Raw genomic sequence first — 115,343 nt, forward strand, 5'->3', positions numbered from 1 at the left:
TCCAGTCTGAACTCAAAATCAGGTCCCTCCAGCCCGTGTTTGCGCAGCACCTGCTCCACCACCTCAGGAACGGACTGGTTCTGATATACCGCACACTGCCGGGTGTATCCCAGGAGCGCCAGGCGGGCACTGAGCGTAAGACGGTAATGGGACTGATCCTTTGAAGTGGAAAGCCATTCCAGGCGGGTGATAATGCCGTGGACATTTTTACCGCTCCGCATCCGGAAAGAGGCATATTTCATCAGGACCTGTTCAGGGGGGATATTCGCCTGTTGGGTCGTGAACTCAATATCCCATTTGAACGGTTCGCTCAGTGCTTCCCTGCCCCGAAATCGCAGAACATCCGGTTTTACCTGGCTGTCGTTGATATCCAGAAAATAGCGAGTCTGCCCGTCAAAAAGCGCAAGCCAGTTATCCATTATGTCACTCCTTTACCGGCTCGAGGCTGAGCCAGCCGTCACCCAACTCGATGGTCCGGGGTTTGTCCGGATCGAGGTCGTCACGGGTCAGTACCAGACGCCAGCGGTTGTTTTTCTGATCGGGACGATTGAACAATCCCACCACCGCCACGAACTGTGCTTCTTCATCCATGGGCATATTCAGAGAAACGCTGCCGTTGGGCATCACCAGCAGCTCTTTTGATGCCAGAACATCGTCCTTAAGTACCGTATCGGCATTGCGCAGCAGCGTCTGGTAATCGGCGGCATCAACCGCTTTCCGATCCCTGAGGAGATAAACCCGCACCATTGTTGCCAGCGGCGTCTGTGCGGCATCGGCGTTAATGGCCGTGCGTGGGGTAAAATCCAGATGCAGCGTTTTAATTTTCTTATAGAAGATGGATTTCGTGATGCTGACCGTACCGTCCGTGACGGTCTGCGTCAGACCGCAGCCTGCGAGCAGACCACAGGCAATAAGCGTCAGCGCCCACCAGCGGGTTACTGTTGCCATTCAAAAGTTCCTTTATTGAGAGAGGGAATACGTGATTAGTCGAAGCGGTAATGTCCGTCTTCTGCGGGTTGCAGTACCGAATAGTGAAGCCCTTCATAGCAACCCAGATTGACGGTCAGACTTTCCCGTGGCGTATTGAGTTTGCCTTCCTTCAGACCCAGTAAACCGGTTCTGCCCAGCTGTATACGCCTGCCCTTGCCCAGACGAGGCTCAGGGAGCAATCGCACAGGCACGGTGAGGCGCACTCGGGCGTCACTGCGATAGCCGAGGTAGACACGCAGCAGGACCATCAAATCGGTATGAAGGACACCACCGGGTAACCAGCCTTCCGCCTCGTCAGGATCCGCTGTCTCCAGTGACACCAGGACCCGGCTGCATGCTTCTTTTGCGGTTTTACCCAGCGTGGCTCGCTGCGAAAGACGGATCTGGTTCCCGATACCCAGCCCGCTACGGTTATCGATATGCACCTTAACCGGATCGGGTTCGGTGATAATTGTCCGGGTATTCGGTGCCAGCAGGCTCACCAGAGCCCGGATGCCTTCAGTATTGCGGGTGGGTAATCGCATGGTGCCCAGCAGGGCCAGGAAGCGTGAAACCGGCGTTGCCACCTGCTCAGCCGTGCCCGGTATACCAAGGCCGACCAGCCCCAGCAGACACTGTGATATGGCATCGCGGCCACCTGCCTCAAAGGTCGCCGGATAGGCGTATTTTCGCCAGATCCGGTAATATTGCGTGGTGATCCGGTGGCTGAAAATATCCAGAAATGAGGTGATCGCCTCGTGTCCTTCACGGCGCTGCGCAATGTCGTCCAGGTAGGACGTCGGCAAAGGCGAATCCACGCCATACATGCCGAGGAATGTGGTGCGGACGGTCGGCGGCAATTCCGGATGGTCTTCATCGGTTTCAACCGCTTTCAGGGTACTGACCGGAAAACCCATACCAGGCCAGGGCCTGAAACGCACCGGATCGTCGCCCGGATGGCTGGTGGTACCCAGTTTCGGGGCGTCCGGATTTTCCTGCTCCAGCAGTTGGCAGAAACGATAGAAATTGGCCCGCCAGATATCTTTGTTAAGGGCCAGCGTCAGCCCGGTACGTGCTGGCTGTGATTCTCGCGCCATCTCAGTCGTTTCCCTGTCGGTTGCAGAACCAGCGTGAGCTGATTAAAGAGGTGAATATCGGCATAGAGCGCGAAGAACCGGTGCAGCATCTCCCCGAAGAGATTCACATCACCCTCGCCTGCAAAATTATCCATATTCAGCGTGACCTCAATGTCCACGCCCCGGAGCATAAAGCCCTTCTCAAAACGGCGGATCAGGGTGTGCTTCACGGAGACGATTGCTTCAAGCCGACGGCGGTTCATTTCATCGTCAGTCCAGTCATAGAGCGCCAGCGTCCCCCGCAGGACTTCAGGGTTATCCATCATACTGAGGAAGTTTGATCCGAGGTGACTCATCACCCGCCAGTGGAAACGGTCGTTTGCCGGGGGATACAGTGGCATGGTGGGGGCCGAGAGGTTCAGTACCCTGACGGGCACTTTGCCTGCTTTCACGGCCCTGTCCAGCAGTGTGCTTTCCAGCGCCTTACGCGGAAGCTGCCCGTTGGTCCCGGTTATTCGCATCGAAAGGGATTCTGGTTTATCGGACAACTGCTCCAGCTCGAACGAGCGGCCCCCGAGAATTAACCAGGTGTCATACAGACCAGAGGGGCCGCGTTTCACGCGGGTATGGAAGTAACGCTCAGGAGCATCGTGGCGCATCATACCGCCCCGGTGGCGGAAACTGGTGAACGGTACATAGGGGTGTTTGCCATTCTTCACCGCACCGTGGATGTTATCGACGCTGTAAATCTCGGTGTGACCATCCTGAAGACGCAGCGGCCTGAGCAGATATTCATTATCGAGCGGATCCAGGGTCAGCGGGTCTGCTTCCAGAGTGAAGAGATTAATGACCGGTGCACAGTGCAGACGGAAGTTTTCTGTCTCAAAAGGCAGATCGGATGACCAGGCTTCACTGAGCACAATGTCGATTTCAAACCAGGTGCTTGTGGCAGAAAGCCCGATGCTGTCGAGTCCACGTAACTCAACAAACATAAACTTCGGACGGAAGCTGAAATATTCCAGCAGCAGCTGGTAACCACTGAAGGCGGTATCGACTTTCTTCCACAGTCCATCATTGTCATCAAAGCCCATGGGTTTGCACCAGCCATCGAACTGATGGCGTTCGATGTAGGTCCCGGCGTGACGGGCATACATGGCGTGAACACGACGGGTCATTGCCAGATGCAGCGCATAGCTAACTGGACTTTCTGCATTGAGGAAGATGGCGACTTTGTCGATCCCGGCTTTACTCCAGTCCACTTTTTCAGGGCATTCGAAGCGCAGACGGATAGCAGAGCGGCCATCGGTTTCAGTATGGAGGCGGGCATCTGCAAGGTGCAGCGGTTGTAGCGGCACATCGCGAGTCGTCCGGTACTGACAGGCGGTTTTGTGCGGCCCGACAGGACGAGACAGAACGGAGAAGCCTTCAGCCAGCATTTCGGCCTGACGCAGACTACGCCAGTCAGGCGAGAACTCGACGATGGCCAGCGACGGGATGGTCCGCATATAGTGTGGCCACAGCAGGCTCACCAGACCTTCGGTCAGCTCTGGCAGGTCGTCATCAAGCTTTTCACGCAGACGGCCCATCAGGAAAGCAAAGCCTTCGAACAGGCGTTCCACATAAGGATCGCGGGCGCCGGGTTTATCCAGATTAAGCATCGCAGCACGATCCGGATGAGCCCGGGCAAACTCTTTACCGGCTTCTCGCAGGTAGCGCATCTCTGCTTCGTAATAGCGCAGGGTTAAATCATCCATGCACGGCATTCCTGAAAATTATTAAAGAGAACATTAGCCACAGAGCACCATGGCACGGGCCGGGTCAATGGCGATCAGACCTGCCAATAGCGTATCCATCTCAGGCATCAGACGGGCTTTATCAGATTCGCTGCGACCGGCTTTCATGCGTAGCAGCTTCAGGCGTCGAGCCTGGACTTCAAATAACAGAGTGGGCTCCCAGTCTTCCAGCGTCAGCAGTGGCGCACGGGTAGTGAGTTCACCAAGCAGATGAAGCGCCATATCGTTTCGGCCATACTGCTCTGCCACCCGGGCCATGAGCAGGCGTATCAGCCAGCGATGGCGCGGGGTATCCATCCCCGGTCGGGACTGGAGCCAGGCAAGCGCTGCTTCAGGCCCTTCGGTGTCTCCCTTTTCCATGGCTTCGGACTCAAGAAGCAGCACATCGTCCGCCTGACCATTAACGACGGTAGCGGATTCATCGCCGTACATCAGGCCCTCTTCATTCACTTTTTCAGCAATCCAGGCAGTAGTGACTTCGTCGGCAAAGGGAGTGCCGTCATTCCATGCCAGCCCTTCAAGGCCCGGGAGGCGTTTAAGCAGCAACCGCAGATCGAAGAGGACGGAGTCTGACCAGGTATCCCAGGGCTGACCCGCATGGCTGAGCCCCTGCCAGAGATACCACTGGAGATCGAGCCAGAAATGATTCACGCCTTCGCAATACATCTGGCTGGCCTGCTCAACCAGCTCGACCCAGTTTTTCTGAAGGTAAAGGCGCTTCAACTGAGCTCGATACTCGGGTTTAGGCGGTACCAGGCGGGTGCGCCCGCTACTGTCCAGCGGAGGGATCTGATCGACCGTATCCCACCGCACGGTCTTTATCAGTCGATAAGAAGCCAGCCAGCCCTGCGGCTGCTCGCTCAGCCAGCGGGAAAGTAACTTTGCCTGGTCGAGTAAATCGCGGCCAGATTTCACGGCTGACAGCTGCGGAGAATCAGAATGGGCAGGTTCACGCCCGTGCTCATGCGTACTGCTGTTCTGGGGGACCAGCGCTTCCATGCCACCCGAACGTGCCAGACGGTTTTCAAGAGCGGTACAAAGGCCTGCAAAAGACGGTTTCTCGGCTTCCGGCCAGTCAGCCACTGTGGATTCAAGCAGGCTGATGACGCCAGCCGTCAGACCGGCATCATTGCTGTCCACCTCGGGCCATAACAGCAGTGCATCAATCACTTTTGCACTGTTCAGCCACTCCAGCGCAGCTTTTCGGGCTACGGGACGCCGGGGATGGCATGCCTGCCCGTAGCGGGCCAGCATCGCGACAAGAAGCAGTAAGCCTTCGGACAACCCCTTTTCACCGTCGCGGCTGAGTCGGGCCTGCACGTACCAGGTCACGACACGAATGTCTTTGGCGCATTCGCAAAGACACTTCTGGGCTAGCTCACACAATAACGCTGAATCGGTACCTGAAAGCTTGTTGATCTCCTCACGCATCAGCTGAAAATTATCATCATATGCGGGATCGTCCCCGGTTTCTGCCCCGGAGGTGAACGGGTGCAGCCAGTTATCCCAGAGCGACAGGGCATCATTTGCCCGCGAGATGAGGCGCTGCCTTTCTTCCTGCCTGGTGGCGCAGGCGGTTAACAGTTCTTCCGGTGAGCTCATTCTTTTTCCCGTTTGTTTGTCTCTTTTATAAACCTCACGACCGCGTCCAGAGAAGCGTCGTCCTTACCATTGACGATTTGCGATAGCTTCCATTTCAGCAGCATACTTTTCTCCTCCCCCTGAGTGGGTTTGGCCTTCCAGTAGCTTCACAAGTGGGCTTTTCTGACATGGGGACGAAGGCGCCGATGGGGCGCGGAGGCGCTGTCCCCTGGTGTACCTGGCGCTGGATTATGCTTCAGCCAGTCGCTGAGCCATGCGCGACACTACCGAAAGGTCATAAACTGGCATGGGGATAAGGATTCAGTTTCGTGCCATCGGTTCACTTTGCTGCAAATACCCTGAGACCAGCCTTCAACCTGTTTTGCGAAAGCCAGTGCCGGGTAAATTTTCCCGCCCATCATTACTGGCGCTCTTCTCCGCCAGCTGCGACGCTAAAGATAGTGTCGGGCAGCGTGAATCCCTGAAGTTTCAGCAATGCCAGGGGACCTGTACCGAGCTCGCTACGCATCACAAACTTCAGAGGGTTGCCATCGGCGGTGATCCACACCAGTTGTGTACGGCTGGCGTCAAGTGGAGTGATGAGAGCCTTGTCCAGCAGGCGAATGAAACCCCAGTTGCCCTGGTTACTGGCATACAGCTGCATGCCGCTGTTCACACTACGCCAGCTGAGCGACACGCCAGGATAGTAAGTGTTTCCAGGCCAGGTGAAGCTTTGCCAGCTTTCCATCTGATTGAAGTAATCCAGGTTCTGCTCATCGAGGATAAGCTGCACTCTGGCAACATCCCGTGAAGGACGCGTCATCAGTTCGAAGTGAACACCCGCATCGCCTTGAGAAAACACGATATCTGACAGTTCCGCCAACTGATTAATCGCCCGGAGGAAATCCGGGCTGACAACCATCCCCTGACTTGCGGAAAGGTCAACGACCCAGCGATTTCCCTCCTGGTGGAGGATCCCGCCAAGATTCGTTTTCAGGAAGGTCGTGATTCGACCCGAGTCGCTACGCAGGAACTGAGCCAGCAACGGCAACGAGGCATCGCTGCCGGTGGCTTTAAACGGATAGCGTCCCGCAAAGGACTTATTCCACTGTTCGACAATGGTCGACTGCCAGCGGGCATTGAGGCTTCCCGCAGCCGGGGCAAGTACCTGCCGCCAGGCCAGATCAAGCGGTTGCACAAATAACGACTGGCCAAATCCATTCCACTCCTGCCCCAGACTCGCCGCAACCAGACTGCCATAGTCGCGGGTATCGGTCAGATCGATGGCTTTGCCCTGGAATACTGTCTGGGCCAGCATCTGCGACATGGCCTGCGGATCCGGGGCGCTGGTAACCTGCTGGAGTTTCAGGCGTACCTGCGTGACGCGGGCAAGCCAGGACTGGAAACTGAGGTTACCGTTGGCACCAGTGCCCTCTTTACCTTCCATCAGCCCCATCAGCGGTCCAAACACCTCATCGAGCGGCCCTTTTGGGCCCTGTGCCTGTTCAATAAACTGTCTGGCATTTTTTTTCTGACCGATCAGCTTTTTCGCCGAATCGACAATCGAATCGGCCAGTGCCTCGCCCTTTTGCCCTGTTTTGCCCTGCCAGGCCAGCGTGTTCATCAGTGCCACCAGCGGCGACTGACGGACATCGCCGATCAGGTTGAGCTGGGCAATCGCCTCAGAAAGTGACGTGGCTTCCTGCCACTGAATGCTGTTGACCATGTTCAGCCAGGCATTGCCAAAATCGGTAAAATAGCGTTCAGTCAGGCGGGCTTTCAGCGCCTCCGGGGAGATATCGCTCCCTGTCTGGTGCGTCTTATCCGTCAGTACCCAGTCAATTTCATCACGGCGTGTCTTGACGACCTCGTTAATCGCATCCTGAACCTGCTCTTCCCAGGCCTGGCGTGTAAACATTCCCGGGACGACTTCGTCAGTGCTGAATACCGTTGAGGCATCGGTGTCGCCTGTCATATCGGCAAGCGTTAAATCAGGCCAGTTGCTGGCAACCCGCTTCAGCATGTCCTGGTACAACCCGGATTCAGCGTTACGCTGGCCAATCTGCTTGAGCAGGATCTGACGGATCGTGCTGATTAATTCCGCGTCAGGCTTAATTTTCCATTCCGGATGTGCCGGGAGGTTTTGCGCATAAAAGCCCAGCAGTTTCGGTGCGAGGTCCTGCCATGTGCCATCCGGCACATTCTGGCGTTTCGGTAAGGCTTTCAGCACGTTTTTTGCCAGCCAGCCTGCGTCCGCTTTGTCCGGACGGGCCAGCATCAGATAACTTTTGAGCACGTCGTAGGTATGCTGTGTACCCTGCATTCGGGCATCACTGGCAGGAGGAAGTTGCACAAAGGCATTCAGCTGCTGCCTGAGACTATCTGCGGTGACATCCCTTATCAGCTGTGCGTTATTTTTCGCATACAGCGGCCAGAGTGCGGCCAGCGTGTCGCTGTCCTGATTAAGACCAAATCGGGTATACCATGGAGCACCGGTCGCCTCACGGTGTTGCAGACGGGCAATGGCTTGCTGGAGTACGAGCTGGTTGTGCAGGCGTTCTGCCAGGGGTTTTGCGGTATCCGCTGCCTGCCTCGCCGTTTCTTGTGCCTGATAAATCTGGGTACGGTTAACGATCAGGGACAGCAGTGTACCGGCCCCCCACAGAACAATCAGGGAAAGCAGAATTAACCGCAGCATCTTCAGCCAGTCGAAGCCCAGCTTTCTGCCGCTGACGGCATCACAGTCATCAATGACGGCTTTCCAGGTCGGTGTGTCGAGGCGTGTATTTGGTACCGTTCCGGCAACGGCCAGTTCGGGGCTGAACATGACACCACGTAAACGCCAGGCCGCAGATCCCTGCATCAGCCCGCTGAGTAAAACAGCCAGACTGGCTTTCAATTCGTGTTGAAGACGGGAAGATAACTGAAGCAGGCCGTTATGTGCCGGATTATTCAGTATCTGTGTTATACCGACTTTTTGCAGGCGCTGAGACAGCGTAGTCAATGCCTTATCCGCCTCTTTTACAGTGCCTTCTGGTCCGAATATCACCCCTTTCGCAGCCGTTTCCGCGTCCTGCTGAGCACCTTTGGCTTTGTCAGTCAGCCACAGCCAGACAGGCGCCTGCCAGCCCAGCTGATGATCGGCTTTCTGGCGGCAACGCAAGAAAGCATCCCGTTCGCTATCCGTCGGGAGCGCTGAAGTACTCATCACCTGAATAATGCCATCAACCGGCTGGCCAGATCGCAGGCGCTTCAGTTTTGAAAGGAAGATCTCATCCGGGAGTGACTGCGCATCACCGCCATAAATCAGCACGTTGCCGTCGCCTTCCTGCCAGAGGTCATGAGACAGGCCCGGGGCCGCTTTCTGGACGTCGTCCGGATTACCCATCACCAGCAGGATTCGCACTTTACGCTGCCAGCGACGGCCATAACGGAAACGGAGGTGCTCAGATATGGCATCCTCGCTGAAGACAGGCTCTTCTTCAGCATCTTCGCTCGCAATGGTGCCTGTTGCCGGGGCGACCATCTGAGCCTTTTTCTGACCCCAGTGGAAATACAGCCCCGATTTACCTGCGAAGTCGAAGGCCTTCTCAATCAGCCAGCCGAATAAAAGCATCGCGGCAACCAGGATGGCACTGAACGTGAGGATCCGTTGCCCGTCATACGGCCCAAACCCCGTGGCCGAGGCGACATTTTCCGGAAAGGCATAAAAGAGAAATGCCACGATGACCGTCAGAAAAAAGGCGACAGTCACAACGGAGCCGATGAGTGTTTTTACTTTTACCTTAGACATTTTTGGGCGTTCCCTTGCGAACTTCTTCTTTGGTGATGACCGCTACCCAGATGTCGTCTTTGTCAGCGGCGGGTTGTGCGGCGATAACCTGGGGGCCATTCTCTTTACAGACAGCCGAGGCAAGAATTATGGCAAGCCAGGGGGCGGCACGACCGGCATATCCCAGTGTCGGATCAATACTGCGATTGTCTTCTGACAAGCTGAACATTACTCCGTTATCTTCGCAGGCTTTATTCCACGCGCTCCCCCTGGATGTGATTGGTCCGGTATGCCAACCAGCATTTAGTGCTTCAGAACTTTTCCCAGCCCATAATATTGCCCGTTGCAGTGTTTTTCCCAGCGTGTGTTCAAGGCCCTTTTCAGGACGATGAAGGCATACTGCATCTGGATAACCAATAGCCTTACGGTTGCTGAACACCACAAGAGTAATTGCATCAGCGTCATTTACATTAGGCTGCGCTGGCAATGAAAACGTCACTGCGACAAGAATGCCCGGATGCTCCCATCGGTTATCCAGCCAGGCATCAAACGCAACAAGACCTTTTCCCGCAAGAAGCCTGAAAACTCGCCCTGTTTTTGCAGCGAGTTCATTTTTGAGGTGTTTCTCCACCGTTTCCAGGATATCGTCGTCGCAGTCCAGCATCACACAGCAGGGAATATCCTTAGGCAGGGTGTTGGTAATTTTTTGTACATGGGCAACGAGCGTTGACGCGGTGGAAATAATTTCGTTCTCTAAGTCGGTCTGAAAGGCCGTGAGGGCTGCATATCTGACGGCAGCGGTACCTCCACGTGGCGTGGATATCCCGGTTGTCGGTGTGGGATGCATAACCGCATTACTAAGCATCCCTGGTTTATTTCCGGAAATATGTTGAATGCAAGTACCGAGTATCCACGCGCAGCGTTGACCCCGGCGCGTTTCACGTTCAATCAGTTTCTCCCGTTCCGCATTCCTGGACTCAGACCCAACCTGCCCTGCTTTATATGCGAACCGTCGAACGGAGAAAAAAAGTCCCCATGTGCAGAAGGGTAATCCCAGCGCGGTAAACCAGAAAATAAAACCTGTTCGCTCCGTCGTCCAGTTCCAGAGCGCTAACGCAATCCCCCCTGACATGACAAATGCCAGGAACAGTAGCCAACGGCGGGTATCGGGTCGCGGCACTTTCGCCGCTTTATCGGGGATAGCATCCAGCAACACGGGCATACTCAGGCAACCTTAGCTGGTACAAAAGAACTGATCAATGTGCAACCGCAACCGCACTTGTGGCCGTGAAAGGCTACAGGGATCCCGTTATCAAGGTAATCCGGGTTACCTTCTATGATCGTTGTAAGACCATGACCTGGTATCGGGCAGGAAACCATGTCACCTTTACGCGCCACGCCAACCCCGCCAAATATCATTGTGGCAGAACAGGTCATGACTGAACCACCGTGAGTGGTTTGATCGCCTATTCGGATAATCTGGAGCATTATTTAAGGTCTCATTGTTAGGTTGTATGTGATTTTTCGAAATTATTGAGTGAGCCTGATCTCGAACAAATGATAAAATGCGAAATTCCTTTTTGATTAAGCGAAGGGGTGATAATTTTGCTGTCACTCCCTTGCTATAAAATCATTTGGCTATAGTATCGGACTTGATCCAAGTGATTAGGGGTATGTTTTTGGGATTAATGTAACCTACATTCACCCATTTCCTATCTGATGAGTACTGTATGATTTTTATTTTATCACCTGGGATCAGGTAGTTTTTAGTTTGGCTGTTATTGTTCGGGGCGGAAAATAAATTTGCCCTTTCAGTAATTGATAATTCTTCTTTACGGGTGTGCAAAAATGATAATATTGCATCTAATGCAATTTTTTATTAATTTTATTCTCCCTTGCTAATTGTTGGTATTTATCTATATTTTCTATGGAGGGGGCATCACAACGGAGCAAGTTACTTGCGCCTCTGGCATCAAGCGAAGAAAGTTTGTCTTTCATTTTAATAATTGAAGGCCGCATAGTATTGAAATCAAAAATATCAGCACCAACTTCTTCAGAACTGGCCAGTACATCTTTCCCTTCAGTCCAGGTATATCCGCATGCTTCTCCATCCCAGTCACTTACAATACAACCATTGCTCATATCAATAACACTACAATAAGCCCTTTCTGTATACTTCGACGTTCCATCTCCGAACTCAACAGTTCCACCTGAGACACTATTAACAATCAGGTATTTTCCTGAGGGTGAGACTTTTGAAGAGCCATCCTCAATGTAAAAACGGTCATCCCGACTGAGATCAGCAGAGTAATTTTTATTGGAAAAAAAATTTTGCCCCATGAATTATCCTCATAATGTTCACCATTTTTTTCTGTGAAAAAGTCAAATTCCCTTCAGTTGGAGAACTGATTACGACATCTGCATAGCTTACGGAAAAAAAACTGGTGAATAACACAATAAATATAGATATGCGATAAATCATAATTTAGCCTTTAATGAATTATAACGGAGTGTAGAATCGGTCATTCTTCTTGTTAGTTTGTACTCCTCCAGTCATTTAATTTCATTTGAAACACACTCACACTTACAGGTTTGAGGCGGGTGAGTTTATATTAAGTTCTGCAACAAAAAAAATAAATAGCATTTAAGGCGACTCATGGGAAAAAGTACCCATTTTTATTCACGTAAGGAATGTCAACAATATAATCACTTACAATGTCATCACTTCTGAATGAACCAGTTAAACAATCCCTTGATTGAATAATTCGTTTATTCTTTAGGATGTCAAATGACATCGTATATTCATTATTTTCAGAACCATCAATTACATTAATAACATAAATATATTTACCGCGTTTGAATCCATAATAAGTAACCCCCATTTCGTTATCTCTGGTGCGCCTTAGTTTATTCGCTTCGTTAAAAATAACATTTAGCTCTACTTTTCCATCTCTTTTAAAATTATAATTTATTTCTTTTGTAACATTATCAATGAAAAATAAAGCTTCTTTGACTCCCTCTCCAGGTAATGAACAAGTGATAATATTAGTCACATTCTGCTTTGTTGCCATCGCGCCTGCCGACAAAAAAAGCAAAGCACTCCCGCTAAAAATACTATATATTTTCTCATTGAAATGCCGCTTCATATAATGAACAAACCTCTTACCGCTGGTGATTTCTTAAAATTATTCACGACTTTTTGCATAGCTAATCTTAATAAGGTAAGGATTGCATTTCCTTGATCCGTTGCTCATTAATGCGATAAATACATTTATTTACTAACGTTGCATTAGCTTGGGATCCTGAGTCAGCAAATAGTGACTCCATAGCGCACTGCTGATCTCTATATTTCAACCAACCCCTTTGTGCTGACAATAGTTTCGCCGAGTAACGTTCTGACAGATCTTTATCCGTTGAATAATTTTCAGCTATTCTTATTCTGAGTGCAGAATACTCATCATTAAGACGTTTTTCAGAGTGATTTTTTAATTTTGCATAACAAGAATCAATAGATTGAGTTTCACTTTTCGCAGAGCAGACATCGTCTGCTAATACTGAAACCGATACCAGCAATGACAAACCACACACTAACATTTTAATTAATGACATGTTACTGACCTCTTAAGTAATTTGCTCTATGACGCCCGTTCTCGTAACTGGAAATTGTTACATTATTTTCTATATATGAAATTAACCCCTGCTGTCTATTATACATTCCAGCCCTCATGGGTCTTTCACCACTAAAACCCTGATATATAAAATCAACAAGTATGTCTTGGATTTTTTTGCTCTAAACTATCCCATGGCAGAGCGCCAGGTGCTCCGTGAGTTTTATCTTTATAATTCCGTTTGGCTCTATCTACATAGGTTGGATATATCAATCCAAATAATTTATTTTGCTGCATCCTGGTAATTTCACCTATAGACTCTCGATTAGAAAGGACAAAATTCATTGCAGCACTTCCTTTCAAACCTGCGGCCATCGAAATTTTGTTGGCTTTATCTGAATCAATTCCTGATGCAACCATATCACTATACACCGAATCTTTACTTCTCCCCCCATATCATACCCTCGACCAAGGGTCACACCTGAGAGATCATTTCCAGTCCAATGAATTCGGCGGCTGAAGTAGCGGTTTCCCGTAATATCATTACCTTCAGCATCGAAAGTAACTTGTCCCTTATCTACTTTGAGCCATTTCAGAGCCATTCCGTCTTCACTTTCACCCAAAGCATCTAAAAGCACCACCGGATGCATATGCCAGACTTCCGGCCCCACTGCCACGCCCATCTCCGACACAAACTTCATCCACGTCATTTTATCCAGAAACGCTTCCAGATACGTTTTCCACAACGGCGCATCCGTGGTTAACGTATCCAGATAGGTCTTCCATAGTTGATCGTCCTTGCCGTAGTACCATTCACTGGCATGCTTCGCAATCACACGGTACAGATAGTCACGGTAGAAAACATTGTGAATCACGTGAGTTTAGGCACCATATTTTTTAATCAAGTATTCTTTTATGGAGTTCGCATTTTTATATTTAAATGGAGATTCATTTGTATTACACCCTGATAAATTAGAATCTTTATCTAAGGTAGTATTCAAACGTAGATGCCCTGTTTCATCATATGTATATCCATATATTTTATAATAATCACCTTCGTCTATACCCCCTCCCCAGGAGACCAGACTAATAACATTCATTTCTGAACTAATATTCATAAAAAATACGGTGCGAACCGAAGGCGACTTGTTGTCATGGTTTTTTATTGTATCGACAACACGTTCACCATCCGCATCTTCACGAATAAGATTTAAAGAATCATCTCTGATATATTTAATCACTGTATCATTAATGCCTTTTAAAACAAAAGGCCCCTGCTGTATAGCTTCGAAGTTTACAATGTAGTCCTTTTTAGTTGTCGAATCATTTTTTAAATGACCGCCTGAACGTTTACAAACCGCACTATTTAAGCTGACTGGATCAACCCATTTTTTACTCATGCGACTATAGGATTTTGCAAAAACGATATTTAATTCTCCATCTAGCACATATATGTTATCAAATAACAAGGGCCCATCATTAGAGGATGAATCCATGTTTAATCTGACTCCATAAGCCTTTCCCCATTGACAAGAAAAAGTATAGTATTGTTTTATTTCAGCATTATTGGAATTACCTTCAAGCCCCACGTCTATTTTTTTACTTTTATTATCATTTTGCACTTGCAATAAAAAATATTTCACATCCTCAACTTGATCAGATGATGATAATTTGAAATCTGTTGCATGTGATAATTTTGTGGAAAAAACAAATATCAATGCCAATATTTTAAAATATCTCATCAAAAACACCCTCTTGCAGAAATCTTATTAAATTATTATGTCTATCCACATAGTGATTATCATGAAGATTAACAATTCGCGTTATTGAATCCGACACCGCTCTACCAACCCCATTATCAGCTCTACTGTATAAATTATTCTGAACCCAAAAGTACAAAGCAGACCTTGCCGCATAAACAGTTTCAACTAAAAAATCTGGATTGGTTTCAAAATCAATACTTTCACCCCAAACTCTTTCGTGATAATTTGTAAAAGATCTATAGTTATTCTTGAAGGTTAACTGTTTCATTCCTCTTCCACGATATCGCCATCCATCTCCACTTGCAATATCAGCATTCCCCTCTCGCCCACCATATGCCCTGTTCGCAATACTTTGTTTATTTGCTGCTTGCCTTCCCGGAATAAAGCCATCCGCTTGAGCATCTTGAGGGTGATTACGATAATATGCGAATTTATCTATAAGCACTTGTGGCCTGTAGTTAAAACCCTCATTCAAATTAAAAGCAGGCCCTACTTCTTGATATATTTGAGCGAAAAAATGATATAGTCTATTTTTAGTATTAATATTACACATATCAAATTTATTTGAAAATTCTTCAGCAACAACATCAAGGACAGAGTCAGAAACATTTCTCCGGTCAGACCAAATTCTCCTGAGCATCTCTCGTGTAATTTTGGTTTTCCCTTTCTTTATAGCGTTTAAAAATACAATTGGATGCATATGCCAGACTTCCGGCCCCAGCACCACACCCTTTTCCGACACTGCTTTCATCCACGTCATTTTATCCAGAAACGCTTCCAGATATGTTTTCCACAACGGCGCATCCGTGGTTAACGTATCCAGATAGGTCTTCCATAGTTGATCGTCCTTGCCGTAGTACCATTCACTGGCATGCTTTGCTATCACCCGGTACAGATGATCACGGTAGGAAACATTGTGAATCGCCTGAAGGTACTCCTGCTCCGAGTAATACCCATCCTGGTTACTGTCAATCAACTCCAGCAGGCGCTTGTAGTTGTACTTATTGAGTGCGTGGGTGGTCCGGGTTTCATCCTGTGCCGCTTTATACAACTGCTCCAGAATCCCCTTCACCACGTTATCCGGTTGTTTTATGCCATCAATCAGGTCAAAACTCTCCGGTGCCTTATTCAGCGTCACAAACCCGAGCTCGCCTAACGCATACTGCGACACTTTCTGAACACTGGTGGCAGATAGCCAACCACCTTCCTGACGTATCTGAAAATAAGCCGCATCCCGGTTATTTGTCAGTGCGTTCCCCTCAGCATCGGCACCCGGCACTTTTGCAAGCGTAACAATACCCGATATCTTTGTTTTACGACTGCCCGCAACCATCCCCTGCTCACCCTTTTCAAACAACGGTGCATCGGCTTGCCACGTCAGATAAACCGGATTATCTTCCCCCACCCTTCCTGGATTGGTGATGAATTTCTCCATATCATCCATGCTCAGGCATTCTATATGTACCTGGTAGCGCGAGCGTTTGCCATTTTCTTCCGGTAGCTGATAAAAACCCATATGCCCGAGACTGTCTCCGGCATTGATCGGTACAGGCTCTGAAGGTGCATACACATCATTAAAAACGGGTCCACTACCGGATGCTGCCGGTGCAACAGGCGTCAGACTGTCGCCGTCTGATACTAACCATACCCGGTCGCCCTTTTTCAACTTATCCTTATCCCGGCCCAGAGTGACCAGACTGAATGTTCTTGCTGCATCGCCTGGATTCTTACCTGGACGGATGACCTGCTGTGCGGTATTACCGGGCTCGTATGAAAGCGGAAAATCGGCTACCAGGCTGCCTGCATTTTTATATTGGAGAACATCGTCACTGCTCAGATAGTACGCCCAGTTTGTACGCGAAGTGCAGTTCACAACACCTTCTGACTCATTAGTGTAAGCCGGAGAACATTTTGCCCACCAGGACGGAACAGGCACCGATTCTGTTGCTTTCAGATACCCCTGGTCTGATACCGTCCAGATTCGGGTGCCTGCGGCAAGTGTTTCTCCTGCTGTATTCTTCGTCTCACGGGTAATGGTTACTTCGGTAAACTGACGCTGGTCGCTGCTGCGGGTCACAATAGTGTCACTCAGCGTGACTACGGTGTCTTTCCCCAGTTTTCCGGCTACGCGCCCTGCCTGCAAATCTTCCGCACTGGAGTAATAGCGCTGAACGCCAGCCACTTTTCTGTCCGCCAGGCTGCCCTGTTGTTTATAAGCAGCATAAGGCGCCAGATTCATATACAGAGTGAAAAATGTCAGTCCGCTCTCTTCTGTATCACCCGGCTGGATATAATGTTTCACCAGCACAAATGAGGTCGAAAGGAACAATTTTTCACCGCGCCATTCAATCGCAGCACTCTCATAGTCCTTACTGACGCGCCAGGCAACTATCTCACCGTCCGCCATACAACGAATAAATTGTTCCCCTTTATAGAGCTCGCGACAATATTCATTCTCAGCTCCACTGTCAGTACTCAGGGCGCACCAGGGAATAGTGGCATCAGTAATATGGATCCCCCCATGCCACATTCCCTGACTTCCCACCAGATACAATCCTGAGCTTTCCCCTCCGATCATCGATAACAACTCTTCCACAGAGGAAAAGGGATGACCATTTTTGTTTGAGGGCACGGGAAAGCTGATTTTGGGCATCTTTGCAGTCATAACTAACCTTCCTTGTTATTCACTCGTCCATTTGGCGGAGTTTTTAGTTGTGACCGTGACGTTCGTCACTTTAAAGTCCGGTGTATCCATCTGCTGGCTGGCACCGGTCCCCGGCACCAGGTAACTAGCCACTTTCATTATCATCATCCCTTCAGAGCCATGCTCAATACCGTTCTTATTCAGGCGCAGATAAGAACCACCACCGTTAAGCGTCAGTGTTTCAGGCGTGCTGATAATAATTTCGTCTTCACTACTGGTCACCGTCAGCTGCTTTTCAGAAAACAGGGCCATCGTGTTGTGCTGAGCCTGAATCTCGATGTCACCCTGGTTGGCAACCAGCTTCGCCCCGTCTTTATGCACAAACAGACCAAGCGCTTTTTCAACGCTCACGGACAAATTTTTCATCGCACCGACATCAAGATGCTGCCCTGCATTGATCATGGTATTGCGGGTACTGCTGAGCTGAAGGTGTTCACCTGAGGTAAATGCCACGCCCTGTGGAGCACTCCCCAGCAGGACCGCAGACTGAAGGTCTTTGATTTTGTCGGTCACGAGACTAATCTGGGTATTGATGTCGCAGACCAGTGCTCCGGCGGCTTCAGCAGCGCTGTTCAGCGCCTGCATCTGGCTGTTGGCCTGGTTAATCTGGTTAATCGCAGGCGCCATTTCCAGTACCGGTCCCTGGGCTTTGGCCTGGGCATCCGCCGTCAGGAACAGCCCTTTTGCCGCACGTACAGCGCCATGTTCATCCGTTCGCAGTTCAAAACCGGCCCCGCGCTTTTCACGCTGGCTGTTGACCAGGTATCCCATGTTCAGCTGCGTTTTGCCATATTCCGTTGCGAGCTTGATATGCTCTTCCTGGCGCTTATCCTCCATCCGCAACTTATTGTTCGCCGGAGTGCGCCAGACGTTCCGCGTATGATTGTCACTGGTGACATGGTCCGGATGTTCTGAATCATGCAGGGCATAAGCGATGTAGGGACGATCCGGGTCTCCGCCGTCAAATACGATGGCCACTTCCGTTCCGTCGATAAGCGGGGAGTGGAATCCGTAGGTATCACCGGCATAGGGTTTTGCCAGCCGAAGCCACAAATAGGCATAGCCCTGTTCCGGACTGTTGCGGTCGAAGTCCAGTTTCACCCGGTAGCGCCCTTCCGGGTCGAGCCAGGAGTAGGTATCGCCTTTCTGAGTGCTTTCCACCCGGGCCGGAAGCGAGCCGGATATGACCGGGCGATTAAGTAATGCCGGACGCCAGCAGACGGTTTCGCTATAGGGGATGCCCTCAAACGTCAGCGTAAAGCTACTTTTGCGTGAACCGCTGGTGCGTACCGTGGTGATGACGATACCGCCTTTTACGGCATCGGCTAATGAGCCGTCCGTTTCCAGTACCTGACCCGGTGCCAGATGAGGGCTGGAGGAATGACCTTTGACGTGATACTGCGCGTTCAGAATGCGTTCGTGACGCAGACGGGCGAAGTATGCCCCGGTCTCTGTACTTTCAGCGTCACCTGCTGTCAGGAAAGGCTCCGCATAATGGTATGTTTCCCCGGTGGTGATCCCCTCTTTGCTGAAAATACTTTCGGCGCTGTCCTGAGGCGTCAGTGCATCATGGTAGTTGTAGTCACGAGTGGCCACACTTCCGCTTACCACGTTATATGAGGTCTGAATATCCCAGATGCTCTCCTGCCCGCTGTCACTCATCCCTGCCTGGTTGCGTAATGGCAGCGTGACACCAAATTCATACTGCTGCTGGCTGTCCTGAAAAATCACCACGTCCTGCTCAAGACGGCTGTCCATTTCATAGCGCCAGTAAATGCCCACCTCCGCCAGCAGGCGCTGGATAAATGCCAGATCGGTTTCCCGCCACTGGGTAATGAGTTCGCGGGCCGGATAGTCACGAGACAGATGGAACTCAAAATCAGGACCTTCAAGTCCGTGCTTACGCAATACCCGTTCAACCACTTCTGTAACTGACTGATTGAGGTAGATTTCGCTCCCTTTCGTATAGTCCAGAAGGGCGATACGTGGAACGATCGTCAGAGCGTAACGGGTCTCATCATTCGAGGTGGACACGCGCCGAAATGACTTAACCACGCCGAATATCGTCCGGACCGGCAGCGCTGGTGTCCCGTCAAACACGGGTGTCTGGAAAGTAAATGACGCCGGTTTCAGCAGTAACGTGTCGCAGGCGATATCCGCAGAGGTGCAGGTCACCGCCACGTCATACCGCCAGGGCTGGCTGAGTGACTCCACCGCACTGAAGCACAGCACATCCAGAAACTCAGTGCAGCCATGCACGTCAACGCGATAGCGTGACTGGCCCAGCAGTTGTTGTATCTGGCTGTTTGCCTTGCTTATTAAAGAATCGGTCATGACGCCACCACTTCTGTGTTTTCATCGAAGGCCAGCACAATGCCCTCTTCATCATCCCAGGTCAGCTGTAGCGAGGAAGGCTTTTGTTTTGCTGCCATATGGCTTAGTAACTGCTGGCTCAGAACCGGCAGGATCTGCTGATTAAGCAGGCTATCCACGTTGCGGGCTCCGGTGTCCGGCAGCAGACACGCTGTCGTCAGCGTGTCGATGAGGCTTTCATCAATGTGAGTGGAAATACCGTAGTGCCGTTGCAGGCGTGTGCTCACCTGTGCCAGCTTCATATCGACGATGGTACGCATGGCATCTATTGCCAGTGGGCGGTATATCACCGTCTGGAAGCGAGCCAGCAGCGCGGGCTGGAAGTGATCGCGCAGGATCGGACGTAACAACTCGTGCAGATCGCTCTCAGTGGCTTCTGGTTGTTCTTCCAGCAACTGCATCAGCGGGTCACTGCCCAGGTTGGAGGTCATCAGGATCACGGTATTGCGGAAATCAATTTCACGCCCTTCCCCGTCGCGCATAAAGCCCCGGTCAAACACCTGATAAAACAGGTTCATCACATCCCGGTGTGCTTTCTCCACTTCATCCAGCAGCACCACGCTGTAGGGCCGCTTGCGCACAGCCTCGGTGAGAATGCCGCCCTGGCCGTATCCTACATACCCCGGTGGAGAGCCTTTCAGTTGCGAAACGGTGTGCGGCTCCTGGTATTCCGACAGGTTGATAGTAATGAGCGATTTTTCACCGCCATACATAACGTCAGCCAGCGCCAGTGCGGTTTCTGTTTTACCCACTCCGCTTGGACCCACCAGTAAAAACACACCCTGCGGACCGTTTTCCGGCGTCAGTCCGGTTTTTGACGCTCTCAGGCGCTGGGCAATGGCATTCAGTGCAGGACTCTGGCCAACTACACGGGTTGCCAGCTGTTCTTCAAGCGTCAGTAATTCGGTTTGCTCGTCCTTCATCAGCGACGAGAGAGGAACCCCTGTCCAGTCGGCGATCACGGTCGCGACGGTGCGGACATCAACATCCAGACCCAGCAGTGGACTGTTATTCTGAATCTGAGAAAGCTCGTGCTGAAGGGCGGAGAGTTCCTCCTGGCGGCTGATGTCTTCACGGCAGGCTTTCAGCGAGTCGGTGAGCTGCTTCTCGGTCTCATACTGTGACTGAAGGGCCATTTTTTGCTGACTGAGCGCCTGGGTCCGTTGTTCAATCTGCGGCAGACGACTGGCATCAACACTGTTACCCAGCGAAATATCTTCCAGTAACTCCTGCTGCTCCATGCCAAGCGCAGTCAGTTCAGCCTGCAACCGGGTAAGCTGTTCCGGCAGCGTGTCCAGGCTCATCCGCACCCGGGCCGCTGCGGTATCCAGCAGGTCCACTGCTTTATCTGGCAACTGGCGTCCGGTCAGATAACGACGGGACAACGTCACCGCTGCGCGGACGGCATCGCCGGTAATATGTACACCGTGGTGTTCGGCATAGCGTGATTTCAGGCCACGCAGCATCAGGCAGGCGGTGTCATCATCGGGCTCATCAACCTTGACCATCTGGAACCGGCGCTCCAGGGCTGCGTCACGTTCGAAGTACTGCTTGTATTCACTCCAGGTTGTGGCAGCAATGGTTCGCAGTTCACCGCGAGCCAGTGCAGGTTTCAGCAGGTTGGCTGCATCTGCCCCGCCCGCCTGATTACCGGCACCAATGATGGTGTGTGCTTCATCGATAAAGAGCAGCACCGGCACCGGGGAGTGCTGGACGGCGTCGATGATATTCTTCAGGCGCTGCTCAAATTCACCCTTTACACCTGCCCCCGCCTGAAGCAAGCCCAGATCCAGTGTCCTGACGATGACAGGCTTAAGACTTTCGGGCACATTACCTTCAGCGATACGCAGCGCCAGTCCTTCAACCAGGGCCGTTTTACCCACGCCGGGTTCACCGACCAGGATCGGGTTGTTCTTACGGCGTCTGGAGAGAATGTCCACCATCTGACGGATTTCGTTATCACGTCCAAAGACCGGGTCAATCTTTCCTTCCCGGGCACGGGCGGTCACATCGACCGTAAAGCGATTGAGAACGGACTCTTCCTGTGAAACGGCAGGCTGCGCACTTCCTCCTTCAGCCTGGTGTTGTGCTTCATGCTGTAACGGTGCGGCCCGCCCAATAATGCTGACATTGCAAGGCTTCTCACTGAGCACAACGTCATGCCGCTCATCCGACTGGGCTTCCAGCAAGGGACGTAACCTTTCCAGCTGGCTGGTGGTCAGCGTCATCAAAGGCCAGAGGCCATCACAGCGTGTCAGCCCGGACGTTTCAACCATGGCCGCGAGCAAATGTACGCTGCGGATCTGCTCATCTCCGGCAAGCGTGGCGGCAAGCCAGGCCTGTTTCAGCAGGGTCTGGAGAGACGCTGAGAGCTCCGGTCGGGTGCGGACAGAACGTGGCTGTGCATCCAGCCAGCTCAGGAGTGACTGCCAGACGGTATCCATATCCCATTCATAACGGCGGGCGAGAACGGTCAGATCACCTTCGCCCTGCTCCAGTAATTTTAACAACCAGTGCTCAGGTGTGATTTCTGCATGCGCACGGGTCTGGCATAAAGAGGCTGCACCTTCCAGCGCTCTGGCGCAGTAAGGGTTAAGTCGTCGTAACAGGACTGCTGAATGATGTTCCATGTCGTTCCCTCGTATTCAGGCACGCTACCGCCCCTGGCCGTCAACCGATGCCCATAAGGTTCATGCCGATAAATGGTCAAACTGCTCTGCAAAGCGTCCGTCTGGCAGGCGCTGTGCGGAACAAAATAAAAGGCGGACAGAGGGAAACTGTCCGCCTGGTTTTTACGCGGTGGTTCTTTCGTTCCAGGAATCGGAATGAATGATGTTGCCGTCTTTGTAGGTCCAGGTGATTTTTTCGTAGCGCAGTTCGATCTGCTCAAGGTGGTTATGCTTCTCGAAAGCCGCATCCTTGATGTCGTGCATTTTTGGTGCAACTTTCACCAGCTTGACGTTTTCCAGTTTGGTGTTGAAATACTCAACTTCCTGACCGGCATCGTTGATCTTGTACCACTTGAACTCAGCAGACTTCAGGGTCTGGCCCGTGGTCACGGCTTTGTACAGATACGGGCTGGAAGAGTCGATTTCCTTGGTAAACAGGAACGGCGTGTGAATGCGGGTTCCGGTCAGCTTTCCAGTGTTGTTATCAGTCGGGATATACAGTGTGTGTTCCTGAGCAACAACTTCGATGCTTCCTTCGCGATCTTTCACATCTACAGAGCCCTTGATGTCAGCGCCGCCATCGTCTTTCAGCCACAGATAAACTGGGATTGCCATGTTTACTTCTCCATTTCTTGAGTTGAAACGTCACGTACATCCTGTGACGCATGTTTTGCGCCTGGCAGACGACAGGCGTCAGCCTGCGGTACCAGACTGATCTCGACACGCCGGTTATGCGCACGGCCATCAGGCGTATCGTTTGAAGCAATCGGTCGGCTGTTGCCGTAGCCCTGAACGGCAAAGCAACTCTCCGGGACGTCCCCGGTATCACGCATCCAGTTACGGACGGCTTCAGCGCGTTGTAAAGACAAGGTCTGATTGAGCTGTATGCTACCGGTATTGTCTGTGTGGCCGCTGACCACGATCAGCCAGCCCGGTTTGGCTTTGATCCCCACCAGCGCGTTGACGAGTATTTTGGTTGACCCCTCTTTGAGCGCTGATTTGCCGGAATCGAAAAGCGACATGCTATCGAGACGAACTATTTTCGGGACCGGTTTTGGTTCAGGGGCAGGTGGAGGTGTCCAGGTATCAATGGCCTGCTGCAAGGCCAGCCACAGGCGTTGTCCCGGGTAATAGCCCAGGCTGTAACGTAAAGGCTCTCCCTGCCGTTGCCAGCGTTCAAGCAGAAGTGCATCCTGTTTCAGAGCAGCCAGCGAGTCCGCTTTAGGACGGTAGTGATTCATCGGGATCGCGTTCCAGCGCTGTAAATCGGCACTCACCTGACGGATGAGGTCACGATTATTGAGCGCGGAAATACCCAATGCGGTCAGCGCGCACAGCCACATCAGCAGCACCAGGCGGCGGGTACGCTGCCCCCCCTGAACGGTTGATGCAAAAGGTGCCAGAAGTGGCAGAACGGCATCCGGGAAAAGGGTTGCCAGAACTGACTGACCGGGCTGGAGAGAAAACTGCAAGCAGGTCCGGGCACAAAGCCAGGTGGACCAGACTGACTGAGCCTCAGGATTGACCACGCCGAGGCGCATGGCCACGGAAAAAACACGTACAGGCGGCGTTAGCCGGTCCGGTTTCTCCAGCTCATCAGTCAGCGTATTACGGATAAAGGAAAATGCCTGGCTGACAGTTGGCAGTAGCAGGATATTGTCTTCCGCCTGCTGCCAGTCAATAAACGCCTGAGGCGAATCATTAACCGGACAGACTATCGGCTTGTCACCGCGAACGATGATCCACGGCGTTTCGGGCCCGGAAAATTCGGCATTCACCACCACCGGCAGTGTGAAACCCGTCAGGGATTTAATTTGTTTACACTGCTGGCGGAGCGTTTTCAGTGTGGAGCGCAGTACCGCTTCATCCTGATGTTCATCTGGCAGGCAGCGATACATCACCGAAAGCTGACCAACCTGCCGAGGGAATTGTTTCTGTATGCTGCGGACAACGTCAGTTAACCGGCTGACGTCACCGGCCCGAAGCCACCATCCCTGGGCTGTTTTACGCAGAGGGCCTCCCTGGAACAACGCTTCCAGCATGTCACCACACACCAGTACAACGGGGCTCTGGGTGTCGAGTAATGGCAGTTCAGCAGCCGGGAGGGTAACGTCAGATGTGTGCTCTTCACTCCGACAGTTTTTAAAAACAGTCCAGCCTGCCAGAAGGAGGATCAGCAGAGTGGCCAGGCCTTTAAAAACGTTGCCTGTCGGGATGAAATACCACAGCAACCACAGCAACGTGGCAACGGCTACCAGGGCGTGGAGGACGACCGGAATGATGACTGTTCTACGCATTAGCCATGCAGCTCCGGTATTTGTGCCGACAACAATGACTGGAGCCAGAGGTGACCACCCCACCAGATAACGCCGGTAAGAATGACGGCGAGCGCTATCCAGAACCAGACTGAGCGCATCAGACTCCAACGATGTTTCCCCATCCGGTTAACAATCAGAGACAGGTCTGCATCAGGCGGAGAAACCCGTTCAGAAAGGGCTTTCACTACCTCATCACGCTCCGACTGGCTGACCGTTTTCAGGCTGTATAACCCCTGAAAACCCAGCGCTATCACCCGGTGATAGCAGGTTAAAACGGCCGGGTTAGGTGAGGGCTGACGCAGAACCTCTGCAATCCGATCCCACAACGCTTCGCCTGCCCGGAATGAGCCAAAAAAACGGGCCTGAAGCGGCGCTTTACGCCAGGCCACCTGGCCTTCATCAACTTTCGGCTCCTCTCCTTCCTCGCCTTTTTCAGACTTACGGCTCATCACCGTTTCGTCCAGCAAGGCACATTGTGCGTAGGAAATATGCTCCACACTGGCGTCGTCATAGCCGGCACGCTCCAGCGCTTCCCGCACACTTTGAACCTGTTTAACGCATTTGTTGTAAAGCGCAGTGCCATTAAGCGTAACGGCACCTTTTTTAAGCATAGTGACGGTAAGCCAGGTCTCCGCCATCAGTTGGTCGATGTCGATATCCTGTCTCATGAGCGCAATACCGCGAACAGTTCAAGTTCAAGAGCACCAAGCAACTCAGGCACATAGAACATGCATACGCCCTGCTCCTGCATTTCATGCGCAGCGGGGCTTTCCATATCGAGTGCGAAGTACTGGTTTTCCATGCGTACAGGCAACGCTGCCGGGACCCTGCTCACCGGGATCAACGGGATACCCTTAAGTGCCGCACCATAGATCTCGCTAACATCATCAGGTGAACCTGCCTGACAGAGTGCAGGGAATTTCTCGGCGACCTGCCAGGCCGGGATATCGGAGCGCACAGAGAGCCAGAGGTCGGCCTCTTCACGCAGGCGGATATCGTGGAGGTTGGCTTTCCATGTCTGTCCGTCCGGGCGGGACATTTCCAGGGCAATGACCCGGGATGGCAGACTGGCCTCCAGCAAACCCGTGATCAGGTCAAACAGCGGAGGAAACGCATTGGCCGGTTCCTCGTGGTCATAACCCGGAATGGCGTCAAGATCATGATTCAGGGAAAAGGTCAGCATACTGCCTGCCAGACGTGCAAGCTCCGCCCACACCTGTTCAGGTGGCCGGGAAGGAAAACGTTCGTATTCTGTCAGCACTCTGGCGTGAGAATTCAGTGCATTCAGCAACCAGAAAAGGGAAACATCGGCGACGGCAAAATCGGCGAGCCTTTCGTTGCTTTCACGACGCATCGTCATCAGACGCTGGCGCCGGGAGCGTAACTGACGATTGAGTAGCACCAGACGTTCGCGAAGGACAGGGCTTGCGGCAAAAGACGCAACGGGCGGAATAAAGGACGGATCCAGTCGCCATGCATTTTGTCCATCACGGATCAGTCTGGCCACCGGGCACACTTTCCAGGAATCATTGCTTTCATGGGCAAACCGGATGGCGAAATTATACCGGGCAACGGCTATGGATTCTTCTTCGGACCCGAAGGCATCCTGCAACGTCACCCATTCCTCGCGATAGCGGAGCGGGCGGTCTGCGGTAACACCTTCCTGTTCTACGTTGGCAATACCCGGCTGCATGTGAGGCAGTGCGATGACAACGGTTACGGAATCGAGACCTGCCAGCTGGCTGGCATCTAACTCCCGTGGACGTGGAGGCAGATCGCTCCTTTGAGCATCAATCAGCGATCCATCGTCCAGCCAGAGGCGTAGCTGCGTAATCTGGATCAGACCAGACGAAAGAAGGCTGTCATTAAACTCAATCTTTTCTACCCCCCAGGGGAATGGGGATGCTAGCGCTGATGCACCGGCACCGCGAAAAGACTCCCATTCAGCCTGCTGCTGGAACTGTTGAGGGGACAGTAAAGCCCCCTCGTTCCACAGTGGACGATATATTTTCATCCCTGCTCCTGCCCTATGCTTTGGCTTTCGGCATCTGGGATACCAGTGACAGATTGACGTCCATCCCTTCTACCTGGAAGTGCGGCACGGCGTACAGCTTCACGCGGAAGAAGCCCGGGTTATCTTCGATATCTTCCACCACCACTTTCGCATCGCGCAGTGGGTGGGACGCCTGCAGCTCATCGCCGGGATCGGTCATTTCCGTCACCAGACCGCGAACCCAGGTGTTCAGCTCCAGCTCCAGAAGACGACGATCCTTAGTGGTGCCGATGTTTTCGCGCTGAATGAGCTTCAGGTAGTGCGCGATACGCGACAGCAGGAAGATGTAAGGCAGACGGGCGTTGATGCGGCTGTTGGCAGTAGCATCAGCGGTGTCATACGTGGCCGGCTTCTGCGTGGAGTTCGCCGAGAAGAAACAGCTGTAATCGCGATTCTTGTAGTAGGAAAGTGGAATGAAGCCCAGATTCGCGAACTCAAACTCACGGGTTTCCGGGATCATCACTTCAGACGGGATTTTTACCTGATTGCCGGTACCGAGGTCGTACAGATGAATAGGCAGGTCCTGAACGGCGCCACCGGCCTGCGGGCCACGAATTTGTACACACCAGCCGTTGTTAATGAAGCTGCGTACCATGTTGGATGCAAAGGCAAACGAGGCGTTGGTCCACAGGTATTTGTCATGATCCGGACCTTTCACTTCTTCGACGTAGTTGAAGCTACGCACAGGTACGGTATCCGGACCATAAGGCAGGCGCCCCAGTACACGCGGCATGACCAGACCGATATAGCGGGAATCATCCGTCTCGCGGAAGGATTTCCACTTGATGTACTCAGCGCGGTCAAAGTAATTACCGATATCTTTAATGGTCGCCACGTCCTCCATGTTGTCTTTCAGGAAGAATTTCGGGCCGGCAGAACCGATAAACGGCATATGTGCAGCCGCAGACACTTTAGAGATGTTGCGCAGCAGGGCTACATCCTGCGCAGACGCATCAAATTCGTAAGCGGAAATCAGCGCAGCAATCGGCTCGCCACCGGGGGTATCATACTCATCAATATATGAATGTTTATACAGCCCGCTTTGGACGATTTCCGGGCAGTCTTCAAAGTCCTGACGCAGGTCTTCTTTAGACATATCCAGTAGTTCAACTTTCACGTTCTGGCGAAAATCGGTTTTGTCGACAAGAGATTTCACACCGCGCCACAGACTTTCTACCGCCTGAAAGTCTTCATGATGCATAACAGCATCAAGCTGACGGCTGATCTGGTAATCCAGTTCCGCGATATGGTGGTCAATCAGGTTTTTATCGAGTTTCTCAACTTTTGAGCCCGCTTTTGTCAGACATTCCAGGAACACCTTCATGCCGGCAGTTAAACGTTCGTCTGCTGTTGCATCCGACATCGCCTGTGCATCCTGCCAGATATCAAGCGCACTTAGCTCAGAGACAGGGTTAAGATTGATTTTTTCAAACAGGGACGCATATACCCCGCCTGCTGCAGGACGTTCAAGCACTACACTCTCGTTACCCGCGGCATTCTCATTTTTTACAGACATCAACATATTCCTTATTAATCCGTTAAAAGCATATGGCCGTTATGGCTGTTTCGGAGCCAGGGCTGAGAGTTCGGCTCTGAGTTCTGCACTTAATGCAGGGTCGAGAAGAATTTTTTCCAGCTCTTTTCGGAAAGCCTGGTTATCAAGCAGGTTTGCTTTTAAATCGCGAAGCAAGTTGCGCATGGAGAGCATGGCCTTCAGCTGAGGTATTTGCCGCGAAACCTGCTCCGGAGAGAAATCATTAATACTCTGGAATGTCAGATTGATGTTGTCTTCACTGCCATCACCAGCAAGCGTGTTTTTAACGGTAATATTTACGATTGGGGAATATTCGGAAAGTACAGAGTCAAAGTTGTTTTTATTCAGATTAACTTTTCTACGCTCCGATAGTGGTGCAGTCTCCTGACCATTACTGAAGTCTCCCGCCACCAGTAATTTCAGGGGGAGCTCAGTTTTCTTGCTCGCTCCGCCCGTATGCAAATCAAGCTTTAAATTAATACGTGCCTTGGGTATTTCGGACTGAAAAGAAGAGTTAGACATGGCTATCCCTGTTTTATGGAGTTATAAAAACGGTCAATGCCAGTGAGAAATTAATAAGAAAGGCAAACCCAGCCAGAACAACTTCCAGGCTCACGTCATCGGACGAAAATCAAAACCCCGGAATTAAAAGCGGGCACATTCCATTCACCAGCATATCGACATTGTGTTTTTGAGTATTTGTCTGAAATGAAAAAATTTCGGATAAGACCCAATGGCCGGAGTGTAGGAACGTTCCCCGCCCGATCGGAAATCAAAAAATGTAACAAAATATTTCCCATAGAAATCCTGACAGCCAAAGATCATCTTTCTGATTTATAAGAATTTTCTTGCATACCCCTTTAACCCTTATGAAATAAGGGTGTACAGTAAGTGATCAATTTAATTTAGGGGCAACTTTGTATAAAATCTCATCAATCACATGAAATATCTGATTTTGTACTTTTATCAAAAAATGAAAGGCAGAACGTGCCTGCCTGTGTGAAAAATTGGCGACATTTACTGGCCTTCACCATTTTTATTATTTATTTAAATGGGTCTTATTATTTTCATCAGAAAAACAAATATCGCAGGGGATTTTTGCATGCCTCGCCCCAGTACTCGTGATATGTACATCTCAGGTATCGTTCGAGGAGTGGGTACGACCTTGAACAACAACCTGTTCTGTGTAGTTTGAAAAAATTCGGAAGGGTGTCGATCGTTCCGTAAGTTATATGCATAAGGGCGTACCTGTGAAGCTGATTCCCTTAGATCGTGTGGCTACATCCGATAACCATGAAAATGTAACCAGACGACTGAATGCTCTCATTGATGAAAACAGGCATTGCAATCGTTATGAAGATGAGATGTTTGCGATTAACTATTTTGAGAAGGGAACGACTCACGTCATTAAACGACCAGAACGGGTGGATAACCCCAATGACATCATCGCTGGCATTATCCTGGAACACCAGGAGCAAGATGTAACAGATGCCGGTTACTAATCCGTCCGATGAATTCTTAGCCCCACCGACACAAGCCAGACGGCAATGGCATACTGAAAACCGACAAAAACAAAAAACCCAGGTCGCATAACGACCTGGGTTTCAAATTTGGCGGAAGCGTAGAGATTCGAACTCTAGAACCCTTTCGGGTCGCCGGTTTTCAAGACCGGTGCCTTCAACCGCTCGGCCACGCTTCCAAAGTGAGGCGCACTATAAACATCTATTAGCGCCTTGTAAAGCAGGAATTTTTCTATTTTTTTCTGCGGGTGCTATCCATGCCCCTTAAAAGCAAAAAGCCCCGCGATATGACTATCGCAGGGCTTTTATGTCTGGCGGAAGCGCAGAGATTCGAACTCTGGAACCCTTTCGGGTCGCCGGTTTTCAAGACCGGTGCCTTCAACCGCTCGGCCACACTTCCTAAGTGAGGCGAACTATAAACACCTCTCCGCATGCTGTAAAGAGTGACCGCATTCGTTCGCTTTAAAAATAGCCAAAACGCGTTTAATCGGTTGAATAGACAACGTATCGGCCATTTTATCAGCACAAAATTCAGCGTTCATGCTCAGTGTTTTTTGATATACATGTCCCTGGTGAAATAGTACCCCAGCTTGTCCGGCGTGAATCCTCCCACCCACGGTTTGACCAGGTGCGTGCGGACATAGTGATAAACCGGAATGGCAGGCACATCGCGCGCCAGCAAATCTTCCGCCTGCTGATAGAACTTACCGCGCTCTGCCGCTGTTTTGGCTTTCGCGGCGTTCACCAGCGCCTGGTCATACTCCGGATTGCTGTACTGGCTGGTGTTTTCGCTGTCACCGGTACGGAAGTTGTTCAGGAAAGTGGCAGCATCGTCGTAATCGGCAATCCAGGCGTAGCGCACTGCGTCAAAATCGTGGGTATGCATCGTATCGAGCATCGTTTTCCATTCCTGATTTTGCAGCTTCGCCTCCACCCCAAGGTTTTTCTTCCACATCGAACTGGCGGCAATCGCGATGCGCTGGTGCGATTCAGAGGTGTTATAGAGCAGGTTAAAACGCAGCGGATGGCTGGCGTTAAAGCCTGCTTCGGCCAGCAGCTTTTTCGCTTCTTCGATACGTTTATCCATCGGCCAGCTGGCATAGTCCGGATTCTGGAGCGTCACACCGCCAATATCTGGCTGGCTGATAAGCCACGCCGGACGCTGCCCCTGCCCTAATACCTTCCCGGCAATGATCTCTTTATCCAGCGCCATGTTCAGCGCCTTACGTACACGCGCGTCGTTGAATGGCGGCCGGGTGGTGTTGAATTCATAGTAATAGGTGGCAAGCTGCGGGGAGACATCCAGCTGGCTACCCAGGGTTTTCTTGAGCTGGGCAAACTGGTTGATCGGCACCGTATAAACAATATCGATTTCACCTGCTTTAAAACGGTTTACATCCGAGGCCTCGGAGGTGATCGGCAGATAGGTCACTTTATTGATAACGGTATGTGCGTTATCCCAGTAGCGCGGGTTACGCTCCGCCACGATGCGCTCGTTAACCACCCACTGCGACAGTTTATACGCTCCGCTGGTGACGATATGCTCCGGTTTGGTCCACTTATCACCAAACCGGCCAATCAGCACCTTATCCACCGGCACCAGCGACGGATGGGCCAGCATGGCAAGGAATGCGGCATTAGGTTGAGTTAGCGTGACCTCAAGCGTGGTATCGTTAACGGCTTTTACACCCAGCGTATCCGGTGCTTTTTTCCCCTGAGCGATATCAGCGGCGTTAACAATATGCATGTTGCCCGGATAGCTGGCATACGGTGAGGCGGTTTTGGGGTCTGTCAGACGCTGCCAGCTCCAGACCACATCCTGCGCGGTAATCGCGGTGCCGTCACTCCATGTGATGCCTGGACGCAGATGAAAAGTCCAGACGGTGTTGTCTTTGTTCTCCCATTTTTCTGCCAGCCGTGGCTGTATTTCACCAGTTGGAGAAACGCTAACCAGCCCTTCGAAGATATCGCTGATAATATTGAATTCGACATCGCTTTCGACTTTATGCGGGTCGAGTGAGGCCGGTTCATTACCGTTGTTTCTGACCAGTTCCTGTTTATCCGCCAGCTGTGTTCCTGCTGGCACGTTAGCCGCCCAGGTCGCCGTGCTGGCGCACAGGATCCCTGCCGTTAACAAAGAGAGTGTAAAGCGCGTGCGTGCTTGTGGTTTCATTTCCTTCGCCTTATTGTCTGTTTTTTGACGATCCGGAAATAACACTTAGCGCTCAACGTGTAATAACGCAATATTTTTCAGTAACCTATAAGAGCTTGATCTGAATAAATGAAGCAAACCGTTGTTCATTCTGCTGAAAAGGTTTTCTGAAGAATAAACAACCAGCAGTAACGCTAACGTCCTGAGTAAAGATGGGTAAAACCACTTTGAGACTGGCGCGCCGTTTCCTATTCTTTCCGCTAATTACATCTGTCATAAGAGAGTGACTCATGGATCGTATAATTACTTCTTCACGCGACCGCACATCGCTACTCAGTACCCACAAGGTGCTGCGCAATACCTATTTCATGCTCAGCCTGACGTTGGCATTCTCGGCGATGACCGCAACGGCCAGCACCGTGCTGATGCTGCCGTCACCGGGTCTGATCCTGACGCTGGTGGGGATGTATGGTCTAATGTTCCTGACCTACAAAACTGCTGATAAACCGGTGGGTATTCTGTCCGCGTTCGCCTTTACGGGTTTCCTGGGCTATATCCTGGGGCCCATCCTTAACGCCTATCTGTCCGCCGGTATGGGCGACGTGATTGGCATGGCGCTGGGCGGTACCGCGCTGGTGTTCTTCTGCTGTTCGGCCTACGTGCTGACCACCCGTAAGGACATGTCCTTCCTCGGCGGTATGCTGATGGCAGGTATCGTGGTGGTGCTGGTAGGTATGGTGGCAAACATCTTCCTGCAGCTGCCTGCCCTGCACCTGGCGATCAGCGCCGTGTTTATTCTGATTTCATCTGGCGCAATCCTGTATGAAACCAGCAACATCATTCACGGTGGTGAGACGAACTACATCCGCGCCACCGTGAGCCTGTATGTATCGCTGTACAACATCTTTGTCAGCCTGTTGAGCATCCTGGGCTTCGCCAGCCGCGATTAATCAACAATGCTGTGAACCAGAGCCCCGCTTATGCGGGGCTTTGTTTTTTGGTACACTGCTGCGGTTTTTGACTGACGCGTGAATGACTATGTTGAGTTTTGAAGGTAAAGAGATTGAAACTGATAACGACGGTTATCTGACAGAGAGCAGCCAGTGGAGCGAGCCGCTGGCGGAAAAAATCGCCGAAAACGAAGGTATCGCCCTCTCCCCGGAACACTGGGAAGTGGTGCGTTTTGTGCGCGAATTCTATCTCGAATTCAACACCTCCCCGGCGATCCGCATGCTGGTCAAGGCAATGGCCAATAAATTCGGTGAAGAGAAAGGCAACAGCCGTTACCTGTATCGCCTGTTCCCGAAAGGCCCGGCAAAACAGGCCACCAAAATTGCCGGCCTGCCAAAACCGGTGAAATGCATTTAGTAGCGAATACCGAAGTTAACGTATTCCCGGCCGGGTTGATGGGGTTCGGTTAAAACCTTATCAACCCGCGCGCTGCGCGGCCCACCTGCTTTCAGCCACGCCACCAGCTTTTCAACCTGCTCCGCATCACCACAGGCAACCACCTCAACGCTGCCATCATCCCGGTTTCGCGCGTATCCCGTGAGCCCCAGCTGCATAGCTTCGCGCTGCGTGCTGTAACGGAATCCGACGCCCTGAACCATGCCGTGTACCCAGGCGATTGTGCAGATTTTTGACATTTTTCTACTCCTTAACGTAGCGTTTTCGGCAAACAGCCATAATGTTGCCGGAAACGGGCAGTAAAACGAGAGCTGGAAAGATAACCACATTGTAATGCGATTTCGCCAATAGGTAACCGGGTTGACTGTAAGTGTGACAGCGCAACGGCCATCCTCACCTCCTCAACAATCTGGCGAAAACTCTGCGACTCTTCGCGTAACCGTCTGCGTAGCGTCGGCACGCTCAATGCCAGGCGGCTGGCAACATCCTGTGCAGTCCAGGCCCTGGCGGGCGACAGCATGATGAACTGCCGCACCTGCTCGGACAGGTGGCTATTACGCGCTATAAGCAACGGCCCTGCGACGCCGTCATGAAGCAATGCCAGCAAAAGGCCGAAAGCCTGATGCTTTTGTAACGCCTCCGGTAAATCCTGACGCACGGCATGCAGCAGGTTACTCCACATAAATGCCAGCCCCTCACTCAGGGGAGCACAGAGGGAATGTAATTCTGTGCGCGGCCAGGATTTCAGGTAATGCGTTTTAAACTCCGCCAGAAGCTCCGGTGACAACATCAATAAGTCAGAGCGAAAGAGACCATTCGCGGGTTGATTTATGATCTCCAGCGGCGTATTGGCGGGAATAATGATCAGCGACGCTTTCGTCGCCACCAGGCGGTTATCGTCCTGAACAATCACTTTACTGCCGTGAGTGATATGGCAAATGGCAGGAAGAAAGAGTTTAACCTGGTGCAGGTGATGCATTTTACTGGCACTCACTTCACCAGCCGTCAAATGTTTATGTTGAAACTGGACTCCCTGCACCATGCCATCCTTATCTGCTGTAGGTAACGGTTAAGCTGGCCTTTGCCAGGACGTGACTGTTAAGCATAAAACCCACCAGCGCGCCGCTGGCATTCCTGTCGACAGGCAATTTATCCACATCCAGCGCCCAGACGGTAAACTGATAACGGTGCGGCTTATCCCCTTTGGGCGGACATGCGCCGCCGAAACCAGAATAACCGAAATCATTACGCCCCTGCACAACCCCGGCCGGTAATGTCTCACCCTTCTGGTTTCCGGCATCGGCGGGAAGCGTCAGCGTCTGGAGGGGAATATTGACCACCGTCCAGTGCCACCATCCACTTCCGGTAGGGGCATCAGGGTCAAATACCGTGACTGCAAAACTTTTCGTCCCGACAGGCGGATTTTTCCACGCCAGTTGTGGAGAGTGATTCCCACCGTGGCACCCAAACCCATCAAACACCTGCTGTTGCGACAACGGGCGTTCACTGGCCAGATCCTGACTGCTGATGGTGAACGACGATGCCGCTAAAACATGAAAACTGACCACCGCCAGGGTGGTTACTGCTATCGCACGGCGCTTTTTCATTTGTGTTTCCCTTTGCTGTACCGGAAACCCTACTGTAAAGCCCACTGCAGTGCAGCACTGTGCCTAAGCGATTTGATTTTGTGCCGAAACGCTCAAAGGCATCCGCAGATGATTGCGACTTGCTGAATGTGCTACTCTACGCGCCATTTCCCTGGAATCGACAGAATAGCAAATTATGAGTGTACGTTTAGTGTTAGCCAAAGGGCGCGAGAAGTCATTATTGCGCCGCCATCCCTGGGTCTTTTCCGGTGCAGTAGCCCGTATGGAAGGCAAAGCCAGCCTCGGAGAGACCATCGATATCGTTGACCATCAGGGGAAATGGTTAGCGCGAGGCGCATATTCGCCAGCGTCCCAAATCCGCGCTCGCGTCTGGACCTTTGATAAAGATGAAACGATCGATATTGATTTCTTCGTTCGTCGTTTACAGCAGGCGCAGCAGTGGCGTGAGTGGCTGGCAAAGCGTGACGGTCTGGACAGCTACCGTGTTATTGCCGGTGAGTCCGACGGTCTGCCTGGCGTGACGATCGACCGCTTCGGTAACTTTCTGGTACTGCAACTGTTAAGCGCAGGAGCTGAATATCAACGTGCCGCGCTGATCAGCGCGTTGCAATCGGTTTTCCCGGAATGCGCCATTTATGACCGCAGCGATGTGGCAGTGCGCAAAAAAGAGGGCATGGAGCTGACGCAAGGTCCGGTCACCGGTGAACTGCCGCCTGCCCTGTTACCAATCGAAGAGCACGGTATGAAGCTGTTGGTGGATATCCAGGGCGGCCATAAAACGGGTTACTACCTGGACCAGCGTGACAGCCGCCTGGCCACTCGCCAGTATGTTGCCGACAAACGCGTGCTGAACTGCTTCTCCTATACCGGCGGTTTCGCCGTCTCGGCGCTGATGGGCGGCTGTGCCCAGGTTGTCAGCGTTGATACCTCTCAGGAAGCGCTGGACGTGGCGAAACAAAACGTCGAGCTGAACAAGCTGGATCTGAGCAAAGCCGAGTTTGTTCGCGATGACGTCTTCAAGCTGCTGCGTAAGTATCGCGATCAGGGCGAGAAATTCGACGTCATCGTGATGGATCCACCGAAGTTTGTGGAGAACAAAAGTCAGCTGATGGGTGCCTGCCGCGGCTATAAGGATATCAACATGCTGGCCATCCAGCTGCTGAACCCGGGTGGAGTGCTTCTCACCTTCTCCTGCTCCGGCCTGATGACCACAGATTTATTTCAGAAAATCATCGCTGATGCCGCAATAGATGCTGGTCGTGATGTACAATTTATAGAACAGTTCCGTCAGGCAGCCGATCACCCGGTGATCGCTACCTACCCGGAAGGGCTGTATCTGAAAGGGTTTGCCTGTCGCGTCATGTAACTTGAAAAGAGAAATATTGCCCGCACATAACGTGTAAGTAGTGTTTCCCGGGAGGTGACTATGATTGCCAGCAAATTCGGTATCGGCCAGCAGGTCCGCCACACTTTGCTAGGGTATTTGGGTGTGGTCGTGGATATCGACCCGGAGTATTCCCTTGATGAACCGTCAGCGGATGAGCTGGCGGTTAATGCAGAGCTTCGCGCCGCGCCCTGGTATCATGTGGTGATGGAGGGGGATGATGGACAACCCGTTCACACCTACCTTGCTGAAGCGCAGCTGAGTAGCGAACTGCAGGATGAGCATCCAGAGCAACCCACGATGGATGAACTTGCTCAGACTATCCGCAAACAGTTACAGGCCCCGCGCCTGCGGAACTAAGCGTGTAAAAAAAGCCCGATAAACGGGCTTTTTTTATGACTTCGCCAGCCCCAGACGGGGAATCTCAATCGCCGGACATCGGTCCATTACCACCGTCAGACCGGCTTCTCGCGCCAGCACCGCCGCCTGCTCGTTAATGACACCCAACTGCATCCACAGCGTTTTCGCGCCGATGGCGATGGCCTCTTGTGCCACTCCCCACGCCGCCTCGGAATTGCGGAAAACATCCACCATGTCGACTTTTTCAGGTACCTCGTTCAGCGTGGCGTATCCCTGCTGACCGAGTAAGGTTTTACCGGCCACTTTCGGCGACACAGGGATGACGTGATAGCCCTGATCGAGAAGGTACTTCATCACCCGGTAGCTTGGGCGATCCGGTTTATCGCTTGCCCCGACCAGTGCAATCGTGCGCGTCGATGTCAGAATCTCGGCAATTTCGTTCTCTTTCATGGTTTTCCTCCAGACTTTTTTATGAGTGTACGTCAAAGCGCACATCTCAACCATGCATCCCATGCAGATGCATGAGGGCAAAACGGCAGAATATGTCTATATGTTAGTAAACGTGATTATCGAAATATTTGGATACATTACCGCGGCCGAGTCATTTCAACAGGAGCCCTCTATGAAAACCGGCATTGCCACTGCTGTGATTGCGTTAGTGATGCCAGTTTGCGTCTTTGCGACCACGCTACGGCTTTCAACGGATATTGATTTACTGGTGCTGGACGGAAAAAAAGTGTCCAGTTCCTTGTTGCGCGGTGCGGACAGCATCGAACTTGATAATGGGCCACACCAGCTGGTATTGCGGGTAGAAAAAACCATCGGCCTCGCTAATCATGAACAACGCATGTATATCTCTGCGCCGCTGATTGTCAGTTTTAATACCCAGCAAGTCAGTCAGGTGAACATTACCCTCCCGCGTCTTGAAACCGAAAAAGAGTCGGCGGCCTTTGACGCCTCTCCGCGCCTTGAACTGCTGGACGGGGATTCAATGCCGATTCCGGTAAAACTCGATATTCTGGCGTTAACCTCGTCCCCGAAAGGCACCGATTACGAGGCCGCGACCGAAATCTATAACAAGGCGGGCAAACGCGCTTCCCTTCCACAGTTTGCCACCAGGATGGCCGACGACAGTACGCTGCTGTCCGGTGTCTCAGAGCTGGATGTTATTCCACCACAGTCCCAGACGTTAACGGAACAGCGTCTTAAATTCTGGTTCCAGCAGGCCGATCCTGAGACCCGGGCGCGTTTTTTACAGTGGGTGAAGCAACAACCTTCATCATAAGCCACATTTTTTTCGCCTTTCTCTTGCAGCGTCAGGCGGTTCCCGTCATCGTGTAGTCAGTTAACCTGATGGATAAGATTATGGAACTGACAACACGCACGCTACCGGAACGCAAACACATTGCTCTGGTTGCGCACGATCACTGTAAACAAATGCTGCTTAACTGGGTTCGCCGCCATCAGCCATTGCTGGAAAAGCATGCTCTCTCAGCGACCGGGACAACCGGTAACCTGATCCACCGCGAAACGGGTCTGGAGGTCAATGCCATGCTGAGCGGCCCGATGGGCGGCGACCAGCAGGTCGGCGCTCAGATTTCTGAAGGGAAAATTGATGTACTGATTTTCTTCTGGGATCCGCTGAATGCGGTTCCGCACGACCCGGATGTCAAAGCCCTGCTGCGTCTGGCAACGGTATGGAATATTCCGGTGGCGACGAACCTGTCGACGGCAGATTTCATCATTGAATCCCCGCACTTCAACTCACCGGTTGAGATCCTGATCCCGGATTATCAGCGCTATCTTTCCGAAAGACTGAAGTAGTTTTTTGCCCGGTGGCGACACGCTTACCGGGCCTGCAATATTACCGCTCCGCTATCCCGTTAAGGCTTCCTCGCCACTGGGACATCAATACTCTTCAGAATATCGACAAACACCGACGGCTCCTCTTTGTTGAACAGCAGCCACACACGATGACGCGCGCGGGTCATCGCCACGTACAGCAAACGCCGCTCTTCGGCGTCCGGAAAATCTTCCGGGACCGGCAGTAACGCCTGTTCCATTACCGACTCTCGTGCCGGAGCCGGGAAACCATCGCTCCCCTCTTTGAGCCCCATCACTATCACATAGTCGGCCTGCTGTCCTTTGCTGGCGTGGATGGTCATAAAATCGAGCTGCAGCTTCGGCCAGCGAGTCGCGGCTTTTTCCAGCGCCGCAGGTTTAAGATGGTGATAGCGTGCCAGCACCAGAATACGTTCATCCGGCTTCGCATAGCCGCTCAGTTTGTCCAGCAGCGGCTCCAGCTGATCGTCCGCCAGCAGGGTAACGGCTTTTTTGTCCCCGGCCCGGAGGCTATTTAGCGGTTTTGCCAGCTGATGCGGGTTCTGCTGGATAAAGCGGTTGGCAACTTCACCAATCCGGGAATTGAAGCGGTAGGTGGTATCCAGATCGCTGCGATCGCCTTCGCCAAAATAGTGATGGAATGCAGTCGTCAGGGAGAGCTGTGCCCCGCTGAAGCGATAGATAGCCTGCCAGTCATCGCCCACCGCAAACAGCGAGGTATGTTTATTTTGCGCCCTTAACGCCGAGAGCAACGCGGCACGTTGCGGCGAGATATCCTGGAATTCATCCACCAGGATATGCTTCCACGGGCTGACAAAACGGCCCTTCTCAAGAATGATAATGGCCTGATGGATCAAACCGGAGAAATCGACGGCATTTTCCTCTTTCAGCGCGGTTTTCCAGGCTTTCAGTATCGGGGCCATCAGCTTAACCCGCTTCGAAAACAGGACGCGGATCGTCTCCGGCGCGCTTTCAATCATCTCGGCCTGCGATCCGCCGTGCATCCGCATCAGGCTAACCCAGCGGTCGAGGCGAGAGCCCAGGCGACGAGCCAGTTTTTCATCCTGCCAGAAATTGCCTTCCGGTACGTCCCAGTTGAGTTCTTCTTCCAGCCACTGACGCCACCCTTTAGCCTGCGCCTTTTTCTCACTGCACTGCTGACGCCACGTTTTAATGAACAACGCCTGACGCGCCTGCGTGTCGTTTTCCAGCTTGCTGATGGCAGGCACTTTTTTACTGCCCTGCTGAATAATATGCAGCGCCAGGGCATGGAAGGTTCTGGCGGTAATATCCCGGGTATGCAGGCGTTCCTGTATGCGTTCGTCCATCTCCTCGGCTGCCTTACGGCCAAACGCCAGCAACAGTATCTGGTCGGCGACAGCCTCACCCGTTGTCAGTAGCCAACCCGCACGGGCCACCAGCACCGACGTTTTGCCGCTTCCGGCACCCGCCAGCACCAGCAGGGAGTGCTCGCCGTTAACCACGGCGCGCGCCTGTGCAGGGTTAAGCGGTGAAGATTCAACCGTGCTGAAAAAGTCGGCATAACGGGTCAGCATGGCATCTGTCCACGCCTGGTTGTGCGCCAGCCGGCTCTTGTCTGTATCGCCAAGCCAGGCCTGACACTGACGCCAGGCGTCACGGCAATTGTCGAACTCGTCAAGACGCGTCACGGATAACGGCAGTGCCGCCAGCGCCTGCCTGATCTTTTGCTGCAACCCGGCCGTCTGCTGGCGGGTGAGCCACGTTTGTTGCTCGTTACTTTGTGCAATATCGTTCAGTACCTGCTGCAGTACCTGAGCGGCAATCACGCTCATATCCTGGCTCCACTGCTGCCAGAGCATATTCAGGTGATGATGGAAGCGCTGGGTCTCAGCCCACTCGGTACCGTGAAGGCGCACGACTTTATCGTCAGGCAGGACAAACTCCAGTTCGCCCCAGACCAACCCGCGTTTACAGTGGATAGCCAGCAGTTGATTAAACGGAATAAGGTATTCGTGGCGTTCTCCGGAGACTTTCACTCCGGCATTAAGGAGGACAACCCTGTCGTAGGGGTGTTGCGCCAGGCGTTTGCCTAATGATGTTGCTTTCAGTTCCATGTCCAGCCGAATCCACGAAGAGATAATTTACCTGACAGTTTAACTGCCAGTTTTAAGGTGCTCCAGCCTAAAAAAACGTTACAATCACTGGGCGTTAATCATATCGAAAGGAACTGAGGGTTTATGCGTACTGTTCTGAATGTTTTGAATTTTGTGTTAGGCGGTTTTGCCACCACTCTTGCCTGGCTTTTTGCCACGCTGGTGAGCATCGTCCTTATTTTTACGCTCCCCCTGACCCGCTCCTGCTGGGAAATCACCAAACTCTCTTTAATCCCGTACGGGAATGAAGCCGTCCACGTTGACGAACTGAACCCGGAGAGCAAAAACGCACTGCTGAACACGGGAGGCACGGTCCTCAATATTCTGTGGCTGGTTTTCTTCGGCTGGTGGCTGTGTGTGATGCATATCTTTGCCGGTATTGCCCAGTGCATATCCATTATTGGTATTCCGGTGGGGATCGCGAACTTTAAGATTGCCGCCATCGCGCTTTGGCCAGTCGGGCGCAGGGTCGTTCCGGTAGAAGTGGCACAGGCGGCACGTGAAGCAAACGCGCGTCGTCGTTTTCAGTAAATAAGGACTGGCCGTGCTTATGCTAAGCCCACTGCTTCGCCGTTATACCTGGAACAGCATCTGGCTTTATAACGTCAGAATATTTATCGCACTTTGCGGCACGGTTGCCCTGCCGTGGTGGCTGAATGACGTAAAACTCACCATCCCGCTCACGCTGGGAGTGGTTGCGGGGGCGCTGGCGGATCTGGACGATCGCCTTGCCGGGCGCCTGCGTAATCTTGTGATTACGCTGGTCTGTTTTTTTATCGCGTCAGCCTCCGTGGAGCTGCTCTTCCCCTGGCCCTGGCTGTTTGCCATTGGCCTTACGCTCTCTACCAGCGGGTTTATTTTGCTTGGCGGCCTTGGGCAGCGCTATGCCACTATCGCCTTTGGTGCCCTGCTGATCGCCATTTACACCATGCTGGGTGTTTCCCTTTACGATCAATGGTACCAGCAGCCCATACTGCTGTTGCTGGGGGCCATCTGGTATAACCTGCTGACGTTAACCGGGCATCTTATTTTTCCGGTTCGCCCTCTTCAGGACAACCTTGCCCGCAGCTTTGAGCAACTGGCTCACTATCTTGAGCTAAAATCCCGGCTCTTCGATCCGGATATCGAGGAGGAGAGCCAGTCTCCGCTTTACGATTTGGCTCTGGCCAACGGCCAACTGGTCGCCACACTTAACCAGACGAAAGCCTCACTGCTTACCCGTCTGCGGGGCGATCGCGGTCAGCGCGGAACGCGAAGAACCTTGCACTACTATTTCGCGGCGCAGGATATTCATGAGCGTGCCAGCTCCTCGCACGTTCAGTATGCTGCCCTGCGCGAGAAGTTCCGCTACAGCGACGTGATGTTCCGCTTCCAGCGCCTGCTGTCGATGCAGTCTCAGGCGTGCCAGCAGCTGGCACGCTCCATTTTGCTGCGTACGCCCTATCAACATGACCCGCGCTTCGAACGCGTATTTAGCCATCTTGATGCGGCGCTCGATCGCGTTCAGGCCAGTGGAACATCGCCGGAACATATTAAAGCACTGGGATTTTTGCTGAATAACCTGCGGGCGATAGATGCTCAGCTGGCTACCATTGAATCCGAGCAGGCGATGGCGCTCCCCGATAAAGATGTGGAGAATCAGCTTGCTGATGACAGCGTGCATAGCTTCAGCGATATGTGGCTGCGACTGAGCCGCAACTTTACGCCGGAATCGGCACTGTTTCGCCATGCGGTGAGGATGTCACTGGTGCTGTGCGTGGGTTATGCCATCATTCAGATAACCGGCTTACATCACGGTTACTGGATCCTGCTGACCAGCCTGTTTGTTTGCCAGCCAAACTATAACGCCACCCGCCACCGCCTTGCGCTACGTATTATTGGTACGCTGGTGGGCGTCGCTATTGGGCTGCCGGTGCTCTATTTCGTGCCCTCTGTCGAAGGCCAGCTGATCCTGATCGTGATCACCGGTGTATTGTTCTTCGCCTTTCGTAATGTGCAGTATGCGCATGCCACAATGTTCATCACGCTGCTGGTGCTACTCTGCTTTAACCTGCTGGGTGAAGGATTTGAAGTGGCCTTGCCCCGCGTGATAGATACGCTGATTGGCTGCGCTATCGCCTGGGCGGCGGTCAGTTTTATCTGGCCGGACTGGCGGTTCCGTAATTTACCGCGTGTGGTAGACAGGGCGATGAACGCGAACTGTCGATACCTTGATGCCATCCTTGAGCAGTATCATCAGGGTCGCGATAACCGTCTGGCTTATCGTATCGCGCGTCGCGATGCGCATAACTGTGATGCTGAATTGGCTTCGGTGGTCTCTAACATGTCCACGGAGCCTCGCGCCACGGCAGAAATTCGGGAAACGGCTTTCCGCCTGCTCTGTCTGAACCATACCTTCACCAGCTATATTTCGACGCTGGGTGCCCACCGTGAGAAATTGACTCACCCGGCCATCCTCGCCCTGCTGGATGATGCCGTATGCTATGTCGATGACGCGCTTCATCACCGACCAGCCGATGAGCCTCGCGTTCAACACGCGCTGGATGAACTGGCTCAGCGTATTACGCATATTGACCCGGGAAGCGACAGCAAAGCACCGCTGGTTCTTCAGCAGATTGGCCTCCTTATCGCTCTGCTGCCAGAAATTTGCCGACTGCAACTGCAGATCGCTACCTGGAGGAGTGATTCTCCTGTGGCTCAGGCAGCGCATTAAACCACTCCGTTAACTCCCGGCGAATTCCCGCCGGGAGTGCCGCCTCATGAAGTCCGGCGATGGCCCCTTCCAGTGCGAAGAGCACTTTAATGCTGAGCGCTTTATTTTTCGCCCGCATCTTTAGCCAGCTCGCACGGGCACCCAGCTCCCGCAGCGTCTCTTCATTAGTGATTCCGGCTTCAAAGAGCAGCACTTCAAGCTGAAAGGTGAGATTGGGCAAGTCCTTGAGGCGGTTTCGCCGATCACGCTGCGAGCGCTCTTTTCGTGCCGCATTGAGCGCGAACGAGGAGAGCTGAAGCAGCCGTTCTCTGTCCTGCCACAGTCCGTCATCGACACGATAATAATTGAGCAGCACCGGACGACCCCGTTTCATGAGGGTTAAGAATGACGAGGCATTTTTTACACAGTATTTTGCACTTTCCTCACAGGCCCGGAGATATAGCTCCCCGTCGGAGACCATAGCGAAGACGGCATCATCTACGGCCAGGGTATACCCCCCGAACAGCGCACGATGGTGGATTTCACCTAAGGGTGAAAGGTATTCCTGGGATTTATAAATCCGTTCATAAGATATCTTTTTCATGATATTTCCCTTCAAAATCATAAAGTAACAACGAAATTTCTTACTAGCGGATCCGTTAGCAGGAAAATAGGCAACTTATCGTCGTTGAGCAAGATGATTTTTCCAGGCGCATCAATAATGAATGAATTTTGCGAGTCGCTTTCCGAAAATGAGGTTGATCTTTATGCATACAGGGGTTACTGTATATCCATACAGTAACTACAGGGCTGGAATGAATATGTACACTTCAGGCTATGCAAATCGCTCAACCTCTCTCTCTTCTTCCGCTGGCAATGTCACGCAGAATTCCACCGGGCGTGTTTCGACAGGGCTTATCAGTGAAGTGGTTTATCGTGAAGACCAGCCCCTGCTCACTCAACTTCTGCTGTTGCCGTTATTACAACAGCTTGGTCAGCAGTCGCGCTGGCAGCTTTGGCTGACGCCTCAACAAAAACTGAGCCGTGAATGGGTGCAGTCCGCGGGCCTGCCGCTGACAAAGGTCATGCAAATTAACCAACTCTCTCCCTGCGATACTGTGGAATCGATGATCCGGGCGTTACGTACGGGGAATTACAGCGTGGTGATTGGATGGTTATCAGACGAATTGACCGATGAGGAACATTTTCGACTGACGGAAGCGGCTGAAGAAGGTAGTGCGATCGGGTTGATCATGCGTCCGGTTCGACCAGATTCTTATCGCAGAGGACAACTTTCTGGCCTAAAAATTCACTCAAATTTGTATCATTGAGGAAAATTAAGATTATTCCTGGAATTTTTTTTGACCACAAGATGCGATTTTAGTTCCAGGCGCCAAAACTGCGGCAAGGCTTGTCTGGTGCGGTTCTCCTTAATTTTATTGCACAAAACTCGTTCGAAAAATGTTAAATAATCGGTATACGGAACTTTTTTTTTCATATGCCTGACGGACTTCACACTTGTAAGTTTTCAGCTACGTTGTAGACTTTACATCGCCAGGGGTGCTCGGCCTAAGCCGAAGATATCGGTAGATTTATATTTGACCACGCCCCCCGGTGAAGGATTTAACCGTGAATCTCTATTGAGACCTTCATGGCGAATTTTGGATGATAACGAGGCGCAAAAAATGAAAAAGACAGCTATCGCGATTGCAGTGGCACTGGCTGGCTTCGCTACCGTAGCGCAGGCCGCTCCGAAAGATAATACCTGGTATGCAGGTGGTAAACTGGGCTGGTCTCAGTTCCATGACACCGGCTGGTACAACAGCAGCCTGAACAACGATGGCCCTACTCACGAGAGCCAGCTTGGTGCAGGTGCGTTCGGTGGCTATCAGGTTAACCCGTATGTTGGTTTTGAAATGGGTTACGACTGGTTAGGTCGTATGCCATACAAAGGCGACAACGTAAACGGCGCTTTTAAAGCTCAGGGCGTACAGCTGACCGCTAAACTGGGTTACCCAGTAACTGACGATCTGGACGTGTACACTCGTCTGGGCGGCATGGTATGGCGCGCTGACTCCAGCAACAGCATCGCTGGCGACGACCATGACACCGGTGTTTCCCCAGTATTCGCTGGTGGCGTTGAGTGGGCTATGACCCGTGATATCGCTACCCGTCTGGAATACCAGTGGGTTAACAACATCGGCGACGGCAACACCGTTGGTGTTCGTCCGGACAACGGCATGCTGAGCGTAGGTGTTTCCTACCGTTTCGGCCAGCAGGAAGATGCAGCGCCAATCGTTGCTCCAGCGCCGGCTCCAGCTCCAGAAGTACAGACCAAGCACTTCACTCTGAAGTCTGACGTTCTGTTCAACTTCAACAAAGCTACCCTGAAACCAGAAGGTCAGCAGGCACTGGATCAGCTGTACACCCAGCTGAGCAACCTGGATCCTAAAGACGGTTCTGTAGTGGTTCTGGGCTTCACCGACCGTATCGGTTCTGACGCTTACAACCAGAAACTGTCTGAGAAACGTGCTCAGTCTGTTGTTGATTACCTGATCTCTAAAGGTATCCCAGCTAACAAGATCTCCCCACGTGGTATGGGCGAAGCTAACCCAGTTACTGGCAACACCTGTGACAACGTTAAAGCTCGCGCTGCACTGATCGACTGCCTGGCTCCAGATCGTCGCGTAGAGATCGAAGTTAAAGGCATCAAAGACGTTGTAACTCAGCCAGCGGCATAAGTTATCGTCTTATAAAAAAACCCCGCACTGCGGGGTTTTTTATTATCTGAATCTGAAGAAAACAAAAATCTATTTCTTACCCAACAGAGCCTGAAGATCATTCTTCAGCGTCGACATCTGGTTGGCGTACTTCTCTTTATGCTCGGCATCTTCAATCAACTGCACTATCGTTTCTGACAGAGTTTTCCCACGCCGTTGCGCAAGCCCTGCCAGACGCTGCCAGACCATAAACTCCAGGTCGATGGATTTTTTGCGAGTATGCTGATGCTCCGCATTAAAATGCCGCTTGCGACGCGCACGAATAGTTTGCTTCATCCGGTTTAACAACGCAGGATTAATGTGTTTCTCAATCCAGCCGTTAACTTGTACCGGTTCATTTTCGAGGGTCAGCAAAATATCCACGGCTTCTTGCGCTGCGCTGGCTTCGATGTAGCAGGTGATCAGCTCCCCTTCACGGTGCTTTTTGACCAGGTACTTCCATTTCCAGCCGCTTTCGAGATTTTCCAGTTGTTGATATTTCATTGCGATCTCAGTGTTACCACGTAACTCTGTTCAGAATATCAGTTTTTTGGCAATCTGCTGAAAAGAAATCATATCCTGTGAGTGAATGCAGCCAATCACCCTGCCGAAATGCCCAATCCTGCTTGGGTAGAGCCCCCCGCTTACGGTATACTCCACGCTTTTACATCTAACTAAAAAACATCAACTTTGACCATTACGAAACTTGCATGGCGTGACCTCGTTCCGGATACCGAGAGCTATCAGGAACTGTTTGCACGACCCGATCTCGCAAAAGAACACGAATTCATCCTTAGCGATACGCAACCCCGTTTGCATTATGCGCTGGAGCAGGTGTTAAGCCCCTGGGCAACATCACCCTTCATGATGCTCAAGGCCCCGGAAGAAGCGGAATATCTGACGCTTCTGGGTGATGCCATGCGCCAGTTGCGACCGCAAGCGAACGCCGTCTTTGGCGGCCAATATCGTATCGCGGGACATGATGTCACATTCGAACCGGCAGAGCAGCCCGACGACCGCTTTGCTGCCAGGGGTGAAGTGATTACCGCTAACTGGGTCGAGGCTGAACAACTCTTTGGTTGTCTGCGCCAGTTTAACGGTGAGCTCTCGCTGCAACCTGGGCTGGTGCACCGCGCGAATGGCGGCGTACTGATCATCTCGTTGCGCACCCTCCTCTCACAACCTCTGCTGTGGATGCGCCTGAAAACGGTGGTTAGCCAGCAGCGTTTTGACTGGGTTGGCTACGACGAGTCTCGTCCCCTGCCCGTCTCAGTTCCTTCAATGCCGTTGTCGCTGACCGTGGTGCTGACGGGTGATCGTGAATCGCTGGCTGACTTCCAGGAGATGGAGCCCGAACTGGCTGAGCAGGCGGTCTACAGCGAATACGAAGATAACATCCAGATTACCGATGCCGATGATATGGCACAGTGGTGCCAGTGGGTGTTGAGCGTTGCGGAACGTTTCGCACTGCCAACGCCGGCCGCCGACGCCTGGCCTGGTTTGATCCGCGAAGCGGTTCGCTATACCGGTGACCAGGAGACGCTGCCGCTCTGCCCGCTCTGGATCGGCAAGCAGTTACGTGAAGTGGGTGTCGTCAGCGATAACGGCGTATTCACCGGTGAGCAGCTTACCCAGATGCTGGCGCAGCGTGAGTGGCGTGAAGGCTATCTTGCTGACCGTATGCAGGATGAAATTCTGCTGGAACAAATTCTGGTTGAGACCGAAGGCGAACGTATCGGGCAGATCAATGCCCTGTCGGTGATTGAATTCCCCGGCCACCCGCGCGCTTTCGGGGAGCCTTCCCGTATCAGCTGCGTTGTGCATGTCGGTGACGGTGAGTTCACTGATATCGAACGCAAAGCCGAGTTGGGCGGCAACATTCACGCTAAAGGCATGATGATCATGCAGGCGTTCCTGATGTCAGAGCTGCAGCTTGAGCAGCAAATCCCCTTCTCCGCCTCGCTGACGTTTGAGCAATCATACAGTGAAGTCGACGGTGATAGCGCCTCTATGGCTGAGCTGTGCGCCTTAATCAGCGCCCTGGCAGAAGTGCCAGTTAATCAGAACATCGCGATCACCGGCTCGGTCGATCAGTTTGGTCGTGCGCAGCCAGTGGGTGGTCTGAACGAAAAGATTGAAGGCTTCTTCTCGATTTGTCAGCAGCGTGGGTTAAACGGCAAACAGGGGGTGATTATTCCTGCCCCTAACGCGCGCCATTTGAGCCTCAGCCAGGACATTCTGGATGCCGTGGAACAGGAACAATTCACCATCTGGGCCATCGAAGGCATTGATGATGCACTACCCTTACTGACAAACCTGGTATGGGACGGCGAAGGGCAAACAACCCTGATGCAGACTATCCAGGAGCGCATTGCTCAGGCGACGCAGCAGGATGCTCGTCATCGTTATCCCTGGCCGTTACGCTGGTTAGGCTGGTTTAGTTCAAACTGATCGGACTTGTTCAGCGTACACGTGTTAGCTATCCTGCGTCCTTCACTAAAATAAGGCTTACTGAGAACATGGTAGATAAACGCGAATCCTATACAAAAGAAGACCTTCTTGCCTCTGGTCGCGGTGAACTGTTTGGCGCTAACGGCCCACAGTTACCGGCCCCGAACATGCTGATGATGGACCGTGTCGTGAAAATGACCGAAACCGGCGGCAACTTCGATAAGGGTTACGTAGAAGCAGAACTCGATATCAATCCGGACCTGTGGTTCTTCGGTTGCCACTTTATTGGCGATCCGGTAATGCCTGGGTGTCTGGGTCTGGATGCAATGTGGCAGCTGGTTGGCTTCTATCTGGGCTGGCTGGGTGGTGAAGGTAAAGGCCGTGCGCTGGGTGTGGGCGAAGTGAAATTCACCGGACAGGTTCTGCCTACTGCGAAGAAAGTGACCTATCGTATTCACTTCAAACGCATCGTTAACCGCCGCCTGATTATGGGCCTGGCAGATGGCGAAGTGCTGGTAGACGGTCGTCAGATTTATACCGCAAACGACCTGAAAGTGGGTCTGTTCCAGGACACTTCCGCGTTCTGATTTCGCGTTGAGCGACCCCATAAAGGCGAAACCTCCGCAGTGCGGAGGTTTCTTTTTTTGAAAGAGACGTTATCAGGCTATGAGTGCCCTGTCGCCGATGGCTTCTCGCCAGCCTCCAAGCCATTGTGACCTTTGATTTATCGTCTGATAAGGACACATTTCTTTAGATCGTCCAGCGATGCCGGCCTGATAACCACGTTGATGAGCCCGTTCCAGGCGATCTCGTTTCTGTCTCTTCATGCCTCGTTTCCCTCATTCTTTTGTCTGGTGGAAAGAAAACAGTGTCTGCACAAACTTGAGCAGGCACAGATAACGAATACCCCGAATTAGTCGCAGCGTCAATGTTCAAAATTCATACGGGTGTCATATTTGTGAGCTACCTGGAAGATCATTTGTACAAAAATTGTGACCCGGCACAAGTAACGGTCTGAAGTGAAACTGAAAAAAAAACCGCAATCAGCAACAGGCCGACTGCGGTTTTTACCGATGAATTTTACTTATGGCAGCCGGGAAATCTCCCTGGCGATGCTGGCCGACTCTTGCGCCCACCCCTGGGCCAGCACTTTCACCATTTCATCGTAGCCATCTTTCTGCTGTTTCAGCTCAAGATGGAAAGGCCGCTTAATCATCTGGCCCTGATGGTTCAGCAACCACTCTCCGCTAATCACCACCGCACCGTCATAACGGCCATGGAAACCCGTAACCGTGACGTTCAGCGTATCCTGGTCGTTACCCAGCGGCTGCGACGCGACAACCCAACCCGGAAGCTGGCTGCCCAAATTGGCCACCAGCGTGTTGCGCAGCTGCTGATCCAGCGGGCTGGCCCACAGGTTGTTTGTCGCAATCACGTATTTTACGTCGCTGGTCTGGTAGACCACGCCGTTGCCTGCCAGATAATCCGGCACGGCAACCTGCTCAACCCACAGCAGACGGTTTCCCTGACTGGCGGTACTTTGTACCCCGTTTTGCGCTGCAAGAGGCAACTGATAGTAGCTCTTGTTCTCCACGCCTGAACTGCACGCCGTTAACAGCAGAGCGCCAACCATTAATAGCCATTTATTCATTCTTTTGCCCTCTTAGGCTCAGGATCCTTTTTATCTTTCGCTTCGAACACCAGCGCGTTGCTCTTCTCATTGAGCGTTTTCAGAACCGGCTGCAGTTCACGCAAGACCTGATCAAGACGTTGCATATCTGCCACCATCTTGTTGTACGCCGCCGAGCCAGGCTGGAAGCCCTGCATACTGCGGTTAAGCTCACGCAGCGTTTTCTGCATATCCTGCGGCAGCTGCTGCATACTCTGGCTTGCGGTGATCTTGTTGATGTTATCCAGCGTGGTTTGCAGGCGACGCATCGTTGCCTGACTTTCGCTGAGCGAACTGGTCGCGGCTTCAATCATCGGATTCAGTGGCAGATTGTTAATCTTATCCAGTGTCTCCATCAGACGCTGCTGGATCTGTGCCAGGCCGCTGCTCACCGTCGGGATGATCTTATAACCACCGAACTCCCGGATACCGGTAATCGGCGGGGCTTTTGGATAGAAGTCCATATCCACATACAGCGCACCGGTCACCAGGTTGCCCGTCTTCAGCGACCCACGCAGACCCCGGTTCATCAGTTCTGTAATATGCGTACCAATATCCTGATTCTCGCCAATCTGGTTGAGCAGACGTTCCGGCTCAATGCGAATCAGCACCGGAATGCGGTAATCGTCATCCAGTACCTGCTGCAGACCCGGTACAAAGAACGGAACTTGCCCCACCGTACCCAGGCGAATGCCGCGGAATTCGACAGGCGCGCCCGGCTGAAGGCCACGGACGGAATCTTTAAAGAACATCAGGAAGTCGATGTGATCGGTATAGAGTGCGTCCTGAATGCTGCGTTGATCGTCAAAGAGCCTGAACGCCGTTTTCTCTGCAACCGGCTGTCCCAAATCTTGCCCTTCCGGCACATCAAAGCTTACACCGCCACCAAACAGCGTGGTCAGGGAGCCCATCTCCACGCGCATTCCCGCTGACGTCAGATCAACCGCGATCCCGCTGTCCTTCCAGAAACGGACGTTGCTGGTGACCAGCCGATCGTTTGGCGCGTTGATGAACAGCTGATAGCTGATGGTGCGCTTTTGCGGATCAAAGGTACTTGTTTCAACCGATCCCACGCGATAACCGCGGAACAGCACGGGATCGCCCGCCGTTAACTGGCCCGCTTTTTTACTGTCCAGGATCACGCGGATGCCTTTCGCATCTGGCGGCGCAAGCGGTGGTGAGTCAAGCAGCTGGTATTGCGCCGGCTGGCTTCCTTTTTTACCCGGCTGCAGTTCAATGTAGGCACCGGAGAGCAGCGTACCTAAGCCGCTGATCCCTTCACGTCCTACCTGCGGCTTGACCACCCAGAAAGCTGAATCACCGTGCAGCAGTTTTTCCATGCCCGCGTTCAGGCGTGCCTTGATTTCCACATGGGTTAAATCGTCGGTCAGGGTTGCGCTTTCAACCACGCCCACATCGACGCTACGGCTTTTGATGGTCGTTTTACCGCCCTCAATCCCCTCGGCATTGGTGGTGATGAGCGTCACTTCCGGTCCCTGATGGCTGTAATGATAAAACAGGATCCATGCACCGATCAGCGCGGTCACGATGGGGAAAATCCACACCGGCGACCAGTTTTTGACCTTCTGCACTTTCGCCTCTCCACTCTTATTTTCCATGCTCTTACTGTTCCTCATGGCTTGATTCAGGCTCACGATCCCACGATAAACGAGGGTCGAAGGTCATGGCCGCGAACATGGTCATAATAACGACCAGCGCAAACATTAATGCCCCCATCGCGGGATAAATACTCATCAATCCGCCCATCCGCACCAGTGCAGAGAGAACGGCAATAACAAACACATCAATCATTGACCAGCGTCCAACAAACTCGACGACTTCATAAATCAGGTGCATGCGTTCGCTGTCGCGTTTGCCATGGCCTTTCGCATCCCAGCAGAGCCAGGCAATAGCGATCATTTTTAACGTGGGTACCATAATACTGGCAATAAAGATCACCCCCGCAACGGGATAGGAGCCTTCACCCCACAGCAGTATTACCCCGGCAAGGATTGTCGAGGGCATTTTGTCACCGAGCAAATCGGTGATCATAATCGGCAGGATATTGGCCGGCAGGTACAACATGATGGAAGTCACCAGCAGCGCCATTGTCCACTGCAGGCTATTTTTACGTCGCACATATCCTTTTGTTTCGCAACGCGGGCACACATCCAGTTCGGCTGGCAGCACAGCGGTGCAGCATGGGCAAGAACGAAGCCCCTGGCGGATGCCTGGCACCCCCACCTTTACCGTCTGCACCAGCCTCGGTGCCGGCGCGATATCGTCCCACGCCCAACGTCTGTCCACACACTGGAAGGCGCGCAGTTGCAGCACGCAATACAGACACCAGGGTACAAAGCTGCTGCCGATACCCACATCGCCATACGCCATCAGTTTGACGAAACTGACCAGGATACCTGCCAGAAAGATTTCGGCCATGCCCCAGCTTTTTAACTGGAACAGGATACGCGCGAGCCAGATTTTAAGTGCGAGGGGCATCGCGACGCGGTTCACCAGCAACAGAATGACGACCAGACAAAAAGCCGGGACGATCTGTACGAACAGGAGGAAAAAGGTGCCGAGGCTGGCATAGTCTTCCGAGAACATAACCCCCGGAATTTCAAGCAAATCGACCTGGCTGGTCATCCCTCCCACCTTCATATAAATGAAGGGGAAGAGATTGGAAAGCAGCAGCATGAACAACGCCGCCAGCGCATAAGCAGTGGGACGCTGCCTTGGTGCGTCCCACTCGGTTGTCAACGTCGTACCGCAACGGGGACACAGGGCTTTATGTCCGTGACCAAGCTCTGGCAACGCCACGAGCATATCGCATTGAGAGCATAATATATGCCTGTCGGCATGGTGCTGGTCACACATATTGTATCCCTGTTTATGCGCCGTTCTTCAGAGACTCAAGGTACTCCCAGCGCTCAAATGCTTCTTCCAGGGCTTTTTCAGCCGCGGACAGTTCTGCCAGTACTTTTTGAGTATAGTCATGCGATTGGGTAAAGAATGACGCATCAGCGACCTGCGCCTGCAGATCTTCAAGTGCGGCTTCCAGCTCTTCAAGACGCTGAGGGAGTCCTTCCAGTTCGCGCTGCAGGTTATAGCTTAGTTTAACCGAGGTTTTCTTGACAGTTTCTGCTTTTGTTACAGCAGGTTCGGAACTGGTTCTGGATTTAGCCTGTTTTAGCGCCTGAGACTGCGACTGCTGTCCTTTCGCATCGTGATAGCCGCCCACATACTGTCCGATTCGCCCTTCACCTTCGAAGATCCAGCACTCGGTCACGGTGTTATCGACGAACTGACGGTCGTGGCTTACCAGCATCACGGTTCCCTGATAGCCGTCGATCAGCTCTTCCAGCAGTTCGAGCGTTTCCACGTCCAGGTCGTTTGTTGGTTCATCGAGGATCAGCAGGTTACTTGGCTTCAGGAACAGACGTGCCAGCAGCAGACGATTTCGCTCACCGCCTGACAACGCGCGTACCGGCGTCAGCGCACGTTTCGGATGGAACAGGAAGTCCTGCAGGTAGCCCAGCACATGGCGCGGCTTACCGTTAACCATCACCTCTTGTTTACCTTCCGCCAGGTTATCCATCACCGTTCTGTCCGGATCCAGCTCCGCACGGTGCTGGTCGAAGTAAGCCACTTCGAGCTTAGTCCCGCAGTGAATGCGGCCGCTGTCAGGCTTCAGCTGATCCAGCATCAGCTTCAACAGCGTGGTTTTACCGCAGCCATTCGGCCCGATCAGCGCGATTTTATCCCCACGCTGAACCTGTGCGGAGAAGTCTTTCACCAGCACTTTGCCATCAACCTGATAGTTGACGTTTTCCATTTCGAAGACAATTTTGCCGGAACGGGAGGCCTCTTCAACCTGCATTCTGGCGCTGCCCATCACTTCGCGGCGCTCGCTGCGTTCACGACGCATCGCTTTCAGCGCGCGAACGCGGCCTTCGTTACGGGTACGACGGGCTTTGATGCCCTGACGGATCCAGACCTCTTCCTGCGCCAGCTTGCGGTCGAATTCAGCGTTCTGCAACTCTTCCACACGCAGGTTTTCTTCTTTCTCCAGCAGATAGGTATCGTAATCGCCAGGGTAGGTCACCAGCTTGCCGCGATCGAGATCGACAATACGCGTGGCCATATTGCGGATAAACGAACGGTCGTGGGAGATGAAGATAATGGTCCCGTTGAAGGTTTTGAGGAACCCTTCCAGCCAGTCTATCGCTTCGATATCCAGGTGGTTCGTCGGTTCATCCAGCAGCAGCACTTTCGGCCCGCTGACCAGCGCGCGGCCAAGCGCAGCCTTACGCAGCCAGCCGCCAGAAAGCGCCGACAGCTCCATGTCCGGTTCCAGTCCGAGCTGCGCCAGCACTTCATTGATGCGGTTTTCGAGCTGCCACAGACCGTGGTGATCGAGCATCTCCTGCACTTTCGCCAGTTCGTTAAGATTCTTGTCGCTCGGGTCGGTCATCACCAGGTGTGAAATCTCGTGATAACGCTTCAGGTATTCAGCCTGCTCAGAGATACCTTCGGCAACAAAATCGTAAACGCTGCCGGTCACGTGACGCGGCGGATCCTGCTGCAGGCGAGAGACGATAAGATCCTGCTCGTAAACAATACGCCCGTCGTCCAGGCCCTGTTCGCGGTTGAGGATTTTCATCAGCGTGGATTTACCCGCGCCATTACGGCCGACCAGACAGACGCGCTCGTTGTCCTCGATATGCAGTTCTGCATTGTCGAGAAGCGGCGAGTCGCTGAAAGAGAGCCACGCGCCGTGCATACTAATTAAAGACATGTATTATTCCTTTCAGACCGCGGAGATCAACCAGCAGTTATGGATCTGACGATTACGGGCAAAGTCCTGGGACAGCGTTTTTTGGCTAATTTCTTGTGCTTTCAGTCCCAGAGCAGCCAGCCCCTCATGATCCATGCGGAAGCCGCGTTTGTTATTCGAGAACATAATGGTACCGCCCTTACGCAGCAGGCGTTTCAGGTCGGTCATCAGGCGCAGGTGATCGCGTTGAACGTCAAAGCTATCTTCCATACGCTTGGAGTTAGAGAACGTTGGGGGATCGATGAAGATCAGATCAAATTGTTCGTCCGTTTCGCGTAGCCAGCCCAGCACGTCAGCCTGCATCAGACGATGCTGACGACCGGTGAGACCGTTCAGGCGCAGGTTACGTTCTGCCCATTCCAGGTAAGTACGGGACATATCCACCGTGGTGGTACTGCGCGCGCCGCCAAGGCCAGCATGCACGCTGGCGCTGCCGGTATAGGAGAACAGGTTCAGGAAGTCTTTACCCTTGCTCATCTGGCCCAGCATGCGGCGGGCGATACGGTGGTCAAGGAACAGACCGGTATCCAGATAATCGGTCAGGTTAACCCACAGGCGCGCGTTGTATTCGCCCACCTCGATAAAGTCACCCTTCTCACCCATTTTCTGATACTGATTTTTCCCTTTCTGACGCTCACGGGTTTTCAGCACCAGTTTGTTAGGCGCAATGCCCAGCACCGAAATTGTTGCCGCAATCACGTCCAGCATACGCTGACGCGCTTTTTGTGCATCAATCGTTTTTGGCGGCGCATATTCCTGCACCACAACCCAGTCAGCGTAACGGTCAACCGCCACGTTGTACTCCGGCAGATCGGCATCATACAGGCGATAACATTCGATACCTTCCTGTTTCGCCCATTTTTCGAATTTCTTCAGATTCTTACGCAGGCGGTTAGCGTAATCTTCCGCCACACCCGATGGTTTACTGTCCGCCGCTTTCTCGGCCAGATGGTAGTTTTTCTGCACGCAGTCCAGCGGGCCGTTTTTCGCCTTAAACTGGCGTTCGGCACGCAGTTGCAGACAGCTCAGCAGTTCTGGCGAGGCGCTAAACAGCGACAGGTTCCAGCCGCCAAAGTCATTTTTCATATTACGGCCCAGCAGGCTGTGCAGGGCAATCAGCGCCGGTTCGCTATCAAGACGCTCGCCGTAAGGCGGGTTGCTGATAACGGTACCGTATGGGCCTTTTGGCAGCGGATTGGTCAGGTTCGCCACGTCTTTCACTTCGAAGGTGACCAGCTCGCCGATACCGGCACGGCGGGCGTTGCTGCACGCACGCTCAATGACGCGTGAGTCGCTGTCAGAGCCGTAGAAATGGGAGGTGTACTCCGCCAGACCTTTACGTGCACGGATCTGCGCTTCGTCTTTGACTTCTTTCCACAGCGCCTCATCGTGCTGCGCCCAGCCACTGAAGCCCCAATGGCCGCGGTGCAGGCCCGGTGCGCGGTCGGTGGCCAGCATAGCGGCCTCAATCAGCAGCGTACCGGAGCCACACATCGGGTCGAGCAGCGGTGTGCCTGGCTGCCAGCCGGAACGCATCACGATGGCGGCGGCGAGAGTCTCTTTGATGGGCGCCATACCGGTACGATCGCGATAACCACGCAGGTGCAGACCCGCGCCGCTCAGATCCAGAGAGATACTGGCGGTGTCGCCGTTGAGCCAGACGTTGATCCGCAGATCGGGATTTTCACGATCGACGTTTGGGCGTTCCTTATTTTTACGCGTGAAGCAGTCCACAATGGCGTCTTTGACGCGCAGGGCACCGTACTGGCTGTTGCGGATCTCATCGTTCACGCCATTAAAGTGCACGGCAAAGGTGGCATTTGGGGAGAAGATCTCTGTCCAGTCGATCATCTGTACGCCGGTATAGAGGTCAAGGTCGCTGTAAACCTTGCACTCTTTCATCGGCAGCATGATGCGTGATGCCAGACGGCTCCACATCAGGCTCTGGTAAATAAGCCGTGTGTCGCCCTCAAAATGGACACCACCCTGAACCACCTGGCACTCTTGCGCGCCCAGGGTTTCCAGTTCAGTTTTTAACAGCTCTTCCAGCCCACGGGCCGTACTGGCAAACAGAGAATTCATATCGTCACTTTTACTCTTAGAAAATTGTCGCGCATTATAGCTAATATGGCGTGTATGTCATAAAGTTGAAGGCTTATTTTCATTCGAGGGGCTGTGCAGTGGCGACGTTATCCAGGCTTTTTATTCATCCGGTGAAATCCATGCGCGGGATCGGCGTTTCACACGCGCTGGCCGACATGAGCGGATTTGCCTTCGATCGTATCTTTATGGTCACCGAACCTGACGGTACGTTCATTACCGCACGCCAGTTCCCACAAATGGTTCGCTTTACCCCTTCCCCGCTTTATGACGGTTTGCATCTCACCGCGCCGGATGGCTCCAGCGTGGTGATCCGCTTTGCTGATTTTGCGCCTGTCGAAGCGCCAACGGAAGTGTGGGGCAATCATTTTACCGCGCGCATCGCCCCGGATGACATTAACCGCTGGCTGAGCGGCTTCTTCTCCCGGGATGTGCAGCTGCGCTGGGTCGGCCCGGCGCTGACGCGGCGCGTTAAGCGCCACGAGGCGGTCCCGCTCTCATTCGCGGACGGCTTCCCCTTCCTGCTGACTAACGACGCCTCCCTGCGCGACCTGCAGCGTCGCTGTAAAGCCAGCGTCCAGATGGAGCAGTTTCGTCCCAACCTGGTTGTTACAGGCGCTGACGCCTGGGAAGAGGATACCTGGAAGGTGATCCGTATAGGCAGCGTGGTATTTGATGTCGTGAAGCCTTGCAGCCGCTGTATCTTTACCACCGTCAGTCCCGAAAAAGGCCAGAAACACCCTTCCGGCGAGCCGTTAAAAACCCTGCAGTCATTCCGCACAGCGCAGGACAATGGCGATGTTGATTTCGGCCAGAACCTCATTCCGCGCTCAAGCGGCGTCATCCGCGTGGGCGACGAAGTCGAAATTCTCGCCCGTGGACCCGCAAGAGTGTATGGCGCAGGTCAGGAAGAAGAGTTCGTCGACGTTGAGACGCCAGCCAGCTCGCCCGTAGACATTCACTGGCAGGGCACCGTTATCCGCGGCAACAATCAGCAGGTTTTACTTGAACAGCTGGAACAAGCGGGGATCCGCGTACCTTACTCCTGCCGGGCAGGCATCTGTGGGTGCTGTCGAATCAAGCTGGTCGAAGGGGAAGTCAGCGCGCTGAAAAAATCCGCGATTGGCGATGATGGTACAATTCTGTGCTGCAGCTGTATTCCGAAAACGTCGGTACAGCTGGAAGCTTAAACGGCCTGCTCGAGGCTGAAAGCGTCTACGCGTTGCTGCGGTTTCAGCCTGTCATTCATTACCTTAATGGCATCCCCCAGTTGCATCGTCCGCCCGGCAATGGTCACTCCGGGCTGGGCCAGCAGACAGAGTGCGGCATTTTCGCCAGGCTCAACCACCAGCAGGCTCACCTCTTCAGCGGTATCGCTCAGGTTTACGCTCGCCGCATCGCCGGTGGCGGGGGTCCAGTTCATGCTGTGCGGTAAAAAATGCCAGCTTTTCGGCATTTGCGGTTTCAGGAATCGAATAGCCACTAACGCGTTTAATACCAGTTCGGCACGCTGCTCTTTAGAAAGCACCAGGTCGCGGCATTTTTCTTCAAAGGAGAAATAAAGCGCAGCGTCGTCAACACAAAAGCCTGACGGGGAGAAGGCGTCCGGGGTTAACATTCGGCGAGCAAAACGGGAACGAAACAACATACCATTGGCTAAATCGAGCATCATGCGATCATGCTCGTCACAAAAATACCAGCGCCAGTTATCGTCAGGTTTAATTCGCATGTTTCTCTCCCGTCCCCAAACTTCCTGTACTAAAAATGTCCTGTTTGCCGCTTCGTTTATAACACCATTAATAAAAGACTATAATGACTAAATAAGCAACAATGACGGAATATAAAACAACCAGGGCTGGAAATAAAGCCCTGGTTGTCTGATAAAGAGAAAAGATTAGATATGAGTAACGATTTCTTTAATCAGCTGCGGTCCTTTAAAAATAAAACCGGAATAGATTTGCACCAGTGAGGCACCCGCCGCCATCTTCTCGCGAGCCGCAATCACGGAGTCGATACCACCGACGCCAATAATCGGCAGTCGTCCTTTTAATTCTGCTGACAGGGCACGAATAATTTCTGTGCTTTTTAATTGTACCGGACGTCCACTTAACCCACCCGCTTCGTCACAGTTTTTCATTCCCTGAACGAGCGAGCGATCGAGTGTGGTATTGGTCGCAATCACCCCGTCAATATTATGGCGAACTAAACTGTCGGCAACCTGGATCAATTCTTCAGCAGAAAGATCCGGTGCGATCTTAACCGCGACCGGAACATATTTATGGTGGATCGCCTGGAGCTCATTTTGTTTATTTTTAATGGCACTCAGAAGATCGTCCAGTGCTTCGCCATATTGTAAAGAGCGCAGACCCGGGGTATTTGGTGAGGAAATATTCACCGCAATATACCCCGCGTAGGCATAGACTTTTTCCATGCAAATCAGATAGTCATCTTTACCCTGCTCTACCGGCGTGTCTTTATTTTTGCCAATATTGATGCCTAATACACCATCAAAATGGGCTTTTTTTACGTTCTCAACAAGGTGATCAACGCCGAGGTTATTAAAGCCCATGCGGTTGATCAGCCCTTCGGCTTCGACCAGGCGGAACAGACGCGGCTTATCATTACCTGGCTGCGGACGAGGCGTGACGGTACCGATTTCGATGGAGCCAAAGCCCATCGCGCCCAGGGCATCAATGCACTCACCATTTTTACCCAGACCCGCCGCGAGACCCAGCGGATTTTTAAAGGTCAGGCCCATGCATTGCACAGGTTTTTCCGGCACGTTTTGACGCACTAGTGCGGCCAGCGGCGTTCCGGTAATACGACGTAACTGCTGGAATGTAAATTCATGAGCGCGCTCAGGGTCGAGCTGGAAAAGGGCTTTACGAACGAAGGGGTAGTACATGAACTCTCCTGGATTCCCGGTGTGCAAACCGGGAGGGGATTATGTGCGATCCGGCCCGGAAAGGGAATTGACCTGTGGCAAAAAAAACACCGTTAGACGCAATCGTTTACCTCGCAGCCCCGTTCTTATGCGCTTTTTCGCATTTTAATTGCAGATAAATCATTTAGTGGAATAACCGGGCAGTGTCACACTCCTGAAAATTGTTATGAATGTTAGATAAAAGCAAACAATTAGTTATAAGGAGCATGCATGCGCGTCATAACCCTGGCCGGAAGTCCACGATTCCCCTCTCGCTCCAGCGCACTGCTGGAATATGCCCGTGAAAAGCTCAATGCTCTGGATGTGGAAGTATGCCACTGGAATCTGCATAACTTCGACCCCGAGGATCTGCTCTACGCCCGTTTTGACAGTCCGGCGCTGCAAACGCTGACTGAACAGCTTAAAGGGGCTGATGGCTTAATCGTGGCGACGCCTATCTATAAAGCTTCGTTTTCCGGGGCCCTGAAAACCCTGCTCGATCTGCTGCCTGAACGTGCGCTGGACGGCAAAGTGGTTCTGCCACTGGCAACGGGCGGCACGGTGGCACATTTACTGGCGGTGGATTATGCCCTCAAGCCGGTACTCAATGCGCTAAAAGCGCAGGAGATCCTCCACGGCGTCTTTGCCGACGACTCGCAGATTATCGATTATCAACACAAGCCTCACTTCACGCCGAATCTGCAAACCCGCCTCGACAGCGCCCTGGAAACCTTCTGGCATGCCCTGCACCGCAGAGATATCCACGCCCCGGCGTTTAAACAATCACAGGGAGTCGCTCATGTTTAAAAGATTAACCCGTCTCGGACTGGCCGGGCTGTTAGCGCTCACCTCGCTGGCCCACGCGGCAGAGACGGCGCCTGAACATTTACGCATCGGCTATCAGAAAGGCAGCGTCAGTATGGTGCTGGCTAAAAGCCATCAGCTTCTGGAAAAACGCTTCCCGAAGACCACATTCTCCTGGATTGAGTTCCCTGCTGGCCCGCAAATGCTGGAAGCCCTGAATGTCGGAAGCATCGACCTCGGCAGCACCGGGGATATTCCGCCAATATTCGCGCAGGCGGCGGGGGCCGACCTGGTTTATGTCGGCGTTGAGCCGGCCAAGCCGAAGGCTGAGGTCATTCTGGTCCCTGAAAATAGCACCATTAAGACGGTCGCCGATCTCAAAGGCCACAAGGTTGCATTCCAGAAAGGCTCAAGCTCGCATAACCTGCTGCTGCGGGCCCTGCAGGAGGCGGGGCTTAAATTCACCGACATTCAACCCGTCTATTTGACGCCGGCTGATGCTCGCGCCGCTTTCCAGCAGGGCAATGTCGACGCGTGGGCTATCTGGGATCCCTACTACTCCGCAGCTTTACTGCAGGGTGGCGTGCGGGTATTAAAAGATGGCACCACGCTGAAACAAACCGGCTCGTTCTACCTCGCCGCGCGCCCGTATGCGGAAAAGAATGGCGCTTTTATTCAGGATGTTCTTAACACCTTTACTCAGGCGGATGCGCTAACGCAAAGCCAACGTCAGGAAAGCATTACCCTGCTGGCGAAAACCATGGGCTTACCTGAGCCGGTGATCGCGAGCTATCTCGATCACCGTCCACAGACCACCATTACCCCGGTGGACGCACACGTCGCTGCGCTGCAGCAGCAAACCGCAGATCTCTTCTATCAAAATCGCCTTGTTCCAAAACAGGTGAATATTCGCGAACGCATCTGGCAACCCGCAGGCAAAGAAGGAACCAAATCATGAGTCTGAATCTTTTCTGGTTTTTACCCACCCACGGTGATGGACACTATCTTGGCACAGAAGAGGGTTCACGCCCGGTTGACCACGGCTATCTGCAGCAGATTGCGCAGGCAGCCGACCGAATCGGTTTTACCGGCGTACTGATCCCCACCGGACGCTCGTGCGAGGATGCGTGGCTGGTAGCCGCATCGATGATCCCCGTGACCCAACGCCTGAAATTCCTCGTGGCACTGCGCCCGAGCGTGGTCTCCCCGACCGTCGCGGCGCGCCAGGCGGCAACGCTCGACCGGCTCTCTAACGGCCGGGCCCTGTTTAACCTGGTCACCGGAAGCGATCCGCAGGAGCTGGCGGGTGACGGCGTGTTCCTCGATCACACCGAACGCTATGAAGCGTCCGCCGAGTTCACCCGCGTCTGGCGACGTCTGCTGGAGGGGGAAACCGTCACCTTCGAAGGTAAACATATTCACGTTCGCGACGCCAGGCTCTACTTCCCGCCGGTGCAGCAGCCGCGCCCTCCTCTTTACTTCGGCGGCTCATCAGATGTGGCGCAGGATCTGGCGGCTGAACAGGTTGATCTCTACCTCACCTGGGGTGAGCCGCCCGAGCTGGTCAAAGAGAAAATTGCCCAGGTGCGCGCCAAAGCGGCAGCGCATGGTCGCAAGGTGCGCTTTGGTATTCGCCTGCATGTGATTGTGCGTGAAACCAATGAAGAAGCCTGGCAGGCGGCCGACCGGCTGATCGCGCATCTGGATGATGAGACTATCGCTAAAGCTCAGGCGGCGTTTGCGAAAACCGACTCCGTCGGCCAGCACAGAATGGCGTCATTGCACAACGGTAAGCGCGAGAATCTGGAGATCAGCCCGAACCTGTGGGCGGGCGTCGGTCTGGTACGCGGCGGTGCGGGTACCGCGCTGGTCGGCGACGGTCCAACTGTGGCTGCGCGGATCAATGAATACGCGGACCTGGGTATCGACAGTTTTATCCTCTCCGGTTATCCGCACCTGGAAGAGGCCTACAAAGTGGGCGAGCTGTTATTCCCGCATCTGGATGTCGCCATCCCGGACGTACCGCAGCCCCGCCAGCTCCAGCTTCAGGGCGAAGCCGTGGCTAACGAGTTTATCCCGCGAAGAGCCGCACAAAGCTAAGGAGTTGCCATGAATGCCCCCTCACAAAAATGGTTGCTACGTGCCGCCCCATGGTTTTTACCCGTTGGCATTGTGCTTGTCTGGCAACTGGCATCCTCTGCCGGCTGGCTGTCGAGCCGTATTCTGCCCTCTCCGGAGGGCGTAATAGAGGCATTCTGGTCGCTGAGCGTCAGCGGCGAACTCTGGCAGCATCTGGCCATCAGCTCATGGCGTGCGGTAATTGGTTTTTCGATTGGCGGAAGCATCGGCCTGGTACTGGGTCTGATCAGCGGGCTTTCTCGCTGGGGCGAGCGGCTGCTCGATACCTCCATTCAGATGCTGCGTAATGTGCCGCATCTGGCGCTGATCCCGCTGGTCATTTTGTGGTTTGGTATTGATGAGAGCGCCAAAATTTTTCTCGTCGCGCTGGGCACGCTGTTCCCGATTTACATTAATACCTGGCACGGGATCCGCAACATCGATCGCGGACTGGTCGAAATGGCCCGCAGTTACGGCCTGTCCGGTTTTGCCCTCTTTATGCATGTGATCCTGCCGGGCGCCCTGCCCTCCATAATGGTCGGCGTGCGCTTTGCGCTCGGCCTGATGTGGCTGACGCTGATTGTGGCAGAGACCATCTCTGCAAACTCAGGGATTGGCTATCTGGCGATGAACGCCCGCGAATTCCTGCAAACGGACGTGGTGGTGGTGGCCATTATCCTCTATGCCCTGCTCGGCAAACTTGCCGACGTCAGTGCCCAGTGGCTGGAACGCAGCTGGCTGCGCTGGAATCCAGCCTATATTTCACAGGAGGCTAAAGCATGAATACTGCCCGACTGACTCAGGGTACACCGCTGCTCCTTAACGGTGTCACGAAGCGCTATGGCGAAAACACGATTCTCAACGCGCTGGATCTGCATATTCCTGCCGGACAATTTGTCGCCATTGTGGGCCGCAGTGGCGGCGGCAAGAGTACGTTGTTACGCCTTTTAGCCGGGCTGGAATCCCCCAACGGCGGCGAAATTCTGGCAGGCGCGACACCGCTGGCCACTATTCAGGACGATACCCGCATGATGTTTCAGGACGCGCGCCTGCTGCCCTGGAAAACGGTGATTGATAATGTCGGACTGGGCCTCAACGGCAACTGGCGGGATGAAGCCCGCCAGGCGCTGGCCGCCGTAGGGCTGGAAAACCGTGCGGGTGAATGGCCTGCTGCGCTCTCCGGCGGGCAGAAGCAGCGCGTGGCGCTGGCGCGAGCGCTGATACATCGTCCGGGCTTGCTGCTGCTGGATGAGCCACTCGGCGCGCTCGACGCCCTGACGCGAATCGAAATGCAGGACCTGATTGCCGCGCTCTGGCAAAAGCATGGCTTTACGGTACTTCTGGTGACGCACGACGTGAGCGAAGCCGTCGCGATGGCAGACCGCGTGCTGCTAATAGAAGAAGGGAAAATCGGTCTTGATGTCACGGTCGATATTGCGCGTCCGCGCCGCGTAGGGTCGGCAAGACTGGCAGAGCTGGAGGCGGAAGTGCTGAATCGGGTGATGAAGCGCGGGGTCAGCGAGCGAGCGTTAATGACGGCTCACGGCTGACATCCTCCCTCTCCCACCGGGAGAGGGAGGATGGGTCTTTCGATCAGGCCAGTGCCTTAGCGATCTTCTCGTACAGATCGCCAGACAGGTTTTCCAGCCCTTTCAGTTGCTCAAGCGCAGCACGCATTTTCGCCTGGCGCTGTGCATCATAGCGTTTCAGACGGATCAGCGGCTCAATCAGGCGTGACGCCACCTGTGGGTTACGGCTGTTCAGCTCGGTCAACATTTCCACCATAAACTGATAACCGCTGCCATCTTCCGCATGGAACGCCGCCGGGTTGCTGCTGGCAAACGCGCCAATCAGGGAACGCACGCGGTTTGGGTTGCTCATGGTGAAGGAGCGATGCTTCAGCAGACTGCGTACATTGCTGAGGGCATCGGCCGCCGGGCTGGTGGCCTGCAGGATGAACCACTTGTCCATCACCAGACCATCCTGATGCCACTTGTCATCGTACTCCTGCATCAGCGCATCACGGCACGGCAGTTCGGCGGCAACACTTGCAGCCAGGGCTGCCAGCGCGTCGGTCATGTTGTCTGCTTCGTGATACTGCTTGCTCACCAGCGTGTTTGCCAGCTCGCGCTCACCAAAGGCCAGATAACGCAGGCAGGTGTTACGCAGGGAACGTTTACCGATGTCAGCATGTTCCACACGATAAGCGTCAAGCTTATTGGCGTTGTAGATTGCGAGGAATTCGTCTGCAAGCTCGTTCGCCAGCGTACGGGTCAGCGCTTCACGCACCGCCACAATGGCAATCGGATCGATGATGTCGAACAGTTCGGCGATTTCGCCTGCGGATGGCAACGTCAGAATTTCAGCCGCCAGCGCCGGGTCAATCTTCTCATCCAGCAGGACTGCGCGGAATGCATCCGCAACGTGAACCGGCAGCGACAGCGGCTGGCCCTGCTGATGACGATTAACGTTCAGCCTGATGTAGGTCGCCAGCAGGCTTTGCGCCGCATCCCAGCGTGAGAAGTCATTGCGCGCATGGCGCATCAGGAACGTCAGTTGCTGGTCGCTCCACTTATATTCCAGTTTCACGGGCGCAGAGAATTCACACAGCAGCGCGGGAACCGGCTGGAAATAGACGTTATCAAAGATAAAGGTCTGTTCCGCCTGGGTCACGTTCAGAACGTGGTGGACCGGATGGCCGCCCTTCTGCAGCGGGATCACATTACCCTCGTTGTCATACAGTTCAATACTGAACGGAATGTGCAGCGGGTGTTTTTCTTCCTGCTCTGCCGTTGGCGGTGTGCGCTGGCTGATGGTCAGGGTGTACTGCTCGGTTTCCGGGTTGTAGTCGTCTTTGACGGTGACAATCGGCGTCCCGGCCTGGCTGTACCAGCGGCGGAAATGGGAAAGATCGACATTAGACGCATCCTCCATCGCTTGCACAAAATCGTCGCAGGTGGCTGCGCTGCCGTCATGACGCTCGAAGTAGAGCTGCATCCCTTTCTGGAAGTTCTCTTCACCCAGCAGGGTATGGATCATACGGATAATTTCCGCCCCTTTTTCGTACACCGTCAGGGTGTAGAAGTTATTCATCTCGATGACTTTATCGGGACGGATAGGGTGTGCCATTGGGCTGGCATCTTCCGCAAACTGCAGGCCACGCATGGTGCGCACGTTGTTAATGCGGTTCACCGCACGGGAACCCAGATCGGAACTGAACTCCTGGTCACGGAAGACGGTCAGGCCCTCTTTCAGGCTCAGCTGGAACCAGTCACGGCAGGTGACGCGGTTTCCGGTCCAGTTATGGAAATACTCGTGTCCGATGACGCGTTCAATATCCAGGTAATCTTTATCGGTCGCGGTATCGGTACGTGCCAGCACGTATTTGGAGTTAAAGACGTTAAGACCTTTATTCTCCATCGCGCCCATGTTGAAGAAGTCGACAGCAACGATCATATAGATGTCGAGGTCATACTCGAGGCCAAAGCGCTCTTCATCCCACTTCATGGAGTTGATAAGCGAGGTCATCGCCCATGGCGCGCGGTCCAGGTTGCCGCGGTCGACGAACAACTCCAGCGCGACGTCGCGGCCTGAACGGGTTTTGAACGTATCACGCAGCACGTCGAAATCACCCGCCACCAGCGCAAACAGGTAACACGGTTTCGGAAACGGATCCTGCCACTGTACCCAGTGGCGACCGTTTTCCAGCTCGCCTTCACCTACGCGGTTGCCGTTGGAAAGCAGGAACGGATAGAGGGTTTTATCGGCGATGATTTTCGTTGTAAAGCGTGCCAGCACGTCCGGGCGGTCAAGATACCAGGTAATGTGGCGGAAACCTTCGGCCTCACACTGGGTGCACAGGGCCACGCCAGACTGGTAAAGCCCTTCCAGCGCCGTGTTGGCAGCCGGGCTGATTTCATTCACGATGCGCAGCGTAAAGCGTTCCGGCAGGTTGTCGATAACCAGCTGGTTGCCTTCTATTTTATAGTCAGACCATGCTTGATCATTGATTTGCACGGAGACCAGCGTCAGGTCTTCACCATCCAGACGCAGCGGCACAGCCGTCGCGCTCTGGCGCGTGAGCTGGCTTACCGCCGTGACAACGGTTTTAGTGGCATCCAGGTCAAAAGTCAGATCGATATCGCTAATCAGGTAATCCGGCGCACGGTAGTCGTGGCGGTATTTGGCTTGTGGCTGTTGTGTCATAGAAAACCTTATGCATCGTTTGTCGAATAACGAATCCAGTCTATTCCTGTTGTGTAAAACGCGCTATGCAGAATGTTCATCTTTTCAGGTACAAACACCCTTTTCGCTACATTTGTATAACACGGGGCACAAAATGCCCTCGACCATAAAGAGCGCTTATGTTGTGATCGGGGTTCAATAAATCACTAAACAAGGTATACTCCGGAGTTGTTTATTGTACTAAACGCTCCTGTGAGAGGATGCTACTGCGCACCTATGACTCAATTCGCTTCTCCTGTTCTGCATACATTGCTGGATACCGACGCGTATAAACTGCATATGCAGCAAGCCGTTTTCCACCATTACTATGACGTCCATGTCGCGGCGGAATTCCGCTGCCGTGGTGACGACTTGCTCGGTATCTACGCAGACTCCATTCGTGAACAGGTCGATGCTATGCAGCATCTGACGCTGCAGGACGACGAATATCAGTGGCTCTCTGGCCTGCCCTTCTTTAAAGCTGACTACCTGAACTGGCTGCGCGACTTCCGCTATAAGCCGGAGCAGGTGACCGTGGTCAATGATAACGGCAAGCTGGATATTCGTCTTGAAGGCCCGTGGCGTGAAGTGATCATGTGGGAAGTTCCGCTTCTCGCGGTGATCAGTGAACTGGCCCACCGCTACCGTTCGCCGGAAACCGGCGTTGAGCAGGCGGTCGCGTCGCTGGAAAATAAACTGGCCGCATTCTCAACGCTGACCGAAGGGCTGGATATGTCCCGCTTCCGCCTGATGGATTTTGGCACGCGTCGCCGTTTCTCTCGCGAAGTGCAGCAGGCTATTGTGAAGCGTCTGCAGCAGGAGCCGTGGTTCGTGGGCACCAGCAACTACGATCTGGCACGTCGTCTGGATCTGACCCCAATGGGTACCCAGGCGCATGAGTGGTTCCAGGCGCATCAGCAGATAAGCCCGGACCTGGCAAACAGCCAGCGTGCCGCACTGGCCGCGTGGCTGGAAGAATATCCCAATCAACTGGGCATCGCGCTTACCGACTGTATTACGATGGACGCGTTCCTGCGTGATTTTGGCCCTGAATTTGCCGAACGTTATCAGGGATTACGCCATGATTCCGGGGATCCGGTTGAATGGGGTGAAAAGGCCATTGCCCATTACGAAAAACTGGGCATTGACCCGATGAGCAAGGTGCTGGTCTTCTCCGATAACCTCGATCTGGCAAAAGCGGTCGATCTCTATCGTCATTTCACCTCCAGAATTAACCTGAGCTTTGGGATTGGCACCCGCCTGACCTGCGACATCCCTCAGGTAAAACCTCTGAACATCGTGATAAAACTGGTGGAATGTAACGGTAAGCCGGTAGCGAAGCTCTCCGATAGCCCCGGTAAAACCATCTGCCATGACAAAGCCTTTGTGCGCGCATTACGCAAAGCATTCGATCTACCGCAGATCAAAAAAGCCAGTTAACTGCTTTCGGGAGCCTTTCAGGCTCCCCTCTCCTCAATTTATTTCTTAATTCTTCTCTTTTGACTGCGAAATCTGCTTGTCTGATGGCGGATGCCAGGTAACATAGATATCCCCCCCCAGTAAGGGTGGGCAAGTGTTTATTTTTTCCGACTATTAACAGAGAGAATATTATGAGCGTTGTGCCTGTAGCCGACGTACTCCAGGGCCGTGTCGCCGTTGACCAAGAAGTCACCGTGCGCGGATGGGTGCGTACTCGCCGAGATTCTAAAGCTGGCATCTCCTTCCTTGCCGTCTATGACGGTTCCTGCTTTGATCCTGTACAGGCCGTCATTAATAATTCTCTGCCCAATTACAATGATGACGTTCTGCGCCTGACAACGGGTTGTTCCGTTATCGTAACCGGTGTTGTTGTGGCATCGCCTGGTCAGGGTCAGAGTTTCGAAATTCAGGCCTCAGCCATTGAAGTCACTGGCTGGGTTGAAGATCCCGACACCTACCCAATGGCGGCAAAACGTCACAGCATCGAATACCTGCGTGAAGTGGCGCACCTGCGTCCACGCACCAACCTGATTGGTGCGGTTGCCCGCGTGCGTCATACGCTGGCGCAGGCGCTGCATCGTTTCTTCGATGAGCAGGGTTATTTCTGGGTGTCTACTCCACTGATCACTGCGTCCGATACGGAAGGTGCGGGTGAAATGTTCCGCGTCTCTACGCTGGACATGGAAAACCTGCCGCGTACGCCAGAAGGTAAAGTGGACTATGACAAAGACTTCTTCGGTAAAGAGGCCTTCCTGACGGTTTCTGGTCAGCTCAACGGTGAAACTTACGCCTGCGCGCTGTCCAAAATCTACACCTTTGGTCCTACCTTCCGTGCAGAAAACTCCAACACCAGCCGTCACCTGGCGGAATTCTGGATGCTGGAGCCTGAAGTGGCGTTCGCAGATCTGGATGATGTCGCGGGTCTGGCAGAAGCGATGCTGAAATATGTCTTCAAAGCGGTGCTGGAAGAGCGTCCTGACGACATGAAATTCTTCGCAGAGCGTGTCGACAGCGATGCAGTCGCACGTCTGGAGCGTTTCGTCTCAGCAGATTTCGCGCAGGTGGACTACACCGACGCGGTGGCCATCCTCGAGAAATGCGGAGAGAAGTTTGAGAACCCGGTTTACTGGGGTGTTGACCTGGCGTCTGAGCACGAGCGTTACCTGGCCGAGAAGCACTTCAAAGCACCGGTTGTGGTGAAAAACTACCCGAAAGACATTAAGGCCTTCTATATGCGCCTTAACGAAGACGGTAAAACCGTTGCGGCGATGGACGTCCTGGCACCGGGCATTGGTGAAATCATCGGTGGTTCTCAGCGTGAAGAGCGTCTTGACGTACTGGACGCACGCATGGAAGAGATGGGCCTTAATCCTGCGGATTACAGCTGGTATCGCGATTTACGCCGTTACGGTACCGTCCCGCATGCCGGTTTTGGTCTGGGCTTTGAGCGTCTGATCGCCTATGTCACCGGTGTTCAGAACGTCCGTGACGTTATTCCATTCCCACGCACACCGCGTAACGCCAGTTTCTAATCGACTGAATAACAAATGGCCAGCAATTGCTGGCCATTATTTTATTCTGCATTGTCAGTTTTCGTCAGCGCAAAGTCAGCATTTTTAAACCACAACCCCGTTACAACCACTACCTGTTACGTTTTGTTTCCACGAAACATCTGCGCACAAAAAATAAACCCTATTCTTATTGCGCTTATTGCAATCTGAAGCAATAGCACAAAATTCAACCAGTTTTACAGCCATCCAGAAGTCTTTTTCGGGTCATAAGAAAAAATGAGCCGTTTGGCTTCTGTTTATACGAATTGCCTTTATCTAAATTAATTATAAGCTTTTCATATAGATATCAAAGTATCTGCCGTTTAATTCGCCAGTGGACGCTGAAATTTGAGGTGGTTCACAAAGTTCCGAAAAATACACATTTAGTTACACATGATTTCTTTTTGTAACTTAATCTTGAGAATTGTAGCACTTTCAGGCTAGCGAAACGGTTCTATGAATGGAAAGATGCCTGTCAGATACATAAAGACACCTAACTCTCATCAATAGTTCCGGAAATATTTATTGACAGAATTTATTGGCGGCAGTGGCGAGTGTCATAAAAAAACCAATGAGGGTAATAAATAATGATGAAGCGCAATATTCTGGCAGTGGTAATCCCTGCCCTGCTGGTAGCCGGTGCAGCTAACGCTGCAGAAATCTATAACAAAAGCGGCAACAAACTGGATCTGTACGGGAAAGTGGTTGGTGAGCACGACTTCGTTACCTCTGGTGACAACACTGACAGCAACGACGCTACCTATGCTCAGATCGGTTTCAAAGGCGAGACTCAAATTAACGACCAACTGACTGGTTTCGGTCAGTGGGAATACCGTGCTCTGGCAAGCCAGGCAGAAAGCAACCAGACTCAGCGTACCCGTCTGGCGTTCGCCGGTCTGAAAGCGGGTGATGCAGGTTCCATCGACTACGGCCGTAACTACGGTATCGTATACGACGTAGAATCTTACACCGATATGGCGCCATCTTTCTCAGGTATGACCTGGGCAAACTACTCTGACAACTTCATGACTGGCCGTAACTCTGGTCTCCTGACTTACCGCAACTCAGACTTCTTCGGTCTGGTTGATGGTCTGAGCCTGGGCCTGCAGTATCAGGGCAAAAACGAGCGTACTGACGTGAGAACCGCTAACGGTGACGGTTTCGGTACCTCTGTAGGTTATGAGTTCGGTGAAGGTTTCGGCCTGATCGGCGCATACAGCAACTCTGACCGTACTGACGGGCAATCCGCAGACGGCAAAGGCGAGAAAGCGGAAGCATGGGCTGTTGGTGCTAAATACGATGCGAACAACATCTACCTGGCAACCACCTATGCTGAAACGCGTAACATGACCCGTGAAGACGACGGTTCTTTCGCAAACAAAACGCAGAACTTCGAAGTTATCGCTCAGTACCAGTTCGACTTCGGTCTGCGCCCATCCGTGTCCTACGTGCAGTCTAAAGGTAAAAACCTTGCACAACGTGGCACCTTCGCTGGCGGCGATGCTGACCTGCAGAAATTCGTTGAACTGGGTGCAACTTACTACTTCAACAAAAACTTCAACATCTATGTTGATTACCAGCTGAACCTGATCGACGACACCGACTACTCTCGTAGCGTGGGTATCGTGAACGGTAAAGACGACCAGGTTGCAATGGCTGTAACCTACCAGTTCTAATCAGTACACCACGTTGTTATATGCTTAATGAACAGGGCTTCGGCCCTGTTTTTTTTATGTCTGATAGCAAAAAATGGCGACTTTTGAAAAGCCGCACGCTTTTTGTCGCAAACGGTTGGCATTTTGTAAATCTACCGTTAACCTGATAGCGGATTTCACTTCTGTAATCACAATGGAACTTCGTCATGTTTGAGAACATTACCGCCGCTCCTGCCGACCCTATTCTGGGCCTGGCCGATCTGTTTCGTGCCGACGACCGCCCAGGTAAAATCAACCTGGGTATTGGTGTATATAAAGATGAAACCGGCAAAACCCCGGTGCTGACCAGCGTTAAAAAAGCTGAGCAGTATCTGCTGGAAAATGAAACCACCAAAAATTACCTCGGTATTGATGGTATCCCTGAATTTGGTCGTTGCACTCAGGAACTGCTGTTCGGCAAAGGCAGTGCAATTGTGAGCGACAAGCGTGCGCGTACAGCACAGACCCCTGGCGGTACCGGCGCGCTGCGCGTCGCGGCGGATTTCCTTGCGAAAAACACCTCTGTTAAGCGTGTCTGGGTGAGCAACCCAAGCTGGCCAAACCACAAGAGCGTATTCAACTCTGCAGGCCTGGAAGTACGCGAATATGCTTACTACGACGCGGCTAACCACTCTCTGGACTTCGACGGTCTGCTGGCCAGCCTGAACGAGGCTCAGGCGGGTGATGTGGTGCTGTTCCACGGCTGCTGCCACAACCCAACCGGTATTGATCCAACGCTGGAACAGTGGGAACAGCTGGCGAAGCTCTCCGTAGAAAAAGGCTGGCTGCCGCTGTTTGACTTTGCATACCAGGGCTTCGCCCGTGGTCTGGAAGAAGATGCGGAAGGCCTGCGCGCTTTTGCTGCCGTGCATCAGGAACTGATCGTGGCAAGCTCTTACTCCAAGAACTTCGGTCTGTACAATGAGCGTGTCGGTGCTTGTACGCTGGTTGCGGCGAACACTGAAACCGTTGATCGTGCATTCAGCCAGATGAAATCCGTGATCCGCGCTAACTACTCTAACCCGCCTGCACACGGTGCCTCTGTCGTTGCGACTATCCTGAGCAACGATGCACTGCGCGCTATCTGGGAACAAGAGCTGAACGATATGCGTCAGCGTATTCAGCGCATGCGTCTGCTGTTTGTGAACACCCTTGCGGAGAAAGGCGCTGACCGTGACTTCAGCTTTATTATTAAGCAGAACGGTATGTTCTCTTTCAGCGGCCTGACCAAAGAACAGGTTCTGCGTCTGCGTGAAGAGTTTGGCGTCTACGCCGTGGCGTCTGGCCGCGTCAACGTTGCAGGCATGACCCCAGACAATATGGCGCCGCTGTGCGAAGCCATCGTCGCCGTGCTGTAAATTGCACCCATAAAAAAAGCCTGCGTAATGCAGGCTTTTTTTATTCTGGTTACCAGACAGGCATTTCGTCCTGAAGGAACGGGTTATGGAGTCGTTCATAACCCAGCGTCGACATCGGACCGTGTCCAGGGATAAACGTCACATCATCGCCCAGCGGCAACAACTTCTGTGTAATCGACTGAATCAGCTGTCCGTGGTCGCCACGTGGAAAATCGCTGCGTCCTACGCCACCTTTGAAAATCACATCGCCGGAAATCAGCAGACGGGACTGGTCATCAAAGAAGACAATATGGCCTGGCGTATGCCCAGGACAATGCAACACCTGTAAAGTCACATTCCCTACGTTAACGCGCTCTCCTTCATTTAGCCAGCGATCGGGCGTCAGGGGCAGACACTCATCAAGGCCAAACATGCGGCTCTGGGCTGGTAAACCCTGCAGCCAGAACTCATCTTCTTTTTCCGGACCGATCACAGGCACACCGAAGTGCTGTGCCAGCTCCGCCGCCGCACCAACATGATCAAGATGACCATGCGTCAGTAAAATCTGCATCAGCGTGACACCGCTATCAGCGACTTCCTGCTTGATTTTCTCAGCGTCACCGCCGGGATCGACAAGCGCGGCCAGTTTGGTTTGCTCACACCAGATTAATGAACAATTCTGGGAGAATGCAGTAACCGGAATAATACGATAGTTCATACTGCTCCTGTGTTTCGTTATTACCAGTGCCGGACCGGACCGGTATCAATATGCACAAAGTTGCTACTTGGGTAATATCCTACACCACCTGCGCGCATAGATAACGCAGCTTTGCGAATATTGGCTAACGAAACGCCTTCAATATGGAAATCCATTGCCTGTCCCTTCGTGTGATAGCTTTTTTTCGCTACCCCACGGCTGTGGGCGCGCAGTTCATTATTGGTATCAACAGAGCGATAACCAGAAATAAGCTGCACTGGCTTGCTGGTACCCAGCAGGCCCTGAAGGCGGAATAACTGATCAAACAGTCCTGGGTCGATGGCTTTTATTTTATTCGCGCGGAAATCACGGAAAAAATGGTTAAGTCTTGCTAATTCATCCTGAATATAGCCTCTGCCATCGAAGAACTCCGCTTTTAACGACTCACCGGTGTGGAGATTGTTGAGCGTTAAAACTCGCGGACGAGGTGTCGAGAGGGTGGCAAATGCTGGCGTCGGCAAGATGGCCGCTGCGCCGAGCGCAACACCACCTAACGCCAGCAGTTTGCGGCGATTAGCGTCAAATTTGTCCATGATAATCAGGTCTACAGGTCAATGTTTATCGTAAATATGCTTAGCGCACGAAGGGCACCTTAACTGGCAAAGCCGACTACGTCAAGGCACCCAACCCCAGTAAATACGCGGCCTCCAGCCATATAGCCCCGTATTCACCATTACTTACGACAACCTATTTTCCCGAACTGCTTCATTTACCTGATTAATTGTTCAGCTTTTGGCAAAATTTGTGCGCCGGATCGCGCCGTGAGATCATAATTGTAAATATCTGTACGGTACTGCGTCCGCCCGTCCTCACCCACAAACGCCGTCAGATAATAAAGATTGACCGGAATATTATGTCGAATATTAACGTAACGCGTATCCCCCTGCTTCAGGGCGTCAGAGATGCGCGTATCGTTCCAGCCTGCATCCTGCAACAGCATATTAGCCAGCTCCGAGGCTTTATTGACACGCACACAGCCTGAACTCAGCGCGCGGGTGTCTTTCTGGAACAGATTGTGGTTCGGCGTATCGTGCAGATAGATAGCATCTGAACTCGGCATATTGAACTTGTAGCGTCCGAGCGAGTTATGTGCACCGGGTGCCTGCTGGAACCGGAATGGCAGATTAGACGCGGTAATGGTTGACCAGTCGACCATATAGGGGTCTATCGCCTCTTTGCTGTTCCAGCCGCGCATCACCGTATAGCCATGGCGTTCCAGGTAACCCGGATCGTTCCAGACCTTGGGCAGAATGTCTTTACGTGCCAGCGTCGGCGGTACGTTCCACGGCGGGTTAACCACCACGTTGTTCAGTGCACTGCTCATCATCGGCGTTTTGCGATCGGGACGTCCCACAATCACGCGTGACGCCAGCACTTCACTGCCGTTCTGGTAATAGACCAGCGAATACGCCGGAATATTCACCATGATGCCGGTAGAGAGGGTCCCTGGCAGCAAGCGTAAACGCTGGATATTGAGCGCCAGCACCCCTGCCCGCTGCGCAGGTGAGACGTTCAGCCAGTCGCGTGTTGACTGGCCAATCACGCCATCAGCACCCAGCCCCTGAGCAGCCTGAAACTGCTTAACCGCTGCAACCAGCTCCCGATCGTAGGCCGCGGGCTTATCACTCAGTACGGCGGCTTTTTTCTCTTTCACTGGAGCTGACGGGCTGACAACGACGCTTTGCGCATCGTCACCCGGCAGGGCAATTTTAGGCCCGCTATCCAGAATACCGGAGCGTTTGAGGATCTCACGCAGGGCAGGCACATCGCTGCTCCACTGTCCAGGACGCAGCGTCGCGGTACCACGCATCTGCGGCCATGGACGTGAATCCCCGACCAGTTCCAGAAGCGACTGATGCATGGTCGCGTATTGCGGATGTGCCGGCGCGAGGCTCGCAATAAAGCGCGGCAGATCGCCACTATCCAGTGCCAGTTGCCACTGGTTAATTACCGACAGTGCCGGAGTCGCCAGCTTGTAAGGCTTATCGCTGTACAACCAACGGTTACCATTGACCGGAATACCGGCCACAAACTGGAGATACCCCATCATGGCATCGGAAAGCACCACGTCCCGCGCCTGCCCGGTGACAGCAGGATCGGTTAAGAGCTCAACCCATTTTGTGAACTGCGGCTGGAACCCTGCAATGGCGACTTCTGCCAGCTGTTGCTGGAAGGCGAGCACCGCATCACGGTTTTCCCACATGGGTTTCATGTCACGCGCCGCATAGAGCAGCGTGAGCTGGCTGGTATAGACAGGCGTGTAGCCTGCTGGCAGCCCAGACAGCAACTGCTGGCGAAGCGATTCCGCGTCGATGCCTTCTGGCAACGGTTTAATACCGGCCATGATGGCCGTCGCAGGAGACTGCTCCAGCGGTTGAGACAGCGACGTTGGCTGTGTGCCAGTCGTTGCTGTGCTGTCAGTCGGCACAATTTCAGGCTCGTCGGCCTGAGCGGTTAACAGTGGAGCAAACGTCACTGCCAGGCATAAACTTAGCGCAGACAGCTGACGACCACATTTTTTCTTTAGCAACATCCCTTGCCCCCTGTTTTCACGACATGCCCATCACGTTGGGGCTTTCTTTTATTATAGGGTGACGGCAAACCTGTTGCCTTACCTTATGTAAAGAAGTTTAAAGATAACGCAGCCTTAAACACAAGTTAAGCGAAAAAAAAGCGGCGCTGCTGCGCCGCTCACGGTTGGAAAACGCCTCAGGACGCGTCTGCCGTTGTTTCCGGTAAGGATTCTGGCGGCTGGGGAGCAAAACCGCGTAACCCGACCACGTGAACGTGTTCGGTATTCTGGAATACCTTACGCACCAGTTTATACGTGGTGCCTTTCTCAGGACTGATGTTCTCCGGCGCTGCGATAATGAGCTGCATATCAAGACGCTCACAGAGTTCAAACAGCGTGGCAATTGAGCGGGCGTCAAGACGCGCCGCTTCATCCAGGAACAGCAGTCGACATGGGGAGATATCTTTGCCGCGCAGACGACGTGCTTCATCTTCCCAGCTCTGGACCACCATCACCAGAATCGACATCCCGGTACCGATAGCTTCACCGGTAGAGAGTGCACCGGACTCCGCACGGAGCCAGCCGTCTGAACCACGGTTAACCTCCACTTCCATTTCCAGGTAGTTACGGTAATCCAGGAGCTCTTCACCAATGGTTTGTGGCGTGCGTTGCCCCATGTCAATCTGCGGATTAAGGCGCTGATACAGTTTCGCCAGCGCTTCGGAGAAGGTCAGACGGTTGCTGTTGAACAGATCCTGATGCTGTTCGTGCTGTTCAGACAACACTTCAAGCAGCGTCGAGTGCGCTTCACGCACGTTCACGTTCAGACGCACACTGTTTACCTGACCAAACGATACGCTCTGCAAGCCCTGGTTCAGCTGGCGAATTCGGTTCTGCTCGCGCTGGATGGTTTTACGGATGATATTCGCCACGCTGCGGGAACTGATAGCCAGCTTCTGCTCGCGGGAGGTCAGCTCTTCCGTCAGGCGGCCCAGTTCGATTTCCATCTGCTCAATGGCTTCGACCGGATCGTCGGTACGAATGATGTCCTGACGAATACGCTCACGCAGGTGCTGATAAACGGCTACGAAGAACTGGATCTTACGCTCAGGGCGTTTCGGATCTTCGGACATACGCAGCACATCGCGCAGGTGTTCGTTATCCGCTACTGCCAGACGCAAGGCACCCAGCGCCTTATCCGACATAGAGCGAAGTTCATCCGCAGAGAGATAGGCCAGCTCGCGACGATGCAGACGGCGTTCAACGTTATTGTCTTTCACCATCCGCATGACGGCGCACCAGCCCGCCTTCGCGGTCACGACCTGCTCACGCATTTCGTGATAATCACGCTCCAGCTTGCGCAGGCGACGAGTCAGGTTATCCATTTCCGCTTCACAGAAGGTCAGCGCTTTTTCCAGCTGATTACGACGTGCGCGGTTATTACTGAGCTGCGCATGCAGTTCATCACGGCGGATACGCGCCCGCTCTTCTGCTCCGCTGTCAGCACGGACGCCAATATCCTGCAACTCTTTCTGAAGATCGTTTAACAGCTCTTTCTTGGTGTCGAAGGAGCTTTTCAGCGAGGCCAGGACCTGATTGTACTGGTTCAGCTGTGCCGAGTGGCTACGCATCGCGTCACGGGCGCGAGTACGTTCCGCTTCAGCCTGTTCAAGGCGCTGACGCAGCTTCTCATTGAGATCGCTGTTACCGCTCAGCATCTCCGCGGAATCGGAGTAGCCGAAGTGGGCCCGGCGCTGCACCACTTCCGTCAGGGCAAACGCCTGCTGGCGCGCTTCGCGCTGCACCTGCTGCGACCAGGCGTAATCTTCTTTTAACTGCTCGAACTGCTCCGGATCGCTCTGCAACACGGAGACCATTGGTTCGAGCTTCGCCAGCTGATTACCGTACTGCTGAACAAAACGTGCCGCTTCCTGAGCTTCATCCAGACGTTCCTGAATCTCATCCACGCGGTCAGCCAGCGTGTCATCTGCCAGCAGATTCAGGCGAGGCAGGATGCGGTTAAGGGCCGCAACGCCTTCTTTCGCCTGTTCGAACTGAACGCGGCTTTGCTGGTTGTCATTTTCATGGTTTGAGATCGCACGCTCAAGCTCGCCACGACGGGTGTTGAGCTTGCGAATTTCGGCTTCCGGGTCAGCTTCAAACGCCACGCCCAGATGGCTGCCGATAAAGCGGCTGAACGCCTGATGAAGACGCTGGGTTTTCTGCACGTCAAACGACAGGGTCGCAAAACGTTCAGACAGCTTCTCACGCTCGGCGTGCAGACTTTCAATCCGGTTTTCACGCGCTGCGCGACCAAACAGCGGAAGCTCAGGGAAGCGAGAATAACGCCACTGACGATCGGCGATTTTGACGACAACCGCTTTTTCCAGCTCATCGACGCTGAATACGCTGTCATCGAACGACTGCGGGTCCCCTTCGATTAAATAGAGGTCTTCCGGGCAGTCTTCCAGCCCTGCCAGCTGGTCAGCAATCAGCGACAGATCCGGGACCACAATCGCATTACGTGATGGGCCATACAGGGCTGAGAAGTACGGCGCATCGTCCAGACCGACATCGTCATAGATTTCGGACAACAGCACGCCGCCAAAACGTTCAGCCAGGGCGTTCAGACGTGAATCTTCCGAACCACCAGGCTGGCTTAAGCGCTCAATCTCTTCATCGATCTCACGTTTACGGGCGCCGACTTCATCGCGCTCAACAATCGCCTCGCGCTCGCGCTCCAGCAGCTGTTGCAGATATTCGGTCACGTCCTGGCTGGACTCAAACTGTTCGCCGCACTGTTCACTGAGCTGGTTCAGGCTGCTTTGGGCAGCCAGCCAGACTGGTGCACGCTGCAGCAGCACCTTAGAACGGGACTGCAGCTGCTCCATCTCCTGGCGCAGCGTCATGCGCTGTTCACTGGCGTTGGATACGGAATCGGAAAGCGCAGCAATACGCGCTTCGAGCTCCCGATGCAGAGCTTCAAGATCGTCGAAATCGTAATTTTTGCCCTGGCGCTTACAGAACTCCGCCAGCATACGCTCGGCTTCCTGCTGTTCGCGAAGACGCTGTTCCAGTTCGTTCAGGCGCATACGCAGCGGCTGAACCTGCTCGGCCAGATGGCGCTGGTTCACACCGTCGCGCAGCAGTTCACGGGCAACTTCCCACGCTTCGTTACGCGCAAGCGGTCCGTTAATTGCCACAACCAGCTGGTACGCTTGCTCAAACTGACTGTGCGCCGTTTGCGCGACGCTCATCTTCTGTTCAAGCGAGAGCAGTTTCTCGGTCGCTTCCTGCTCTTTGGCCTGGAAGGTATCCAGCCACTGGTCAGCGCTTTCCGGGGTGAGGTCAGGCAGATGACACAGCTCTTTTGCACGCTGTAACGCCTGAAGTGCCTGGGTATACTGAATTGCACGCGTCTGCTGCACGTCTAGCGCCTGCTGGTAATCGGCCAGCTGATTTTTCAGCTCATCCACTTCCAGCTCGGCGGCCTCGGCACGTGCTTCGTTCTCTTCCTGCATGTCGGCAGCTTCCGCCACCACTTCATTTTGCTCTTCGAGACGAATTTGCAGCTCATCGAGATCCGCTTCGTAGCGCTCGATCTTCTCCTGCTGACGCAGGGCGGTCTGCACCAGGTTCAGGTGATCGCTGGCAGCCTGGTAATCGGCTTCCAGATCGCCTTCGGCACCGTTGTGCTCGCCCAGTTCACGCGCCATTTCGACGTGCTTATACTGCTCAGCCACCAGTTGTTTACGGGAGGTAAACAGCTCGCGGCGGTACTCTAACGCCTGATCGAGATGGACACGACGTTCATTGGCGTGACGCATATAGTCCGCCGCCACGTAGTTGGTGGCCTCGCTAATCAGGTGCTTAAACAGGTCACGGTCAGACTGCGTCACGCGAATGGCTTCGAGCGTCATGCGGTTTTCACGCAGCGCGGCTTCCATATCCTGGAAGGCCTTACGCACGCCGCTGTTTTCCGGCAACAGGTAGTCGCGCAGGGAGCGGGTAATGGCGCTGGAGATACCACCGTACAGCGATGCTTCGATCAAACGGTAGTATTTGCTACGGTCAGACGCGCTGCGCAGACGACGTGCCACAACGCCCAGATCGAACATCAGGGAGTGGTAATCCGTAATGGAGTTGAACTGCTTGAACTGCACGCCTTCGATGGTTTCGAGCTTATCTTTCAGCTCCTGCAGCGTCAGCACGCGCGCCTGGCGCTCATTCAGGGTTTCCGTCAGCAGCGCTGTGGGCTGCATGGAGGTTGGCAGACCCTGGATGGCAAACGGTTTAATGTCCACTTTACGGTCACGGCCTGCGACCTGCTGCAGACGTACCCCCACCACCACACGCTGATGTCGGGAGTTAATGACGTCCAGTACCGAATAACAGACGCCTGCTTTGAGTTTACCGTGCAGGCCTTTATCGCGAGAGCCGCTGGTCGCCCCCGCTTCGGTGGTGTTACGGAAATGAAGCAGCGTCAGATCGGGGATCAGTGCCGTAACAAACGCCGCCATGGTGGTGGATTTACCCGCACCGTTACCACCGGAGAGCGTCGTAACCAGCTCATCCAGATCGAACGTCCGGGCAAAGAAGCCGTTCCAGTTAATCAGCGTTAGTGAGCGAAATTTACCGCGTTCAATCATTACTCTTCCTCCCCGCTATCCGGCAGATTCTCTTCATGCTCATCATCGAGCTGCAAATGGTTTTCCACCGGCATCGCTTCACCGTCGCGGATCATGCGAAGCTGCGCTTCACGCGCATCGTCGCCCGCACGCACATCGGCGCCGAAGCGGAAGACAGATTCCGTGATGCGGAATTTGCTGCTGTCATGGCCCATAAACCAGACCATGCCCAGACGACGCAGACGGTTAAGGGAAGAGCGAACTTTTTCCTGCAATTTCTGGCGGTCAAGATCCGAGCCGGTGGAGCGGTTGTTCACCAGCTTAAGCAGCTTGCTCTCATCCGCCAGCGCCAGCAGCTCGTCGTAAAGCTCCTGCTGGGTGAAGATGCCTTCATTTGCCAGACGCTCCGGGCTGAGATAGAGGTAGCAAAGAATTTTGCCGACCATCATATCCAGCTCAGAGAGCACGGAACGCGGAATCAGGGTTGTGGAACGTGGACGCAGGTAGAAAAACCCTTCCGGTGCGCGGATGAGCTCCACGTTATAGCGGGCGTAAAACTCTTCCAGGTACTCCTGGAAGTCCATCAAAAAGGCGTGATTGTCCAGCTCGTCTAAGCCAATGTGACGACCGGCACGCAGTTGGCTGTCCAGCGCCGGAAACAACGGATTCGCCAGCGCCTGTGCCAGCTTAACTGGCATCACTTGTTCAATATTTGTCAATGACATGCGCCTGTACCTTGGCTCCGTAATCGTTAATCGGCTGCCACTTCGGCGGCAGCCCGGTGAAATCTGCTTGCGCGACGCCCAGACGCACGGCCTGGTCTACCACGATGCGGGCGATGTCGAAGTGGCGCGCACGAGGATATTGCGCCAGATAGTCGCGCACCACGAGCCCAAGATCCAGCGGCACTTGTCTGGTTTTGTAGACAGCGAGCTGTTCTTCGATCATCGCCGCAAGTTGCTCACGAATTTCGTTGAACTCTTCATATTCCAGATCCGGTGGCAGTTCACCGGTCACTTCTTCATCGCGCAGGGCCATCTCTTCGTCGCGCATATCCAGCAGACGATCGGCGCTGGCGTAAGTCAGCGCCCATGGCGCATCGAAATAGGTCTGTACCGACTGGCGCAGACGCTGAGCAAAGACGCGGTTTTTATCCATATCGATCGCGGTACGGATAAATTTATGCACGTGACGGTCATAACCGATCCACAGGTCAATCGACTGCTGACCCCAGCTGATAATACGATCGAGTTTGCTCTGCAGATCGAACACCAGACGGTCAATAAAATGCAGATCGTCATGGGCCATGGTCGCATCCTGGATGCGCAGGAGGTTTGCCTGAAGCTTATCCCCTGCCGCTTCCAGCGTATCCTGCAGTTCACGCAGCGTACCCGAGGTTTCCGACAGCAACATTTCACAGCTGGAGATGGCCGCACGCCAGTCTTTATTCAGCAACTGCGCGATATCGTCTTTTACCTGTTGCTGCTGTTCATCCATCAGACGCTGGGTCAGATCGATGCTGTCGAAAATCTCTGCCACCGAATATTTCAGCGGCGCATAGACGTTACGGTGCCAGTGGAATTCGTCACCGTTTTCATCCGCTGCATCGGCGGCGCGCTTAAGTTCACCCGCCACAATCGAGAGCTGCATGGAAAGACGCAGCGTGGAAAATTCACGCTGGCGAATGTAGTAATCGGTGATGCCGATACCCAGTGGCGTCAGACGATAGATGGCGTTTCCTTCCGCCTGCTCGCTGGTAAAGCGGTTCAGCAGACGTTGACGCACCATATCGTTGATTGCGTTGTTGGCACGCACGCTAATGGTTTCGCTGGTTTGCTCAAACGCATCACTGACATGGCGGAACGCATCCACCAGTTCACCCTCGCTCATTTCGCCATCCAGCCGTTCGCCGTTCAGCGTGGCAACCGCCAGCAGGAAAGAGAGTCTGTCTACCGGCAGCGAGATGGAGAAATCGTTTTTCCTGGCCCAGGCAACCAGTTCGGGGACTGTCTGGGAAAATTCACTCATAGGTTATCCTTGCATCTGCGGCTTGTGCGCGGTGACGTGAATATAGCGGCCAAGACTGACAAAAGGTTCCTGACGGCAATACCGCGTTTCTAATTCTGTTAAGGTGTCAAAACATTCACGCTGTTTGTGTTTTTCACGCAGATAATCATGAAACACCCTGACGCCCGTTTTCCCGGTTATCTGCCAGCCAATCTCTTCCAGCCAGCCATACACCTGCTGCGGATCGCGCGGATAATCCGGGGAAAGCGTGCGTTTTTTCTTTTTTGGCATCCCGACCTGAACATAGTCGAAGTTACCCGCAACCATGTTGTGCATCAGGAAGCCGTTAGCATTGTAGAACATCAGTGACAGCGTACCGCCCGGGCGCAACATCGACCACAGGGTGCGTAACACGCTTTGCGGATCGGCAACCCACTCCAGCACTGCATGAAACAATATCAGATCAACCTGGGTTTCCAAATGCTGTGCGATGTCCTGAGCGGCGCATTGTATAAAATGCATGTTGTCGCTCACACCTTTCTCTTCTGCGGCACGCGTCGCACGCGCGATCATCTCAGCAGAAAGATCGCAAAGCGTTACGTGATGACCGCGTTGGGCCATTTTGATAGCCGTCTGCCCTTCACCGCCGCCAGCGTCCAGCACGCGCAACGTTTGCCCCTCAAACGAGGCCAGGATGTTGTCCAGATCCTGCCAGAGGATCGTCTGACGCAACTGCCCTTTCGTGGTGCCATAAATGTTGCGCGAAAACTTTTCCGCGATGTCATCAAAATTGCGATCCCGCATTGGGAGAGTTCCACTCGCTAACTGCAAAACCGCTATTTTGTCACACCCGCGCGGAGAATGAACCTCTCTGGTGTAATATCACGAGTAATCACCTGCTATATGGTTAAAAAAGGAACCAAAAAGGATGCTTTTTACCCTGAAGAAATACATTGGGGGGATGATGCTTCCCCTTCCACTGCTGCTTATCATCATTGCGCTGGGGCTGGCGCTGGTGTGGTTTAGTCGCTTTCAGAAAAGTGGCAAAACACTTATTACCGTCGGCTGGCTGGTTCTGCTGCTGCTGAGTCTTCAGCCGGTCGCGGATAGCCTGTTACGCCCTGTCGAAAACAGGTACCCGACATGGCAGGGTCATCAGGAGGTGAAGTATATCGTGGTGCTGGGTGGGGGTTACACCTGGGATCCGAACTGGGCGCCCAGTTCAAACCTGATTAACAACAGCCTGCCTCGACTGAACGAAGGTATTCGCCTGTGGCTGGCGAATCCGGGATCGAAAATGATCTTTACCGGTGCGGCGGCAAAAACAAACCCGGTCAGCACGGCCGAAGCCGGAGCCAGAGTGGCTGAATCGCTGGGTGTACCGCGTTCCGCTATCATCACGCTGGACAGCCCAAAAGACACCGAAGAAGAAGCTGCTGCCGTGAAGCAGGCGATTGGCGATGCCCCGTTCCTGCTGGTTACGTCCGCCTCGCACCTGCCGCGGGCGATGATTTTCTTCGAAAGAGTTGGCCTGCATCCCCTCCCCGCGCCGGCTAACCAGATGGCCATCGACGCGCCGCTTAACCCGTGGGAACGGGCGATCCCGTCCCCGGTGTGGCTGATGCACAGCGATCGTGTCGGTTACGAAACGCTTGGACGCCTCTGGCAATGGCTAAAAGGCGCGTCAGGCGAGCCAGGGCAGGAGTGATTTCGTGGCGAGATCGAAGTTGGCGCGATTAAAACGGCCAGTATTGACCAGTTGCGCCACTTCATCCCAGAGCAGATAGAGCCAGCGGCGCCAGAGAAACGCTTCTGCAACCGGCGCGCGCTGGAGATAATGCCAGAGTAACCCCTCTGCGGCCCCGCTGTCGCTGAGCCTGAACAACTCGTACTCGCGCGGTGCCCAGAGCATGATCCCCGGCCCTACCATTGCCAGAAGCTGGTCGCTGCGAGGGTCTTTCAGCATGCTGCGCAGGGTAAAATTGCCGTGAACCAGCACGCAGTTGTCGTTAAAGCCGTCAAACAGCGCGGGCAAACACTCCCGGGTGCGGAACAAAATACGTTTGTCCTGCATGGTCAAACCGGTGTTATTAAACTGATTAAGGGTGCCCCACAACACTTCGACCCGCTGGCGGTACCACAGTGGCCACAGGTTTTCCTGGGTGCTGTCTACCGGGCCGACGAGCCCACCGCTGTCTTGTCTGTGCCAGCCTAGCAGCGCCTCGACAATCTGATCTTTCAGCTGCTCCCAGCGTTCCGGTGAACGAGCAGGCGCTTCCACAGGCACGCCACGTAACCGCTCAATCAGCAGGACATCGGGGCCGGGGTGTTCTTCATGCGTCATCACGCCATACACCGTCGGCATGCGGACGGTCCCTTGTCGCGCAAGCATCGACATTTTCCAGGCCAGCTGCCTGGCAACGCCCGGCGAGGTAAAACTTCGGGCCATCAGCGGCATTGGGTTTCCCTGGCTGTCATATAACGACCAGAGTGCGGTATCTGCTTTTTCGTTCACACACTCAACCCTGCTTAACTTCTCACCCAGCAGATGGCTCAGTTCAGCACGCAGCTGTTCCATATGAGATTACCCCCATTAAGACTACTGCTTTTATAATGAGCGCGCGGACAGAAGATGTCACCCGACAGAGATCAATTATGGAAAAGAAAGGGAAAATAACCGGGAGAGAACATCCCCCCGTAAGGAGGGATGCGGGCGCTATTAACGCAATTCGGCGCGGACGCGCTCAAGATCTTCCGGGGTGTCAACACCCGTACCTGGCACTTCCTGCGCAACGGCAACGTGGATTTTTTCCCCGTACCAGAGCACGCGGAGCTGCTCCAGCATTTCGATATGCTCCAGCGGGCTGGGTGCCCAGGTGACATAACGACGAATAAAGCCAGCGCGGTAGCCGTAGATCCCCAGATGACGCAGGAATGAATCACCAATGGTCTCTTTTGAAACCGCAAAACGGTCACGATCCCAGGGAATAGTGGCGCGAGAGAAGTAGAGCGCATAGCCCTCGGCATCCATCACCACTTTCACCGCGTTCGGATTAAACGCCTCTTCAGCGTGGAGCACAGGAACCGCGAGCGTAGCCATACCGACCTGGCGCTGCGCCAGGTTTTCCGCCACCTGGCGAATAATGACCGCCGGGATCATCGGCTCGTCGCCCTGCACGTTAACGATGACCGTATCATCACTGAAACCGCATTTCTCAACCACTTCTGCCAGCCGCTCTGTGCCAGACTGGTGATCGGCGCGGGTCATGCACACTTCTCCGCCAGCCGCCTCAACCGCACGGGCAACGTCCGGATGATCGGTTGCCACGATAACGCGCTCAGCTCCGGACTCACGCGCACGTTCAAGGACATGCACAATCATCGGTTTGCCGTTGATATCCACCAGCGGTTTACCCGGCAGACGGGTTGATGCATAACGCGCAGGAATAATGACAACAAAACTCATGGTTTGCTCTCTTCTGCCACCAGGGAGCGGGCTTCGTTTTCCAGCAATACCGGAATACCGTCGCGCAGCGGGAATGCCAGACTGTCCAGCTTGCAAATCAGCTCTTGTTTGTCCTGGCTGTAGTAAAGTTTGCCGTTGCACACCGGGCAGGCAATAATTTCAAGTAAACGGTGATCCATAGTTCCTCCGTATGGGTAATCGCTAAAGCTTAACACATTCCTTTTTCAGGGAGTGTCTGTTTCCCAGCCACGTCGACAGGTGCTAAACAACCCGTCAGGCACCCGACCCAGCGCCACGTCGTGGGCCCCCTGCCAGCGTGCGAATTCGCTAATGGCGGAGGTTAATCCTTTTTCCAGCGCCGCTGTGGTCTTGATCCCCTCTTCAAGATAGAGCGCGATAATCTCCAGCGTGCCGGTTTTGCGGTGCATTTTGGCGTCCATTCGACCGACCAGTTGCCCTTTGTGCAGCAGAGGCAACACAAAGTAGCCGTACTGACGCTTTGGCGCGGGGGTGTAACACTCAAGCCGATAGCTGAAATTAAACAGCTGTTCGGCCCGTTTTCTGTCCCACACGACCGGATCGAAAGGCGATAACACCGCGCTGTGGGTTGCCTGAAGCTTACTGTCCAGAGCCTGGGGTAAGAGCGGGAGGAGATCCGAATGCAGCCACATGTTCCCGAGGGTTTCTACCGTGACGGGGATAACACGATGTTCACGCTGCCACATTTCCAGCAGCGGTTTCAGGGCCGGCTGGCGAAGGCGATAGTAATCCGCCAGCCACTGCGGCCGGAAAATGCCCAGACTGCGGGCGCTGTTTTCCATCATGATGGCTTCCGCTGCCTCCTGGGTGAGTAAGTCACGCTCATCGTCCCAGTGGGGCATCACGCGGTGCGTCAGGTCATACACGCGCTGAAAATTACGCCGTTCAATCACCATGACTTTGCCGGACGTAAACAGTCCTTCAAGGTGGCGTTTGTGCGGCTTCCACTCCCACCAGCCGCTGGTCCCTTTTCTCGGATGTTCAAAATCGGCGGAACGTACAGGACCGTTTTGCTGAATATGCTCGATAAGCTGTACAATTTCAGTCGCGTGCTCCTGCATCCATTCCTGGCGGTATTTCCAGCCCATCTTTTCGGGGGCCAGCATGCGATGGCGAACCAGGGCAAAATCGCTGCGCGGCAGGAAACAGGCCTCGTGCGCCCAGTACTCCATTAAGTCCCCCTTACTGAGCGCGTCATCCAGCCACTGAGGCGGATAATTCCCCAGCCGACTAAACAGCACAAGGTAAGGGCTACGGGCCACGATATTAATGGTGTCAATTTGAAGGAGCGACATGCGCTGAACGGTAGAGAGAATATCGGCGGGCTGCGCGCGGCGGCGGGGCTTTTTGAGCAGCCCCTGTGCGGCAAGGTGCAAATGACGTGCGGCTGAAAGCGAGAGTTGCGGTAAAGACATGCGTTTTCCTGTCAGTCAAAGCGCCACCAGAACCGCGTAAGCCATTACTGCACTAACGCAATCAGTTCCTTGAGCAATTGTTCCGGTTGCTCACCGCTGAGTTCAGCGTCAACCGGCAGATACCACCAGTTATCCTTCGCAAAGGCACGGCATTTCACCGCATCTTTTTCAGTCATGATTAGCGTCTGCCCCGGCGCAGTCAGGGCCGCGACCTGATCTGGCACCAGCGCCTGATGATCGGCCAGCGGAACGCGTTTTTCAAGCCGGGCACCACACTGTTCCAGCGTCGCGAAGAAACGCGGAGGATGACCGATACCCGCCATGGCCACCAGCGCGGGTAACAACGAGACAGCACTGCGCTCTCCGGTCAACAGATTCACCGCCATTCCCGGCCTGAGATGCATAGGGATCTCACCCGGTTTGGCCTCTCCACCGTTAACAATCACCGCATCAACGGACCTGAGACGCGAAGCGCGTTCGCGCATTGGCCCGGCGGGTAGCCACCAGCCGTTACCGAACCGGCGAACCCCGTCAATGACCACAATCTCTTTATCACGCGCCAGCGCGTAATGCTGCAGACCATCGTCAGTAATAATAATGTCTACCGTGTGTTCGGCAAGAAGTGCCTGAACGGCATCACTGCGTACCGGGGAAACCGCAACAGGTGCACCTGTACGCTGGTATATCAATACTGGCTCATCACCCGCTTCAGCGGTCGTAGTTTCCGCCGTCAGCAACAGGGGATACTGCGCCGCTTTTCCGCCATACCCACGCGATACCACGCCTGGGCGTATACCGCGTTTTTGCAGTTGCTCCACCAGCCAGATCACCACCGGTGTTTTACCGTTGCCGCCAGCCGTCAGGTTACCCACCACGACAACCGGCACCGGCGCGCGCCATGCTTGCTTCAACCCCAGACGGTAAAGCAGACGAATGGCGCCGCTCACCAGGCCATAAAGCCAGGAAAGCGGCAGAAGCAGCAGCCACAGCGGTGATTCACCGGACCAGATGCGTGCAATCATTCGCCGAATTGCATCTTATGCAGTTGGGCGTAAACGCCGCGGTGCGCCAGCAAATCAGAGTGGCTTCCGCGTTCGACAATCACGCCATCTTCAACAACGACGATTTCGTCAGCCTGCTCGATAGTCGACAGACGGTGCGCAATCACCAGCGACGTACGGTTCTTTTGCAGCTCATCCAGCGCAGACTGAATGGCACGTTCAGATTCCGTATCCAGCGCAGAGGTTGCTTCATCCAGAATCAGAATCGGGCTATCACGCAACAGCGCACGAGCAATGGCGATACGCTGGCGCTGGCCACCGGAGAGCAGTACACCGTTCTCACCGATAATGGTATCCAGACCGTTATCCATCTTGTTGATAAAGTCCATCGCATAGGCCATACGAGCGGCCTTTTCAATCTCCGCACGGCTGTACTCTTCTGTACGCGCATAGGCAATGTTATTTGCCACAGTATCGTTGAAGAGATGCACATTCTGGGAGACCAGCGCCACCTGGTTACGCAGCGACTGCAGGGTATACTCCCGCAGGTCATGGCCATCCAGCAGGATTTCACCCTCGTCGATATCATAGAAACGGGTGATCAGGCTGGCGATGGTGGATTTACCTGAGCCGGAGCGGCCTACCAGCGCAACGGTTTTACCCGCGGGAATGGACAGGTTGATATTACGCAAAGCCGGCGTTTCGCGGCCAGGATAGGTGAAAGTCACATTGCGGAATTCAACATCGCCGTGGGCGCGTTCAATCTCGCGTTTACCTTCATCTTTCTCCTGTTCGGTATCCAGAATGCTGAACAGGGTCTGGCAGGCAGCCATCCCGCGCTGGAACTGAGCGTTGACGTTCGTCAGTGATTTCAGCGGGCGCATCAGGGCAATCATCGATGAGAAGACCACGGTGATGGTACCCGCCGTCAGCGTCTCCATCACGCTCGGGAAGCTGGCCGCATACAGAACAAAGGCCAGCGCCAGAGAAGCGATCAGCTGGATGATAGGGTCAGAAATTGAAGAGGCCGAAACCATTTTCATCCCCTGCAGACGCATTTTGTTGCTGACTTTATCAAAGCGTTTGGTTTCGACTTCCTGCCCGCCGAAAATCAACACCTCTTTATGCCCTTTCAGCATCTGCTCAGCGCTGGTCGTAACCTGGCCCATCGTGTTCTGCATATTCTTACTGATGTTGCGAAAACGCTTTGAAACGACGCGAATAGCAATAGAGACAACCGGTGCCAGCACGATAAGGATCAGTGACAGCTGCCAGCTGTAATAGAACATCATGATGAACAGGCCGATAATCGATGCACCTTCACGCACCACGGTAATCAGCGCGTTGGACGACGATGATGCTACCTGCTCGGAGTCGTAGGTAATACGTGACAGCAAGGTACCGGTAGACTGCTTATCAAAGAACGCTACTGGCATGCCCATCATGTGACCAAACAGCCGACGGCGCATGGTCATAACGACTTTCCCGGAAACCCAGGAGATACAGTAGCTCGAAATGTAGCTGGTGATACCGCGTAAGATCATCAGTCCAATAACCACCAGTGGCATCCATATCAGCACTGAGCGATCTGTTTTACCAAAACCATCATCCAGTAACGGTTTGAGAAGCGATAACATAAACGTATCGCTGGCTGCGTTGAGGACTAACGCTACACCCGCCACGATCAAGCCTGCTTTAAAAGGTGCAATCATCGGCCAGAGTCGGCGGAAGGTTTGCCACGTGGAGAGATCTTTGTCGTTATGCATTCAAAAAACCAGCATCTGTTGAAATAGCCGCATATTCTACCCGTTATCTCCGGGCGCGCCAAACCACTGATGATACCAACGCGGTAAATATTCATCACGTACGCGCTGTATTTGCCATTGATGTTGCGAGAATGTCACCGATATTTGTCCAGAATGGGGGGTATCGTGCCAGATATAGCCCTCTTTTCGATAACGTCTGATAACTTTTGCCGACGGAAAATGCCATGCGTTATAGCGGGCCGCAGAATCGAGCGCGATCCTTCCCTCTACCCGTTGCACCAGTGACAATGATGAAGACGTATTGCTGCCATGATGGGGTACCTGTATTACAGTGGACGTCAGATGACGCCAGTAATGGCTAAGCATAGTCTGTTCCGCTTGCGCTTCAATATCCCCCGTAAGCAACGCACTCTGCTCACCATCGTCGATTTTTACCACACAGGAGCGATTGTTCCCCCTTTCGGAATAGCCCTCAGGTGGCCAGTGGACGGTGAAGGTTAACCCCTCCCATATCCATCTCTGCCCGCGAAAACAAGGCCGATGTTCCGCCCGATCTAACGGGCTTCTTATCCATAACGTGGGCCATGTTTTTTGCAGCGTCGCCAGACCGCCCGCATGGTCGAGATGCTCATGACTGAGGATGACGCCTTCTGGTTGCAAATGGTGCCAGCGTAGCCACGGAATGATTAACTGCCGGGCACTATCACCACCCGGCCAGGCGAGCCCGGTATCATAAAGAAGGGCTTTACCGTGGCGTTCAATGACCATTGCCAGTCCCTGCCCCACATCCAGCATATGCAGTGTCCAGCCCTCACTTCTCACCGTTCGCCAGAGCGGAAATGCCAGTAAGACACTCCCTGCCAGACACACTGCAGGAACGGATTTCCAGGCATGAAAGCGCCAGCCGATAATGGCAAGCCAGGGCAATAACGTCAGGTATTGCCATCGTTCATCTACGTTCTGCCAGCCATCCGGCAGGCGCATCAGCATCCAGAACAACCCTCCCAGGGATTTATCGGCTGCAAGCCAGAGGGCACTTTCCAGCGCCGTCAGCGGCAACAGATGAAGCAACATTCCGGACAGGATCAGCGGTACGCAGACAAAAGTAACCAGGGGGACGGCAAAGAGATTAGCCACCAGGGAAGAGAGGCTAAACCCATGAAAAATCAGCACCTGTAATGGCATGAGCAGAAGCAACATGCCGGTTTGCAGATAAAGCAGATTCATCAGAGGCTGTAACCAGCGAACCCGGTGCCCGCGAGGAAGAGGCAGCCACTGAAACCAGAAAATCAGTGCGGCGACGGCAAAAGCTGAAAGGGCCAGACTTTGAGAAAGCACGGCTAAGGGATCGCTTATCAGGATTGCCGCGATACAGCAACACCACACCTGCCAGGGAGACCACTGACGGGCGCCAATGCGCAATGCCGCCAGCACGGCAAGTGCGATAACCGTTCGCAATGCGGGCGGTTGCAGCCCGGTAAGCCAGGCGTAGAAAGCGGCAAAGAGCAACCCGGCCAGGAGAGGAATCTGCCAGTGGATCCAGTGGCCCGGCATTAAAAACTGAAGCCCTCGCGTAAGTAACCAGACGATGGATGCGGCCAGCGCAATATGCAGACCCGAAATTGCCATCAGGTGCAGCGTGCCGGTGTCGCGCATCAGATCTTTAATTTCCCGGGGCACCTCCAGACGTTCTCCCATCCCCAGCCCAAGCATAACCGCGCCCCATTGAAAAGCAGAAAGCCGGTGTTGCAGTGACATCAGGTACTGAGCACGCAAGCTGCAGTTTTCATCGACGATTTTCGCCTGCGTAAAACGTCCGCTGAGCGTCTGGTGTCGGGCAAAGGCGCTTCGCTGGGGATCATATCCCCCGTCGTTTAGCTCGCCATGCACAGGCCGGAGTCTGAGCGTCATAGCCCAGCGCTGACCGGCACATACCTTTTGCGGCAGGTAATTGCCATACAGCGTCACGCCCGTGGATGCCCACCAGCGTTGACCATCGACACGCAGAATGTTGCCCTGATGCATTGTTGCACCATCGGTGGCCGTGATTTCTATGTCTGCCTGCACTGCTCCCGTCGTTAAATGTTGCATCGGCCAGACGCTTTCCTGCGCAGCAAGAAGACCCCAGACACAAAATAACACCACGATCCCCATATACTTCAGGACGTTGTGTCGCTGGACGGCCAGCGCTATCCCACCGGCTATCATTACCCACACGGTATGACGTTCAGGCAGGACGGGTAACCAGAGTAACGGCATGATCGCCAGAATGGCGCAAAGACTTATCGCGGGAATGCCCATTACTACCTCCCTGTTTGAGGGTGACAGTATGGAAGCAGGCAGGGTGAGTCGTCAGCCAGAAGAAACGCGGTTTACAGCGGGCGCTGAAACATTTTTATCCGTTTGCAGAAAACAAAAGGAAAATTGCGCGGCATCTTCAGAATAAAAGCGACAGGCACAAAAAAAGCACCCGCAGGTGCTTTCTTTCGAACCCAGTTTAGCGCTGATGGCTAAACTCAGTTGCCGTAAATGTTGGCGCGATCGCGCAGTTCTTTACCCGGCTTAAAGTGTGGAACGTACTTACCTTCCAGTTCGACTTTATCGCCAGTTTTCGGGTTACGCCCGGTACGTGGAGCACGATAGTGCAGAGAAAAACTACCGAAACCGCGGATTTCAATGCGCTCGCCCTGGGCAAGAGTGGAGGCCATATGCTCCAGCATCTCTTTTACGGCATCCTCCACTGCTTTCGCAGGGATATGCGGTTGCTGACTGGCAAGTCTTTCAATCAATTCTGACTTGGTCATGATTCCTCCGGTTCCTTTCAAACCAATTAGCTGAACAGCTCATTAAACAAGGGCGGCCGTAGCCGCCCTTTGTTATTGATTACAGGACGAATCCTCTAATCTGTCAAGTTTGCTCCTCATCCTTCTCGCTGTAAATGCGTTACAGCTCAAAATGATGCGGACAACCTGATATTACTCGCCTTTAGCTGCTTTGAAAGCTTCAGCCATTGCGTTGTTAGAGAAGTTTGCATCTTCCTGTTTGTTAACAGTTGCGATTGCATCTTTCTCATCAGCTTCGTCTTTAGCACGAACAGACAGGCTGATTGCACGGTTCTTACGGTCAACACCGGTGAACTTAGCTTCAACGTCGTCACCAACGTTCAGAACCAGAGTCGCATCTTCAACGCGGTCACGTGAAGCTTCAGAAGCGCGCAGGTAACCTTCAACGCCGTCAGCCAGTTCTACGGTTGCGCCTTTAGCGTCAACTGCAGTGACTTTACCGTTTACGATTGCGCCTTTCTTGTTCAGTGCAACCCAGTTGTTGAACGGATCTTCTGCGAGCTGTTTAACGCCCAGGGAGATACGTTCACGCTCTGCGTCAACCTGCAGAACAACTGCAGCGATTTCGTCGCCTTTTTTGTATTCACGAACTGCTTCTTCGCCTGCAACGTTCCAGGAGATGTCAGACAGGTGAACCAGGCCATCGATGCCGCCGTCCAGGCCGATGAAGATACCGAAGTCAGTGATAGACTTGATTTTACCTTCAACACGGTCACCCTTGTTGTGGGTTTCCGCGAACTGCTGCCATGGGTTGTTTTTGCACTGTTTCAGGCCCAGGGAGATACGACGACGTTCTTCGTCGATATCCAGAACCATAACTTCCACTACATCACCAACGTTAACAACTTTGGATGGGTGGATGTTTTTGTTGGTCCAGTCCATTTCGGAAACGTGCACCAGGCCTTCAACGCCTTCTTCGATTTCAACGAAGCAGCCGTAGTCAGTCAGGTTGGTAACGCGACCAGTCAGTTTAGTACCTTCTGGGTAACGCTTAGCGATAGCTACCCATGGATCTTCGCCCAGCTGTTTCAGGCCGAGGGATACACGAGTACGCTCGCGGTCGAACTTCAGCACTTTAACAGTGATTTCGTCGCCCACGTTCACGATTTCGCTTGGGTGCTTAACGCGTTTCCACGCCATGTCGGTGATGTGCAGCAGGCCATCAACGCCGCCCAGGTCAACGAATGCGCCGTAGTCAGTGAGGTTCTTAACGATACCTTTGACTTCCATGCCTTCCTGCAGGTTTTCCAGCAGCTGATCGCGTTCTGCGCTGTTTTCGGATTCGATAACGGCACGACGGGATACAACAACGTTGTTACGCTTCTGGTCCAGCTTGATTACTTTGAACTCAAGCTCTTTGCCTTCGAGGTGCAGGGTGTCACGGACTGGACGAACGTCTACCAGAGAACCTGGCAGGAACGCACGAATACCATTCAGCTCAACAGTGAAGCCACCTTTAACTTTGCCGTTGATAACACCGACCACAGTTTCAGCTTCTTCGTAAGCTTTTTCCAGCGTGATCCAAGCTTCGTGACGTTTAGCTTTTTCACGGGAAAGCAGGGTTTCGCCGAAGCCGTCTTCTACTGCATCCAGAGCAACGTCAACTTCGTCACCAACCTGGATTTCCAGCTCGCCCTGGGCGTTTTTGAACTGCTCTGCCGGAATGGCGGACTCAGATTTCAGACCGGCGTCAACCAGTACTACGTCTTTGTCGATAGCAACAACAACACCACGAACGATGGAACCCGGACGGGTTTCGATTGTTTTTAAGGATTCTTCAAATAGTTGAGCAAAAGATTCAGTCATGTTTAATCTTCAGGTTAATATAACGTCCACCTGGCTCCGTGCCGGATGGGGTTGTTTCACATACCCGCCGTCAATCCATTGCAGCGGGGGTACTGCTAAATCGGTCGCAATTACGCGAGTGCCAGTTTTTGGCGCGCATATTGTAGCGCTTTTTCAATCACTTGCTCAATAGTTAAACTGGTTGAATCCAGAACTAATGCATCTTCTGCAGGAACAAGTGGGGCGACGGCGCGGTTACGATCGCGGTCATCGCGCTCTTTTATCTCGGACAAAAGGCGATCAAAGTTAACACTAAACCCCTTTTCCTGCAACTGAAGCATGCGGCGTTGAGCCCGTTCTTCCGAGGAGGCGTCGAGGAAAATTTTCACCGGCGCATCAGGGAAGACAACGGTTCCCATGTCACGCCCGTCAGCGATCAGGCCAGGCAGTTCACGGAAGGCGCGTTGACGGCGCAGCAGTGCTTCACGCACGCGCGGGAAAGCGGCAACCTGTGAAGCGGCATTCGCCACGTCCTGAGTCCGAATTTCACCGCTGACATCTTCACCTTCGAGAATCACTTCCAGATTTCCGTTGGTTGAGATAAAGCGAACATCAAGATGGGTAGCCAGCGGAACCAGCGCGTCTTCGGAGGCCACATCAACATGGTGATGCAGCGCCGCAAGCGCTAACACGCGGTAAATAGCACCAGAGTCCAGCAGATGCCATTGCAATGCTTCCGCCATTGCCTTGCACAAGGTGCCCTTTCCTGCACCGCTTGGGCCATCAATGGTTATGACCGGGGCAATTGCCGTCATCTTTATCTCCTTAAACAGGCATACCGTTAACGTAAACGCCGCGCATTATACGCGCCAATGCCCACAATCGTTAACGTTGTGTGCAAAAACGCGAATTACAGGTATTTAGATGAAGAATTATTGCGCAATGATACTTCTACATCGTTCGCGTTGCTTGCAGGCGGCAGGCGCACATCTTCAGAAGTGTAGATCATCACGTCAATGAGTGGGAACGCTGTAAGCGCGCCAGCACAGAGGCTGGCGCGAAGGCAAATCAGGCAGGGGTACTGATACGCGCCAATTGCTCGAAGTAGTCCGGGAAGGTTTTCGCCGTACATTTCGGGTCGAGAATGGTCACCGGCGTATCGGAGAGCGCCACCAGCGAGAAGCACATTGCCATGCGGTGATCGTTATAGGTGCCGATTTCCGCAAATTGCAGTTTTGCCGGAGGCGTGACGCGGATGTAGTCTTCGCCCTCCTCCACTTCGGCGCCCACTTTACGCAGTTCGGTCGCCATCGCGAACAGACGGTCAGTCTCTTTTACGCGCCAGTTGTAAATGTTACGCAGCGTCGTGGTGCCTTTTGCGAAGAGCGCCGCCGTGGCAATGGTCATCGCCGCATCCGGGATATGGTTCATGTCCATATCGATAGCGTTCAGCTCGCCATGGGTGCAGGAGATGAAATCATCGCCCCAGGTAATCGTGGCGCCCATTTTTTCCAGCACGTCAGCAAAACGGATATCGCCCTGAACGCTGTTACGGCCAATGCCGGTCACTTTCACCGTACCGCCCTTAATCGCCCCTGCCGCCAGGAAATAGGAGGCAGAAGAAGCATCACCTTCCACAAGGTAATGACCCGGAGACTGGTACTGCTGCGCACCGCGAACCACGAATTGCTGATAAGCGCGGTTTTCCACCTCAACCCCAAAGGTTTTCATCAGGTGCAGCGTAATATCAATGTACGGTTTAGAGACCAGGTCGCCTTTGATGGTGATGACCGTATCCTGTGGTGCCAGCGGCGCAGTCATCAGCAGAGCCGTCAGGAACTGGCTGGAGACGCTGCCATCCACCTCGACGTTACCGCCATTGAAACCACCGCGCAGACGCAGAGGCGGGTAATTTTCCTGCTCCAGATACTCAATCTGCGCGCCGCCCTGGCGAAGGGCATCCACCAGATGGCCAATGGGACGCTCTTTCATGCGTGGCTCACCGGTCAGCACAATATTGTTGCTGCCCAGGCACAGGGCCGCCGCCAGCGGGCGCATCGCCGTCCCCGCATTACCCAGAAACAGTTCACGCTCTTCAGCCGAGCGTAACGCGCCGCCGTTGCCGGTCACTTCACAGCGGGTGCGGTCGTCAGACAGCGTGTAATGAACTCCCAACGCTTTCAGCGCATTGAGCATATGGCGCACGTCATCGCTGTCCAGCAGGTTTGTGAGGACGGTGGTGCCGTTTGCCAGAGCTGCCAGCAGCAGAGCGCGGTTCGAGACACTTTTTGAACCAGGCAGATTAATGGTGCCATCTACCCGCGCGATAGGTTGTAACGTCAGGGATTCCATGAAACTTAACTCTCAACTCAACATAATAAAAACCCCGCAGCAGAGCTACGGGGGTGAAAACAGCGTAATTAACCGTGGCGACGTTCGAAGTCGATCATGAAATCGGTCAGGGTTTTAACCCCTTCCAGCGGCATCGCGTTATAGATAGAGGCACGCATACCGCCTACAACACGGTGGCCTTTCAGCGCATGCAGGCCTGCAGCGAAGGACGCTTCAAGGAAGACTTTATCCAGGTTGCTGTCCGCCAGCTGGAACGGCACATTCATACGAGAACGGTTAGCTTTCGCGACATCGTTACGGTAGAAATCGCTCTTATCGATCACGCCATACAGCAGGTCGGCTTTCTGCTGATTGATTTTGTCCATCTGCGCCACGCCGCCGTTTTGCTTGAGCCATTTAAAGACCAGGCCAGAGAGGTACCAGGCAAACGTAGGGGGGGTGTTGAACATGGAGTCGTTATCGTTGAGGACCGTATAATCCAGAATAGACGGGCAAGACTGATGGGCTTTACCCAGCAAATCTTCGCGCACGATGACAATAGTCAAACCCGCCGGGCCGATATTTTTCTGCGCACCCGCATAGATAACACCGTAGCGGCTGACGTCAATTGGCGCGGACAAAATGGTAGAGGAGAAATCGGCTGCAACCACCACGTCTTTACCGAAGTTCGGGGTCTCGTCGATGGCAATCCCGTCGATGGTTTCATTTGGGCAATAGTGCAGATACGCAGCGTTATCAGAGAGCTGCCATTCGCTCATCGGCTTCACGGCACGCAGGCCATCAACGGTAATTTTGGCGTCGATAACATTTGGCGAGCAGTACTTTTTGGCTTCTTTAACCGCACTTGCCGCCCAGTAACCCGCATCAACGTAGTCTGCCGTGGTTTTGTCGCCGAGGATATTCAGTGGGACGCCAGCAAACTGACCGCGGCCACCGCCGTGGCAGAACAAAACTTTGTAGTTTGAGGGAATGTTCAGCAGATCGCGAAAATCCTTTTCTGCCTCTTCCGCCACCTGAATAAACTCTTTACCACGGTGGCTGATTTCCATCACCGACGTACCCAGACCGTTCCAGTCACAAAGTTCCTGTTGAGCCTGTTTAAGCACGTCTGCCGGCAACATCGCCGGACCTGAACTGAAATTAAAGACTTGAGCCATTTCCCCTCACCACGCTAAAAGCAATAAGTTATAACTGTGGATATCGGTTTTATCATTCAGTGACACGCGCCGCAATGTCTAAAACTTATGACCGGTGAAATGTGTCCCGCGTCACACAATACAATCTGCCACCTCTCTGCGGCAAAACCGACAATATGGCTGTCAGGTAAGGCGTTTGGCCCGGCTAACCTTCGTCCATTCCGGATTTGTACAGCGGGGACATAATTGATGATCGCCCGTCTGCATCGCCACAACATGGCTACATCTTATACAGGCATATTCGCCTGACTCAGGCACGGTGGTGAAACGCTCAATAAGCATATCCGGCAGAATACAGAGCCCCGGCTTCACCTCGTCGTCAGCATAGTAATAGACGCTGATTTGTCCGTTCGTTTCCATGATTGCCAGCCGTACCTGCCCGAGTTGTTCAACGCTATTCAGACGCAGTTCCATAAAAAACTCGAACTCGGTCATGTTGGCACTCTGTACATTTTCCCATGCCAGCCGCCCGTTCTCGACGATAACCACCGGCTTCCCTTCGAGAAGATCTTCCAGCTTTTCACTTTTCGACATCAGCCACATGACAAGCCGGTAAAGTAGCGCCAGTGAGACAAAAACGATAAAGACCGGCACCATCGGCACATCGTCGTAAAAGGCGACATCCCCCGCCGCTGAACCCAGCGTCAGAATAATCAGCACCTCAAAGAGGGACATCTGCCGGACACCACGCCGCCCGGTGATTTTGAGAAACAGGAAGACCAATACAAAGGTATACAGGCTGCGCAGGGCCACTTCGCCCAAAAATTCGGGAGGAACTTTATCAAACGCCATCCGCTGGAGATCAAATGCTTTCATTTTTCTATGCCTTAACAGTAAGTTACTGTCTGTAAGCATAGTCGAGTCTTTTATTTTCGCCGAAGATAGCACCTGTCACGCAAAACCCGTATCATTGCGCGCTTTACGTACGATAAAAGTGAACGCCATGACTCAAACGTTTATCCCCGGCAAAGACGCCGCTCTGGAAGATTCCATCGCTCGCTTCCAGCAGAAACTGACCGACCTGGGCTTTAATATCGAAGAAGCCTCCTGGCTCAACCCGGTGCCTCATGTCTGGTCCGTGCATATTCGCGATAAAGAGTGTGCCCTGTGCTTTACCAATGGTAAAGGCGCGACAAAAAAAGCGGCACTGGCCTCTGCGCTGGGTGAGTATTTTGAACGTCTGTCGACCAACTATTTCTTCGCCGATTTCTGGCTGGGTGAAACCATCGCCAACGGCCCGTTCGTGCACTATCCGAACGAAAAATGGTTCCCGCTGCCTGAAGACGACGCGCTGCCGGAAGGCATTCTCGACGCGCGTCTGCGTGCGTTCTACGATCCGGAAAACGAACTGACCGCCAGCATGCTGATCGATCTGCAGTCCGGCAATGAGGATCGTGGTATCTGCGCCCTGCCGTTCACGCGTCAGTCTGATGAGCAGACCGTCTATATCCCGATGAACATCGTTGGCAACCTGTATGTGTCCAACGGTATGTCTGCCGGTAATACCCGTAATGAAGCGCGCGTACAGGGGCTGTCTGAAGTCTTCGAACGCCACATTAAAAACCGCATCATTGCCGAATCCATCAGCCTGCCTGAAATTCCGGCTGACGTGCTGGCGCGCTACCCGGGCGTGGTGGAATCCATCGCCAGGCTGGAAGCGGAAGGTTTCCCAATCTTTGCCTATGACGGCTCGCTGGGCGGTAAATACCCGGTTATCTGTGTGGTGCTGTTTAACCCTGAAAACGGAACCTGCTTCGCCTCCTTCGGCGCGCACCCTGACTTTGGCGTGGCGCTGGAGCGTACCGTCACCGAATTACTGCAGGGCCGTGGCCTGAAAGATCTGGACGTGTTTACGCCACCGACCTTTGACGACGAAGAAGTGGCCGAGCACACCAACCTTGAAACCCACTTCATCGACTCCAGCGGTTTGATCTCCTGGGATCTGTTTAAGCAGGACGCGGACTATCCGTTCGTCGACTGGAGCTTTGCAGGTACCACCGAAGAAGAGTTCGCCACGCTGATGGCTATCTTTAAGGCGGAAGATAAAGAAGTCTACATCGCTGACTACGAACACCTTGGCGTGTACGCCTGCCGCATTCTGGTGCCGGGCATGTCCGACATCTATCCGGCAGAAGATCTGTGGCTGGCGAACAACAGCATGGGCGCGCACCTGCGTGAAACCCTGCTGGCCTTGCCGGGCAGCGAATGGGAAAAAGAAGATTACCTGAACCTGATCGCGCAACTGGACGAGGAAGGCCATGATGACTTCACCCGCGTACGCGAGCTGCTGGGTCTGGCGACCGGTAAAGATAACGGCTGGTATACCCTGCGTATCGGTGAGCTGAAAGCAATGCTGGCACTGGCTGGTGGCGATCTGGATCAGGCTCTGGCCTGGACCGAGTGGACTATGGAGTTTAACCAGTCTGTCTTCTCTGCCGAGCGCACTAACTACTATCGCTGCCTGCAAACCCTGCTGCTTCTCGCGCAGGAAGAAGATCGTCAGCCGCTGCAATACCTGAATGCGTTTGTTCGCATGTACGGTGCTGACGCCGTTGAAGCCGCCAGCGCAGCACTGAGCGGTGAAGCGCCGTTCTACGGTCTTCAGGCTGTGGATAGCGACCTGAAAGCCTTCCCGGCACATCAGTCTCTGCTGAAAGCGTATGAAAAATTGCAGAAGGCGAAATCCGCTTACTGGTCAAAATAAGCGCATATAACATTATCAGCTGTAGGCGTATTCAATCGTCTGGGCTATATTACGGGGCAATTTCATTGCCCCGTTTTTTATTTTTTTCGGCAATGACTGTTGATTGTAATAATAAAGTTAAATATGGGTAAATATAATAATATTTACCTGGGCTTTACTGTTACTTTTTATGGTAATTACTCCATATTAATTAACTGTTGCAGAGGTGGCCGAAAGAAATAATTCAACTCTTTTCATAACTTTTAAAATTTATTTTTATACGGATAATCAAATACTTACTCCGCTTTTGCTGTAAATCCATACACATTGCGGGCCTATAAGCCAGGCGAGATATGATCTATATCAATTTCTCTTCTATAATGCTTTGTTAGTATCTCGTCGCCGACTTAATAAAGAGAGAGTTAGTGTGAAAGCTGACAACCCTTTTGATCTTTTACTCCCAGCTGCTATGGCCAAAGTTGCCGAAGAAGCGGGTGTCTATAAAGCAACGAAACACCCGATGAAGACGTTCTATCTGGCGATCACGGCTGGTGTGTTCATCTCTATCGCGTTTGTCTTCTACATCACTGCCACCACCGGTACTGCCGCGATGCCTTTCGGCATGGCGAAACTGATTGGCGGTATTTGCTTCTCACTGGGACTGATTCTTTGCGTCATCTGCGGCGCCGACCTCTTCACTTCTACAGTGTTGATTGTCGTGGCAAAAGCCAGCGGAAGAATTACCTGGGGTCAACTGGCGCGCAACTGGCTTAATGTCTATGTTGGCAACCTGATTGGCTGTCTGCTCTTTGTTCTGTTGATGTGGCTCTCTGGCGAGTATATGACCGCCAACGGTGGCTGGGGACTCAACGTCCTGCAGACCGCAGACCACAAAATGCACCACACATTTATCGAAGCCGTTGCTCTCGGCATCCTCGCTAACCTGATGGTCTGCCTGGCTGTCTGGATGAGCTACTCGGGTCGTAGCCTGATGGATAAAGCCATGATTATGGTTCTGCCGGTTGCGATGTTTGTTGCCAGCGGCTTCGAGCACAGTATTGCGAACATGTTTATGATCCCAATGGGAATTGTAATCCGCAACTTTGCAAGCCCGGAGTTCTGGACTGCTGTTGGTTCAACCCCGGAAAGTTTCTCTCACCTGACTATTATGAATTTCATTACTGATAACCTGATCCCTGTCACTATCGGGAACATTATCGGTGGGGGTCTGTTAGTTGGGTTGACATACTGGGTCATTTACCTGCGTGGCGACGACCATCATTGATGGTTATCTCAGGCAGTAAATAAAAAATCCACTTAAGAAGGTAGGTGTTACATGTCCGAGCTTAATGAAAAGTTAGCCACAGCCTGGGAAGGTTTTGCGAAAGGTGACTGGCAGAATGAAGTAAACGTACGTGACTTCATTCAGAAAAACTATACCCCGTATGAAGGTGACGAATCCTTCCTGGCTGGTGCAACTGACGCGACCACCAAGCTGTGGGACAGCGTAATGGAAGGCGTAAAACTGGAAAACCGCACTCACGCGCCAGTTGATTTTGACACCTCCGTTGCTTCTACCATCACTTCTCACGATGCTGGCTACATTAACAAAGCCCTTGAGAAAATCGTTGGTCTGCAGACTGAAGCACCACTGAAACGTGCGATCATCCCGTTCGGTGGTATCAAAATGGTTGAAGGTTCCTGCAAAGCGTATAACCGCGAGCTGGACCCAATGCTGAAAAAAATCTTCACCGAATACCGCAAAACCCACAACCAGGGTGTATTCGATGTTTACACCAAAGACATTCTGAACTGCCGTAAATCTGGCGTTCTGACTGGTCTGCCAGATGCCTATGGCCGTGGCCGTATCATCGGTGACTACCGTCGCGTTGCGCTGTACGGTATCGACTTCCTGATGAAAGACAAATACGCGCAGTTTGTTTCCCTGCAGTCTGATCTGGAAAACGGTGTAAACCTGGAAGCGACTATTCGTCTGCGTGAAGAAATCGCTGAACAGCATCGCGCGCTGGGTCAGATCAAAGAAATGGCGGCTAAATATGGCTGCGATATCTCTGGTCCTGCAACCAACGCTCAGGAAGCTATCCAGTGGACCTACTTCGGCTACCTGGCCGCTGTTAAGTCTCAGAACGGTGCAGCAATGTCCTTCGGTCGTGTATCCACCTTCCTGGATGCTTACATCGAACGTGATATGAAAGCGGGCAAAATCACCGAGCAAGACGCTCAGGAAATGATTGACCACCTGGTCATGAAACTGCGTATGGTTCGCTTCCTGCGTACCCCTGAATACGATGAGCTGTTCTCTGGTGACCCAATCTGGGCAACGGAATCTATCGGTGGTATGGGTGTTGATGGCCGTACTCTGGTTACCAAAAACAGCTTCCGCTTCCTGAACACCCTGTACACCATGGGTCCTTCTCCGGAGCCGAACATCACTGTTCTGTGGTCTGAAAAACTGCCTCTGAACTTCAAGAAATTCGCCGCTAAAGTGTCCATCGACACCTCTTCTCTGCAGTACGAGAACGATGACCTGATGCGTCCGGACTTCAACAACGATGACTACGCTATCGCATGCTGCGTAAGCCCAATGGTTGTTGGTAAACAAATGCAGTTCTTCGGTGCGCGTGCAAACCTGGCGAAAACCATGCTGTACGCAATCAACGGCGGCGTTGATGAAAAACTGAAAATGCAGGTTGGTCCTAAGTCTGAACCAATCAAAGGCGACGTTCTGAACTTCGATGAAGTCATGGAGCGTATGGATCACTTCATGGACTGGCTGGCTAAACAGTACGTCACTGCCCTGAACGTTATCCACTACATGCACGACAAGTACAGCTACGAAGCCTCTCTGATGGCGCTGCATGACCGTGACGTTATCCGCACCATGGCGTGTGGTATCGCAGGTCTGTCCGTTGCGGCTGACTCCCTGTCTGCAATCAAATATGCGAAAGTTAAACCAATTCGTGACGAAGACGGTCTGGCTGTTGACTTCGAAATCGAAGGCGAATATCCGCAGTTTGGTAACAACGACTCTCGCGTTGATGACATGGCGGTTGACCTGGTTGAACGTTTCATGAAGAAAATTCAGAAACTGACCACTTACCGTAACGCTATCCCGACTCAGTCTGTTCTGACCATCACGTCTAACGTTGTGTATGGTAAGAAAACCGGTAACACTCCGGACGGTCGTCGCGCGGGTGCGCCATTCGGTCCTGGTGCTAACCCAATGCACGGTCGTGACCAGAAAGGTGCTGTTGCCTCTCTGACCTCCGTCGCTAAACTGCCGTTTGCTTACGCGAAAGATGGTATCTCTTACACCTTCTCTATCGTGCCAAATGCGCTGGGTAAAGACGACGAAGTACGTAAAACTAACCTCGCGGGTCTGATGGATGGTTACTTCCACCACGAAGCGTCCATTGAAGGTGGTCAGCACCTGAACGTGAACGTAATGAACCGTGAAATGCTGCTTGATGCGATGGAACACCCTGAGAAATATCCTCAGCTGACCATCCGTGTATCCGGCTACGCAGTACGTTTTAACTCCCTGACGAAAGAACAGCAGCAGGACGTTATCACCCGTACTTTCACTCAGTCCATGTAAGTGGAATTGACTGAAATCACGCGTTAAAAGGCGTACAATAAAGGCTCCACATACGTGGGGCCTTTTTAACACTCTCTCCATCACAGTCTCTTTTGTCCGCTATCTATACTCTATGGATAACAGCCAAAACAGACTTAAACACAGCCGGTTTTGAGCTGTGCATACACAGGCCCCGGACGGGCCGATGCTGGAGATATCACCGCAATGTCAATTATTGGTCGCATTCACTCCTTTGAATCCTGTGGCACTGTCGATGGCCCGGGTATCCGCTTTATCACCTTTTTCCAGGGCTGCCTGATGCGCTGCCTGTACTGCCATAACCGTGACACCTGGGATACGCACGGCGGCAAAGAAGTGACCGTCGAAGAACTGATGAAAGAGGTGGTGACTTATCGTCACTTTATGAACGCATCCGGCGGCGGCGTAACCGCTTCCGGCGGTGAAGCCATTCTGCAGGCCGAATTCGTGCGCGACTGGTTCCGCGCCTGCCGCAAAGAAGGCATTCATACCTGTCTCGATACAAACGGTTTTGTCCGCCGCTACGATCCGGTCATTGATGAACTGCTCGACGTCACCGACCTCGTGATGCTCGATCTCAAACAGATGAACGATGAGATCCACCAGAATCTGGTGGGTGTTTCCAACCACCGTACGCTGGAGTTCGCCAAATACATCTCCGGGAAAGGCATCAAAACCTGGATCCGCTATGTTGTTGTACCTGGCTGGTCAGATGATGACGATTCCGCGCATCGGCTGGGAGAATTTACCCGCGATATGGGCAACGTTGAGAAAATTGAGCTTCTGCCCTACCACGAACTGGGTAAACACAAGTGGGTCGCCATGGGCGAAGAATATAAACTCGATGGCGTTAAGCCGCCGAAGAAAGAGACGATGGAACGCGTGAAAGGTATTCTTGAACAGTACGGCCACAAGGTAATGTATTAAGAAAAGGCCCGGTGAGAACCGGGCCTTTTTTATATTATCTGAAGACGCCATTAATAATGGTGGTCACAACCGCAGTACTCAGCGCAATTAAGACCAGATCGTCACCGACGACACGCCATTCATAACCAGGATAGGAAGGAAGTTGGCCCAGCATAGAAGCCGGCACGGTTTTCTTCGCAATGCCCGGAGGGAGCGGTTTACCGCGTGCGAGGTTTTTCGCAATACCCGGAGGCAGTGACTCATAACCTGTTAAGCCGTAATTGAGTGCCAGGTGACGGGCATGATCGAAGCTCACACGGGCGTCGACATCGTCACTGACGCTTTTATTCGATTTACCTGGATTTTCCTGACCGTTATTTTGTTTATTACCGTGGGTACCGGAATTTCCGTTGCCATGACTACCGGAATTGCCGTGACTGCCGCCATTACCTTGTCCGCCACTGTTCCCGTGACCACTGCCATTCCCGTTACCCGGGTTAGCCATGACCGGAGCTGCAGCAAACGTTAAAGACAACACTACTGCCAGAGCGGTAGTGGTAAAACGACGAGTAGACATGATTGTTGCCTTTTAGTGATAGAACTCACCTGAATTATCGCCTGGTGCAATAAACAAACAATACGTAAAAGTCTTATATGTGATGGGGACAAAAAAGCCAGTCATCGACTGGCTTTTTATTAATCAGGCATGCGCCACAGGCGTCGGGTGTTCTCCCACTTTGCGCAGCAGCATTAAGAGATAAATAAACGATACGCTGGCAATCATAATAAACAGCAAATTGTCGGAGTAATTCTGCATCAGCATCGCGGTAAAGGTCGGTCCCAGCAGGCTGCCGATGGTATAGCTCAGTAACAACGCCTGGTTCATTGCCACTAACTGGTGGTGTTCAACTTTCTCACAGGCCCAGGCCATCGCGACCGGATAGAGCGTAAAACCTGCGGCACCCAGAATAAACAGCGCAGGCGCCATCGCCGCATTGCTGAGCATGGCGAGACAACCCATGATCACCACGAAAACCTGAACACGCAGCACCAACAGGCGACCAAAGCGATCGGCCAGGCGTCCAATCGGCCACTGACCGACAATCCCCGCACTCACCATCACCGCCATCCAGAAACCGATCCCGGAATCGCTGACGCCCTGATGGTTCAGATAAAGCGGCATCAGGCCATACAGTGAACCAAGCACAATTCCGGAGATAATACAGCCGTTAACGCCAAGACGCGCCTGACGCAGTCTCAGCATTGGCCAGACGTGGGTTGCTTCCTGGTGTTCGCTGTTCTGGTTCACAATGCGCGTAAAGAGCAGCGGCAGGATTGCTGCCAGCACCATTCCCGTCACCCACGGCAGAACGCTCATCAGGTCGGTTGGCAGTTTGCTCACCATCAGTTGACCAAGCACGGTACCGATGTAATAAACCATCATATAGGCTGCCAGCAGGCGTCCGCGGTTACGTGACGTGCCGCTGCACATCAGCGCGCTTTCAACCACCACCCAAATCATCGCGCAACCCACTCCGGCGATAAAGCGCCATACCATCCAGCTCCAGAAGCCCACCATCAGGCCCAGCCCGGCACATCCGACAGCGAAGAGCAGCGAGGCCAGATAATAGCTGCGGTTAAAACCAAAGCGTTTAATCAGGCTTCCTGTAACCAGCGTACCCAGCAGGTTACCGGTAAAAAAGGACGAGCTGACCATACCCACCTGCCAGGTCGGTAAGTTTTCATGGGCGAGCCACAGCGGGACGAGCGTATTTAACACTGCGATCGCCAGGGTCAGCAGAAGCAGGCCACAGAGCAATAAAAGCACTGGCCGGGTATAGATGGTCATGGATTAAAAACCGTGAGGAAGTTCAGATTTCGTGCGCATCATGCCACTGGCAAAAACAAAGTCAATCCACTGATTTCACCGCCACGCACGATATGTTCCCTGTCGATTTAAAAAACTTATCCTGCTAATGCAACGCCTGCTATAGATATGAATTATGTATCTGTTTTTATTTATTAATGCCCGAAGTGAAAACAAAACGTCAGTCGAAAAATTTCATGATTAAAATAAAAAAAGCCGGGCGCTCCGTCCCGGCTTTATCTCACCCACGGCAACGCTAACTGGCGACGGCCATACCTACGGTCATATGCAAACCGTAGAACACACCGCGGCCGATCAGTTCACCTGCGAGGACCAGCACAAAAGCCAGTGACAGGAGCGGCAGCGCGGGTTGATACCCCTTAAGCTGAGGCACAATCCAGCACACCAGTGCCGCCACCAGCAGTACCACGCGCCAGGCCATCAGCGAGCCGTATGCCGGCACCAGGGCAGACGCCTGCTGAACAGAGCTGTGAATGGTTGCCAGCTCCGCGCCCTGCATCAGGGTGACGACTGCGCTCACCACCAGCGCCAGCAGTGAAACGACGGGCAGCAAACGCATCGCCCAACCGTCAACACCCGCGACGCGCAGCAGCATGAAGCCAAGAAGCGGCCCACCAATAAACAGCGTCAGGAAGAAGCTCATCGGTGTCCAGATGCTGTACCAGGTCGGCACGGTGTCGATGGTGTTATAGACCCGCACCATCATCCACACAAACACCACGCCCAGAACCATCGTGACAATCAGCCACACGCTGCGCAGCCCTGCCGGCAATTTCTTCAGTGCTGCCAGCAGCCAACCCAGCCCACCCACAGCAAAGAAGATCGCCCCGCTGGCGATTTCATTACTGAGTGACGACGCGCCCACCCGGTTCAGGGAGTTGAACGCGCGCATTGGCGAGCCGAGGTGCAGCGTAGAGGCAATAAAGCCAATTCCCATCAGCACCCACAGGCCAAACATACTCAACACTAAACGTTGTTGTTGCTCAGCAGTGAGATTCCCTTTCAGCAGCGCCAGCGCGAGGACAATAAAACCGCCCGCCACACACTGCCCAAAGACCGTGAAGATCATCAGCGGCCATTCATGCCATCCACTTCCCATCTCACACCTCCTTCGGGTTTGCCAGGTAGCCGGTGCTATCCCCTGTCGGGCGGCTGTTGGCGTTAGGTTTAATCACGATGCTTGGCTTCGTGAAGTGTGCGGACGGCAGCGGCGCGACGGCCGCCAGCTGACCATGTTTTTTACGCAGCTCGTCGATAGGACCGAAGTCCAGCGCACGCAGCGGGCAGGACTCCACGCAGATCGGCTTTTTGCCGTCTGCCACGCGGGTGTGGCAGCCGTCGCACTTGGTCATATGCCCTTTGGCGGCATTGTACTGCGGGGCACCGTACGGACAGGCCATGTGGCAGTAGCGACAGCCGATGCAGACATCTTCATCCACCACCACGAACCCGTCGTCACGCTTGTGCATCGCCCCGCTCGGGCAGACCTTGGTGCAGGCCGGGTCTTCGCAGTGGTTGCAGGCAATCGACAGGTAGTAGGCAAACACGTTCTGGTGCCAGACACCGTTGTCTTCCTGCCAGTCACCGCCCGCGTATTCGTAAATACGGCGGAAGCTGACGTCCGGGGTTAAATCTTTGTAATCCTTGCAGGCGAGCTCGCAGGTTTTGCACCCGGTGCAGCGGCTGGAATCAATAAAAAATCCATACTGGGTTGTCATCGGTTACTCCTTACACCTTTTCAACCTGAACAAGGTTCGTGTGGGACGGGTTGCCCTTCGCCAGTGGCGACGGACGCTGCGTGGTCAGTACGTTAATACTGCCTGCCTGGTCGATGCGATTCGCATCCGGGCTATACCAGGCCCCTTCCCCCAGCGCGACAACGCCAGGCATCATGCGCGGAGTCACCTTGGCTTCAATGTGTACCTCACCGCGACCGTTAAAGATGCGCACGCGGTCGCCATTGCTGATCCCACGGGCTTTGGCATCCATCGGGTTAATCCACATCTCCTGACGGCAGGCAGCTTTCAGTACGTCGACGTTGCCATAGGTAGAGTGAACACGCGCTTTGTAGTGGAAGCCGGTCAACTGCAGCGGGAATTTCGCGGTCAGCGGATCGTTGTAGTTTTCAAAGCCCGGCGTGTAGATCGGCAGCGGATCGATAACATCCCCTTCCGGCAACTCCCAGGTAGAGGCAATTTTTGCCAGCTCTTCTGAATAAATTTCAATTTTGCCCGATGGCGTGGTCAGCGGATTGGCCTGCGGATCGTCACGGAAAGCTTTGTACGCCACGTGGTGGCCTTCCGGATCACGCTGTTTGTACATCCCCTGCTCACGGAAGGTATCGAAATCCGGAAGGTCAGGGATCGCTTTGCGGGAGAGTTCATGCAGATGGCGCATCCACCCTTCCTGCGTGCGCCCCTCGGTAAATTGCTGCTCAACGCCAAGACGTTTCGCCAGCTCAGAGGTCATCTCATAGATGGTTTTGCACTCAAAGCGAGGTTTAATAGCCTGATCGGTAAAGATGACGTAGGACATGTTGCCGCAGGAGGCATCCAGCGCGAAATCCATCTGCTCAGAAGCAGTGCAGTCCGGGAGAATAATATCGGCATATTTTGCCGAAGAAGTCATGTGGCAGTCGATCACCACAATCATCTCGCACTTCTTGTCATCCTGCAGGATTTCATGGGTGCGGTTAATTTCAGAGTGCTGGTTGATGAGACAGTTGCCGGCGTAGTTCCAGATCATTTTGATCGGGACATCCAGTTTGTCCTTACCCCGCACGCCGTCACGCAGCGCAGTCATTTCCGGGCCGCGTTCAATGGCATCAGTCCACATAAACATGGAGATACTGGTCTGAACCGGGTTTTCCAGCGTCGGCATACGTTCAAACGGCACTTCATAGGAGCCTTCACGCGCACCGGTGTTACCGCCATGAAAGCCTACGTTACCCGTCAGAATGGCGAGCATCGAAATGGCACGGGTGGCAATTTCACCGTTCGCATGACGCTGTGGACCCCAGCCCTGACTAATATAGGCCGGTTTAGCCGAACCAATCTCGCGTGCCAGTTGAACAATACGGTCAACCGGAATTCCCGTGATGGTGGACGCCCATTCCGGCGTTTTGGCAATACCGTCGCTGCCCTGACCGAGAATATAGGCCTTATAGTGGCCATTAGCCGGCGCGCTGGCTGGCAATGTTTTCTCGTCATAACCGACGCAGTATTTATCGAGGAACGGCTGATCGACCAGATTTTCAGTGATCATCACCCATGCCAGCGCGGAGACCAGCGCAGCATCGGTGCCTGGACGAATCGGAATCCACTCATCTTCACGCCCTGCACCGGTGTCGGTATAGCGCGGGTCGATAATAATCATGCGGGCATTCGATTTGGCGCGCGCTTGTTCGAGGTAGTACGTTACCCCGCCACCGCTCATGCGCGTTTCACCCGGGTTGTTGCCGAACAGCACCACCAGCTTACTGTTTTCGATATCAGACGGGCTGTTACCGTCTGCCCAGCCACCGTAGGTGTAGTTCAGACCAGCGGCAATCTGCGCCGAAGAGTAGTCGCCATAATGGTTCAGATAACCGCCGCAGCAGTTCATCAGACGGGCCACCAGCGTTTTCCCCGGTGGCCAGGAGCGGGTCAGCGTGCCGCCGAGCGTCCCGGTGCCATAATTCAGATAGATGGATTCGTTGCCGTAGTCTTTGATCAGACGCTGCATGTTCGTCGCGATGATGTCGTAGGCTTCATCCCAGCTAATGCGCTCGAACTTCCCTTCTCCACGCTTGCCAACGCGTTTCATCGGGTACTTCAGGCGGTCCGGGTTATAAACGCGACGACGCATTGAACGGCCGCGTAAGCAGGCGCGGACCTGATGTAACCCCTCGTAGTTATCGTCCCCGGTATTATCGGTTTCAACATATTTAATCTCACCATCCACCACATGCATACGCAGTGGACAACGGCTACCGCAGTTTACGGTACAGGCACTCCACACCACTTTTTCCGGGGTGGCCGGGGACAGTGCATCCGCCGCCGACACCAGACGAGAAAAAGGGAGCGTAAAGGCGCTGCTGGCAACGGCCAGACCACCAATTGCCGTGGTTTTCATCAACCCACGGCGAGTGACCTCGGCAGCCATTAACGCTTCAGGCGCTTTGATTTTCATAGAGACTCACTTTGGTTGCTCACAAAGAAAAGAGAGGCGGCACATGCCGCTATATAGTTTTATATATAACGAATAACTTCGTTATTGGTTTTTTATGCTGACTTTCATTCGGAGGAGTATTACTACTTTGGAGGGAGGGGTTATTGCGTCGTATCAATTCTAAGGTATAAAAAAAGCGCCCTGAGGCGCTTTTTTGTTTCACGTCAAATCATTAACCGATGTACTGCTGGCCTTTCATGTACGGGCGCAGCACTTCAGGGATCTCAATACGACCGTCCGCCTGCTGATAGTTTTCCAGCACGGCAACCAGTGTACGACCGACAGCCAGACCAGAACCGTTCAGGGTATGCACCAGACGGGTTTTCTTGTCAGACTTGCTGCGGCAACGTGCCTGCATACGACGCGCCTGGAAATCCCAGACGTTAGAGCAGGAGGAGATTTCACGGTAGGTATTCTGCGCAGGAACCCAGACTTCCAGGTCGAAGGTTTTGCAGGCACCAAAGCCCATATCACCGGTGCACAGCGCCATACGACGGTACGGCAGACCCAGCAGCTCCAGCACTTTCTCAGCGTGGCCGGTCATCTCTTCCAGCGCGTCCATCGACTCTTCCGGGCGGACAATCTGCACCATCTCTACTTTGTCGAACTGGTGCATACGGATCAGACCACGGGTGTCGCGACCGTAAGAACCCGCTTCAGAACGGAAGCACGGAGAGTGTGCTGTCAGTTTGATTGGCAGGTCGTCTTCGTCGATGATCTCATCACGCACGAGGTTAGTCAGCGGCACTTCCGCAGTTGGGATCAGCGCGTAGTTGCTGCTGTCAGCTTCCTCGTCCAGCGGACGGGTGTGGAACAGATCGCCGGCAAATTTTGGCAGCTGGCCAGTACCGTACAGCGTATCGTGGTTAACCAGATACGGGACGTAGGTTTCGCTGTAGCCGTGCTGCTCGGTGTGCAGATCCAGCATAAACTGCGCCAGAGCGCGATGCAGATGAGCAATCTGGCCTTTCATCACAACGAAGCGAGAACCGGTCAGCTTAACTGCGGCCGCAAAGTCCAGGCCGGCATGCATTTCGCCCAGGGTCACATGATCGCGAACCTCGAAGTCGAACTCGCGAGGCGTGCCCCAGCGTTTCACTTCAACGTTGTCGTTTTCATCTTTACCGACAGGTACGCTATCGTCAGGAATGTTCGGGATCGCCAGCGCGATATCACGGATCTCGGCCTGAAGCACGTCCAGCTCCGCTTTCGCCTGATCCAGCTCTTCACCCAGTTTGTTCACTTCCAGGCGTAATGGCTCAATGTCTTCCCCGCGCGCTTTCGCCTGGCCGATGGATTTCGATCGAGAATTACGCTCTGCCTGCAGATTTTCAGTTTGTACCTGCAGAACTTTACGACGCTCTTCAAGAGCGCGCAGCTTATCTACATCCAGCTTAAAGCCCCGGCGTGCCAGTTTTTCAGCGACTGCGTCTGGCTCATTACGCAGCAGATTGGGATCGAGCATGCTTATCCTGTGCTTATCGAATTAAAATAGGAAAATGTGACCACAGCCTGCGGCCACAGGGATACATTGCCAACATTACCGCAACGATCGCACTAACGGTAGCGTTTTATAGGGCTATTTTGATCCTGTCCGGCGAGCCAGGCGAGCTTTTCGCCAATCTTGCCTTCAAGACCTCTGTTTGTGGGGTGATAATAGCGGGTTTGTGCCATCTCCTGCGGGAAATATTCCTCCCCGGCGGCGTAGGCATTGGGTTCGTCGTGGGCGTAGCGGTACTCCTGCCCATACCCTATCTCTTTCATCAGTTTGGTCGGCGCATTGCGCAGATGAACCGGCACGTCATAATCCGGGCGTTCACGAGCGTCGGACATGGCCGCTTTAAAGGCGGTATAGACAGCGTTACTTTTCGGTGCGCAGGCCAGATAAACAATCGCCTGAGCGATAGCACGCTCGCCTTCAGCAGGCCCGACGCGGGTAAAGCAGTCCCAGGCCGAAATAGCCACCTGCATGGCGCGCGGGTCGGCATTCCCGACATCTTCAGAGGCAATCGCCAGGCAGCGACGGGCCACATACAGCGGATCGCCACCGGCGGTGATAATGCGGGCATACCAGTAAAGCGCCGCATCGGGCGCGCTGCCGCGCACGGACTTATGCAGTGCCGAAATCAGATCGTAAAACCGATCGCCTTTATTGTCGAAACGCGCGCTGCGCTCCCCGGCGATTTCGGTGAGCAACGCCGGTTTCAGTACCCGTTTGCCGGACGCATCCACTTCGGCCATATCGGCCATCATTTCCAGCGTATTGAGTGCCCGGCGGGCGTCGCCGTTAACCAGTTCAGCGATCGCCCGGCGCGTGTCGTCAGGCAGAACGATATCCTGCCCGCCGTAGCCGCGCGCGTTATCGTTCATCGCCTGCGTGAGAACCTGTTCAATATCCTCCACGGTCAGGGATTTGAGCAGGTAAACACGTGCGCGGGAAAGCAGCGCGGAATTGAGTTCAAACGACGGGTTTTCGGTGGTGGCACCGATGAAGAAAATGGTGCCGTCTTCAATGTGCGGCAGGAAAGCATCCTGCTGGCTTTTATTGAAACGGTGAACTTCGTCGACAAAGAGAATGGTACGTCGCCCGGCATTGCGGTTCTGCCGCGCACGTTCAATCGCCTCGCGGATCTCCTTCACGCCGGACGTGACCGCCGAGATGCGCTCGACATCCGCGTTAGCATAGCGGGCGATAACTTCCGCGAGCGTGGTTTTGCCTGTACCGGGTGGACCCCAAAGGATCATGGAGTGCAGATGCCCGGCCTCAATGGCACGCGGCAAGGGTTTCCCCGCAGCCAGCAGGTGTTGCTGGCCGATGTACTGCGCTAAATTTTCTGGCCGCATACGAGCGGCCAGAGGTTGAAACGCATTCTCAGAAAAATCGAGCGACAGATTGCTCACTCATGCCTCTTACTTGTTGCGCTGATCGTCCACCGTTACGCCCTGCGGCGGGGTAAAGGTGAATTTAGACGCGTCAACCGCGCCGTTTTGCTGGG

The 115,343-nt window shown here is 53.4% G+C and carries 96 protein-coding genes and 2 tRNA genes (1 of these 98 running past the window's edge); 28 read left to right on the forward strand and 70 right to left on the reverse strand.

Annotation, left to right across the window (positions count from 1 at the left end):
- The 23 genes from BJP35_RS01370 to tssB all read right to left on the reverse strand — a co-directional run.
- Nucleotides 1-419, reverse strand: a 419-nt coding sequence (locus BJP35_RS01370; RefSeq protein ID WP_256971610.1) for a contractile injection system protein, VgrG/Pvc8 family, incomplete at its 3' end; no start/stop codon positions are given.
- A gap of 4 nt (nt 420-423) precedes the next feature.
- Nucleotides 424-948, reverse strand: coding sequence for a type VI secretion system lipoprotein TssJ (tssJ, locus tag BJP35_RS01375; protein ID WP_032681305.1), 525 nt, complete (start codon nt 946-948; stop codon nt 424-426).
- Between the two features lie 35 nt (nt 949-983).
- Nucleotides 984-2,066, reverse strand: coding sequence for a type VI secretion system baseplate subunit TssG (gene tssG / locus BJP35_RS01380; protein WP_032681306.1), 1,083 nt, complete (start codon nt 2,064-2,066; stop codon nt 984-986).
- Entirely contained in the window at nt 2,030-3,799 is a 1,770-nt protein-coding gene (gene tssF, locus BJP35_RS01385; protein WP_047742540.1) for a type VI secretion system baseplate subunit TssF, read from the reverse strand. The genes tssG and tssF overlap by 37 nt, the downstream gene beginning before the upstream one ends.
- A gap of 33 nt (nt 3,800-3,832) precedes the next feature.
- A complete protein-coding gene (tssA, locus tag BJP35_RS01390; RefSeq protein ID WP_047357187.1) occupies nt 3,833-5,440 on the reverse strand; it encodes a type VI secretion system protein TssA in 1,608 nt (535 codons plus the stop codon).
- A gap of 400 nt (nt 5,441-5,840) precedes the next feature.
- The gene (locus BJP35_RS01395; RefSeq protein ID WP_047742537.1) at nt 5,841-9,212 is read right to left on the reverse strand and encodes an ImcF-related family protein; all 3,372 of its coding nucleotides are present in this window, start codon (nt 9,210-9,212) and stop codon (nt 5,841-5,843) included.
- Entirely contained in the window at nt 9,205-10,413 is a 1,209-nt protein-coding gene (locus BJP35_RS01400; RefSeq protein WP_047742535.1) for a hypothetical protein, read from the reverse strand. The genes BJP35_RS01395 and BJP35_RS01400 overlap by 8 nt, the downstream gene beginning before the upstream one ends.
- 2 nt (nt 10,414-10,415) lie before the next feature.
- Nucleotides 10,416-10,679, reverse strand: a complete 264-nt coding sequence (locus BJP35_RS01405; RefSeq protein WP_073970963.1) for a PAAR domain-containing protein — start codon at nt 10,677-10,679, stop codon at nt 10,416-10,418.
- Nucleotides 10,680-11,054: 375 nt separating this feature from the next.
- Nucleotides 11,055-11,531, reverse strand: a complete 477-nt coding sequence (locus BJP35_RS01410) for a hypothetical protein (protein ID WP_052951139.1) — start codon at nt 11,529-11,531, stop codon at nt 11,055-11,057.
- Nucleotides 11,532-11,845: 314 nt separating this feature from the next.
- Nucleotides 11,846-12,337, reverse strand: coding sequence for a hypothetical protein (locus BJP35_RS01415; protein WP_052951137.1), 492 nt, complete (start codon nt 12,335-12,337; stop codon nt 11,846-11,848).
- 67 nt (nt 12,338-12,404) lie between these two features.
- Nucleotides 12,405-12,800, reverse strand: coding sequence for a lysozyme inhibitor LprI family protein (locus BJP35_RS01420; protein WP_086462867.1), 396 nt, complete (start codon nt 12,798-12,800; stop codon nt 12,405-12,407).
- Nucleotides 12,801-12,952: 152 nt separating this feature from the next.
- Complete coding sequence (locus tag BJP35_RS24095) at nt 12,953-13,144, reverse strand: hypothetical protein (RefSeq protein ID WP_131797432.1); 192 nt, start codon at nt 13,142-13,144, stop codon at nt 12,953-12,955.
- A gap of 14 nt (nt 13,145-13,158) precedes the next feature.
- Nucleotides 13,159-13,674, reverse strand: coding sequence for a hypothetical protein (locus BJP35_RS24550; protein ID WP_047742533.1), 516 nt, complete (start codon nt 13,672-13,674; stop codon nt 13,159-13,161).
- A 6-nt stretch (nt 13,675-13,680) separates the two neighbouring features.
- Nucleotides 13,681-14,541 (reverse strand): hypothetical protein, encoded by an 861-nt coding sequence (locus BJP35_RS01430; protein ID WP_032681311.1) that lies wholly within the window; start codon nt 14,539-14,541, stop codon nt 13,681-13,683.
- A complete protein-coding gene (locus tag BJP35_RS01435; RefSeq protein ID WP_047742530.1) occupies nt 14,528-17,227 on the reverse strand; it encodes a chitinase in 2,700 nt (899 codons plus the stop codon). The genes BJP35_RS01430 and BJP35_RS01435 overlap by 14 nt, the downstream gene beginning before the upstream one ends.
- A 15-nt stretch (nt 17,228-17,242) precedes the next feature.
- Nucleotides 17,243-19,600 carry a type VI secretion system Vgr family protein gene (locus BJP35_RS01440; protein ID WP_047742528.1) on the reverse strand — a complete coding sequence of 786 codons (2,358 nt, stop codon included), beginning with the start codon at nt 19,598-19,600 and terminating at the stop codon, nt 17,243-17,245.
- Nucleotides 19,597-22,269, reverse strand: a complete 2,673-nt coding sequence (gene tssH, locus BJP35_RS01445) for a type VI secretion system ATPase TssH (protein WP_047742526.1) — start codon at nt 22,267-22,269, stop codon at nt 19,597-19,599. The genes BJP35_RS01440 and tssH overlap by 4 nt, the downstream gene beginning before the upstream one ends.
- Nucleotides 22,270-22,431: 162 nt before the next feature.
- A complete protein-coding gene (locus BJP35_RS01450; RefSeq protein WP_025204522.1) occupies nt 22,432-22,923 on the reverse strand; it encodes an Hcp family type VI secretion system effector in 492 nt (163 codons plus the stop codon).
- A 2-nt stretch (nt 22,924-22,925) separates the two neighbouring features.
- Nucleotides 22,926-24,605, reverse strand: a complete 1,680-nt coding sequence (locus tag BJP35_RS01455; RefSeq protein ID WP_047742523.1) for an OmpA family protein — start codon at nt 24,603-24,605, stop codon at nt 22,926-22,928.
- On the reverse strand, nt 24,605-25,294 hold the full coding sequence (gene tssL, locus BJP35_RS01460; protein ID WP_047742521.1) for a type VI secretion system protein TssL, short form: 690 nt from the start codon (nt 25,292-25,294) through the stop codon (nt 24,605-24,607). The genes BJP35_RS01455 and tssL overlap by 1 nt, the downstream gene beginning before the upstream one ends.
- Nucleotides 25,291-26,640: a type VI secretion system baseplate subunit TssK gene (tssK, locus tag BJP35_RS01465; protein WP_047742519.1), complete on the reverse strand. Its 1,350-nt coding sequence runs from the start codon at nt 26,638-26,640 to the stop codon at nt 25,291-25,293. The genes tssL and tssK overlap by 4 nt, the downstream gene beginning before the upstream one ends.
- Before the next feature lie 13 nt (nt 26,641-26,653).
- A complete protein-coding gene (tssC, locus tag BJP35_RS01470; protein ID WP_047742517.1) occupies nt 26,654-28,201 on the reverse strand; it encodes a type VI secretion system contractile sheath large subunit in 1,548 nt (515 codons plus the stop codon).
- A gap of 33 nt (nt 28,202-28,234) precedes the next feature.
- The gene (tssB, locus tag BJP35_RS01475; RefSeq protein WP_047742515.1) at nt 28,235-28,735 is read right to left on the reverse strand and encodes a type VI secretion system contractile sheath small subunit; all 501 of its coding nucleotides are present in this window, start codon (nt 28,733-28,735) and stop codon (nt 28,235-28,237) included.
- A 728-nt stretch (nt 28,736-29,463) separates the two neighbouring features.
- Here tssB and BJP35_RS01480 point away from each other — a divergent pair.
- Nucleotides 29,464-29,715 (forward strand): DUF4942 domain-containing protein, encoded by a 252-nt coding sequence (locus BJP35_RS01480; protein ID WP_306298382.1) that lies wholly within the window; start codon nt 29,464-29,466, stop codon nt 29,713-29,715.
- Between the two features lie 109 nt (nt 29,716-29,824).
- Here BJP35_RS01480 and BJP35_RS01485 read toward each other — a convergent pair.
- From BJP35_RS01485 to BJP35_RS01495, 3 genes are all read right to left on the reverse strand, one after another.
- Nucleotides 29,825-29,912: transfer RNA gene (locus BJP35_RS01485), tRNA-Ser, on the reverse strand.
- Nucleotides 29,913-30,045: 133 nt separating this feature from the next.
- A tRNA-Ser gene (locus tag BJP35_RS01490) sits at nt 30,046-30,133 on the reverse strand.
- A gap of 144 nt (nt 30,134-30,277) precedes the next feature.
- Nucleotides 30,278-31,906, reverse strand: a complete 1,629-nt coding sequence (locus tag BJP35_RS01495; protein ID WP_047742512.1) for an ABC transporter substrate-binding protein — start codon at nt 31,904-31,906, stop codon at nt 30,278-30,280.
- A gap of 269 nt (nt 31,907-32,175) precedes the next feature.
- Here BJP35_RS01495 and yccA point away from each other — a divergent pair, with 269 nt between their 5' ends.
- On the forward strand, nt 32,176-32,835 hold the full coding sequence (gene yccA / locus BJP35_RS01505; RefSeq protein ID WP_014169445.1) for an FtsH protease modulator YccA: 660 nt from the start codon (nt 32,176-32,178) through the stop codon (nt 32,833-32,835).
- A gap of 88 nt (nt 32,836-32,923) precedes the next feature.
- Entirely contained in the window at nt 32,924-33,253 is a 330-nt protein-coding gene (tusE, locus tag BJP35_RS01510; protein ID WP_047742553.1) for a sulfurtransferase TusE, read from the forward strand.
- Here the strand turns inward: tusE and yccX are convergent.
- Genes yccX through BJP35_RS01525 form a run of 3 tightly spaced genes read right to left on the reverse strand, consistent with a single transcriptional unit; the run spans nt 33,250 to nt 34,899 of the window.
- The gene (yccX, locus tag BJP35_RS01515; protein WP_020884783.1) at nt 33,250-33,531 is read right to left on the reverse strand and encodes an acylphosphatase; all 282 of its coding nucleotides are present in this window, start codon (nt 33,529-33,531) and stop codon (nt 33,250-33,252) included. The genes tusE and yccX overlap by 4 nt on opposite strands.
- Nucleotides 33,532-33,542: 11 nt before the next feature.
- A complete protein-coding gene (locus tag BJP35_RS01520) occupies nt 33,543-34,334 on the reverse strand; it encodes an AraC family transcriptional regulator (protein ID WP_047742509.1) in 792 nt (263 codons plus the stop codon).
- 7 nt (nt 34,335-34,341) lie between these two features.
- Nucleotides 34,342-34,899 (reverse strand): kinase inhibitor, encoded by a 558-nt coding sequence (locus tag BJP35_RS01525; RefSeq protein ID WP_047742507.1) that lies wholly within the window; start codon nt 34,897-34,899, stop codon nt 34,342-34,344.
- A 175-nt stretch (nt 34,900-35,074) separates the two neighbouring features.
- On the opposite strand from BJP35_RS01525, the gene rlmI reads away from it, so the two are divergent.
- Entirely contained in the window at nt 35,075-36,265 is a 1,191-nt protein-coding gene (gene rlmI / locus BJP35_RS01530) for a 23S rRNA (cytosine(1962)-C(5))-methyltransferase RlmI (protein ID WP_032677819.1), read from the forward strand.
- Nucleotides 36,266-36,325: 60 nt separating this feature from the next.
- On the forward strand, nt 36,326-36,643 hold the full coding sequence (gene hspQ / locus BJP35_RS01535) for a heat shock protein HspQ (protein WP_013097248.1): 318 nt from the start codon (nt 36,326-36,328) through the stop codon (nt 36,641-36,643).
- 33 nt (nt 36,644-36,676) lie between these two features.
- Here the strand turns inward: hspQ and BJP35_RS01540 are convergent, their stop codons facing one another.
- Nucleotides 36,677-37,093, reverse strand: a complete 417-nt coding sequence (locus BJP35_RS01540) for a CoA-binding protein (RefSeq protein WP_025204532.1) — start codon at nt 37,091-37,093, stop codon at nt 36,677-36,679.
- A 172-nt stretch (nt 37,094-37,265) separates the two neighbouring features.
- Between BJP35_RS01540 and BJP35_RS01545 the strand changes: the two genes are divergently transcribed.
- Together BJP35_RS01545 and mgsA are read left to right on the forward strand one after the other, a co-directional pair.
- Nucleotides 37,266-37,928 (forward strand): DUF2057 family protein, encoded by a 663-nt coding sequence (locus BJP35_RS01545; protein ID WP_047742551.1) that lies wholly within the window; start codon nt 37,266-37,268, stop codon nt 37,926-37,928.
- Between the two features lie 80 nt (nt 37,929-38,008).
- Entirely contained in the window at nt 38,009-38,467 is a 459-nt protein-coding gene (gene mgsA / locus BJP35_RS01550) for a methylglyoxal synthase (protein WP_020884788.1), read from the forward strand.
- A gap of 59 nt (nt 38,468-38,526) precedes the next feature.
- Here the strand turns inward: mgsA and helD are convergent, their stop codons facing one another.
- On the reverse strand, nt 38,527-40,581 hold the full coding sequence (helD, locus tag BJP35_RS01555) for a DNA helicase IV (RefSeq protein ID WP_047742505.1): 2,055 nt from the start codon (nt 40,579-40,581) through the stop codon (nt 38,527-38,529).
- 123 nt (nt 40,582-40,704) lie between these two features.
- Between helD and BJP35_RS01560 the strand changes: the two genes are divergently transcribed.
- Nucleotides 40,705-41,151 (forward strand): YccF domain-containing protein, encoded by a 447-nt coding sequence (locus tag BJP35_RS01560; RefSeq protein WP_047742503.1) that lies wholly within the window; start codon nt 40,705-40,707, stop codon nt 41,149-41,151.
- Nucleotides 41,152-41,170: 19 nt separating this feature from the next.
- The gene (gene yccS, locus BJP35_RS01565) at nt 41,171-43,333 is read left to right on the forward strand and encodes a YccS family putative transporter (protein ID WP_020884791.1); all 2,163 of its coding nucleotides are present in this window, start codon (nt 41,171-41,173) and stop codon (nt 43,331-43,333) included.
- Here yccS and BJP35_RS01570 read toward each other — a convergent pair.
- Nucleotides 43,290-43,916, reverse strand: a complete 627-nt coding sequence (locus tag BJP35_RS01570) for a TfoX/Sxy family DNA transformation protein (RefSeq protein WP_032677817.1) — start codon at nt 43,914-43,916, stop codon at nt 43,290-43,292. The genes yccS and BJP35_RS01570 overlap by 44 nt on opposite strands.
- A gap of 217 nt (nt 43,917-44,133) precedes the next feature.
- On the opposite strand from BJP35_RS01570, the gene sulA reads away from it, so the two are divergent.
- Nucleotides 44,134-44,643, forward strand: coding sequence for an SOS-induced cell division inhibitor SulA (gene sulA, locus BJP35_RS01575; RefSeq protein WP_032677816.1), 510 nt, complete (start codon nt 44,134-44,136; stop codon nt 44,641-44,643).
- A 354-nt stretch (nt 44,644-44,997) separates the two neighbouring features.
- Nucleotides 44,998-46,053, forward strand: a complete 1,056-nt coding sequence (gene ompA, locus BJP35_RS01580) for a porin OmpA (RefSeq protein WP_020884794.1) — start codon at nt 44,998-45,000, stop codon at nt 46,051-46,053.
- Between the two features lie 69 nt (nt 46,054-46,122).
- On the opposite strand, the gene matP is transcribed toward ompA, so the two are convergent.
- Entirely contained in the window at nt 46,123-46,575 is a 453-nt protein-coding gene (gene matP, locus BJP35_RS01585; protein ID WP_014169429.1) for a macrodomain Ter protein MatP, read from the reverse strand.
- Nucleotides 46,576-46,761: 186 nt separating this feature from the next.
- Between matP and BJP35_RS01590 the strand changes: the two genes are divergently transcribed.
- Both BJP35_RS01590 and fabA read left to right on the forward strand, forming a co-directional pair.
- Nucleotides 46,762-48,522: a Lon protease family protein gene (locus tag BJP35_RS01590; RefSeq protein ID WP_047742500.1), complete on the forward strand. Its 1,761-nt coding sequence runs from the start codon at nt 46,762-46,764 to the stop codon at nt 48,520-48,522.
- A gap of 68 nt (nt 48,523-48,590) precedes the next feature.
- Nucleotides 48,591-49,109 carry a bifunctional 3-hydroxydecanoyl-ACP dehydratase/trans-2-decenoyl-ACP isomerase gene (fabA, locus tag BJP35_RS01595; protein ID WP_014169427.1) on the forward strand — a complete coding sequence of 173 codons (519 nt, stop codon included), beginning with the start codon at nt 48,591-48,593 and terminating at the stop codon, nt 49,107-49,109.
- A gap of 72 nt (nt 49,110-49,181) precedes the next feature.
- On the opposite strand, the gene rmf is transcribed toward fabA, so the two are convergent.
- The 6 genes from rmf to rlmKL all read right to left on the reverse strand — a co-directional run bounded on the left by rmf (nt 49,182) and on the right by rlmKL (nt 57,110).
- Nucleotides 49,182-49,349, reverse strand: coding sequence for a ribosome modulation factor (gene rmf, locus BJP35_RS01600; protein ID WP_013097261.1), 168 nt, complete (start codon nt 49,347-49,349; stop codon nt 49,182-49,184).
- A 257-nt stretch (nt 49,350-49,606) separates the two neighbouring features.
- Nucleotides 49,607-50,173 carry a membrane integrity-associated transporter subunit PqiC gene (gene pqiC, locus BJP35_RS01610; RefSeq protein ID WP_025204538.1) on the reverse strand — a complete coding sequence of 189 codons (567 nt, stop codon included), beginning with the start codon at nt 50,171-50,173 and terminating at the stop codon, nt 49,607-49,609.
- A complete protein-coding gene (pqiB, locus tag BJP35_RS01615) occupies nt 50,170-51,810 on the reverse strand; it encodes an intermembrane transport protein PqiB (RefSeq protein ID WP_020884796.1) in 1,641 nt (546 codons plus the stop codon). Before pqiB ends, pqiC begins: the two co-directional genes overlap by 4 nt.
- A gap of 4 nt (nt 51,811-51,814) precedes the next feature.
- Nucleotides 51,815-53,068, reverse strand: coding sequence for a membrane integrity-associated transporter subunit PqiA (gene pqiA / locus BJP35_RS01620; RefSeq protein ID WP_047742497.1), 1,254 nt, complete (start codon nt 53,066-53,068; stop codon nt 51,815-51,817).
- A gap of 13 nt (nt 53,069-53,081) precedes the next feature.
- Nucleotides 53,082-54,989 (reverse strand): ABC transporter ATP-binding protein, encoded by a 1,908-nt coding sequence (locus tag BJP35_RS01625; RefSeq protein ID WP_014169423.1) that lies wholly within the window; start codon nt 54,987-54,989, stop codon nt 53,082-53,084.
- Between the two features lie 12 nt (nt 54,990-55,001).
- Entirely contained in the window at nt 55,002-57,110 is a 2,109-nt protein-coding gene (rlmKL, locus tag BJP35_RS01630; protein WP_047742495.1) for a bifunctional 23S rRNA (guanine(2069)-N(7))-methyltransferase RlmK/23S rRNA (guanine(2445)-N(2))-methyltransferase RlmL, read from the reverse strand.
- Between the two features lie 98 nt (nt 57,111-57,208).
- Here rlmKL and BJP35_RS01635 point away from each other — a divergent pair, with 98 nt between their 5' ends.
- Entirely contained in the window at nt 57,209-58,318 is a 1,110-nt protein-coding gene (locus tag BJP35_RS01635; protein WP_025204540.1) for a YcbX family protein, read from the forward strand.
- Here BJP35_RS01635 and zapC read toward each other — a convergent pair.
- Together zapC and pyrD are read right to left on the reverse strand one after the other, a co-directional pair.
- A complete protein-coding gene (gene zapC / locus BJP35_RS01640; protein WP_025204541.1) occupies nt 58,315-58,857 on the reverse strand; it encodes a cell division protein ZapC in 543 nt (180 codons plus the stop codon). The genes BJP35_RS01635 and zapC overlap by 4 nt on opposite strands.
- 165 nt (nt 58,858-59,022) lie before the next feature.
- Complete coding sequence (gene pyrD, locus BJP35_RS01645) at nt 59,023-60,033, reverse strand: quinone-dependent dihydroorotate dehydrogenase (protein ID WP_086462868.1); 1,011 nt, start codon at nt 60,031-60,033, stop codon at nt 59,023-59,025.
- 249 nt (nt 60,034-60,282) lie between these two features.
- Here pyrD and ssuE point away from each other — a divergent pair, with 249 nt between their 5' ends.
- Genes ssuE through ssuB form a run of 5 tightly spaced genes read left to right on the forward strand, consistent with a single transcriptional unit; the run spans nt 60,283 to nt 64,523 of the window.
- Nucleotides 60,283-60,858 (forward strand): NADPH-dependent FMN reductase, encoded by a 576-nt coding sequence (gene ssuE / locus BJP35_RS01650; RefSeq protein ID WP_047742492.1) that lies wholly within the window; start codon nt 60,283-60,285, stop codon nt 60,856-60,858.
- Nucleotides 60,851-61,813 carry a sulfonate ABC transporter substrate-binding protein gene (locus tag BJP35_RS01655; RefSeq protein ID WP_020884802.1) on the forward strand — a complete coding sequence of 321 codons (963 nt, stop codon included), beginning with the start codon at nt 60,851-60,853 and terminating at the stop codon, nt 61,811-61,813. The genes ssuE and BJP35_RS01655 overlap by 8 nt, the downstream gene beginning before the upstream one ends.
- Nucleotides 61,810-62,955 (forward strand): FMNH2-dependent alkanesulfonate monooxygenase, encoded by a 1,146-nt coding sequence (gene ssuD / locus BJP35_RS01660; protein ID WP_014169416.1) that lies wholly within the window; start codon nt 61,810-61,812, stop codon nt 62,953-62,955. Before BJP35_RS01655 ends, ssuD begins: the two co-directional genes overlap by 4 nt.
- 9 nt (nt 62,956-62,964) lie before the next feature.
- On the forward strand, nt 62,965-63,756 hold the full coding sequence (gene ssuC / locus BJP35_RS01665) for an aliphatic sulfonate ABC transporter permease SsuC (protein WP_020884803.1): 792 nt from the start codon (nt 62,965-62,967) through the stop codon (nt 63,754-63,756).
- Nucleotides 63,753-64,523, forward strand: coding sequence for an aliphatic sulfonates ABC transporter ATP-binding protein (gene ssuB, locus BJP35_RS01670; RefSeq protein WP_025204544.1), 771 nt, complete (start codon nt 63,753-63,755; stop codon nt 64,521-64,523). The genes ssuC and ssuB overlap by 4 nt, the downstream gene beginning before the upstream one ends.
- 43 nt (nt 64,524-64,566) lie before the next feature.
- On the opposite strand, the gene pepN is transcribed toward ssuB, so the two are convergent.
- Nucleotides 64,567-67,179, reverse strand: a complete 2,613-nt coding sequence (pepN, locus tag BJP35_RS01675; protein WP_047742489.1) for an aminopeptidase N — start codon at nt 67,177-67,179, stop codon at nt 64,567-64,569.
- A 255-nt stretch (nt 67,180-67,434) separates the two neighbouring features.
- Between pepN and pncB the strand changes: the two genes are divergently transcribed.
- The 4 genes from pncB (at nt 67,435) to aspC (ending at nt 73,278) form a co-directional block, all read left to right on the forward strand.
- A complete protein-coding gene (gene pncB / locus BJP35_RS01680; RefSeq protein WP_025204545.1) occupies nt 67,435-68,637 on the forward strand; it encodes a nicotinate phosphoribosyltransferase in 1,203 nt (400 codons plus the stop codon).
- A 170-nt stretch (nt 68,638-68,807) separates the two neighbouring features.
- Complete coding sequence (asnS, locus tag BJP35_RS01685) at nt 68,808-70,208, forward strand: asparagine--tRNA ligase (protein WP_032677806.1); 1,401 nt, start codon at nt 68,808-68,810, stop codon at nt 70,206-70,208.
- Nucleotides 70,209-70,813: 605 nt separating this feature from the next.
- Nucleotides 70,814-71,902 carry a porin gene (locus BJP35_RS01690; RefSeq protein ID WP_020884808.1) on the forward strand — a complete coding sequence of 363 codons (1,089 nt, stop codon included), beginning with the start codon at nt 70,814-70,816 and terminating at the stop codon, nt 71,900-71,902.
- 185 nt (nt 71,903-72,087) lie between these two features.
- Entirely contained in the window at nt 72,088-73,278 is a 1,191-nt protein-coding gene (gene aspC / locus BJP35_RS01700) for an aspartate transaminase (RefSeq protein WP_020884809.1), read from the forward strand.
- A gap of 49 nt (nt 73,279-73,327) precedes the next feature.
- Here aspC and BJP35_RS01705 read toward each other — a convergent pair whose 3' ends face one another.
- From BJP35_RS01705 to cmoM, 7 genes are all read right to left on the reverse strand, one after another.
- Nucleotides 73,328-73,975 carry an MBL fold metallo-hydrolase gene (locus BJP35_RS01705; protein ID WP_047742487.1) on the reverse strand — a complete coding sequence of 216 codons (648 nt, stop codon included), beginning with the start codon at nt 73,973-73,975 and terminating at the stop codon, nt 73,328-73,330.
- 20 nt (nt 73,976-73,995) lie between these two features.
- Nucleotides 73,996-74,547, reverse strand: coding sequence for a YcbK family protein (locus BJP35_RS01710; RefSeq protein ID WP_014169403.1), 552 nt, complete (start codon nt 74,545-74,547; stop codon nt 73,996-73,998).
- Between the two features lie 176 nt (nt 74,548-74,723).
- Nucleotides 74,724-76,547 (reverse strand): L,D-transpeptidase, encoded by a 1,824-nt coding sequence (ldtD, locus tag BJP35_RS01715; RefSeq protein WP_047742485.1) that lies wholly within the window; start codon nt 76,545-76,547, stop codon nt 74,724-74,726.
- A 176-nt stretch (nt 76,548-76,723) separates the two neighbouring features.
- On the reverse strand, nt 76,724-81,175 hold the full coding sequence (gene mukB, locus BJP35_RS01720) for a chromosome partition protein MukB (protein WP_047742482.1): 4,452 nt from the start codon (nt 81,173-81,175) through the stop codon (nt 76,724-76,726).
- Nucleotides 81,175-81,879 carry a chromosome partition protein MukE gene (gene mukE, locus BJP35_RS01725; protein ID WP_014169400.1) on the reverse strand — a complete coding sequence of 235 codons (705 nt, stop codon included), beginning with the start codon at nt 81,877-81,879 and terminating at the stop codon, nt 81,175-81,177. The genes mukB and mukE overlap by 1 nt, the downstream gene beginning before the upstream one ends.
- Nucleotides 81,860-83,182 (reverse strand): chromosome partition protein MukF, encoded by a 1,323-nt coding sequence (gene mukF, locus BJP35_RS01730; protein WP_014169399.1) that lies wholly within the window; start codon nt 83,180-83,182, stop codon nt 81,860-81,862. The genes mukE and mukF overlap by 20 nt, the downstream gene beginning before the upstream one ends.
- A 3-nt stretch (nt 83,183-83,185) precedes the next feature.
- Nucleotides 83,186-83,965, reverse strand: a complete 780-nt coding sequence (cmoM, locus tag BJP35_RS01735) for a tRNA uridine 5-oxyacetic acid(34) methyltransferase CmoM (RefSeq protein WP_047742480.1) — start codon at nt 83,963-83,965, stop codon at nt 83,186-83,188.
- Between the two features lie 124 nt (nt 83,966-84,089).
- On the opposite strand from cmoM, the gene elyC reads away from it, so the two are divergent.
- Nucleotides 84,090-84,869, forward strand: a complete 780-nt coding sequence (elyC, locus tag BJP35_RS01745; protein ID WP_020884813.1) for an envelope biogenesis factor ElyC — start codon at nt 84,090-84,092, stop codon at nt 84,867-84,869.
- Here the strand turns inward: elyC and BJP35_RS01750 are convergent.
- The 13 genes from BJP35_RS01750 to BJP35_RS01810 all read right to left on the reverse strand — a co-directional run bounded on the left by BJP35_RS01750 (nt 84,846) and on the right by BJP35_RS01810 (nt 99,840).
- Nucleotides 84,846-85,739, reverse strand: a complete 894-nt coding sequence (locus BJP35_RS01750; RefSeq protein WP_014169395.1) for a YcbJ family phosphotransferase — start codon at nt 85,737-85,739, stop codon at nt 84,846-84,848. The two genes, elyC and BJP35_RS01750, sit on opposite strands and share 24 nt — an antisense overlap.
- 141 nt (nt 85,740-85,880) lie before the next feature.
- Nucleotides 85,881-86,627: a 3-deoxy-manno-octulosonate cytidylyltransferase gene (kdsB, locus tag BJP35_RS01755; RefSeq protein ID WP_014169394.1), complete on the reverse strand. Its 747-nt coding sequence runs from the start codon at nt 86,625-86,627 to the stop codon at nt 85,881-85,883.
- Nucleotides 86,624-86,806 carry a protein YcaR gene (gene ycaR, locus BJP35_RS01760; RefSeq protein WP_006174474.1) on the reverse strand — a complete coding sequence of 61 codons (183 nt, stop codon included), beginning with the start codon at nt 86,804-86,806 and terminating at the stop codon, nt 86,624-86,626. The genes kdsB and ycaR overlap by 4 nt, the downstream gene beginning before the upstream one ends.
- Nucleotides 86,807-86,851: 45 nt before the next feature.
- Nucleotides 86,852-88,081, reverse strand: a complete 1,230-nt coding sequence (locus tag BJP35_RS01765; protein ID WP_086462869.1) for a winged helix-turn-helix domain-containing protein — start codon at nt 88,079-88,081, stop codon at nt 86,852-86,854.
- A 44-nt stretch (nt 88,082-88,125) separates the two neighbouring features.
- Complete coding sequence (gene lpxK / locus BJP35_RS01770) at nt 88,126-89,103, reverse strand: tetraacyldisaccharide 4'-kinase (RefSeq protein ID WP_047742476.1); 978 nt, start codon at nt 89,101-89,103, stop codon at nt 88,126-88,128.
- The gene (msbA, locus tag BJP35_RS01775; RefSeq protein ID WP_020884816.1) at nt 89,100-90,848 is read right to left on the reverse strand and encodes a lipid A ABC transporter ATP-binding protein/permease MsbA; all 1,749 of its coding nucleotides are present in this window, start codon (nt 90,846-90,848) and stop codon (nt 89,100-89,102) included. The genes lpxK and msbA overlap by 4 nt, the downstream gene beginning before the upstream one ends.
- A gap of 36 nt (nt 90,849-90,884) precedes the next feature.
- Nucleotides 90,885-93,149: a ComEC family protein gene (locus tag BJP35_RS01780; RefSeq protein WP_047742474.1), complete on the reverse strand. Its 2,265-nt coding sequence runs from the start codon at nt 93,147-93,149 to the stop codon at nt 90,885-90,887.
- Nucleotides 93,150-93,364: 215 nt separating this feature from the next.
- On the reverse strand, nt 93,365-93,652 hold the full coding sequence (ihfB, locus tag BJP35_RS01785) for an integration host factor subunit beta (protein ID WP_008499965.1): 288 nt from the start codon (nt 93,650-93,652) through the stop codon (nt 93,365-93,367).
- Nucleotides 93,653-93,823: 171 nt separating this feature from the next.
- Nucleotides 93,824-95,497 carry a 30S ribosomal protein S1 gene (gene rpsA, locus BJP35_RS01790; protein ID WP_014169387.1) on the reverse strand — a complete coding sequence of 558 codons (1,674 nt, stop codon included), beginning with the start codon at nt 95,495-95,497 and terminating at the stop codon, nt 93,824-93,826.
- Between the two features lie 110 nt (nt 95,498-95,607).
- Entirely contained in the window at nt 95,608-96,291 is a 684-nt protein-coding gene (gene cmk / locus BJP35_RS01795) for a (d)CMP kinase (protein WP_014169386.1), read from the reverse strand.
- Nucleotides 96,292-96,544: 253 nt separating this feature from the next.
- Nucleotides 96,545-97,828 carry a 3-phosphoshikimate 1-carboxyvinyltransferase gene (gene aroA, locus BJP35_RS01800; RefSeq protein WP_025204553.1) on the reverse strand — a complete coding sequence of 428 codons (1,284 nt, stop codon included), beginning with the start codon at nt 97,826-97,828 and terminating at the stop codon, nt 96,545-96,547.
- Nucleotides 97,829-97,896: 68 nt separating this feature from the next.
- Nucleotides 97,897-98,985 (reverse strand): 3-phosphoserine/phosphohydroxythreonine transaminase, encoded by a 1,089-nt coding sequence (serC, locus tag BJP35_RS01805; RefSeq protein WP_025204554.1) that lies wholly within the window; start codon nt 98,983-98,985, stop codon nt 97,897-97,899.
- A 162-nt stretch (nt 98,986-99,147) separates the two neighbouring features.
- Complete coding sequence (locus BJP35_RS01810; protein WP_047742471.1) at nt 99,148-99,840, reverse strand: DUF421 domain-containing protein; 693 nt, start codon at nt 99,838-99,840, stop codon at nt 99,148-99,150.
- Nucleotides 99,841-99,967: 127 nt separating this feature from the next.
- Between BJP35_RS01810 and ycaO the strand changes: the two genes are divergently transcribed.
- The 4 genes from ycaO to pflA all read left to right on the forward strand — a co-directional run bounded on the left by ycaO (nt 99,968) and on the right by pflA (nt 106,271).
- Nucleotides 99,968-101,728 (forward strand): 30S ribosomal protein S12 methylthiotransferase accessory factor YcaO, encoded by a 1,761-nt coding sequence (gene ycaO / locus BJP35_RS01815; RefSeq protein WP_032677795.1) that lies wholly within the window; start codon nt 99,968-99,970, stop codon nt 101,726-101,728.
- 406 nt (nt 101,729-102,134) lie between these two features.
- Nucleotides 102,135-102,992, forward strand: coding sequence for a formate transporter FocA (gene focA, locus BJP35_RS01820; protein ID WP_025204555.1), 858 nt, complete (start codon nt 102,135-102,137; stop codon nt 102,990-102,992).
- 51 nt (nt 102,993-103,043) lie between these two features.
- Nucleotides 103,044-105,326: a formate C-acetyltransferase gene (gene pflB, locus BJP35_RS01825; protein ID WP_014169380.1), complete on the forward strand. Its 2,283-nt coding sequence runs from the start codon at nt 103,044-103,046 to the stop codon at nt 105,324-105,326.
- A gap of 204 nt (nt 105,327-105,530) precedes the next feature.
- The gene (gene pflA / locus BJP35_RS01830; protein ID WP_020884823.1) at nt 105,531-106,271 is read left to right on the forward strand and encodes a pyruvate formate lyase 1-activating protein; all 741 of its coding nucleotides are present in this window, start codon (nt 105,531-105,533) and stop codon (nt 106,269-106,271) included.
- Nucleotides 106,272-106,305: 34 nt separating this feature from the next.
- Here pflA and BJP35_RS01835 read toward each other — a convergent pair whose 3' ends face one another.
- The 8 genes from BJP35_RS01835 to lolA all read right to left on the reverse strand — a co-directional run.
- A complete protein-coding gene (locus BJP35_RS01835; RefSeq protein WP_020884824.1) occupies nt 106,306-106,827 on the reverse strand; it encodes an anti-virulence regulator CigR family protein in 522 nt (173 codons plus the stop codon).
- 123 nt (nt 106,828-106,950) lie between these two features.
- On the reverse strand, nt 106,951-108,099 hold the full coding sequence (locus BJP35_RS01840) for an MFS transporter (protein ID WP_014169376.1): 1,149 nt from the start codon (nt 108,097-108,099) through the stop codon (nt 106,951-106,953).
- A 274-nt stretch (nt 108,100-108,373) separates the two neighbouring features.
- Nucleotides 108,374-109,237 carry a dimethyl sulfoxide reductase anchor subunit family protein gene (locus tag BJP35_RS01845; RefSeq protein WP_014169375.1) on the reverse strand — a complete coding sequence of 288 codons (864 nt, stop codon included), beginning with the start codon at nt 109,235-109,237 and terminating at the stop codon, nt 108,374-108,376.
- A gap of 1 nt (nt 109,238) precedes the next feature.
- The gene (locus BJP35_RS01850) at nt 109,239-109,856 is read right to left on the reverse strand and encodes a DMSO/selenate family reductase complex B subunit (RefSeq protein WP_047742467.1); all 618 of its coding nucleotides are present in this window, start codon (nt 109,854-109,856) and stop codon (nt 109,239-109,241) included.
- A gap of 10 nt (nt 109,857-109,866) precedes the next feature.
- Nucleotides 109,867-112,308, reverse strand: a complete 2,442-nt coding sequence (dmsA, locus tag BJP35_RS01855) for a dimethylsulfoxide reductase subunit A (RefSeq protein ID WP_086462870.1) — start codon at nt 112,306-112,308, stop codon at nt 109,867-109,869.
- Between the two features lie 211 nt (nt 112,309-112,519).
- Nucleotides 112,520-113,812, reverse strand: coding sequence for a serine--tRNA ligase (gene serS, locus BJP35_RS01860; protein WP_008499983.1), 1,293 nt, complete (start codon nt 113,810-113,812; stop codon nt 112,520-112,522).
- Nucleotides 113,813-113,904: 92 nt separating this feature from the next.
- The gene (gene rarA, locus BJP35_RS01865) at nt 113,905-115,248 is read right to left on the reverse strand and encodes a replication-associated recombination protein RarA (protein WP_047742463.1); all 1,344 of its coding nucleotides are present in this window, start codon (nt 115,246-115,248) and stop codon (nt 113,905-113,907) included.
- 9 nt (nt 115,249-115,257) lie between these two features.
- A protein-coding gene (lolA, locus tag BJP35_RS01870; RefSeq protein ID WP_014169368.1) for an outer membrane lipoprotein chaperone LolA crosses the window boundary here: on the reverse strand, nt 115,258-115,343 show its 3' end. 529 nt of this gene lie beyond the right edge of the window; 86 of the gene's 615 nt are visible here — the last part of the coding sequence; the start codon falls outside the window, past its right edge; it ends in the stop codon at nt 115,258-115,260.

Source organism: Enterobacter sp. J49 (assembly GCF_002148625.1).
GTDB classification, from domain to species: domain Bacteria; phylum Pseudomonadota; class Gammaproteobacteria; order Enterobacterales; family Enterobacteriaceae; genus Enterobacter; species Enterobacter ludwigii.

Bases quoted from the DNA above. Each gene is read 5' to 3' on its own strand.
- tssJ (WP_032681305.1), bottom strand. From the start codon at position 948: ATGGCAACAGTAACCCGCTGGTGGGCGCTGACGCTTATTGCCTGTGGT.
- tssG (WP_032681306.1), bottom strand. From the start codon at position 2,066: ATGGCGCGAGAATCACAGCCAGCACGTACCGGGCTGACGCTGGCCCTT.
- tssF (WP_047742540.1), bottom strand. From the start codon at position 3,799: ATGGATGATTTAACCCTGCGCTATTACGAAGCAGAGATGCGCTACCTG.
- tssA (WP_047357187.1), bottom strand. From the start codon at position 5,440: ATGAGCTCACCGGAAGAACTGTTAACCGCCTGCGCCACCAGGCAGGAA.
- BJP35_RS01395 (WP_047742537.1), bottom strand. From the start codon at position 9,212: ATGTCTAAGGTAAAAGTAAAAACACTCATCGGCTCCGTTGTGACTGTC.
- BJP35_RS01400 (WP_047742535.1), bottom strand. From the start codon at position 10,413: ATGCCCGTGTTGCTGGATGCTATCCCCGATAAAGCGGCGAAAGTGCCG.
- BJP35_RS01405 (WP_073970963.1), bottom strand. From the start codon at position 10,679: ATGCTCCAGATTATCCGAATAGGCGATCAAACCACTCACGGTGGTTCA.
- BJP35_RS01410 (WP_052951139.1), bottom strand. From the start codon at position 11,531: ATGGGGCAAAATTTTTTTTCCAATAAAAATTACTCTGCTGATCTCAGT.
- BJP35_RS01415 (WP_052951137.1), bottom strand. From the start codon at position 12,337: ATGAAGCGGCATTTCAATGAGAAAATATATAGTATTTTTAGCGGGAGT.
- BJP35_RS01420 (WP_086462867.1), bottom strand. From the start codon at position 12,800: ATGTCATTAATTAAAATGTTAGTGTGTGGTTTGTCATTGCTGGTATCG.
- BJP35_RS24095 (WP_131797432.1), bottom strand. From the start codon at position 13,144: ATGAATTTTGTCCTTTCTAATCGAGAGTCTATAGGTGAAATTACCAGG.
- BJP35_RS01430 (WP_032681311.1), bottom strand. From the start codon at position 14,541: ATGAGATATTTTAAAATATTGGCATTGATATTTGTTTTTTCCACAAAA.
- BJP35_RS01435 (WP_047742530.1), bottom strand. From the start codon at position 17,227: ATGACTGCAAAGATGCCCAAAATCAGCTTTCCCGTGCCCTCAAACAAA.
- BJP35_RS01440 (WP_047742528.1), bottom strand. From the start codon at position 19,600: ATGACCGATTCTTTAATAAGCAAGGCAAACAGCCAGATACAACAACTG.
- tssH (WP_047742526.1), bottom strand. From the start codon at position 22,269: ATGGAACATCATTCAGCAGTCCTGTTACGACGACTTAACCCTTACTGC.
- BJP35_RS01450 (WP_025204522.1), bottom strand. From the start codon at position 22,923: ATGGCAATCCCAGTTTATCTGTGGCTGAAAGACGATGGCGGCGCTGAC.
- BJP35_RS01455 (WP_047742523.1), bottom strand. From the start codon at position 24,605: ATGCGTAGAACAGTCATCATTCCGGTCGTCCTCCACGCCCTGGTAGCC.
- tssL (WP_047742521.1), bottom strand. From the start codon at position 25,294: ATGAGACAGGATATCGACATCGACCAACTGATGGCGGAGACCTGGCTT.
- tssK (WP_047742519.1), bottom strand. From the start codon at position 26,640: ATGAAAATATATCGTCCACTGTGGAACGAGGGGGCTTTACTGTCCCCT.
- tssC (WP_047742517.1), bottom strand. From the start codon at position 28,201: ATGTTGATGTCTGTAAAAAATGAGAATGCCGCGGGTAACGAGAGTGTA.
- tssB (WP_047742515.1), bottom strand. From the start codon at position 28,735: ATGTCTAACTCTTCTTTTCAGTCCGAAATACCCAAGGCACGTATTAAT.
- BJP35_RS01495 (WP_047742512.1), bottom strand. From the start codon at position 31,906: ATGAAACCACAAGCACGCACGCGCTTTACACTCTCTTTGTTAACGGCA.
- yccA (WP_014169445.1), top strand. From the start codon at position 32,176: ATGGATCGTATAATTACTTCTTCACGCGACCGCACATCGCTACTCAGT.
- tusE (WP_047742553.1), top strand. From the start codon at position 32,924: ATGTTGAGTTTTGAAGGTAAAGAGATTGAAACTGATAACGACGGTTAT.
- yccX (WP_020884783.1), bottom strand. From the start codon at position 33,531: ATGTCAAAAATCTGCACAATCGCCTGGGTACACGGCATGGTTCAGGGC.
- BJP35_RS01520 (WP_047742509.1), bottom strand. From the start codon at position 34,334: ATGGTGCAGGGAGTCCAGTTTCAACATAAACATTTGACGGCTGGTGAA.
- BJP35_RS01525 (WP_047742507.1), bottom strand. From the start codon at position 34,899: ATGAAAAAGCGCCGTGCGATAGCAGTAACCACCCTGGCGGTGGTCAGT.
- rlmI (WP_032677819.1), top strand. From the start codon at position 35,075: ATGAGTGTACGTTTAGTGTTAGCCAAAGGGCGCGAGAAGTCATTATTG.
- hspQ (WP_013097248.1), top strand. From the start codon at position 36,326: ATGATTGCCAGCAAATTCGGTATCGGCCAGCAGGTCCGCCACACTTTG.
- BJP35_RS01540 (WP_025204532.1), bottom strand. From the start codon at position 37,093: ATGAAAGAGAACGAAATTGCCGAGATTCTGACATCGACGCGCACGATT.
- BJP35_RS01545 (WP_047742551.1), top strand. From the start codon at position 37,266: ATGAAAACCGGCATTGCCACTGCTGTGATTGCGTTAGTGATGCCAGTT.
- mgsA (WP_020884788.1), top strand. From the start codon at position 38,009: ATGGAACTGACAACACGCACGCTACCGGAACGCAAACACATTGCTCTG.
- helD (WP_047742505.1), bottom strand. From the start codon at position 40,581: ATGGAACTGAAAGCAACATCATTAGGCAAACGCCTGGCGCAACACCCC.
- BJP35_RS01560 (WP_047742503.1), top strand. From the start codon at position 40,705: ATGCGTACTGTTCTGAATGTTTTGAATTTTGTGTTAGGCGGTTTTGCC.
- yccS (WP_020884791.1), top strand. From the start codon at position 41,171: ATGCTAAGCCCACTGCTTCGCCGTTATACCTGGAACAGCATCTGGCTT.
- BJP35_RS01570 (WP_032677817.1), bottom strand. From the start codon at position 43,916: ATGAAAAAGATATCTTATGAACGGATTTATAAATCCCAGGAATACCTT.
- sulA (WP_032677816.1), top strand. From the start codon at position 44,134: ATGTACACTTCAGGCTATGCAAATCGCTCAACCTCTCTCTCTTCTTCC.
- ompA (WP_020884794.1), top strand. From the start codon at position 44,998: ATGAAAAAGACAGCTATCGCGATTGCAGTGGCACTGGCTGGCTTCGCT.
- matP (WP_014169429.1), bottom strand. From the start codon at position 46,575: ATGAAATATCAACAACTGGAAAATCTCGAAAGCGGCTGGAAATGGAAG.
- fabA (WP_014169427.1), top strand. From the start codon at position 48,591: ATGGTAGATAAACGCGAATCCTATACAAAAGAAGACCTTCTTGCCTCT.
- rmf (WP_013097261.1), bottom strand. From the start codon at position 49,349: ATGAAGAGACAGAAACGAGATCGCCTGGAACGGGCTCATCAACGTGGT.
- pqiC (WP_025204538.1), bottom strand. From the start codon at position 50,173: ATGAATAAATGGCTATTAATGGTTGGCGCTCTGCTGTTAACGGCGTGC.
- pqiB (WP_020884796.1), bottom strand. From the start codon at position 51,810: ATGGAAAATAAGAGTGGAGAGGCGAAAGTGCAGAAGGTCAAAAACTGG.
- pqiA (WP_047742497.1), bottom strand. From the start codon at position 53,068: ATGTGTGACCAGCACCATGCCGACAGGCATATATTATGCTCTCAATGC.
- BJP35_RS01625 (WP_014169423.1), bottom strand. From the start codon at position 54,989: ATGTCTTTAATTAGTATGCACGGCGCGTGGCTCTCTTTCAGCGACTCG.
- rlmKL (WP_047742495.1), bottom strand. From the start codon at position 57,110: ATGAATTCTCTGTTTGCCAGTACGGCCCGTGGGCTGGAAGAGCTGTTA.
- zapC (WP_025204541.1), bottom strand. From the start codon at position 58,857: ATGCGAATTAAACCTGACGATAACTGGCGCTGGTATTTTTGTGACGAG.
- pyrD (WP_086462868.1), bottom strand. From the start codon at position 60,033: ATGTACTACCCCTTCGTTCGTAAAGCCCTTTTCCAGCTCGACCCTGAG.
- ssuE (WP_047742492.1), top strand. From the start codon at position 60,283: ATGCGCGTCATAACCCTGGCCGGAAGTCCACGATTCCCCTCTCGCTCC.
- BJP35_RS01655 (WP_020884802.1), top strand. From the start codon at position 60,851: ATGTTTAAAAGATTAACCCGTCTCGGACTGGCCGGGCTGTTAGCGCTC.
- ssuD (WP_014169416.1), top strand. From the start codon at position 61,810: ATGAGTCTGAATCTTTTCTGGTTTTTACCCACCCACGGTGATGGACAC.
- ssuC (WP_020884803.1), top strand. From the start codon at position 62,965: ATGAATGCCCCCTCACAAAAATGGTTGCTACGTGCCGCCCCATGGTTT.
- ssuB (WP_025204544.1), top strand. From the start codon at position 63,753: ATGAATACTGCCCGACTGACTCAGGGTACACCGCTGCTCCTTAACGGT.
- pepN (WP_047742489.1), bottom strand. From the start codon at position 67,179: ATGACACAACAGCCACAAGCCAAATACCGCCACGACTACCGTGCGCCG.
- pncB (WP_025204545.1), top strand. From the start codon at position 67,435: ATGACTCAATTCGCTTCTCCTGTTCTGCATACATTGCTGGATACCGAC.
- asnS (WP_032677806.1), top strand. From the start codon at position 68,808: ATGAGCGTTGTGCCTGTAGCCGACGTACTCCAGGGCCGTGTCGCCGTT.
- BJP35_RS01690 (WP_020884808.1), top strand. From the start codon at position 70,814: ATGATGAAGCGCAATATTCTGGCAGTGGTAATCCCTGCCCTGCTGGTA.
- aspC (WP_020884809.1), top strand. From the start codon at position 72,088: ATGTTTGAGAACATTACCGCCGCTCCTGCCGACCCTATTCTGGGCCTG.
- BJP35_RS01705 (WP_047742487.1), bottom strand. From the start codon at position 73,975: ATGAACTATCGTATTATTCCGGTTACTGCATTCTCCCAGAATTGTTCA.
- BJP35_RS01710 (WP_014169403.1), bottom strand. From the start codon at position 74,547: ATGGACAAATTTGACGCTAATCGCCGCAAACTGCTGGCGTTAGGTGGT.
- ldtD (WP_047742485.1), bottom strand. From the start codon at position 76,547: ATGTTGCTAAAGAAAAAATGTGGTCGTCAGCTGTCTGCGCTAAGTTTA.
- mukB (WP_047742482.1), bottom strand. From the start codon at position 81,175: ATGATTGAACGCGGTAAATTTCGCTCACTAACGCTGATTAACTGGAAC.
- mukE (WP_014169400.1), bottom strand. From the start codon at position 81,879: ATGTCATTGACAAATATTGAACAAGTGATGCCAGTTAAGCTGGCACAG.
- mukF (WP_014169399.1), bottom strand. From the start codon at position 83,182: ATGAGTGAATTTTCCCAGACAGTCCCCGAACTGGTTGCCTGGGCCAGG.
- cmoM (WP_047742480.1), bottom strand. From the start codon at position 83,965: ATGCGGGATCGCAATTTTGATGACATCGCGGAAAAGTTTTCGCGCAAC.
- elyC (WP_020884813.1), top strand. From the start codon at position 84,090: ATGCTTTTTACCCTGAAGAAATACATTGGGGGGATGATGCTTCCCCTT.
- BJP35_RS01750 (WP_014169395.1), bottom strand. From the start codon at position 85,739: ATGGAACAGCTGCGTGCTGAACTGAGCCATCTGCTGGGTGAGAAGTTA.
- kdsB (WP_014169394.1), bottom strand. From the start codon at position 86,627: ATGAGTTTTGTTGTCATTATTCCTGCGCGTTATGCATCAACCCGTCTG.
- ycaR (WP_006174474.1), bottom strand. From the start codon at position 86,806: ATGGATCACCGTTTACTTGAAATTATTGCCTGCCCGGTGTGCAACGGC.
- BJP35_RS01765 (WP_086462869.1), bottom strand. From the start codon at position 88,081: ATGTCTTTACCGCAACTCTCGCTTTCAGCCGCACGTCATTTGCACCTT.
- lpxK (WP_047742476.1), bottom strand. From the start codon at position 89,103: ATGATTGCACGCATCTGGTCCGGTGAATCACCGCTGTGGCTGCTGCTT.
- msbA (WP_020884816.1), bottom strand. From the start codon at position 90,848: ATGCATAACGACAAAGATCTCTCCACGTGGCAAACCTTCCGCCGACTC.
- BJP35_RS01780 (WP_047742474.1), bottom strand. From the start codon at position 93,149: ATGGGCATTCCCGCGATAAGTCTTTGCGCCATTCTGGCGATCATGCCG.
- ihfB (WP_008499965.1), bottom strand. From the start codon at position 93,652: ATGACCAAGTCAGAATTGATTGAAAGACTTGCCAGTCAGCAACCGCAT.
- rpsA (WP_014169387.1), bottom strand. From the start codon at position 95,497: ATGACTGAATCTTTTGCTCAACTATTTGAAGAATCCTTAAAAACAATC.
- cmk (WP_014169386.1), bottom strand. From the start codon at position 96,291: ATGACGGCAATTGCCCCGGTCATAACCATTGATGGCCCAAGCGGTGCA.
- aroA (WP_025204553.1), bottom strand. From the start codon at position 97,828: ATGGAATCCCTGACGTTACAACCTATCGCGCGGGTAGATGGCACCATT.
- serC (WP_025204554.1), bottom strand. From the start codon at position 98,985: ATGGCTCAAGTCTTTAATTTCAGTTCAGGTCCGGCGATGTTGCCGGCA.
- BJP35_RS01810 (WP_047742471.1), bottom strand. From the start codon at position 99,840: ATGAAAGCATTTGATCTCCAGCGGATGGCGTTTGATAAAGTTCCTCCC.
- ycaO (WP_032677795.1), top strand. From the start codon at position 99,968: ATGACTCAAACGTTTATCCCCGGCAAAGACGCCGCTCTGGAAGATTCC.
- pflB (WP_014169380.1), top strand. From the start codon at position 103,044: ATGTCCGAGCTTAATGAAAAGTTAGCCACAGCCTGGGAAGGTTTTGCG.
- pflA (WP_020884823.1), top strand. From the start codon at position 105,531: ATGTCAATTATTGGTCGCATTCACTCCTTTGAATCCTGTGGCACTGTC.
- BJP35_RS01835 (WP_020884824.1), bottom strand. From the start codon at position 106,827: ATGTCTACTCGTCGTTTTACCACTACCGCTCTGGCAGTAGTGTTGTCT.
- BJP35_RS01840 (WP_014169376.1), bottom strand. From the start codon at position 108,099: ATGACCATCTATACCCGGCCAGTGCTTTTATTGCTCTGTGGCCTGCTT.
- BJP35_RS01845 (WP_014169375.1), bottom strand. From the start codon at position 109,237: ATGGGAAGTGGATGGCATGAATGGCCGCTGATGATCTTCACGGTCTTT.
- BJP35_RS01850 (WP_047742467.1), bottom strand. From the start codon at position 109,856: ATGACAACCCAGTATGGATTTTTTATTGATTCCAGCCGCTGCACCGGG.
- dmsA (WP_086462870.1), bottom strand. From the start codon at position 112,308: ATGAAAATCAAAGCGCCTGAAGCGTTAATGGCTGCCGAGGTCACTCGC.
- serS (WP_008499983.1), bottom strand. From the start codon at position 113,812: ATGCTCGATCCCAATCTGCTGCGTAATGAGCCAGACGCAGTCGCTGAA.